Raw genomic sequence first — 115343 nt, forward strand, 5'->3', positions numbered from 1 at the left:
GACAGGTAGTCTGACAGAGAGGGGTATCCACAAACTATAAAGTAATCACTTATTAAAGATTTATAGTTCTTACAGGTCTGTCAATACCGTCAAAAGTATAGTTGAGCATTTCGATATCTTTGGCATATATATTCCCGACTATTGCTTTTGTTTCTTCGTCGTAATATTCCCTGTAATCAATTCGCTGAGCAGCATTGTGTTTTTTAAGTTCAGTGTTTAGGTTCATCTTATTTGCAATATGAGTAAAATCGTCCTCGATCGATTCGAAATAACCGATATAATCTACTGAGATTTTATTATATTTATCAATTAAATAGTGGTGTTGAGGTTTGAAATGATGATGTTTCATTAAATTTTCAGGTTTTAGCCAGTGGTGAATAAACGCTTTGAAAGAACCATACTCTTTAAGTTCGTTTTCGTAAAACTCCTTGTCCCATTGATTAAGACCGCCCTGTTGTAAAAAGCTGTAAGCTGATACTACTCTGTCCCACGGGTTGCGAACAAAAGTAAATTTAAAGTAGGATTGAAGGAGTGTTGGTGGAAATACGTTAATGTATTCGTCCAGTGTTGTATGTCCACCGGCAATACTTTTAAAAAGAGCTTTATTTACAGAAATACCTGCGCATTTAGGAACATGCACAAAAATCGCCTTAGCTCTATCAAAAGGCTCGTAGCCACCAGTAACTTCATCGTCAACATGTCTTAGCCCTTGGACTTTATCAAAGCTGCTACGTCGGTTAAATTTAAAATCGTACCATCTAAGATACAAATATAATTTAATAGGCAAAAACTGTATTATTTTATTTTTCAATGAGTAAATTTCCTAGGTGTTTCATTATTAATGCAAGATAAGGCTCTTGAGCATAATGGTGATCATTATTATCATCATTCAATAAAAATGGAGCGACTAAACCATCGTCACCGATCGATTCAGTATCAAGGTTAATAAAGTTCACGCCAAGGGCCCTGGCATTTTCTTCCATTTTTGAATTAAAAGCTAAAGTGAGTTTTGTTCGCTCCTGTTGACTAGCAGAAATCTCTTTTCGAAGATTAGCGATTTCTCCCCAATCTTGATTGTCTCTTATTGTTGGCTGAGGCGCACTTAGTACTATGGTTTTTTGGTTACCTTGATATTTTTTAAGAAAGTCACAGTAATTATTTACACAAAGCTCTAGCATTTCTTCTACAGAGGATTTATGTTTTTGGGCTCGATACCAAATGACAAAACCAGTGTCAACTTCACCCATTTGAGTTATTAGAACATCGGGTTTAATCTTACAGAACGCGCTTTCAAAAATTGCTTGGGCATTCGTTTTAGAGTTTGGATTTACGAGCCCAGAAATAGTTGCTCCGCCAACTGTTTCAATGAAGAGTTGATACCTATTGCTTATAGCTTTTCTGAAAATCGCGTCATCAAAAACAGAGGTATGTGAGTCACCTAAAATTAATAGGCGCTTTTTATGTGAAAATTTTATATAAAATTTCTGTGAAATTGATAATTTCATTACAAGTTGAGAGCCCCTATTCAAATTTTTGTTGTTTATTACTAAATCTAGGTTGCTGCGAAATTAAGTAGTTGTTACTAGATATTGCCCTATTTTTTAATGCAAAAGAATAGTTAGCGTTTTCGCATTAATATTTTTTTTAATAGGCGAATCGCACCTCGCTTGTAACGAGTAACATTCGTTGCAAGTTTTAAAGAGGAAAGTGTTTTTTCCATTTTGCTATTAAATTCGTTTGCTGTTTTAGAATTCTTCCAAACCTCTAAACTCTCCTTTCTTGATCTGCGCCTTAGCTTTTGCAAAAAAAAGATATCTGGAGTAACAAGTTTCTTACCATATCTTTTTTCTGGTATCGGTATGCCGTTGTTTTTAGCTTCTTTTACTCTTACATAGAGGCCTTCATGCCTATGATTAAAACTACCTTCCTGAGATGCGCGCATAACATCAGGGGTAATAGGCTCGACGGATAATGAAAGATTTTTAATACCTTCTTGCATTATCGTTTCTGCTAAAGGACTCCGAGTTATTATTACACTTGTGCCGCGTCCATCGTTTCGATAAGGCTCATGCCAAGCGTCTCCCAAAGAGATGTCTGCTAACTCAGTTACAACGTCATCACAATAATCGCATGCATTTGCTTTAAACAACCCGGTTCCCCACATGTCACCCACGGCTCGCATTTTTATCTGTTTATAATCTTTGCTCACTACATCAATACAACCGAAGGAGTAATCGTTTGCTGTACTGGTAGCGTCTTTAATTCTGTAGCTAGGTGATTTAATGTTTTTATGATCGGCGCCAACTTTAGAAGCAAGGTACTCCGTAAAGAACTTGCTTTTGACTCCTCCACATATTATTCCAGCAATAAATGGTATTTTTTGCTTTAATTCAGGTTCGTTATATTGAGCCAATCGAATGGCTTTTACGAAGCAAGCGATGCCGACTATGGCGACCCTACCATCCAGCTTTTTTAACTCGGGCAGAACTGTCGCAAGTGTCACAGGATAGTACCTAGTTTTAGATGAATTTCTTAATTCAGTTTTATTGCTTGAAACTTGATATTCATAATGATTCGGTGATGCATCTGAAGAACGGACAGAAAAAATGTGTTCAACAACACCTCGGTCGAGCAATTCATCGAATATATATGTTGCCATACCTCCCGATGAGGATTTATCTCTAAATTCTCTTGAGTATCCTGTGTATATCCCAATAACTTTCCCTAGTTTGTCTTGGGTTTGTGTGTTTTTAGCTAAAAATATTTCAGCTAGTGCAGTTTCATCTTTAACTTCTTCAAAAGGAGTTGGGTTAAATGGACAAACCTTTATACAAGAACTGTCGGCATCACAATCACCGGTCAACTCAGGAATTAAAAAGCCATCTTTACTCCAACCCATACTTAAAGCGTCTGAAGGGCATGCATAAGTGCAAACTCCACAGCCTATACACATGTCATTTTCAACAACTTTGGATATAACTTGCGGTTTACTCATAATTTAAGTTAATCATCTTTATTATATTTCGTTGATTTATAAGAATCATTTATTACTTACTTTCTTGCAATCCGTAAAGTAGAAATGAGAGTGATAACTTTCTATTTACTTCCAATAATTTGTTTACTTTTTTATATTCGATGCTTTCTTGCTTATCGTTTTGCAGGTCATCATAGGTAAACACCAGTCTATCCATTAATCCTAAGAGAGAGAGTAGAGACGTAAATCTATCGAGCCCTCTATTTGCGTTACCCACTACCGTAAAGTCTTTCTCAAATATTATTGAGAAAACCATACCGTGGAACGAATCAGTTATAACATAATCAGCACATGCAAAAGAGCGAAGCCACTCAGGGACAGTGTAAGTAACACCTGATTTATCAAAACCTTTTAAATGATTTACGGAATCTAAACCAAATGTATTTTTTAAATGAGTAATCATCTTATGTTTTTCTTTTGCCTCATCAAGCACATACGTCAATAAGCCGCCATCAAAACTCTTTGGTGTATCGTAATTGGCTATGATTTTTTCCAAATAAAACTCTTTATTCATCAGGAGTGTGGGGTCTAAGACATGAACCGCATCGTGATAATTAAAAGTGTTTTTGCATATCAATGTTCCAGAAGCTTCTCTTGTGGACACTGCTGTAAAATCATGTAAAAGCTTTGATATATCTTCTTCATCATTGCTTCCTTCCCAGTAGTCTTTTCCAAACGAAGCTGCGTACGATATTTTTCGAGTCATAGTTCCTGTTATAAAATCTAAAAAAAAGCTCTGATAAAATTTATCATCAATATAATCTTTTCTCCAAACTTGGTCACTTCCAACTATAACAGCATCAAATCTCTCTCGTGTTGCAAAGTCCTGTAAATCTTTTTTTGTGCGTAAATCGTCACTAATATTCAAAATTTCATTTTTAATAAACGGTCTATGAAATGCTTTTCGTTTAAGCCTCTCTTTTTCAAGTTCATTAAATGTTTTCAGGTTGGCAATATTATGAAATGGTATTTTTAACAATAATTTCTTAGTCAAGCTTTTCCAAATGGGAATATAGGGGACTTTATATATCAAAACTACGTCATGACCTTTACTTTGCAAAAGTCTATAAAGTGCAACAGCTTGTATTGTACCGCCGTAATTTTCGGCTATAGCGAGAGTTAATATTCCTATTTTCATGATCGTCCTTGTTAGTTCTTAGCACACAATTTTATTGCTATTTTAATTAAATGCTTTGCATTAACGATTTTACAGTAATTTATTTATTTGGCGGAACGATTGATTTATTCCAAAACTTTAAAATTGCCAGCTTTTGAATAAGCAGTTTCTTTACCATAACCTTGATATTTTTTGCGCTAAGACTATGCACGTTTTGACTCAATGCTAAACGCTCTTCGTGCATTTCATTCCTCGTTGGAGGATGCATAAATATTGGGTAAAAGTATGGGACTATATCAGACGTTAAGAAAAAGCGAGCCCAAGAGTCTGCAAGTTTAATTGATATTTTATGATAATCTAGTAGTTCAGATGCCATCTTCTCTGATATGAAATAAGCAAAGGCGCCATAAAACCCTTGTGAAGTGTCTACTTTATACATTTCTGCATTAATAGATTTTGATCCTTTAAAATAGCGTCCGTGGTCAACATCTGGGTGCCAACCCAAATGAATAAAGTCTGCAGTGGTATTCATACAAAGTGCACTCGCGGATTCAAGTTGTTTTTTAGTGGGAACGATGTCAGATTCAAAAATTATTGCACCACAATTGTTGTCGATGACTTTTTTGTAAATGCTAATATGACTTAATGCACACCCTAATTCTGCAGGCGTAAGGAGTTTTCCTGTCGAATTGTAAAATGGGACAACTTTTTTAAAGTAGTCGCTTGTCGGTAAGTCAGCCCCAATTATTGGCTTCACGGGCTCCACATTGAAATCAACTTCAATATCACTTAAGGGTAAATCAGATATTTTAAATAAGTTCAAAATGTTTAGCTCACCTTAAAGCCGTTGGTTTTAATTTTAGACCCATATTATTGTTAACCTTTCACTTTTTCAAAAACAGGCTTAATAATCCGCAAAACTAGCGTTTCTAAATAAGCCCATTCTCTTACCGTTCTTAAGAACATTAAGTGTACAGTGAGCATGAATCCATAAAATACAATATAGAAGATACCAGTAATTAGGCAAAGCTGAAGAAATACATTTTCAAACTGAAACGGAATTATAGTCGTTGCAATATTTGCAACATATATACCCACAGCAAATGGAATTAAGCCTAAAAGTAGCGAGATAGTATTTTTTAGGCTTGTATATCTAAGCAAAATAAAAATCAAAAATGCAGAACAGATAATACTCTCCATTCCTACTCTTACATATGTAAATATCATAATATCACTCAACCCTACCCAAAATAGTGTCGAATACAAAATTGCAAAAGCGATACACTCATAAAAAAATATTTGTTTAGTTTTACCATGTAGCATTAATACTCTTGTTGCCTGGTTAAGCATAATAAACGAGGGTATTAAAAGACCAAATGCCCCTAGCAGGTTCGAATATTTTATCCAGTTTTGGCCAAGGAGCACGGCTGTAACAAGTTCGTGATGAAAATACATAACGGCTGAAATGGGTGCGCCTAGTAACAGTGTGACAAAAAAAGAAGCGTTAAACTGCTTTGCAAATTCAGCCGGTATATTCTTTACCTTTCTGAGTTCTACTAAAAAAGGCTGAATGACTGGGAGAATGACATAACCACTTGGAATGAACGCTATATATTTCATAGTGTGATAAGAGCCTAACTGAGACTGCCCAAAAGCACTACTAACAAGCAAGGTATCTAATTGGGTTCTAACATAACCAAATATAGATTGAGGGATAATCCATCCAGAAAACTGCCATTGTTGTTTGGCATTGGTCATATTTAACTTCGGTCTATGATTCTGAATCATGTATGATCCGACGATCATTAAAGGAGCGCTGATCGCTTTGCCTATTATTAAAGCCCAATAACTCTGAAGGGTAAAGGCTGCAATAATTGCAGCTGCCACTGAAACAACTTTTACAAAAACACCAAGCTTTACGATTGGAGTATAATTTTGAGCTCTCTTTAAATAGGCTAAACCTGGATTTTGAAAAGAGTAACTGAAAAAAACCAGTGTTAAAGAAAGTAACACATCAATCAACCTCGGGTCATCATAGTAGTCAGCAATAAAAAACGTTGCGATTATCATAATTACAGACATTGTTGATTTTAATATTAGGTTGAGTGTCCAGGCGGTGTTAACTTTTTCGTCATCTAATTCATCTACAATTAGTAAGTATTGATTCGTTCCTGTGTTTGACAGAATCTCTATGAAGCCAACCATTAGCGTGGCTATTGCGATTATGCCGAAGTCTTCTGGGAGTAACAGGCGGGCTAGAATTAGTGTGCTAACAAGGCCAACGAGCTTTTTTAAGATCGAATCTACAACCAGTAGAAGGCTGCTAGTAACCCCTTTTTTTAGCTCACTCATTGTGTTTTGGTTTCTTTTTTAATCAACTGTATTAAGCGTTTTTTTACCAGCCATTTTTTGATAAAACTGAGATGTGCAGTTTTGTCCTCAAAGTTACTCATGATTTGCTGGTTAATATTAAACATTGTTTTAGGCCAGTCGACTACATCTAAAGCATCTAAATAGTGCTCTTGTATTTTGCCCAATTCATAGCGAGCTATTCTATTTTTATACAGCTTGATATCGTCTGTTTTAAACGGAGATAAGCTTTCAAATTTAAAACCAACCCCTTGTTTGTAAATTACGCGGTTTGGCAGGTTGTCTTTTAAAAATTGAATGTCGGTATTTGCGGCTTTTGTTAAAAACGAATCTATCCAATTTAAACCTATGGGCAAATGAAAAGGTTTGTCTCGTACCATTTTAATGTAGTGCTCACTAGCACCATACAAATTCCCATAAAAACAGGCGCGCTCTTCAACAAGCATTTGATAAAAATCTAAGTTTCTGCCGCTTAAAGGGTAACCTGCAACGATGTTTGGTTTTGGATCTGCATTCATCATTTCATCATAAAGTATGGGAAAGCACTTTTCTGAAAAAATCACGTCGGCGTCAATAAAAAAGTGACACTCAGCCTCTGCCTTTATCTCATGTACATAGTGATTCCATGCATTGCATTTGTCACCGAGTTTAATTTCAATTACTTTTAATTGCTCAAATTTTAATTTTTCTTTTATGGCATTAGCCACCATAACAGTATTGTCAGTGCAACCATTTGCCAGTAAATATACGTGTTGAACACGGTTATCAATATTATTAAAAACATTAGTTAGTGAATGTTTTAAGTTGTCTGATTCGTTATATGCAAACATTATAATGTTATACACGGGCTTGCCTCGCTTTTGTCAGCGCGATGTTTGAATCTACTTTTGATATAGGAGGTGTGGCAATTTGCTCAGTTGGATTTGCTATCTTTTGCTTTAAAATAAAATTATTAGCAACTATCACTAGTAGTAAAAAGTAAAACGGTTCAAAGATAATCAAATCCAAAAACATAGACCCTACGAAAAAACCCATTAAAGAGCTAAAGCTTGCTTTGTTTATATAAGTGTGGAGTTTATCGGGGTGTTTTTCCAGAGCATTTTTATTCCATCTATAAATTTTCCAAGAGATCCAAAAAAATGTTAAGTAAATAAACCCAGCAATAATGCCAAGATTGGCTGAAAAATTTAAGAAGGTATTATGCGGCACATGTGGCGATTTACCTGGGAAATTTGTGCGCGAAGCTTCTAAGAAACGTTGTGGACCGACACCTAATATGGGGTACTGCTTTGCTAGTTGGAAGGCAATATCCCAAGAAATTACTCTAGGGTTAATTGGCTCATTTGCACTTGTTTCTGACTGTTGTACAGTTGTTACCGTTCTAGATAGCATCTGGCCACCTTGGTCTATCAAAAACACCAAAGCGCCAACTAGCAGCACGACATTAAATGACTTTGACTTTATCATTCTTGCAGCTATTAGCGTAGACACGGCAGCACTTAAAAGCGCTCCGCGAGAAGCACATAGAATCATTGCGTGCCATATTAGTGGTACAGCGAGAATTAAAAGTGCTTTTTGCCATGTTTTTTCAACTTGGTATATAGCAAATAACACAAACGGTAAACCAATGACAAAAACGATGGAGAAAATATTGCCGTCAGTGTATGGGCTGAAATTAGGACCCCTTAATCGCCCCTGTGCAAATTGACTCCAGTTGCCTTCTAAGTAGTTGCTATTGGCCCAATATGTATAGTAGAGAGTTATCGCGACGATTGCCCATACTAGGTACTTAAGCGCTTTTTCATGATTAATTAAGCCCAATACTATGAAGAACATTAAAACAATTGTAGTGTAAATGCTCATTACTAGTTCTGACCCTACTCTTGAGCCATAGGAAGGAAAAGGGGTGAAAAGATCAGACAAATAATATATGCAGAGTAGTATCAACAGACCATAAAAAATCCCATTATTATAAATCTGCCAATTTATACCACCGCGCACCATATGAATGCCCCAAGCCACAATGGCGATACCAGCAGAAATCCTGAATATTGAAATATCATCAAACACCCAAAACCAAATATATTGTGGCTGTAAAATAGAAACGGCACTGTATAACACCGCAGCAATGTATGGTGCAGACACCGCCATAAAAGCAGCGAGAGCAATTAATAAAATTGTTAGTATTTTTGCCATTTAAACACCATAACACGCCTGATATTGCGCTGACATAAGTTCAACCGTGAATTGTTTTGAAAATCGTTTGCATGCTTGCTCGCCGTAAAGCCGTATTTGTTCTGGGTCACCAGCTAGGCTTAGCATAGCATTTGCGTATTGTTCCATATCATTGTTATCGGTCACTAAGCCAGTTTCTTCATGCACAATGATTTCTTTATTGCCGCCAGCATCTGTAACAACACAGGGCTTACCTAGTGACATTGCCTCTAATAGAGTCATAGAGGTACCTTCACTGAATGAAGATAGTAAAAATATGTCGAATACCGAAAGGTAGTCTTTAGGGTAAGTGATGTATCCAGTAAACTTAACCTTGTGTGCAATTTTGAGCGCTTTTACTTGCGATTGCAATGCATCCATCAAATCGCCATCACCAACTATCACCAGCGTGCATTCAGAGTTACTCTCAAGCACTTTAGCAAAGGCGTTCAGCATCATTTCATGGTTTTTAATTGGGTCTAAGCGGGCAATCGTGCCGAATATCGTATCGCTAGCAGGAATCCCGAGCTTGTTTTTTATGTTGTTGGCCGCATCAATATTCGCGTCTAATGCTTCAATGCCGTTGTATATAACGTCAATGTTGTCGCTTTTTAGAAACTCATAGTCGACTAAGGCTTGTTTGGTAGCATGGGAGATTGCGGTGATTTTATGCGTGAACATTGCTAATAGCGGATTCACAAATTTTCGCTTCCAAGAGCTAGAATCAGGATAAAAGCGACCGTGCTCAGTAAATATCACTTTAGTTTTGAGGCCGCTACAAGCGAGTACACCATACACCCAAGGGGTGTATTGATGGCAATGCAAAATATCTATCTGATGTTGCTTAATGTGCGTTCGCATTTTGCTTGTGAGAGAAGTATCAAAACCCGGCTTACGAGGGTGAGTGCTTGTATCAGTACCGCTTTCTTTCAAAGCTTTACCCCAAGGGCCTAGAGGCTCTTCAATACAAAAAATAGACATTTCACATGCTGGGTTTTTATTGCCTTCAATGATGTTTTTGATCACCATTTCAGTGCCGCCTATGCGCATATCATAGGTAACATGCATGACCTTTAAAGTCTCGCTCAGCTTGCTCACTTACCCACATACCTCTGCCACCACATCTCAAACATCAACATCGACCACAAAATAGCACTGTGGTCAGCGCTTTCATTTTGATGCTGCTGCCAATATTGCTCGACAATGTGCATGTTGAAAATTTGCGGCAAACCTACAGGGCTCTTAATCAGATACTTGTTGGCGATAGGTTTAATCTCGTGCCTAAACCAGCTGGCAAGAGGGACTGAAAAGCCCATTTTCTTACGATACAAAATATCGTCAGGTAAATAATCTTTAAAGGCTTCTTTTAGGAGGTGTTTCTTTTCGCCGTTTTTAAATTTCATACTTGAAGGCACCGTAGCGGCAAACTCTAGCATTTCTTTGTCGAGTATTGGCGCTCTGACCTCTAAGGAGTTAGCCATGCTCATACGGTCAACTTTTACTAAAATCCCGCCGGGCAGATAGGTTTTCATATCGGTGTACAAGATTTTAGATAGGTGGTCTGGGCCGTCAGCCTTATGGTAAGCGTCTAAGGTCAGTTTAGAAGGATGATAGCTGCCAAGCTTCTCTTGTACGTCAGGGCGAGCGAGCTGCTGCCACTGACGGTCTTCCATTTGCGAGTTCGTAATATAAAAGCCCATTTCTGGACTGACGCTTAAACTTGAAAACAGTGATTTAGCTTTACGGGCAATCGTGCCGATAACCGGCGCCTCGATTTTTGCAAAACTCCTGGCTAATTTCGGAAAGAGCCTGTGGCGCATCCATTTTGGGAATTTTTCGCGCAGGCGGTTTTCAATATCATCGGTGCTGTATTTTTCGTAACCTGCAAATACCTCGTCACCGCCATCGCCGGCGATGGCAACGGTAACTGCTTGGCGAGCAAGTTCGGAAACAAAAAACGTGGGCACTAGTGAAGGGTCGGCAAATGGTTCGTCAAAAAAGCTGACAATATGCTCTAAGGTTTCGGCCACGTTTTGGTGCATTAGGTATTCATGGTGTTCGGTTTTGTAGAGCGCCGCAACGCTTTGGGCGAATTCTGCTTCGTTGTACTTTTTGTCGCCAAAGGCAATGGTGCAGGTTTTAACTGGTGTAGAAGACGACTTAGCCATCATTGCCACTACGCCGCTTGAATCTACACCGCCGCTTAAAAACGCACCTAAGGGCACATCAGAAATCATTCTGCGCTCGGTACAAGCTTCGGCAAGCGTTTTGAGTTGCGCTTTTAATTCTGCTTCTGATTTGTCGCTTGTTTTCGCAAAAGACACATCCCAGTATTCGGTAATGGTTTTGATGCCATTTTCGATGGTCATGTAGTGCCCGGGCGGCAGCTTGTGTATGTGCTGAAAGATGCTTTTTGGGTCTGGTACATACTGATAAGCAAAGAAATCGTGAACTGCGTCTAAGCGAATATCTTTGGGAGTATCGGGGAGTGTTAGCAGTGACTTAATTTCAGAGGCAAAAGCAAATTTACCTTGGTAATCGAGATAATACAGAGGCTTTTTACCAATGCGGTCGCGGGCAATAAACAAGGACTTTTTGTTTTTATCCCAAATGGCGAAGGCAAACATGCCATTTAGCTTGCTTAAGCAGGCGCTGCCTTCGCGTTCATATAAGTGCAGAATCACCTCGGTATCGGTGCCCGAAACGAAGGTTGCGCCGTTAGCCTCTAGTTCGGCTTTTAGCGTTAAAAAATTATAGATTTCGCCATTAAATACAATTGCGATATCACCAGAGGCTGAGTACATGGGCTGGTTGCCGGCTGCACTCAAATCTAAAATACTTAAACGTCGGTGGCAAAGGCCAACATGGTCGTCTAGGTATTCACCATGAGCGTCGGGACCTCTGTGCGCAATAGCGTCGCCCATTGCCAGCAAATGCTCGGTGCTAAGTTCAGAGTAACCCTTGGTTAAAAAGCCTGCTATGCCGCACATGGTGTCTTTATATCCTTATAAACTAATGTACTTGCGTACTTTGGGGCCTATGCTGTTGGTCACGCTCAGCGGAAGCTTTTGCCAAACCGACTCAATAAGCGCACGCGAAGATGACATATTGATGTGTTCTGCTGTTTTTATACTACCATTCTCAAAGCTTTGCCAGTTCAACTTTTGAGGAAGGCAGCCCCATTGTTTTTTAAAGTTAAAGGTGCCTTCGCCTACCGTTGAACGTCCAAAATCAAATTCATTTAGCTGTTGGTGAGTCGCTTCGCTCAATACCGCCCAGTACAGCAGCATATTCGGCGCGAGCCGATTGTATTTGGCGCGAGTCGATGCCCAAGGGATCACCGCTTTGCTTGTGGTTTTAATAACCAGTGCTGCACCAATCGCAATGTCGTCACTATACACTAGCGCGATATACACATGCTGACCATAAGCGCGTATCAAAGCTTGATACCACGCCTTTGAATGCACAGGACTGCCCAGTAAACGCATGTTTTCGGCAATAATGTCGTAAAAGTCGTTGGTATTGGCAAGGCTAATATCTTCGCCCTTAATGATCTTAAAGCTTAGGCCATTTTTTTCGGCTTTTCTGATTTGGCTACGCAGCTTGCTTTTAAATTGTGCCATCAGCGCTTCAGCATTTTCAGGCAAGGGCAAAAGCATTCTGACTTTTTGTCCAGCCGGTGCTTCGCTGGCTTGAGTTAGCTCTGAATCTGATTCGCGTAGCTCAACCGATGTGATCCCATTTGCAGCGCTGTGCGCGAGTATATGCTCTCGCAAGGCTAATTTCGATTCATCATCGAGCGCTAAAATGCCCCCTAGGTCGCAATAAGGAAGTGAACATATCGACTTTTTTGCTTTTAAGGATCGCATGTTTACGGTAGGGCACAGTGCAACAATCTCTTGACCATTCAAGGCTAGCCAATATTCGGGTTTGAAGCCATATGATGCCTGAACCGCTTTACCCCATGCGCATAAATGATAAGGCGTAGACTCAGGGTGTGCGTGAACAAACATGTCCCAACGGGCATCATCTTCCGGTGTACCAAGCGTTAGTAAAGAAAATGACAGACTCATTTAGTAATCACTCATTTAGCAATAAATTGTGGGTTAGTCTGAAAATACACTTTAGCTTCTGACAGTGTCATAAAGGTGATGTTGTGATCTTCAGATAAGTCTTCAATAACTGCATTGATGCGTTCACAAATGGTGGCAAAGGGGTCTTCTGCTTTGAAAAATCCGGTACCGTTGCTGATCAGGTTTGAACTATGGAAATACATATGAATAATCGGCGCGTTTTCAGCTATTGCCGCACGTGCAAGGGTGATCATGTCGCTTGCTTCACTTACTTCAGGGCTCATGTATATCTTACGTAAAAGTTTACTATGCCAGAGTAAGGCGTTGGCTTTTACCGACTGCATCGCCGGGCTGTCTAAGTTTTGATGTACTTTATTGGCGGTAGCAAAAGGACGGCGATTAAAGCCAACCGTTACCGGTAGCTCAAGAATATTGTGCTGACCGCCGGGCACAAGTACGTCTTCTTCACTTGGCCAATACGGCAGGGTAGGAGAGCCTTGGCAAGAAAAGAACTCGTTTTGGTAAAACGGGTACACGCTTGAGTCAACTTCAAAGCCGCGCGACCATAGCAAGCTCATGATCTCTGGCGATATGCCCCAGCGCCCAGTTCTAAATGCTTTTGGTTGATACGAAAAACGCTCTGCAAACAGGGTCATTAAGGCGTCGAGTTTGTCGGTAACTTGCTCGATGGGTAGATTCACAACATGCGAATTAGATTCTGTGGGCTTGTCAAAATAAGGCGGGTTCGCCCAAGGGTGTAAGTGGGCACCCAGCTCACATTCATTGTTATTAACCTGCTCAATAAAGCGGCTCTCGCTCCCAATGCCTTTGCCTGCCGCGTAGTCGACAAAATAGCACGGGCGAATTCCTCTGCCGGTGCAAAAGGCTTGAAACTCGGGCAACATGTGTAAATTTTCTACTGAGAAGTCGCCTTCAGGAAATGGACCTTCCCAATCCCACTCTTCTTCGGTGTCGACGCTTAATAAAAATAGTAAATCAGATTTCTTTTTCACGATATCTTATTTCCTATCCGTTAAAAGCTGATTGAAAAGCGTCATGTATTCATCTGCCATGCGCTTGGCGGCATAATTTTCATTCACATATCTTAATGCATTTTCGCCGATTTGTTTGGCTAAGTTTTCGTCGTCGAGTAAGTTTTGCCAATGAGCCTTCAACGAGCTTTTATCCCCTAGCTTAGCCAGTAGTCCAGTTTGTTCGTGTTTAACGAGCTGGTCGATACCGGCGATATCATAAGCGGCAACCGGCGTTGCCATTGCGCAAGCTTCCATTAAGCACCGAGGAATACCCTCGAGAGTAGATGTCATTACAAATAAATCAAAGCTGCGCAAATAGTCTAGACGGTCATCTCGATAGCCTAAAAAGTGGATGTCTTTAATTGAGGCAAGGGTATTAGCATGTTCTTCTAAATGCTGACGCTCGTCGCCATCGCCAAGCAGCACCAGTTCTATGTCGTCACGGGTAGCGGCCATTTCGTCAAAAATGTCGAGTATATCGACAATATTCTTACGGCTGATCATTTGCCCAATAAAACCAATGCGTTTTTTAGGTTTGACTAGTTTCGCAGGTGCTTCTCGCACGGCTTCAACTTCTGAAAGGTCTACGCCGTTTTGAATATATTGCAATTGTGGAGGCTTAACGCCGTACCGCTGAACATCTTGCATTAACTGAGGTGACAACGGCACCACGTGATCAGCAAAACGCATTGACTGGCAGCCCAGCCATATGAAAAGGCGCAGTTTAAAATCGTCGGCATTTTCAAAGCCATGAGGCGTGACCACTACCGGTATTTTCGCTTTTTTAGCCGCTAAAATACCGATAATGTCAGATTTATAGCCGTGAGTGTGGATCACATCTACCTTGTTGCGGATGATGTAATCGGCAAGCTTATCAATGACTGACTTATCGAAGCGATTGCTCATGGGGGCTTCGTACGTATCGCCGCAGTCACGGGCAAACTGTTTTACCAGTTCTAAGTCTTGGGAAGCATCTTCTTTAGTAACGGCAAGGGAATATTTTGCTTGTTCTTTTGGCGTGTTTTTACATAAGGCTAAAATCCAGCGTTCGGCGCCGTAAAAGCCGGTAGAGCAAATAAACTGTAAAATATGCGGTGACTGATTCATGCTTTCCTATTTACTCGGTAATATGCCTTTAATGGTTCCCCAGGTACGAGCCGGGAAATACATTATATAGAACTTTAAAATGGTGAGGGTATTTGGTTTACCCTTTGTAATACGTCTCAATCTTATGCTGTAAATCGCTAATATAAACAAGGCCGCGCAAATTGATGCTATCGCTAATAGATTGGCGCCAAGCAGCGTGCAAATTAATGCGATAATACAGCCAAAAGTAAAAACCGGCGGCGCAATAAAGCTCGGCCATTCTGAAAGTGGTATTTTACGTCCAGCCAGTGAAGCAATGTTAGATTGTCCGCGCCATACTTCTTTTTCGGCCATTAACCAAAAGGCTTTATCTTCACCTAAATGAATATAGTCGCTGTCGCTGCTGTAAAACAGCTTTCCGAGCTCGGCGATGCGTTGCGTGAACACATAATCTTCGCAGGTGATTAAGTGCTCAGGGAAGCCCTGCGAGAGAATAAAGGTATCGCGATGTAGCAGCAGGTTTCGTCCGGGTAAAAACTCAACTTCACAATCTATAGCTGCATTACTCAATGCGGTGCGCAACTGTTCTAATGGCGGCGCTTGATGGCTGTTTTTCTGAACCGCGCTAACAAGCTTAATATCTGCATGCTCACTTAATATTTTGAGCAAAGCACTGATCCAATTTGGGGCTAAAAATACGTCAGCATCTAAAAATGCAAAGTACTCGCCAACTGCGGCCGCAGCGCCCATGTTGCGCTGATGAGAAATAGTTAAGGCTTGCTCTGCGTAAATCACCTTGAGCGGGATAGTAGATGCCATGGCGGCAACGGTCTCATCTATTTGCTGATTTTTGGTCACCACAATAATTTCGACCTTACTCGTATCAAAATCTTGTTGAGCGATTGATGCCAGTGTTTCTGTTAGCATTTGCTCTCGTCCCATGTGAGGGATGATAAAGCTAAGTTGCTTGCTGACAGTAATCATTTAGATTTTCCTAGCCATTTTTGCAATTTGGGAATGCGCTGCACCAAATGTTGGCGCTCTTTGCCAATAGAGTATTGCTGTATAAAGCTGACGACTCGACTGATTGCACTGTGCGCTAATTTCTCATCGTATTCAGTATTGGCATTAGTAACTTTCTGCTTGACTGGCTCCGACACGCCCTTTGTCTCTTTGGATTTTTTCAAACTTGTGTGTTTTGTGTTTAGTAACTGCAGCGAGCCATAATTTTGCATCATCAGCACCAAAATACGAGTGTAAAATTTTTCGTCACTGCTATTTAACTTTTGTTCAATCCAAGCTTGTAGCTCTGTAGCTTTGGCTATAAAGCCACTGCGCTGCTCGCCGTCAGTTAGCAAAGCGGCGCTGCTTAAAATCTGTACTTTGCGTAAGTCTTGAGCAGTCCACGTGTCATTGGGATACTCTAAGCGTTCTTTGTATGTGAGGTAGGGGGCTTCATGGTCTTTTATATATTCGCTATAGCGCAAAAACGCCTGCAAGATGGGCTGCTTGAAAGGCCTTAATTCATCCATAGCTGAGACAATATACAAATATTTACCGACTCCTTGTAGCAGCACCACATAAAACCAAGAATTTTCAATGTCTTCAAAATTACGTTTTGAAATATCGTCCTGCGCGCTGATGGTGCTTAATATAACGCGCTCTGCTTGAGTGAGATATTGCAGGTCTTGGGTCAATTCAAAGCTATCGAGCAGTACGTTAACATAGTTGCCCGTGCCTCGGTCGAGAGGGTATTTATTGGTAAATACATTGCGCAACACACCGGTACCGCTGCCTAACAACAGTTTGTCGGTAAACGGAAGCTTTACATAATTGGCATTTTTGACTCGCAAGAACAAGCCCAGTAGGGTTTGGTCGCCTTCATAAATATTGCTCATCCAGCCCATCATTCCCATCATACTGGTGTAGGCATCTTTGTTGCCGGTTAACCAATAATAGAGAGCTAAGCCGGTGGTATAACAATGATGTGCACCGGGTCCGCCGCCGCCAGCATGGTCAATATACACGTCGGCCTGCTGGTGTTTAGAGTATGTTCGATGGGTAGCAGTTTGTGCCTGCACATAATGGTCGGTATGCCAAAACAGCCCGCTATTATACTCGGGTTTGTCTAATTCAGTGTGATAGAGGTCGATGTGTACAAGATGATCAAATAAATCATCGGCGAGTATTTTCCACTGCATATCGCCGCTTACTAACCATTGTTTCAAAAAACCGTAGAGCGGGTCATATTGATTGTTATAGTGCGAAACAAAGGGCTCACTAGTTAACTGGTTTTGCGCTTCATGGTCTGCATATATATCACCAAAGTTACGCCAGCCAAATTCATCAAGGGCTTCTCTTTTTGCAAAAAAGTTTTGCTCACTGAGCAAGCCTTGGTCGACCAAATTTTGTAATTTGTCATTTTTGCAGCTGACATCAAACCAAGGCAAGACTTGAGATTGGCCTATTAATTCAGGAGCAATCACTAGGTCTGGAGAAGCAAGTAAGACGTTGTCAAAATTTTTGACACTGGAAAATACGTAGCTCACATCGTGAGATTTTATCTCGCCGGGCTGAAGTTCAATCGGCTTATCAGCGCCTACTTCATTAAAATATAGCCCTGCGCGATGTTTATTTGAGATTATCGATGTTGGGAACTTTTCCCAAAAGTGTTTTGGCAAAATCAGTAAACGCGTGTTTTCGCTTATCAAACTCATGCTCGGCTCAGGCCGCAGTATGTCCGACTCAAGTCCGTCGACAATGCATGTTGCGCCTCGTTTGCGAAGATGTACCTGATTGTCAGCGAGTTTATGATTAGGACTGTTCCAAGCCTCACCACCACTGCTATGCTGAATAAGTTGCAGACTGTCAACACGCTGTTGAGTCTCTATGCACGCGCGCATATCAGACGCTTGTGTAGGGCTAAAAAAAGCACCTTCACTTTGAACTGGAGTCGTCGCAGTAGCGTGTTTAAGACTAAACTCTGTAATGATGAGTGAATTTTCGTTGCCCAGATCCCACTTACCACCATGATGCACCTGTGGCTGAGGATTATGCACCTTTAGCTGTAAATCAACTTTGTTCAAAGCAAAATAGCAGCGGTACTTGGCAATTAAATTTAGCGCTTTGCTTGCTTGGTTTTCGTCTTGATCGTACTCAATAATGCAGTTTGCGCGCTGGGATATTTCGCAAAACAGAGGCTTATTTGCATCGTCGTAATAGGCTTCGTACTCGATGTTTAGTGTTTTGAACCTTAAGTTTCCTTTGTCAAATTCCACATGCGCTTTAATTTGTTCGATGCTAGGTAAAGATGATAGCTCCAAGAACGCTAACTTTGAGACTGATATGCTGTGGTCGCGCATGTGTATGTCGATGCTGTTGCCGCTATCAACTACCCATTTAGGCTTTATTTTAAGCCCTGAGTAATTGGATTTGCTGAGCATTACCTGTGTATTTGCTTCAGCAGTTGCTGGCAATACGCCCTCGACCAAAAGCCAACGAACCGAACGATCAGTCCAAAGACTAATGACTTTGGTGTGGCATTCAATGATTTGCTTGCCAATATAGAGACTAAATCCACCGTTTGCAGAATACTCGCCTTTTGGCAAAGGTATGCCAATTGAAAACGAACAAGGTGCGGCAAGGGCCGATTTGATTGAAAAGATGTGCATCATCTGCAGGCTATGTCCATATTCTCTATCATCTGCTGTCCTTAAATTGGGTGAAACGCTTCACTGCGCGATTTACGCCAAACAGTATACGATGTTTTAATGCACTATTGGCAATATGAAGTGTATATAGCGGATAATGATGGGTACTTAAGGTTTCTTTATATCGGGCGTAGCCGGCTAAAAAGTCATAACGTTCATAACCTAGGTTTGCGTAATGCTCTATGGCTAGTTTGTGCATCACAAGGCCGGGCTTATATCGGTTGTCGTCGTCATTATAATTAATTGCCGATAAGTAAAAAAACACCGTTTTATGGCTTAACATCATGTATAGATAGCCTAAATCTTGCTCACCCGCTTTAAAATGCAAGACTTCGGTGCGGTAGTTTTCACAATTGTTGCCACACAATTGCTTATGAAAATCTACAAAGTGTGGATTGCTAAAACCACTACCAGAATCGGTGTCGCGCCACTGTGCTACATGCAGCGGCGCAGCTTTTTGCTGTAAGGTATCGATAGGGTTATCAACAACGTCAAATGCTATATCACCATGATTCTTTTGAATATAGTTTTTGCTGCGGTTAATACCGGAGCGAGCATTTTTAGACAATAGCTTGGCCATGCCGTCGCTGCTGTTTTGTATTAAAGACATGTCGACATACGCCACTTGAGCGGTATCAATAGACCACAAAAAGGTGTGCTCTGCATCCCACTGCATTGATGGGCACAGCGATATAATCAAGCGATGAAAATTTTCCGTATGACTTAAGGCCTGCAGCAAAGAATATCGACATTGAGGTAGCCATGTTTCGCTGCAAATAATATCGTTATGTTCAATCCACATTTGGTCGTATTCAGAGATACCAGTTTGATTAAGATAGTATGTATCGCCATACCAAGCAGTTTGTTTACCTAAAAACGCAAAGCCAATAGTTTCGCCTTCATTGTTAAACGTAATAAGCGCCGGCATTGCATCTGCGCACTTTAACCAAGCGACAAGCCATTGCTCAGACGTAAAGATGCTGCGCATACCTGCAGGCGCCTCGACATCTCTAAATAACTGGCGCACATCGTCCAGGCTATATGTCTGATGAATCTGAGTTGTAAGGTTTTCTACAATATCCACCAAGACCGCTAATTATCCTATTGAGTATGAGTGATACGCACGTTTGTGATTGTAAGTAATTCGACGAGACTTACAAGTCAGATACGAAGCTTAATTGTCTTTCAGAAGTGTAGTTTAGAACAATATGCAGGTCGAGAGGGTATATTTTGTTATATCTAAACTGAACTCTGGATAAGAAACAGCGCTCAGGTTAACTAGAATGAAAATGGAGGGTTTAGAAAAAGCCAGAGGCACTTGTGGCAAGATAGGTAAATTTAAAGTGTAAAAAAACCGGTCAGTTTACACTGACCGGTTAGTATGACTAACTTGATTGGTAAGTATTACTTTCTACGACGAGAAGCAACACCAAAGCCAATTAGACTTAAGCCTAGAAGCGCTAAAGTGCTTGGCTCAGGAACTACAGTAGCAGTGATACTTCCGTCTAGAGTAGTTTGACGAATCGCACGAGTTACACCGTCTGTACCAGTTACAGCAAGAAGACCTGCACCAGTTGGGATAGGCGGGTTAACGTTGGTATCTAACGCGAACTTAGCGAAGTTAGAGTTACCGTTGGCAACAGCCATTGCAGCTAGGTCAGCAGCGTCTTGCATGTTGCCAAAGTTATCTTCAACGAACAAGAAACCAGCTTCAGCGAAAGTAACGTCGAAGAAGATATCAAGGTTAGCGGCAGTAATTGAAGACCCAGTTACTTCTGCTCTTAATATTTGACGATCGTTTGCGTCGTTGTTGAAATCATTGAAGAAAAAGTCAATGTAACCGCCGGTATAAACTGGACCAGTGCCAGTAAGCGTAGCAACAAGATGATACTCTACTTGAAGATCCCAAGTTTGTAAGAAACCTTCAGAATCACCTGTGAGCGGCGGAGACAAAGGACTCAATGCGTCGATGTCACACTGGCCAGCACCACAGTTTGGAGTTACCAAGCTTATTGCCGTTGAGCCGTCTAAAGACGTGCCCGCAGCTGGAATACCGAATGTTGCTAAATCGCTTGCAATGTTAGTATCTACGATACCGCCAGTGAGGTTACCCATAGCGTCGATATCATAAACGGATGTTGCTAGAAGTTGGCTGAAACCAAATTCTGTGAACACACCAGTTGTAGTGTTTGCGTCAGCAGTGCCTAAAAAGCGGCCTGCGTCATATGAATTATCAGACAAACCTAAGAAAAGGTTACCCGATACTGCGTTTGCCGATACTAAAAGAGTAGCTGCAATTGCGCCTGCTTTAAATAATGTTTTCATTTTATAGTCCTTTTGTTTCAATCAAGTTGTTGGTCACGCTGAGAGTACTGCATTTCTAATGCCAACTTTTTAAATAAAAAAATAATCATTTAAATACAATGGGTTAGGGCTGAAAGTTGGATTTTTATAATTGCCAGAATATTACAACTGTTAAATATCCTGACACTCAAACTTACCTAAATTAGAGCCTTATCCTTGGTTTGCTGCTTGAATTAATGCATCGAGCTGTGTTTGTTGTGCTTTATTGTTTGTATTCACACTCGATAGAACGCGAATAGCCATGTTCGTGTTGTTTAAACTTAACAATACTTCGGCGTAGTGCATCGCAATAGCTGCATCGTTAGGTAGCTTTTGGTGAGCAAGGGCCAACATCGATTGTGCTTCGTTCGTTTTTCCATTTTTAAAGAGCGCCCAGCCATAGGTATCCATGATTTGAGGCGAACTGGGTGCTAAATTAGCAGCAGCTTCAGCCGCCTTTAGAGCTTCTGCAGGTTTATTGTCACCAAGATAGGCCATTGCTAAATTGTTATTGGCAATAAGGCTGCTAGCATCAATTTTTAAAATTGCTTCATAATATCTTGCTGCATCACTATAAAACCCTTGAGTGAGCATATATTCTGCAACAACTGCCATAGTCGAAGGCTGTCTGTCTACCTCGTCCACAAACTTTACTAGCATGTCTCTGGCGTTAGTTGTTTGCTTGTTTCGGGCATATGCCCTCGCTAAATTGACGGCATTTTCTAGGTTTCTCGAAACTGCATAGAACTTTTCAAATGATTCAACTGCAAGCGCTGGTTGATTTGCAGCAAGCGCTATTTGGCCCTTAAATTTCTCTAAGATAATATTGGTAGAGCCAGCTTGGATAAGCATATTAAACTCACGCTGCGCCTCGCCGAAGCTAGATGTGCTAATTAAATTTTGCAGTCGGGCAAGTCGCAATGGCTCTGCATTTGGAAATTGTTGTATTGCATTATCTAAAAATAATCGTAGTTTTTGTTGATTACCTTGTTGTGCATATACGGCGACCAAACGCATGATTGGCTGAATATCTTGTGGGTATGCGGCTTTCCATCTTTCGTAAGCACCTGCGGCCTCGCTCAGCATGCCTTCATTATAATAGGTATCGCCTAAGGCCATTAAGCCTGTATTTGTTAGGCTATTTACATTTTGCGTTAAAATATCAATTGCCGCCTTGGTTTCTCCCTTCTCGCGATACCAAGTAGCCAATATGATCTTTGGTGTTTCGAGCTGACTATTATTTTGTTGAAGCTCACTAATAAAAGTAAAATCTCTTTGCTCAAACCCACTAGCGGAAGCAATTTGGATAAGCTCTGCAGCAGCCGTTTTATTTTCTGGATTTTGTGTAAGAGCGGTATAAGCAGTTTGTCTGGCTTTTTCTGTTTGATTGCTAGCTTTATAACTTCTAATTAAGTTATTTAAAGCAGCAATGTTTGATTCATCCAATTGCAATGCTTGTTCAAATTTTGCGGCCGCTTGTTCTGCTTCGCCCATGCGTCCGAGAATTTGTCCCTCTAGTACTAAGCCTGATACTTGGTCTTGCTCAGCAAGCTGCTTGGCTAAGACCATTGCTTTGTCAAATTCATTTTGGCCCATATACACGTCGGCAAGAAGGAGCCACTTTTGAACCACTTCTGGTTGCATTTCGATAGATTGTTCGATTTGCGCAATACCGCCAAAGTCATTTGCTGCAATGCGAATTAAGCCTTGGCGCAACAATTGATTAGCGGACGCTTCACCAGAAAGTTGATTGGCAATGTCCATCTGTTGCGAAGCAGATACATAGTCTTGTTCTAACGCAAAGAGCGTAGCGGCAGTTTCAAATAGAATGGCGTCTAGCTCGCTTTCGCCTTGGAATGATCTCAAGCTTTGCATGGCGTCTGTGCGATATCCTAAGTCGAGCTGAATTTTCGCTAATAGTCTGTGAATGCTATGAGTTTTAGGAAGCACTGTGGCAGCGCGAGCAAGTGCGCCATATGATTGCTCCAAATTCCCCATTTTTAATGCGCTGAGCCCCAGCACAATATCGTTTCTAAAGTCATTAAAGTCGCCTTCTTTTGCTTTTACAGCATGAATGAAGCTCGTTTCATAATTTTCATTTAAAAACTCAACTGCACCTTTGTAAAAGTTCACCGCTGCTTGGTTTGCATTTATTTGAAGTAAAAGGTTAATGTTATCGTTAGCCGCGTCGATTTCACGATCACGTACCTGAATATCAATCAATAGCAGTCTGACTAAATGATAATTTGGGTAGATTGCTAGTAGCTGCTCATAGCCTTGTGCAGCCTCTTTGAGTTGCTGTAGCCTATTTTTTACAAGGCCCTGCAAAAATAACTGCTCGGCTCGATGCTCTTCCTCAACAGCTAGCTCTGAAAGCAGCAGGTCGGCCTGCTCGGGCGCATTTGTAACAAATGCTAAGTAAGCGCTGGCTAAACTCGCTTTATATTCACTATCAAACTCAGGCACCTCAACGGAAGCCGCTTCGCTCTGATTTAAACGCACTGCTGAAAGATAAGATAGTAAAGCAATAGATTCTTGAACCTGGCTGTCTAAACTCACACCACTTAGGCTCGACAAATCAATTACGCCCTGAAAATCTTCTTGATAATAAAGGGTGCGTGCTAAGTATGGGTAAACATCTTTGCCAGCTGCACCCATGTCTAAAGCGCGCCTGAGTTCTTTCTCTGAGGCGTCGAAGTCGCTTAACTTTAAATATACTTGGCCCAATAAAACGCGAGGCTCAACAGACGTGAAATCTTGAGAAACAATGTTTTTTAGTTCAATAACGGCAGCAGTTAAGTCACCGTTTGCGATGTTGACTTTGGCGCTGGCTAGTAATTCCTCTGGGCTTTGTCGAGAGCAAGCAGACAAAAATAGTGTAACGAGCACGATTAATACGCTTAACTTTTTACCGAGCATCATTTTGTTTCCCTCTAAAATGTTCAAATTCATCCACCTATTTTATATGTGTTAAGTGCCTGTTATTGGTACGGAAGTATACAAGGACCTTTTATCTGCAAAAGCTTGAGCACTTGACCATTAATCCTATTAAGAATAAACGCTAATGCTGATTTAAACAACAGTTGGCAGAGCGGGTGACAGTAAAACTAAGGGTGAGACAATTGAATATGGATGTATGAGAATATGCAAGGTGCAAAAACTTAAAATATAGGGTGTAAATTAGCCGACAAAATAGCGATGCATAAATGCTATGCGCAATGAGTGGCTATTGATGATGGACAAAATACGGGTAAGTCTAAGTTAGGCGCTTTTTGGCAATACTATACTTTAACCGCTGCAGCGGGCCTTTGTTACCCATGCGACAATGCGTGTGCACTGTTTTATTTAAGTAGGCATCAAAGTGCATTGCTTTTGGAGCTGCAATGATTTTGCCTCTATTCAATACATATTTTAAGACATTAGCAGCCACCACGCCTGCACACAGCTTCACTCCCATAATCGTAGAGGGTGTTTTTTGAGCACTAAAATTGGCGCCTTCTGGATATACCAAGTATTTTAATTGAATAAGAGAGGGGCTTAACCCCACCATAAATAATACTAATTTTTCAGGCAGGCTTTCTACCGATGAGAAATTAAAGTATTGGTCGTAGGTCATGCTGCCAGGCACAAAATTGAGCATTGCCGTTCCCATACCAATGGGGGCGGCTATAAATACTGGAATGTTTTTCTCAAGACATTTCTGATACACCAATATTCTGGCTTCTAATGCAAAAAAGTCGAGACCATCTACATAGGCGTCCACACCTTCTAAAAAGGCATCTACATTTTCAGCAGTAACACCGGTGTCAAAAGTTTTTACAGTCGCTTCAGGGTTGATATCGTTGGCGACACTTTCCATGACTTGTGATTTTGGAATGCCTACTGTCGACATGAAGGCGCCGGCCTGACGATTAAAGTTGTGGACTTCGTACTCGTCGAAATCGGCAATATTAAAGTGTTGAATGCCTAAGCGTGCAAGCGTAACGATATATTCAGCGCCTACGCCACCACAGCCAGCCACCGCTACTTTTTTATCTTTTAATTGTGATTGTTCTGCAGGCGTAAGCCAGCCGATGTTACGGGAGAATGCGTTGTCGTAATCAAAGCTAGGCATGCGGATCACCAATCAAAGTATGCTCATTTATAGAATATATATCCGCACATACTTTGATTAGTTTAATTTAAGATAACCTTAAGCGGGATATAACTGTGTATCGATTTTCTTCAGCATTTGCTTAAAGCCTGATTTAAGCTGGCGTTTGAAGTCATGCGCGTTAATGTAATAGGGCGCGCGTTTGCCATGATAGTTGACGGTGTCGCCAATTTGTTTAAAGGTAATGCCAACAAATTTCATGTTACGAGCCAGGCGAGGCTCCATCATTACGAATACGTGTGGACGACCGGTTCTAAGTGCAGCTGCGCCCGCAGCTAGATATAAACCAATGGCAACGAATGGAAAGCAGCGAAGCTCTTTTTCAGAATATTCGTACTCATTAATACCACCGGTGGCCGCATTTTGAAATTTATCCATTTTACGGCGTCTAAAGCTTGCAGGAACGGCAAGTCTTGAAATTTCACAAATTTGATCACGCGGAAATGCGTTTGGATGAAACTCAGTATCGGTGATGCTATCGGCACAAAACTCTTCAACCGGCAATTTTTGCTCATCATTTTCGGTGTAGACCAAGCGCACAGTGCCGGCAAAGTGTTGGCTGAATTTATGTTGAATTGTGCAATGTAAGGAGTGTTCGTCTACGTTAGTGCGCTCAAGCTTGTCTTCGCAAAGCGGTAAATAGCTCATCTCTTCGCAATAGACTTCGTGCCTTATACGGTAGCATTTTTCTAGCTCATGTTGCTCACTTGCCACTGCTGACTCAAAAAATTCGCAAAAGTGGTCTGTAAGCTCTTTGGCTTCTTGCGCTTTTTTATATGCATCAATTGCTTTCGTCACTTTAGATAAGTTCTCTCTTTTAAATTTCTTAAGCGCGGTAAATAGGCTTGTGCCTGAAAAACCAAGGTCAAAAAAAGTACTCTGTGGACGCATTATGTCACCTAAATATATATCGGCTGCAATTCTAATTCATCAAGCATTGTGTGAAACAATACTAAATCGAGAAAATGTGTGAATTTAGCAAATAGAAAATTGTTTTAAGAGTACGTCCGTGTCGCTTTGAGTGTTACTCACCTAAATCCTTAGATGCCTCAAATATAAGCATAATTAGTGCCACTAAGTTTTTGTTTAAGTTAAGCTGCTGAAAAATAAAACTTTAAACATAATTTTGAGTGGTATTCGCTTCAACTTAAAACAGTCGATCTGTAGCTAAAAACAGACAGTCCTTAAAGTTTCTAATTAGAATATGTATACGTAAAATAACTGCTATGACAGTTTAAGCTCTTGAAAGCAGCATAAGGTTTAAAATCTTATACTTAATTACGAAAAAAATGAAAATAGTCATGATTTAACTGGGATCTAGCGGTGTTGCTAAAAAGCAACAGCACTAATTGCAACAAAGGCCAATGAGCATAATAAGCAAGCTATGCGATTTTTTTGTCTCTTGAAAACGCTAACAACGCCGCAGGTAAAACAATTAAATCTACGATCAGCGCTAAAACGATGATGATCGCCGTGAGTGTTCCCATTTCGGAATTAATCGCAAAATCTGAAAAAGCGAGCACCCCAAAACCAGATGCCAGCACAATGGTGGTAACAATTAAGGCGCGACTCACATTTTTATAGGCAAACGTTACGCTCTCAACATTCGAAAGCCCTTGCTTTTGAGCCGATTGATATTTTACTAGGAAGTGCACTGTATCATCGACAATGATGCCCAATGGCATAATCATGACTACCGCAAGTGCCATACTAATATTACCTGAAATAATCGCCCAGATAGCAAAGCCAAATACTGCCGGCATCACATTCGGTAGGATACTAATTGCTCCAAGTTTAAAACTTTTTAGCGCAAAAAATAGCAACACTGATATGAGAATAAGCGCAACGGCTGTGCCTTGAGCAATGCTTTGCATGTTCTGTTTGCCGATGTGTGCAAAAATGAGCGGTATGCTTGCGCCTTCCAGTCGATACTCAGGCGCTTCTTCGTTGAGCCATCGTTTTGCGCGGGCTTCAAGATCGGTTAACTCGTTGCTACCTAAGTTTTGTGTGGTTACCATCAGGCGCGTTCCCGACTTATTGATATCAATTTGATTGTTAACGTCGAGGCCAAAGGGTAAAGACATTTCATACAGCAATAAATACTGAGCGGCTAAATCGCGCTCTGCTGGGAGCTGATAGGCTGTCGGGTCGTCAGCATTCATGTTCATATTTAAGCGCTTCATGACATTTGAGAATGAAATGACATGGTCAACCTCGCTTTGTTGCTCTAGCCAAGCAGTGAGCTTTTCAACGACCTCTAAAAATCTAGGCTCTAAAATGCCATTGTCTTTATCGGTGTAAATAGCCAAGTCGACAGTAGTGAGCCCAGTAAGCTTTTCTTGCTGAAATTCCGCATTATTTCTAAAGTCATTGCCCTCGTTAAAGTACTCGATGGGTATATCGTTTAGTTTATTTTGCGTCACCAAAAACGCTGATGCGATGGTTAAGCCAAAAGCGGCGACTAAGACTATTTTGCAGTTTTTCGCTAACCACAGAGTAAGGGTATCCCAGCGCGTGCTTTGCTGACCAATAGCCGTTGCTTTGAATTTGAGGGTGAACTTATTGAGTATGACAGGCAGTAAGATAAGAGAAAACAAACATGCAAAAATTACCCCGATAGCAACCAGGTTGCCCATATCGTCGAGCACGGGTACGCGTGCGAAGTTGAGCGTTAAAAAACCAACCGCAGTTGTGACACTGGTGATGATGATGGCTTTGCGATTGAGCGCCAATGAACTCAAGATGGCGTCTTGTTGATTTTGACCCGTTTGCATGTAATAGCGAGTCCCTGAAATGATATGCACACAGTCGGCGATGGCCAGTGTCATGATGATCACGGGCACGTTTACGGTAGCAATATTAATAAACATGCCAAGCCAACCTCCAACGCCCATAGTCGCAGCAATAGAAGCGGTGACAATAATTAGTGTTGCAACAGTGGCAAGTACTGAACGCATTAACACGCTCAGTAATATGGCAAAAATCGCTAGCATCGCTGGGAACAGGGTCATCGCATCTTTCTGAGCGGCTAATAAGAATGAGTCGGTCATGATGACCAAGCCGGTCAATCGAATATCATAGTCTGGGTTGTTTTCTACATAGGGGGCAACTGCGGCCCTCAAGTAATTCCCAATTTCGTTGATTTCTTTGGTTTGGTCGCCGTCTGGCAACTGCACGGTAATATTGATAAGGGCAACCTTGCCATCGGGAGAAATAAGCTTATTCAGTAACTCAGGCTCAGACAAACTCACCTTTTTTACCGTTTTGATGTAGTCAGGCGTTAGCCAATCGGATTCAAGCACCAAGTCTTCGACAATAAGATCGTCTTGCTCGGCGTAACTGCGCTGAAAATTGGTAATCGAATCAACCCTTGTTGATAGCGGAACCTGCCAACTCATGTCGGTCAGTTCTTTGATTAAACTGAGACTTTGCTGGTTAAATAAGTCGCCGTCTCGCGCAGCAATCAGAATAGATGCGCTTTCATTTTTACTGAATATTTGCTGCATATTTTCGTATGCAAGACGCTGCGGATTATCGGCTTCAAAAAATACCTTATAGTCGCCTCTAAAATATAAGTTCTTAGCGCCAATCGCGCTGATCAGCAATACCATCAAACACAAAAACATTGTAAGTTTTGAGTTATTTAATATTTGCGCATCAAATTTAGAAAGGTTCATATTCAGTATCTTTGTGATGAATTGATCAAAAGTGTAACGGACATTTGCAATATTTGCTGAGTTTTATATTGTTGCAAACAATACCGTTGTATCAATTTGGCTCGCCCTCTAGCCACATATTGACAATAGCTGCATATTCATAGAATGCTGCCTCACTGCGCTTAAGGTGCAAGATTTCTGGCAGTGCGGGCTCAAAATTGAATTCATTTATATTGTAATGGTCCACTGGGAATAATGTATAACGGTTTATATTCACTTGCTGCATGAGTTTTGAAAGTCTGTAGCTATGAGTCGCGCTGCTCACCACGTAATAGTGTTCATAGGCAAATTCGCCTTGTTTTAGTGCAAATATTTCAGGTTTTGTGCCCGTATCAGCATAAATGGCTACAATATCTGATTCAGGAACACCGAGTGCTATTAAAAATGTTTTCGCGGCATCGGCATATACGGCATCAGAATACTGGTTAAAATCGCCGCCGGTTAAGATGATTGTTTGAGGCTGGTTTTTGTACATTAAAGAGGCCTGAACCAATCGCCGCAATGAGCAATCGTTCCATTGAGACACCATGGGTTTGTCTGGGGCATCATAGAAATAACAAGCCAATACAAAAATAGCACTGCTTTTATGCTCTTGCATATTTTCAAGTTGCATTGGGGGGGCAAAATTTTCTAATGGGGCAATTAACATAAAGCTAAAGAAGTATTGAGAGCATAGATACAACCAAGCGCCAGCGGCAATAAAACAGGCTTTATAGGTCTTTTTCCGTTGCGGTCGAAGGTATGCAAGCAAAAGTCCTATTGCAAGAATAAGAATTGCTTGATTTAATGGTGAAATAAACACCAAGGCTATATCTCTTAACATGGCAGTGAATAAACCTGATTACCTTTCAAGTTGTAAGGGTAGCAAATAAAATGGATATTTAGTTATATGAAATTAGTAAAGACACAATCATATTTTGGTTTAGGAGGAAACGTTTTAGCCTTTCTGGTGTTAATTTTCAGCACCATGTCTACCTATGCACAAACAAATCAATTGCGCCAATCATTGCCACAGCTCATCAAGCAAGTTCAGCCAAGCATTGTTGGTATTGGTTTATACACGCCGCTAGAGTCAAAAAACCCACAGCTCTTGGGGACCGGGTTTGTGGTGGGTAACGGACGCTACGTGGTGACTAATTATCACGTTGTGGCTAAAGAATTAGAAACTAGTATTGTGCAGCGATATGTTGCGCTTGCCGGCAAGGGCACCCAGCCACAAATTTATTCTCTTGAAATTGTCGGGATTGATCCCGTTCACGACTTAGCGATTTTATCGATTAGCTCTGATCTACAGCCGGTAAAACTGGCATCAGATACTTTTATTGATGAAGGGTCAGATATATTCTTTATGGGTTTTCCAATTGGCGCAGTACTAGGCTTATTTCCCGCCACGCACCAAGGCATTATTGCTGCAGTTGCACCAGATATTAATCCGGCTCGAAACGCCAACGAACTCACTATTCAAATGTTGAGTCGCTTAAAAAAGCCGTTTATGATTTATCAACTTGACGCAACCGCATACCCGGGTAATAGCGGCAGTCCGGTGTTTAACCGAGAAACCGGTGAAGTCATCGCGGTGATAAATAAAGTGTTTGTAAGCGCAGGCAAAGAGGCTGCCTTGACTAACCCAAGTGGCATCAGCTATGCCATTCCGGTCAAACACCTCAGAAAGTTAGCCAAAGACAACGATATTACGTTATAATTTTGTCAGCTTTTTTATCACTTTAAATAGCGGTAATAAAAAAACCAAATGGAATCAATGAGTTGTACTTTGGCGCGATAATTGCTAATACAAATCTAATTAGAAGTAACTGGTGATAATTATGGAAAACAACGAATCTCAAAAAACGCAGACTGAAGAAATGGCGCCAGTAGTCAACACTCAAGGACGACGTTCATTTTTGCAAAAAGCCACCGCTGGCGCACTTATCGCGACCATCCCTGCTAAATCTGTATGGGCGACGGGCTTAACAAATTCTATTGTTGCATCTGGCCACGGCTCTGATTTTGCTGGTGGGATGCAAATGCATCTTAAAGATTTTCATTTTTGGACTACAAACATTAGCCACGTTCCTGATGCTAAATATACTGATATTTTTGGCGGCCGAATAATCAAAAACGCGAGCAAGCAAACCTTCGACAGCCAAGCCAACAGAAACAAAACACTAGTTGAGGTATTGACTGAGCTTAATGTCAACAACAAGCTGAAGTTTCGCGGACCACAGAACATTAACTTAGAATTAATTGCTGTATATTTGAACGCGAAGTTTTCAGGCATGCATGGCATCAATTTTCCAGTCGTTGGAATGACCGGAAAACCCTACACATCGGCGGAGGCGCTTGCGCAAGGTATGTACGGCACTGCAATGAATATGGGTGGGTCACCGACATTGTTAGCCGGTGAGTTAGCAATGCTGAACACCAACAACTTCGCTATGCTATAGCTAGATGCACTACAAGTTTGTAGACAAAGGGATGCTTATGCATCCCTTTTCAGATCAATCGGGTGTGGCTTTTTATCGACCAGATACTACTGTTATTACCAGCATCGGTTTGCCCTTAAATACTATCCAAGCTATGCTAGACTCCCCCGACCTTGATAAACCAGAAACCCAAAAAGTCCTTCATGAGCTCGAACATAACGGTTTTATTGAAAAGATCGCACAACAGTGAAAACTGAAACGTTTACCTTATCTTTAGCGCCCTTTGTGTTTCATATCACAAGCGATATTGCCTTAGTGATAGAAAACGCGAAAAGGATCTACCAAGACAAATTTTCTCAGCAAATTGATGACAGTATCTACATCGATTATTATTTGTCGGTGATGAAAAGTGAGGGTGTCCGAAAATTTTACAAGCCACAGGCTCGCTTCTTCTGCGATAGCCGGGAGCCCTTTAAACCCTTAAATCATTCTCAAGCTTTTGCAATGCTCGAATGGGGCATGAATTGGACGGTGGCGGCTCATGAGTTGCAATATGTGATTATTCATAGCGCAGTGTTGGAGCGTGATGGCAAGGCCATTATTTTCCCTGCGCCACCTGGCTCAGGAAAAAGCACCCTAACCGCGCATCTCGCGAATAACGGTTGGCGCTTGCTGTCAGATGAGATGGCTCTTGTTTTACCGCATAGCGATACCGTAATTCCCTTTGTTCGACCTATTTGTTTAAAGAATCAATCGATAGCGCTAGCAAAAACCTGGTTTCCAGATTTAATTTATTCGAGTATTGCGAAAGACACGCATAAAGGTGACGTTATCCACATGGCGCCAAGTCAGGAGGCTTTGCAACAGGCGAGTAAGCCTGCTCAGATCGTTGGCATTGTATATCCTAAATATGACCCAAGCGCTGAGCTAGATATATATCAGTTAAATATGCGCGAATCATTCATGCAGCTTGTTGAAAATGCATTTAATTTTACTGCCATAGGTCAAGACAGCTTCGAAACCGTTACCGATTTAATTGAAAAAGTCGCGGTATTTGAAATTTGCTATAACAACCTTCACGAAGTGGATGTGTTTTTACAAGAAGAGATTATTAATCGTGGCAATTGATCAAACGCAAATTATCTCGCTGTTTTTGACACCTGAATTGTTTAAGGACTTTACACCCGTTGAACAATCACAAGCTGTCACGGTATTCAGAGAGCAAAAGATACTAGCTCGCATGTGCTATCGGCTTGAGGCTGCCGGAGTGTTTGACAGCCTCGATGCAAAAACGCAACGCCATCTGTTAAATGCAAAAAAAATTGCCGACCGCCAAAAAGAGCAGGTGTTTAATGAGGCTCGCGAATTGGCGCGTGTGCTGAGCAATACCGTAGGATATTTAATTTTTTTAAAGGGTGCGGCTTATTCGATGTGCTCAGGAAATCTGGGCAAGGGTCGCATCTACAGCGACATTGATGTCTTAGTGCCTAAAAAAGATATAAAGGCTTGCGAGCAACGACTTGCTATTAATGGCTGGCTTGGGCAAGAGATCAGTGATTACGATGATAAGTACTATCGAAAATGGGCTCATGAAATTCCACCAATGGCACATGGTTTTAGAGGCACAATAATTGATGTTCACCATAATATTGTGCCGATCATCTCAAAAGCGTCTTTAGATATAGATAGCTTGCTTGAACATAAAGAAGAGATCCTACCCGGTATTTTCGTATTGTCTGGTCCTGCTCAGCTCGTGCATGCTGCCATTCATCTATTTCGAAATGAGGAATACAAAGGCTCCTTCAGAGATTTAACTGATCTTTATTTAATGCTAGAGGGGCAAGATGAGAGTTTTGGTTTAGAGGCAATTAGCATTGCAGAACACATTGGGTTTAAGCATGAGCTAAGCCTCGCAATCCGATATGTGCATACAATTTTAAGTCTAGACATACCAGAAACAGTCTTGGCATCTGCGAAAAGCAGTGGTGCTAATGCTTTTAATGATTTTGTATTCTCTAAGGTGTTATTACCTCAACATAAGCTGCTGGCAGGATCCGCCACACCTTTTAAGCACACATTGGCGATGATCCGTGGACATATCGTGAAAATGCCTCTACATATCCTAATTTATCATTTAGTGCTTAAGTCTGCTCGGGGTATACTTGAAAGTATATTTGGCGCTCATATTTTTACGCCCAAAGACGATAACCCGCTGACAGCGACACATCAAAAGGATGCTAATAAGTGAAAATTTTAGTTACCGGAGCCGCCGGGTTTATCGGCGCACACACGGCAAGGACCTTATTGGATCAAGATTTCAGCGTGGTGGGGATCGATAACGTCAATGACTATTACGATATCAGTTTAAAAGAAGCCCGAGTCGATTGGGTAAATACGCATCAAAACGCCAAACACTTCAGCTTTATAAAAATGGACGTTGCCGACCGCAGTGCCATGGAAGCACTTTTTGTAGAGCATCAGTTTGATCGTGTTATTCACTTAGCGGCGCAAGCTGGGGTAAGATATTCAATAGAAAATCCTCACGCTTATATCGACGCTAATATTGTTGGCTTTATGAATATTCTAGAAGGCTGCAGGAATCATAAGGTAGAGCATTTGGTATACGCCTCTAGCTCTTCTGTATATGGCGCAAATGAGGCAATGCCGTTTTCAGTGACCGACAATGTTGATCATCCTGTTTCACTTTATGCAGCAAGTAAAAAAGCCAATGAGCTAATGGCGCACACCTACAGCCACTTATATGGTCTAGCGACCACAGGCCTGCGCTTTTTCACGGTTTATGGACCATGGGGTCGCCCTGATATGGCGCCTTTTAAATTTACTAAGGCCATTAGCGAAGACAAGCCCATAGACGTATACAATTTTGGTAATCATCGCCGTGACTTTACGTATATTGACGACATTGTTGCCGGCGTTATTTCGTCGACTATGCATACTGCTCAGCCAAATCTAGAGTGGGATGGCAAGCAGCCTGACCCTAGCACCAGCAAAGCACCTTACCGCGTTTATAATATCGGTGCCCAGACGCCCGTGCATCTACTGACCTTTATCGAAACCATTGAGAACGCGCTCGGTAAAAAGGCTGAAAAGAACATGTTGCCGATGCAGCCTGGCGACGTTGAAGCAACCTACGCGGATGTAGAATCCTTGGTAAAAGATGTCGGATACCGCCCCAGCGTAAGCTTAGAGCAAGGTATTGCAGAGTTTGTCGCTTGGTATCAAGGCTACTATAAGTCATAGCTATCTATGCACTAACTTAGCTGCAAATCTACGAATTCACGATAAATCGCATTTTCTTCATAGAGCTGTGCATGTGAGCCCTGCGCAATGCATTCGCCTTTTTCGAGCACAATAATTTTGTCGGCATTGAGCACGGTCGATAAACGGTGGGCAATGATTAAAGTCGTGGTTTTTTGCATCAGTGAATCTATCGCTTGTTTCACTAGTTTTTCACTGCCGGCATCTAAAGCGCTGGTGGCCTCATCTAAGAGCAAAATAGGACGGTTTGCCAATATCGCTCTGGCAATCGCAATGCGTTGTTTTTGTCCACCTGAAAGTTTTACGCCGCGCTCACCTAAATCGGTATCGTAGCCATTAGGCAGCTCAGTTATGAACTCTTCTGCATGAGCAAGTTTTGCTGCTTGTTGGATTTCTTCATCACTGGCATGTTCTCTGGCAAAGGCAATGTTGGCGCGTACGGTGTCTGCAAAAATAACGGGGTCTTGTGAGACTAAGGCAAAGTGTTTTCGTAAGTCTTGCAGAGACAATGATGTTTGCGCTTTACCGTTGATCAAGATTTGACCTGATTGAATATCGTAAAAGCGCATTAACAGGTCAAACAAAGTAGATTTGCCCGCTCCGCTGTGTCCTACAATGGCCACTTTATCACCGCGCTCAACATCAAAACTGATTCCTTTGATTATGGGTGCACTCTCATATGCGAAATGAATACTTTGCAGCGATAAGATGGTTTTTTGCTGCTGATTTGCAGAAGAGTCGACAGAGGAGGGCTTGTCATGCACATCAGACTGCTGCGCCATCAGGTCAAGAATTCGTTCACTCGCACCAGCCGCTTTTTGCAGCTCTCCAATTACTTCGCTAATGGTGGCAATTGCACCGCCAGCCAGCACGGCGTAAAACACAAACGCCACAAGCTGCCCTTGCGATATCGTGCCTTGAATTACCGCAATCGCACCAAGGTAGCCTACAAAAAAGATGGCGCTTAGACTTATCAGCATAACGGCTGCGATCAACAGCGCACGATAGTGTATTCTTTTGCTGGCAGCCTGCATGACTGCATCAATTTTATCCGCAAAATTAGCCATTGAGCGCTGTTCATGATTAAAGGCCTGCAGCATATGAATTTCGTGGAGGCTCTCATCTACAATGCCACCAATATCGGCCACTTTGTCTTGGCTTTGCTTTGAATATCGACGCACCTTCGCGCCCAGTAATCTGATGGGGGCCAAAATAAATGGCACTGCGATAAACACAAATAAGGTGAGTTTTAAGCTGGTAAAACCCATTAGCACTAAGGCCCCAATAAACATGACGCTAGAACGCAAGGCCATAGACACGCCGGTGCCCACCACACTCTGCAGCAAGGTGGTATCAGCGGTAAAGCGAGAGATGATTTCACCGGTGCGAGACTGCGCATAAAAACCCGGGGACAGAGTAACTAAATGATTAAAGAGGTCTTTGCGGATGTCGGCAGAAACGCGCTCACCGAGCCATACCATCAAATAGAATCGCACATAGGTTGATAGGCTACCGATAACAACTACTGCCATTACGACCCAAAGCGCTTGGGTTAATACGGCTTGATTGCCAGCGCTAAATCCTTGGTCGATTACATAGCGAATGCCTTGACCAAGCAATAACCATGTTAGTGAACTGACTGCTAGTGCGCTTAGCGCGCCGATAACATGCCATTTATATGGTTTTAAGTGGGTGAACAGCCAAGACAAAATATGCCCGCTAGAATATTTAACTTTGATAATAATTGCCTGAAAATGCCTGCTGATGGCTTAGTATATGGGGACTATTTAAATGATTTCCAGTCGATTTCGGTAGACAGCAATAATTCTCGTAAAGACAAGGCTCTGGGTATTGTTCGCCCTTTAGATGTCCAGCGATGTCCGCCGCAGGCTGCGCTTAGAATTGCTTTACTTGGTTTTAGTAGTAAGTAGCGAGTTTGTTTAGGTACAATTTCAAAATATTCACCGGTTTTTGAAAACCAACCAAATTTATTCAGGTGCACGCGATCAGACGCCATCATATCGATACTATCGAGTTCAATGTGTTCTTCACCAAGATGTTCGGTGTAAACCGCGACTACTGCTCCGTAGCGGGAATTCTCACTAAACCATCTTAAAATTTTATCTGTGCTTTGCGTCGCTATTGGACACTTCCCCGCCTGTTTTGCTTGCCAACTGCCATTGTGAACATCTACATCGATAGGTGCATTGCCTTCGAGTAAATGCATAGCGGCATTTTTGACATGATGACTTAAACCTTTGATTTTACGCTTAAGCAGGGCAGGGTCGGAGATATTGCTATTAGCTAGACTTTGCAGCTCACGCTCATATAAAGCATTGCTCAACTCGGCAAAGTTCGGATACTTTGCCGCAAGATGAAATATATCGGTTTGAGCTTTAAAGTCTAGCGCCATACTTAGGTTACATTAGCTAAGGTTCTAGCCTTATTGTCCTTTAATTTCGCTGCGACCATTATATTTTGCATGAGCACCAAGCTCTTCTTCGATGCGCAATAGCTGATTATATTTGGCAACTCTATCAGAGCGGCATAATGAACCGGTTTTGATTTGACCTGCTGCCGTGCCTACCGCTAAATCAGCAATGGTTGAATCTTCAGTTTCACCGCTGCGATGAGAGATCACCACGGTAAAACCGGCATCCTTTGCCATTTTTATTGCGTTAAGGGTTTCGGTGAGCGAGCCAATCTGATTAAACTTAATCAAAATAGAATTCCCTACACCATTATCAATACCGCGTTTTAAAATTTTGGTGTTGGTTACAAATAAGTCATCGCCGACTAGCTGCGCTTTATCGCCTAATATTTTCGTAAGATATGCCCAACCGTCCCAATCAGATTCGTCTAGTCCGTCTTCGATAGACGCAATAGGATACTTGTCGGTAAGATCTGCTAAGTAGTCACTAAAGCCATTTGAGTCGAATGACTTATTTTCGCCGCCTAATACATATTTGCCGTCTTTATAAAACTCAGAAGCCGCGCAGTCTAGGGCGAGGGTAATATCTTCGTTCATTTTATAGCCAGCATTTTCTACTGCGGTGACAATCACTGAGAGTGCTTCGGCATTGGAGGTCAAGTTTGGTGCAAATCCGCCCTCGTCACCAACTGCCGTGCTCAAGCCTTTTTCAGATAACACTTTTTTAAGCGCGTGAAATATTTCGGCGCCCATGCGCAGGGCTTCTTTAAAGCTTTTTGCGCCAACGGGCTGTACCATAAATTCTTGAATGTCGACGTTGTTGTCGGCATGTTCACCGCCGTTGATGATATTCATCATCGGCACCGGCATCGAATATTGACCAGCAGTGCCGTTTAGGTTGGCGATATGTGCATAAAGAGGAATGCCGGCACTGATAGCCTGCGCTTTGGCAAGGGCCAAAGAAACTGCAAGAATCGCATTTGCGCCAAGGTTTTCTTTGTTTTCGGTGCCATCTAGGTCAATCATAATTTGATCAACCGTAGCCTGCGCATTTGCGTCTTGGCCAATGATAGCTGCGGCTATTTTATCGTTTATCGCGCTGACGGCTTTTAATACGCCTTTACCAAGATAGCGGGCTTTGTCGCCGTCACGTAACTCTAGCGCTTCGCGCGAGCCGGTAGATGCGCCAGATGGCGCAGCAGCACGACCCATCGCGCCGCACTCTAAATATACGTCTGCTTCAACCGTTGGGTTTCCGCGTGAATCCAATATCTCTCTTCCTACCACTCGGCTTATCTTGGCCATTGTTATTCCTCTTTGTATTGTTCAGTTTTCAAGGTTGTGCAACCTTGGTTTAATGAAATTTCTTGTTGTATTCGCTTGCCGCGGCAATAAAGCCGGTAAACAGCGGGTGTCCATCGCGCGGTGTTGAGTTAAACTCAGGGTGAAACTGTCCGGCAACAAACCATGGGTGATTTTCAATTTCGATGACTTCAACTAAGCGTTTGTCTGACGATAAACCACTCACAATTAAGCCTGCATCTTCAATTTGCTGACGCAAGTTGTTGTTAACTTCGTAACGGTGGCGATGGCGCTCATGTATTTCAGTTGCGCCATACATCTGCGCAACTTTGCTACCTTCTTTAAGGTGGCATAACTGACTGCCGAGGCGCATAGTACCACCTAAATCGGCTGAAACATCTCGGATCTCTTTGATACCGTCAGCATCTAACCATTCAGTAATTAGGCCTACCACAGGATAGGGTGACTCAGGATTAAACTCGGTGCTGTTGGCGCCTTCTAGCCCTGCGACGTTGCGCGCAAATTCAATATAAGCGATTTGCATGCCTAAACAAATGCCTAAAAAGGGTACGTCGTTTTCGCGTGCATATTTAGCCGCAGCGATTTTACCTTCGATACCACGCTCTCCAAAGCCACCAGGGACTAAGATAGCGTCGAGCTCAGATAAAATTTGCACGCCTTTGCTCTCAACATCTTGCGAATCAATATAGTGGATGTTGACGGTTTTACGATTTTTAAGGCCAGCGTGTTTAAGCGCTTCGTTTACTGATTTATATGCGTCGGGCAGTTCTACGTATTTCCCCACCATTCCGATGTTTACTTCACCAGTAGGGTTTGATTCGGCGTATAGGACTTGTTCCCATTCGCTTAAATCTGCTTCTGGACAATCATAGCCAAAGCGCTTCACTACAATTTCATCCATGCCTTGGGCTTTAAGCGCAGCCGGAATGCGGTAAATACTGTCAGCATCGCGCAGCGAAATAACGGCTTTTTCGTTTACGTTAGTAAATAGCGCTATTTTTGCTCGTTCATTTGACGGCAACGCGCATTCTGAGCGGCATACCAAAATATCGGGCATGATCCCCACAGAGCGCAATTCTTTTACAGAGTGTTGAGTAGGTTTGGTTTTTACCTCGCCTGAGGCAGCTAGAAATGGCACTAAGGTTAAATGCATGTATAGGGCCCGCTCGCGGCCAATTTCGGTGCCCAGCTGACGAATGGCTTCAATGAAGGGCTGCGACTCGATATCGCCTACGGTTCCGCCAATTTCTACAATTGCGATATCTACGCCTTCGGCTCCAGCAATAATGCGACGTTTAATTTCGTTGGTAATGTGCGGGATAACTTGAATGGTCGCACCCAAGTAATCGCCTCTGCGCTCACGCTTAAGGACTTCTTCATACACGCGGCCAGTAGTAAAGTTGTTGCGCTGCGTCATACGAGTGCGAATAAAACGCTCGTAGTGACCAAGATCAAGGTCAGTTTCAGCGCCGTCATCAGTGACAAAGACTTCGCCGTGCTGAATAGGACTCATAGTGCCTGGGTCAACATTAATATAAGGGTCGAGTTTAAGCATGGTGACGCTCAGGCCCCTTGCTTCTAAAATAGCAGCTAACGATGCAGCGGCAATACCTTTTCCTAATGATGAAACCACACCACCGGTGACGAAAATATAATTTGTCATGTTGAACCTAGCGTTTAGCGTGTTAATTGATGCGCAAATCGTTTCTCAGGCAGTAAAAAATGGTAGCTAAATAAAGATTTATTCTAGCTAGGCATCGTTTGTTGCAACTAAAAGAAGATTCACAAATGAGGCGAAAAGAACATCACCTTTGTTGGAGCCATAGTATACCTAGGTTACCCCCTTGGAGTAAATTACAAATCGCAGTTATTTTGTAATAGCAAGGTTTACTGTATGCGACAAAGTCTAGCGCTCTGCGCTGTTGAGTTGTTTACGCCACTCATACATCAATGCCTGTGCCTCTCGGGGTGATAGTTCGTCTAGGTCGACGGCCTTTAGTTTTTGCTCTAGCCAGTGCGGCGCGTCTAGTGCAATATCCATTTGTTGATACTTATCATAGTGTTTTGTTGCGTTGCGCGAATCAACAGAGGCATGAGGAGTATTTAATGTCGCTATGCTTGACGCTGAGGGCGCAGCGCTCGCTAATGAGTTAGCAGTTTGGTGTGCATTGTCTTCTAGTTCTCTGAGTTTTTGCTTAGCCACGCCAAGCACCGCTTTTGGCACTCCAGCCAATTTCGCAACCTGAAGACCGTAGCTCTTGCTCGCCGCGCCTCGCTGCACCTGATGCATAAACTTAATATCGTCATTGTGCTCAATCGCGCTCAAATGCACGTTTTGAATGTGCGGGTATTGTTGATCGAGGATGGTTAACTCAAAGTAGTGAGTAGCAAATAGAGTATAACAGCGGATGTTGTCTGCTAAATACTGTGCACACGCCCACGCTAATGACAAACCATCGTAAGTGCTGGTGCCGCGGCCTATTTCATCCATTAACACAAGGCTATTGCTAGTCGCGTTATTTAAAATATTTGCCGTCTCGGTCATTTCCACCATAAAGGTCGAACGGCCAGACGCTAAATCATCAGCCGCGCCAATGCGGGTAAATATTCTGTCGATTGGGCCTATTTTAGCGCTTTCAGCCGGAATGAAGCTGCCAATGTACGTTAGCAGCACAATCAATGCGGTTTGGCGCATATACGTAGATTTTCCGCCCATATTTGGCCCGGTGATCATGAGCATTTGGGTGCTGTCAGATACATATAGTGGGTTGGCAATAAAAGGCGCGCTCATCACATGCTCCACGACGGGATGACGGCCGCCGGCATACTCTATTAGATTGTCTTCGACTAACTGTGGGGCGCGTAGGTCGAGATTAATTGCGCGCTCAGCGAAGTTGCTCATGACGTCTAATTTCGCGATAGCGGATGCGCTGAGCATCAACTGGTTTAAGCTGGGCATAATGCTATCGAACAGCGCCTCGTATAAACGCTTTTCTAAAGCTAGCGCGCGGCTTTGACTGGTCAGTACTTTGTCTTCATGCTCTTTTAGCTCTTCAATAATATAGCGTTCGTTATTCTTTAAGGTTTGTCGGCGCACATAGTCAGGTGGCACCAGAGCGCTGTTTGCTCGACTGACTTCAATATAAAATCCGTGTACTTTATTGTAATTGACTTTTAAGGTAGAAATGCCGGTGCGCTCTCGTTCACGCACTTCGAGCGCATCTAAAAATGCGCTAGCTCCTTGCGCCAAATCACGCAGCTCATCAAGCTCTTCGCTATACCCAGGCGCAATTACGCCGCCATCTCTTAGCACCACAGGTGGATTCTCGATAATCGCGCGATTTAAAAGTTCTGCAAGTTCTGGATAATGTGATATTGCATCAAGATAGTAGCTGACCACTTTGCTGGTTTTATCGTCAACATTGAGCTGCGTTAATTGCGCGAGCAATTCAGGCAATTGATTGAGGCCGTGGCTCAATCTAGCAAAATCTCGTGGTCGTGCACTGCGCAAGGCAACTCTGGCGAGAATGCGTTCGATATCGCCAATTTCTTTTAATAGGCTTTGCAGTTGCTGGTAGTCAGACGATTGAATGGCGCTGATGATGGTATGGCGCTTTTCAATTTCGGCTTTGTCTCGAATAGGTTGATGCAAATATCGCTGCAGCAGTCTCGAGCCCATGCTGGTCGAGGTCTTGTCAATCACACTCAATACGGTATTTTCAGTGCCACCCGATAAGTTTCTCGTTAGCTCTAAATTTCGCTGTGTAGCGGCATCCATATATAAAATGCTGCTGTGATTATCGTGGGTGATTTGGGTAATATGTATCAGTTGAGTGCGCTGGGTTTCTTGCACGTATTGCAATACGCAGCCGGCACTGCCGATGGCAAGCATATCAGCATCAATACCAAAGCCGTCGAGGTTTAGGGTCGAAAATTGTGCGTTGAGTTTACTTAACGCCGTTTGCTGATCAAACTCCCAAATTGGACGGCGGCGTTTGCCTTTAAATTTTTCAAGCAGGTGCACATATTCAAAATCTTCGCAATACAGTAACTCTGCAACTTTGATGCGCTCTAGTGCACCCAAAAAGGCTTCTTCACCGGCGCAGTCAATTACGTGAAAGCGTGCGCTGGCCAAATCAATATAGGCAATGCCAAACATATTTTTGTGCGCAGTGACGGCGGCCAATACTGCGTCTTGTCTATCGTCGAGTAGAGCTTCGTCGGTGACAGTGCCCGGAGTCACTATTCTAACAACTTTACGGTCAACCGGGCCTTTGCTAGTGGCAGGATCGCCTACTTGCTCACAAATGGCCACCGATTCGCCCATTTTCACCAGCTTTGCTAAGTAATTTTCAGCGGCATGATAGGGTACGCCAGCCATAGGGATTGGCTCACCGCCAGACTTACCTCTTGCAGTGAGTGATATGTTCAGTAAGTTTGATGCCTTTTTTGCATCATCAAAAAATAGCTCATAAAAGTCGCCCATGCGGTAAAACAGCAAAATATCTGGGTGGTCAGCTTTTATGCCCAAATATTGCGCCATCATCGGCGTTTGTTTTGAGCTTGAATCGGCAGTTGTATGGGCGCTCGGCATATTTTATGTACAGTCTCTAATTAAACGGTTAGCCAGATTTGCTTATCTATCGATCGCTTTATGATGAATTTGATAGCGGATGCCGCAAATCATTTATTTAAAAATGAAGGTGCGCTATTGTTAGACACAGATAGTCTAATGCAAAACAAGAGAAGAAAAAACGCCTGTATGCTCAATGCTCACTTTAAAAACAAATATCAATTAGCCGAGCAACTCGGTGAGGCGCTGCAAACCGCGCAAGCCAGCGTTTGCACCATAGAATCTTGTACCGGCGGCGGCTTAGCTTTTGCAATAACCGATGTGCCGGGCTCATCTGCTTGGATTAATCAGTCTTGGGTAACTTATTCTAATCAAGCTAAAACTGATTTAGTTGGAGTGGCTAAGCAAACCCTCGATAAGCATGGCGCGGTTTCTGAGGAAGTCGTTATCGAAATGGCCAAAGGCGGTCTTCAGCGGGCAAAGGCAGACTTTGCTGTTGCTATAAGCGGAATTGCAGGCCCCGGCGGAGGAACACCGAGCAAGCCAGTAGGCTTGGTATGGTTTGCAATCCAAAGCGCGACTGATACACATACTTTTAATCGCTGTTTTTCAGGTGATCGTCAGCAAGTGCGAGATCAAGCCATTGTGTTGGCCCTTGAAAAACTGATCTCTTGTGTAGTTCAAGCACAATAAATCCCGTGGCATACTTATCCCATCAATATTTACCTATTAGCTGTATAAGATGGCTAAGCGACCTCCATAAAAGGTCTAAATTAAATTAATTTACATGTAAATTCATACAGTTATAAAAAAGTGTAAATAAAGCGTTGAAACTGTATAACCATACAGTATACTTGCGATATAAATGATTACACCTAACGTTCATCTATATGAGCGAGTTTTACTAAATATTTTATAAAAGAGTCTTTAGTAAAGCACACAGTAGCTAAATCATTAAACATAACAATTATTAGCCACAACAATTTTTTAGCCTGAGCGATGTACTTTGCCAGCATGATTAAAGGAAATATAAATGAAAAATGATACTAACAAAGCAAATGCACTAGAAGCAGCCCTTTCGCAAATAGAAAAGCAGTTTGGCAAAGGCTCTATCATGAAGCTTGGCGAAAACCGCACCATGGATGTTGAAACCATTTCAACAGGCTCATTAGGTTTGGATATTGCATTGGGTGCAGGCGGATTGCCAATGGGCCGAATAGTTGAAATTTATGGCCCTGAATCATCAGGTAAAACCACATTAACGCTTGAAGTGATTGCCTCTGCACAGCGCGAAGGTAAAACCTGCGCATTCGTCGACGCGGAGCATGCGTTAGACCCAATTTATGCTAAAAAATTAGGCGTTAACATCGACGAACTACTGGTCTCTCAGCCCGATACTGGGGAGCAAGCGCTAGAAATCTGCGACATGCTTACTCGCTCAGGAGCGGTTGATGTGATTGTGGTAGATTCAGTGGCTGCACTCACGCCAAGAGCCGAAATCGAAGGTGACATTGGTGATTCTCACATGGGCCTTGCGGCTCGTATGATGTCGCAAAGTATGCGTAAAATTACCGGTAACCTAAAGCGTAGCAATACCATGCTAATTTTCATCAACCAAATTCGGATGAAGATTGGGGTCATGTTTGGTAATCCTGAAACGACTACCGGTGGTAATGCACTTAAATTTTATGCTTCAGTGCGCCTAGATATCAGACGTATTGGTGCGATTAAAGATGGTGACGAGGTTGTCGGTAACGAAACTCGCGTAAAAGTGGTTAAGAACAAAATTGCTCCACCTTTCAAACAAGCGGAATTCCAAATCATGTATGGTCAAGGCATTAGCAAAGAGGCCGAGTTGGTTGATTTAGGTGTAAAACATAAGCTGATAGATAAAGCTGGCGCTTGGTATAGCTGCAACGGTGATCGTATCGGACAAGGTAAAGCAAATGTTGTGCAATATCTTAAAGATAACAAAGCCTTAGCGAATGAGATTGAAGGTAAGTTAAGAGCCGAATTGCTTATGCCAAAAGTAACTGACGACGCGGTAAAAGAGTCAGACGATACTGCTAAGGCATAAGCCGTAAAATAAAGGTTTTACCTGTTTAACAGCGAAAGGCCGGTTAGAAACTCAGCGTGATAATGCATTGTAACGCTTGGGTTCTAATCGGCCTTTTTATGTCTTGATATATCATTTACCGAGTTGTTAAAAAACTCTATAGCCTAAGTTAAATACAAAGTAAAAGAGGAGCATATATGCGTATTCCTCCATTTTTTAAGAACAATTTTATGGCTTATGGGTACTCTAAGAGCAAGGCTGAGACTGATTTCAGCGGCACAGGTTTGCTGATACAGAATCCTTGAAAGCTATTTACACCAAGCTTAGCAATGATGTCCAAAATGGCAGTGCTTTCGACTCCCTCAGCCACTACTTGAAGCTCTAAAGAACGAGCAAGCGCAATAATCGCTTTTACAATTTTGGTGTTGTTGTTGTGTTCTGATAAATCATCCAGAAAGCTTTTGTCTATCTTGATAATATCAAAAGGATAGTTTTGCAAATAACTCAAAGATGAATAGCCTGTGCCAAAATCGTCAAGCGCTAATCTGATCCCAGTTGACTTAATTTCTTTTAAAATAGCCTTTACTTTTTCTGGTTTATTAATAATTACCGATTCAGTCATTTCCATGACTAATTTGCTGGGGTCAACCCCATATTTTACGCAGCAAGTTTCTATATGCGAGACAAAAGAGTCTTCTAGTAGTTGCTTTGCTGAAACATTGAAGGTGAGGTAAGTGTTTGTGGCAAATTTTTTATCTTTTTGCCAGCGGCCCAATTGCCTGCAGGCTTCTTCAATTACCCACCTTCCCACTTTTACTATCATGCCTGTTTCTTCTAGCATATGAATAAAGCGATCAGGGGCAACAATGGTTCCTTTTTTATTCGTAAACCGCAGCAGCGCCTCAAAACCGACAATGGCAGAAGTTTGGCTATTGCATATCGCTTGGTAATATAGACAAAAGCTGTTGCGTTTGAGTCCAGTACGTAATTCATTAAGCAAGTTGATGCGTCGTTTTGCACCAATTTCTAAAACTTCATTAAAAATTTGGTATTTGTTTTTACCTTCTCTTTTAGCGCTATATAGCGCAAAGTCAGCATTTTTTAGTAATGTGTTTGGGTCAGAGCTAGCAAAGCTTCCTCTCGCTACGCCAAGGCTGGTAGTGATAAATATCTCATTGTTGTCAATCATGTAAGGTTCGGCCACGCATTGAATCACTTTTTCAGCCACTACCACTTCGTCAGTTACATGATCGTCTTTGCCTAGCAATACAACAAATTCGTCTCCGCCAAAGCGGGCGACAGTGTCATTTTTACGTAGGGTATTGATCAATCGCTCTGCTACTTTTTGCAACAAAATGTCACCAATATTGTGGCCCAGCGTATCATTGACGTCTTTAAAACCGTCAAGATCCAAGAAAAATACCGACACTAATGCCTCATCGCGCTGAGACGCTAAAAAGGCCTGTTGCAGACGGTCATTAAATAATACGCGATTAGCGAGGCCGGTAAGCCCATCGTATTCAGCAATGTGGCGAAGTTTTTCCTGAGTGATATATCGTTCGGTGACATCAGCACAAGTGCCTAAAAAGCCCTCGACTTCGCCATCCGCAGAGAACAATATGCGCATGCTAAAATCGACCCACTTAGTGGTGCCAAGGGGAGTGACTAATCTTACTTCCTGGCTATAGTCTTCAGCTTTTTGAAGACTGTCGTAGAGGGCTTCTAAAAAGTCGGTGACTTCTGCGGAGTGAATAGTATTAATCCAATTTTGGCCCAGTCCCTCATCGCTCGCGAGTCCAGAAAACTCAAACCACTTGTCGTTTGCAAACACGCAGTTCCAGTCTTTATCGACTCTTATGATGGCAACAGGTGCAAGTTGAGTGAGGGCGTTGAGCTGTTGGGATGTTCGTTTATACTCTTCGGCACTTTGGCGCATGTCAGTGGTATCTTGAATTTGCAAAGTAGTGAAGCGCTGCGCGCCATGCATGTATCTGAAAATAGTCAGATTGACTATGCAGACACTGCCATCGTCTCTTCTGGCTTCACGCTCTAACCAAATTCGCGGTCCCATGGCTTGCTCAGAAACACCAAATTTTGCCTGTTGATTTGACCATTGAAATAAAGAATCATAAGTGGGAATAAAGTCGCGAATGTCCATGCCGGCAAGACTAGGGCTGCCTGTGTGTTCTATTTCAAACTCTGATCGAATTAACATGTCTTGAGCAACAGGATTGCTCAGCAATATCGTAAAATCACTGTTTACAACGACAACTCCGACCGGTGATGACGAGATTAAGCTGCTAAGGTAGCGATTGTTTGCAATTTTTTTATCAAGCCCTAAAAAATTACCACGAACAGTCTCGGCGCTTTGCAGGGTGCACATGACTGCGCCGATGATTGGCTTTAGTTTGTGCATCAACGCGGCGGTGTAATCTCCATTTTTATTTGCTAATACACAAATTGCGCGCAATTCACTGTGCAGCACAATGGGTAAAATCATCACCGAAGAAAATTCAATATCTTTGCACAATAATGCTCTGGTGCCGGTGGGTATAGGGTTATTGTAGTAGATAGACGTGGTCAGCAGATTCTTTTGACTCACCCAAGCCGATAAAACGCTATCGTTGACAAAGGGTTTATTATTGCCGTAGTACAGGGGTGTTAACTTGGTATTCGCATAGATTGGGAATTCAGCATCTTTCCCTGATACAAAGCACACTGCAAAATCGCTGTCGGTGATGTCGGCTAGATATTTTAAAACGAGATGGAATATTCTGGTAGATGCATCGGGGTCGAATAGTAGTTCTTGTATGGCGTCAATGGCGTCGCGAGTGCCGACGTCTTTGCGTCTATTGTTAAGTTCGTTTGGTTCTTGGAGAGCATGCCTTGCGGCTTCGTCTATTTCTTTTTCTTTCATTTAGCAGTAGTTTCCTAAAACCAATATTTGTTAAAGTGCGTAACTTTCTTATAAGACTGCTGTATTTTGCAAAAATAATGTTATAGTTTTCAAGATAATACAAACAGCTAAAAAGCGCATCAATCTACGTTGATTTATGAATAATTAACAAACCATTATCAGAAGGTATCAAACCATGGCGGTTAGGTCAAAGAACAGTGTTGCTAGTACTGAATTAAATCTTCCGACCCACTACATAGGCATCGGTGCTTCTGCTGGCGGATTGGAAGCTCTGCAGAGTCTGCTTCAGAACCTACCTGTAGATACTGGTGCTTGTTTTGTTATCGTTCAGCATTTATCACCCGATTTCAAAAGTATGATGCTAGAACTGCTTAGCAAGCACACCAGCATGACTATTCAAAATGTGCAAGACGGTGTTTTAGCCAAACCAAATACTATCTATTTACTGCCCCCCAAAAAGAATATGATCGTTGCACAAGGCGAGCTTTTGCTAACTGAAAAAGCCCCTGACTCTGGACTTAATCTTCCGATTGACGTGTTTTTTCGTTCACTGGCCGAAGATCAACAGCATCGTGCTATTGGCATTATCTTATCGGGCACGGGGTCTGACGGCAGCCGCGGCGTAAAAGCGCTAAAAGAAACGGGTGCATTAATCATTGCTCAAGAGCCCGACAGTGCTAAATTTGAAGGTATGCCCAACAGTGCAATTAATACTGGTATTGTGGATTTGATTTTGCGCCCAGAAGATATGGGGGCAAAACTAGCCACTTACATTGAGCATCCATTAGTGAGCGGTCAATCTGACGGACTGCACCAAGATATGGAAGTCAGCCAAGATGTGATGGGCGAAATATTCAATATTTTGAAAATGAAAAGTGACATCGATTTTTCAAAGTATAAGCCTTCGACAATTGCTAGGCGAATTGAACGACGCATGACAATCAAGCAAATTAACGCTTTGCCGGATTATTTAACGCTTTTATTCAAAGACAGTTATGAAGTAAAGATTTTAAGTAAAGAGCTGCTCATAGGCGTGACTCGTTTTTTTAGAGATCACGACGCATTCAAAAAGTTAGCTGATGACGTCATTCCCGATATTGTGACCAAGTCAAAACCCAACGCCTTGATCAGAGTATGGGTAGCCGCCTGTTCATCTGGCGAAGAAGCCTATTCAATTGCGATACTGTTGCATGAAGAAGTTGAAAAACAAGGATTAAAACGCGATATAAAAGTGTTTGCTACCGACGTGAATTCAGACGCGATTACTGAGGCTAGTGCAGGAATTTATGGCGAAGATGTAATGCACGACATTGACGCCGATATTCTGACTAAGCATTTTAATAAATACCCTACTGGCGGCTATCAGGTTTCTCAGCGAGTCAGGCACTCGGTTGTGTTTGCCAGTCACAATATGATAATGGATCCGCCATTTTCTAATATTGATTTAGTTACCTGTCGTAATGTGCTGATTTATTTTCAACCGAGTGCTCAAAAACGTGTTCTATCGTCGCTGCATTTTGCCTTGAAAAAAGACAGCTACCTATTTTTGGGTTCGTCTGAGAATTTAGGTGAGCTATCGCAGTATTTCCATACAGTAAGTGAGCGTCAAAAAATATTTAAGAAAAACAGTGATGCGCGTTTGTCATTGGGTTCAAGCTCCGCGATCCCGTCAGCAAAGAAAGTGGCCCAAAACATACCGTCCGTGTCTAGTTTGATGAAAAACTACCGCAGCAACAGTGCGCACGGCTCACCCACGGGCTTTGCTAACGAAGCTTTGATCACCGAATACGTTCCCCCATGCATACTGTTAGACGATGAATATAATGCTTTGCACGTGTATGGCGATTTGAGCCCGTTTGTCAGGCGCTTACCGCCAGGACGCATCAGTACTAAAGTTGGCGATATGGTTAACGACGACATTAGTATTGCAGTGACGTCAGCGTTGCAAAGAGCAAAGCTCAAAAATGAAGAAGTTTATTACTCCGATATCGAGACCAAACACAATGACAAAGTGCTGAGTCTAAATTTAAGAGTCATGTATATAAGAGAGCATGATTTAGAAAGTTCGGTTGGATACTTTTGGGTAGTATTTGAGACGGTAAATCACCAGCGCATTGAATCAAAACAATCGATAAAGTTCAGCGTTAGCGAACAGGCCAAGCAGCGCATAGAAGATCTTGAGCTAGAGTTGAAGTTTAGCAAAGAACATTTGCAGGTTACGGTTGAAGAGCTCGAAACTACCAACGAAGAATTGCAGTCAGCCAATGAAGAGTTAATGTCGGCAAATGAAGAATTGCAAAGCACTAACGAAGAATTGCAATCGGTCAACGAAGAGCTGTACACCGTAAACTCCGAATACCAAGAAAAAATCACCGAGATATCGCAAGCCAATGGTGATTTAGACGAGGTAATGAGTCTGTCTAAAATAGGTATTATTTTCTTAGACGAAAATATGCTGGTGCGTCGCTACACTGAGGCGGTCAAAGCCTATGTCAATTTATTAGAAAGCGATGTTAATCGTCCACTTCATCATATTTCAAAAAATATTTCGTACGACAACATGCTCTCTGATGTTGCCAAAGTATTTAATACTGGCCAGTCAATTGAGCAAGAAATTACCATGAAGGATAAAAAGTTACTGCGAGTATCAATCAACCCGTATAGCTATAGCGATTTGTCGAAAACGCAAGGAGTGGCGATTACATTTTCAGATATTTCGCGGGTTAAATACATCGAAATGGGTATGCTTGTGGCCTATAAACAGTTGCGCACAAGTGTCAATAATGCCTTGGAAATGCTGGATGAAAAACCGCTTAACGAACAGCTCAATGTATTGATACTAGATGACTGCCCAGTCTATTTAGAATTTTTAGAGCAGCAGCTATTGCTTGTGGATGATTTTAAAGTCACGATTTTCCGAGCAAGTAATACCAAAGCCGCTTTAAAAATGATTTCCAAGCATGACATTGATATCTGTGTGTCTGATTTTTACCTAGAGGACGAGACGGCCCTAAGCTTTATTGACAGCTTGACAACCATCGACGTGAATATTCCGGTAATTGTGATTACTGCTGACGCAGACCAAGAGTTGAGCCCATTGTTGCTGTCGCATGGTGTACTGGATCTCATTGATAAAAAGGTCATGACGCCCGCCTTACTGGGCAAGAGTATTCGCTTTGCGATCCGCAGGCATCAAATTGACGCAAATTTTTCAAGCTTAATTGAAAATAGTGCTCATACAGGCGATGCATAATAAAAGTGAAATTCGGCGTTTCAACCTCATTAAAATGGTATTAAGTGTATCTGCGGCGCGGCCGATATGTTAAGTATTGAAGTTAGTGAGTACTGCATACGCTGTTACATGCAGTACATGGATGTTGAATAAACATGTGTTAGGTGAGCGTAAGCTATCCATGTTGTAATGAACGGCAGTGAATTTTTCTATTATGGACAACAATGACCTAAGGCAAAGCACATTTCATCAGGACAAAAGCAAAGATTTCTTCGAAAACAGCTTTTCCAAAATATCCGATAATTATGACACTGGGCTAATGCTCAAAAATCTGAAGATCGTAGCCTTTGTAGGTACATTAGGCCACATCGGTTTTCTATTTTTGTTTATGGCCATGGGGATCCCAGAGCTCAGTATATTCAATATGTTTAGCATTTTGATATGGCTTTGCAGTTTTTACACTATTTCTAAAAAGCTGTTTGGCATCTCGGTGGCAATGATCTCTTTTGAGATTGTGCTACACGCTACGATTGTCACGGCGGTGATCGGCACCCAGGCTGGCTTTCACTACTATCTTTGGCCATGCATGAGCTTAATAATACTAATGCCGATAAAAGCGAAATATGTATTTTCTGGGCTCTGCTTTGTGCTCATTGCTATTTTTATGTGGTTAAGTGCAACATACGATGGGCTTGACTACATCTATGAACACCCAGAAATACTATCCATACTAAACATGGGCAATATATTTCTTTCTGCAGCTACCTTCATTATCATTATTAAGCTTTTACAAAGCACCCGCTTAAGTAATGATAAAAGGCTATTTGAAATGGCGAACATGGACGATTTCACACAAACCTATAATCGACGCTTTATTTACGCGCTTATGGGGGATGCCAATCAAATAGAAAATAAAATAAAAAGTTATGCCTTGGTTTTAGCAGATTTAGACAATTTTAAGCGTGTGAATGACGACTATGGTCATGCCGCTGGCGAGGAAATTATACTTGAGGTAACCAAAGTCATTAAGGCAAGTGTAGGTAAAAACGACATCATTTCTAGATGGAGTGGCCAAGAGTTTATGCTCATTTTAAATAACACATCCAGAGAGCGTGTGCTATCTGTTTTAGAGACTATACAGTTAGATTTGTGCCGTAAAGTAAAGAAACCTTCCAACGATATGGCTGATGTGACCTTTAGCTTTGGCGTTGCCCTAAATTATAATGCGAAGCGATTTGCAGAGGCGCTGCAGCGTGCAGATTTCAATTTGCATAAAGCAAAAGAAGCAGGCAAAGACCGTATTGTGATTGACGCAGGACCTATTTAAAAAAGTAAATTACTCCGTAAAATCGATTTTTTGATGCACGTTATGCCAGTTTTCGGGAAATTTTCCCTGCAAAACGAAGGCAAAGGCAATCAGTTCGGCAATCACTTGATACATGCTTTCTGGAATTTCCTGCCCCAAATCTAAATAAGACAATATTTGACTGAGATGCTCATCTTGGTGAACAAAAATCCCATGTTGTTCGGCCAATGCAATCATTTCTTGGGCGAGAGTGCCGCTGCCTTTTGCAATGACTTTAGGAGCGCCTGCTCCCTGAGGCGACATCGCCTGATATTGCAAGGCAACCGCTTGCGGTGATTTACCCTTACTATGCATAAGCGTGCATCACATTAAGTCGAGTTTTAAACAATGAGCTATCTACTTTACCGACATCACATTTTTGCGAATTGATGTGTAAACCAAGTGCCTCTAAGCGTTGATGCAGCATTGGTAGGTATTTCACTACTCGGGTTTTTAAGGCCTCACTAGATGCGTAAAAGTGTAAATCAATACCTTGATTTTCAGACTGCATTTTAAACTGTGTTTTGGCAAGGACGGTGCCATATTTGCCGGCATCGAGTTTCATGTCTAATTTCCAAGTAGTCGCTAATGTGTTTGCTTGTTGGTCTGAGTTTTGCTCTTGTTCGCGCTTAATCACAAGTTCTATATCTTCGCCCTCAGGATGGAAGATATTGGGTAATGAGTAATAAAAGGTATCTTGTCCTTGTAGAGACGCTTCGGCGCTGCGCAGCTTCTGCGTGTTGTGACTGCTCAGCAGTTTACCGATTTCACTGATCAAACTACCTCGAGGATCGCCCATAGCGATGTCCTGTAAAACTCGGCTTGGGTTAACCCGCTCTGGTTTGGTGGGGTGTAGTTTAATAATGTTTGCCGCAAAAGCCGCTATTTGTGGCGCTAATTCACTATTTTTGCCAGCGTTTTGCATAGGCGACCCGGTGGCTAATTTGGCCGCTAAGCTGAGTTTTAACAAGCTCACTAAACCTTCGACAAAACTATTTTGGTTTGTGCCTGGTGTGCTTTGCGCGATGTTGGTCACCGCTTGGGTGCTCATAGCTGAACGCAGTAATTCTGGAAGCGCTGCACTTGCAAGATCTTGGCTCTTTTCAGTTGCTTTAAGGTCAGTCTTTATATTATTAATTGGTGCTTTTACGGGATCAAATGCGCTCTCGGCAAGCATCGCACGTAGCTGCTGCAGCACTGGCTGCAAAAGCGCGCGGGTCTCTTTATTTCCTGATTGGACGATGCCGTCTAGGGCAACCCTTAGGGTTTTGATGACTGGCGCACTTGGCTCTGAGTGCGACATAGTATGATTTAAGGCTTGCTGAAATTTGGGTGATAAAGCGCTTATTTCATTGGCCGGCATGCGCTGCTTCAACAGCGCTAGTAATCCATCGCTGTTTATTTTTGGGGCATTATTGGCAAGGTGTGTTTCTGTATTGCCAGACTTTACAAAGTCTGTCGCAACACTGTTCAACGTTAGGCTCTGGCCTGTCGCTGGGAAATTGCTTGTTATTTTTGCGATGCTTTCTTTGCTGATACTTTGTGTGGCAATTTGTATTAGCTGCGGTTTTGCTATTACGGTTAAATGCACTTGCCCCAAAGGTTTTGCTGCATCGCCTTTGGTTTTTATAGTTGGCTCATTACTGATCACTATTCTTGCATCATTGATTTGCGCCGTCGGTAGGCGTTCTTTGATTTGTGCAGAAAAAGCCTTTGGTAACACATTCAATATATTATTTTGTAGAGGCTGCACAAAGCTAATGGCTTTGGCCGAAGCTGCTGATGCAGGCTTAAACAATAAACTCTCAGAGATGTTCAGCATTTTTTGTGGCAACTGCGGGTTCGCCTGATTAACGGCTTTTACGTCAATATTTGAAAAGGCCGCGCCATTTTGTAGCTTTACGCCAATAACGGCGCCTTCTTTGCGGTTGGGTGACACGAGCAGCTCAACATTGCTATCTGGCTTTATCAGTGTCTGCAGCGCTTTGGGAATAGGCAGCGCAAGATTTAGTGTCTTACCGTTGAGACTGCTTACTGGAATTTTGATCAGCGCGCTGAGATTACTTTGATTATCCGGTGCTATTGAAATGACCTTGGCGCTAAGTGGCAGTTCAATCAATGGTTGACCGACTTTTACTGCCTGTTGTGTTAATAGCTTCGCTAATTGAGTGATTGACGCATCGTTAGCATCGACACTAATGGTTGCTGTTACGTTCAGCGGGACCTTGCCAACTGCGCTCAGGTTGACGCCCGGCCAACTGTCAATTAGCGGCCGATTTAGTGCAAGGGGAAGACTAATATTCAGCCCCTGGAGATTAGCTTGTGTGCTGGCGGCAGAAATAAGACGAAAACTCAGTTGACGGTCATTGGCATTGAGCAACACAAGCGTATCGCCGCCTTTTGGCAAAACATCGGCAGTGAGTGCATTGCTAGGTAAACTAAAACGCTGCTTATTGGCGTTGTCTTGCAATATCACCTGATTAGCGTTTGCCGACAGCACCGTAAAACTCACAGTGGCTTTAGCATGCGATACTTTAATACCGCCGCCAGTGGAAACAGCCTGTTGCCCCGACGAAGCTGCTTGCTGCAGGCTCGCTATGGCTTTTAATGCGGGAATAGAATTTTGCGTCATATCTTAATATCGGCTAAAAGCGCCGAAGTATGAGGCAATAGCTCGGTTTGATGCCAATCAAACAAACGTTTTTTTCGACTAATTATCAAGGCTGCAATGGTAGGTCAATGCATTGTTTTTATGGTAATATTTCGCCGTTTAATTTATGTGAGTAAGTTGTTGACGGTTTTATCTGCACGCGACCTGAGTTGTGAAAAACAAGATCGTATATTATTTGAAAATGTTGACCTGCAAATTGAGGCCGGTGAGCTCGTGCTGTTGCGTGGTGAAAATGGTGCAGGCAAAACCAGTTTATTGCGAATATTAGTGGGTTTAAGCCAAGCTCAGGCGGGCAGCGTTTCTATTTGTGGTGAAGATGTAAATCACGATATTAATTTGGCCAGTCAGCATATTATTTATTTTGGTCATAAGCTAGGCGTAAGCGGATTACTGAGCCCTATTGAGAACCTTACATTTTGGTGCAAACAGCACGGCTTAGCTATAAGCCACGACAACATTGTTGACACTCTTGAAACCCTCGGCTTAGAAGGTTTAGAGAGCTTACCCGTTAAATATTTATCGCAAGGTCAACAACGCAGAGTGTCACTGGCCCGACTTTGGCTAAAAAATGATGCGAAACTTTGGGTGTTAGATGAGCCAATGACCGCCCTCGACGTGCAAATGGTGGCGCAAGTGGAGCAAAAAATCACCGCGTTTTTGCGCGCGGGGGGCAGTGTACTTATGACCTCTCATCAAGCAGTTAAGATTGAGCATGAGCAAAGAGAGTTTACATTGGAGTATCGCTGGTGATGTCGGTGCTGTGGTCTTATTGTAAACGCGATATTGCTTTGGCCTATCGCCAGCGCGCAGAATTAATGCAGCCACTGATGTTTTTCATTATGGTGATTACTTTGTTCCCCTTGGCCATAGGGCCGTCGCCAGAGATTTTGCAGCGCGTTAGCGGCGCAGTGATATGGGTCGCCGCGATTTTATCATTGTTGCTGGGTATGGAGCGTATGTTTCGCGACGACTTTAACGACGGCACACTAGAGCAATATGTATTATCAACAACGCCTTTGTATTTGATTGTGCTGGTGAAAGTACTTACCCATTGGCTTATTCACATACTGCCGCTGTTACTACTTTCGCCCTTACTGGCGCTCTTTTTAAACATGACGATGGCGATGTATGTGGCATTGCTAGCGACCTTGCTATTGGGTACGCCGGTGATCAGTTTGATTGGCGCGATAGGCGTTGCCCTAACCGTTGGTTTACAGCGAAGTGGCGTGCTGGTTGCGCTGTTGTTAATTCCTCTATTTATTCCGTTGCTAATATTTGCCACCTCGGCAATAGATTCGGCGTCTTTACAATTACCTTACGCCTTTCAACTTGGTATGATGACGGCGCTGGTATTATTCGCACTAGCAGCGTCTCCAGCGGCAATTTCCTATTCATTAAAAGTGAGTCAAAACTAATGTGGAAGTGGATTAACTCTTACGCCAAACCAGACAAAGCCTACTTGTTGTGTAATCAGCTGTTTCCATGGTTTGTAGTATTGGCTTGCGTGGCTCTTCCTTTAGGTTTGATATGGGGCCTAGTGTTTGCTCCTACTGACTATCAGCAGTTTGATGTTTATCGGATTATTTACATTCATGTGCCAAGCGCCACGCAGTCTATGACGACTTACATTGCGATGGCGGTTGCTGCGTTTGTGGGTATTGTGTGGCAGTGGCGTACGGCTTTTTCTGCCATGATTGCAATTGCACCTGTGGGCGCGATTATTACTTTTGTATCTCTTTTTACCGGCGCAGTTTGGGGCAAGCCCACGTGGGGGACGTGGTGGATTTGGGATGCTCGCTTAACCTCGCAGCTCATTCTTCTATTTCTATATCTGGGCGTTATTGCATTATATCTTTCCTTTGATGATAAACGTCAAGCAGGTAAGGCGGCAGGCGTGATGGCGATTGTGGGCGTGATTAACATCCCGATTATTAAGTATTCTGTAGAGTGGTGGAATACCCTGCATCAACCCGCCAGCATTAGCAAAATAGACAAACCGTCAATGCCTGCCGAGATGGCTATGCCGCTGGTAATCGCGATATTTGGCATGATCGGGTTTATTGGCGCTGTTGTACTAATTCGCCTAAAATCAGAGCTCATTCAGCGCGATGCCCATCGCCCTTGGGTGGCCGAATTTTTGGCCGACCCTTCCCATCAGCTTCACCGCATTCCTGGGCGAACTATTGCGACCGTCGTAGGTCTTATCTTATTCTCTATCGGCGTTTATTTTATGGTGCAGCAGGGTGTTAAATTTGACGATAGCGCCGCGTTTTTTAGTATGGGCAATCGTGGTTTATTTGTGTGGTTGTCGTATGGCGTGAGTATTGCTGTCATGTTGGCACTGTTGATGCAAAGCATCTGGTTTAGTCAATCAGTGCGCAAATATGTGTATCAGCAGCAACAGCGCGCACAACGAATTTTAGCGGCAAGAGCCAAGCGTAAACAATCAAAGCAAACAGCAGTAGAGGGCAATAAGTAATGAACAGCAGAAGAAAACAACGACTTTTTGCAGTGTCCAGTATCCTAGTTTTACTGTCTGGCGCAATTGGGATGATGCTTTACACCCTTAACGACAGCATCGACGTTTTTTATACGCCTTCTGAAATTCACGAAGGTAAAGACGCAACCGGAGCAATGCCATACGTTGGTCAGCGCATTCGCATTGGTGGTTTAGTGGTGCCAGGTAGCGTCAAACGAGATACTGAAACATTAGCGGTACGCTTTGATTTAATGGATCTTGGCCCAAAAGTCACGGTTGAATATAGCGGAATTTTGCCTGACTTATTTCGTGAAGGTCAGGGGATCGTCGCAACCGGTATTCTCGAAAGTGCCACGCTAATTATTGCTCACGAAGTGCTCGCTAAGCATGACGAAGAATACATGCCCCCTGAGCTTGCTGAAAAGCTCGGAATTACTCATACACCGCCAAAAGAGGCTGCTTACTGATGATCCCAGAGTTAGGTAATGTCACTTTAGTAATTGCGCTAGTACTGTCCATATTATTGGCAATCTACCCGCTGTGGGGCGCGCAAACGAATAACCAAACCTTAATGCAAATGGCGCGGCCACTGACCTTTGGCCTATTTGTATTTACCGCAATTGCTTACGCATGTTTAACCTATGCATTTGTCACCGATGATTTTAGTGTGAATTACGTGGCCCAAAACAGCAATTCGATGCTTCCTCTTTACTATAAAATCACCGCAGTTTGGGGCGGTCACGAAGGCTCGTTTTTGCTTTGGGTACTCATATTTGCCGTTTGGACCTTAGCGGTAGCACTGTTTTCTAAGGGTATACCCGAGGCAATGGTAGCGCGAGTGCTGTCGGTACTGGGTATGGTCAGTATTTCGTTTTACTTATTTATGTTGATGACGTCTAATCCATTTGACAGCATGTTGCCATTCTTCCCGGTAGACGGTCGAGATCTAAACCCGCTACTTCAAGATTTTGGCATGATCATTCATCCTCCTTTGTTGTATATGGGCTATGTGGGCTTTGCCGTGGCTTTTGCTTTTGCCATTGCTGCGCTTATTGGCGGGCAACTTGATTCGACTTGGGCGCGTTGGTCTCGTCCTTGGACGATTGCCGCCTGGGCTTTCTTAACCTTAGGGATTGCGCTAGGCAGCTGGTGGGCCTATTACGAACTTGGTTGGGGCGGCTGGTGGTTTTGGGACCCGGTCGAAAACGCCTCATTTATGCCATGGCTAGTGGGCACCGCTTTAATGCACAGCTTAGCGGTTACCGAAAAACGAAAAGTGTTTAAATCGTGGACGGTATTGCTCGCTATCGCAGCCTTTTCATTGAGTTTGCTTGGAACCTTCTTGGTACGCTCGGGGGTATTGGTATCGGTGCACTCTTTTGCAAGCGATCCATCTAGGGGTTTGTTTATTCTGGGCTTGTTGGTTGTAGTAATTGGTGGTTCATTATTGCTCTATGCAATAAGGGCGTCACAGTTAAAGAGCTCTGGTCGCTACGATATTTTCTCTCGCGAAATGATGCTTATGGGCAACAATGTGCTATTGGTGGCCGCGACTATTGTTGTGCTGCTGGGCACATTATTCCCGCTTGTGCATAAAGAGATTGGATTAGGAACCATTTCTATTGGTGCGCCTTTCTTTAATCAAATGTTCACGCTACTGATTGTGCCCTTCGTTTTATTTATGGCGATTGGACCACTATCAAGGTGGAAGCGTCAGCAGCCAAAAGATCTGCGCAATCAACTAGTGTTTGGCTTTATTTTGGCGCTTAGCGCAGGTTTGCTAATTAATGCAAGCTACGACCAACAAACCTACATGGGTATGTTGGGCCTAGTTATGAGCTTTTGGATCTTAATTGCTACTGTGCTTGAGGTGCGTCAGCGGGTTGTCTCGCAAACCTCTGAAGAGTCGGTCATCGCATCTTTGGGTAAACTCACTCGCAGTCATTGGGGCATGATCCTAGGCCATGTTGGTTTTGCCGTTTGTCTAATTGGCATCACCTTGGTAAGTAACTACGAACTCGAGCGTGACTTACGCATGGAGCCTGGTCAGCGTGTCAACATTGCTGATTATGAGGTTGAGTTTAGCGGCGTTATCGAGCTGCAAGGCCCTAACTATATTTCTGACAAGGGCATATTTGATGTGTACAAAAACGGCGAAAAGGTTTCGCATTTAGAGCCCGAAAAACGTTTTTACACAGTGCAGCGCATGACCATGACCGAAGCCGGTATTCACACCACCTTAACGCGTGACTTATTTGTTGCCTTAGGTGAGCCGCTTGAAAATGGTGCATGGGCTGTCAGACTATATTACAAGCCCTTTGTTGTTTGGATTTGGGGCGGTGCGTTTATTATGTGTATTGGCGGGATATTCTCTATTGCGGATAAACGCTATCGCATTAAGAAAATTGCAAAAGTGAAGTCTGCGCTATCGCCAAAGCCTGCCGCGGTTGATAATCCAGCCCTTCAAGCAAAAACCAGTGAGGCCCAATAATGGCTCGGCTCACCTGTTTTTTGCTTCCGCTAATATTGTTTTTGGCGGTGTGCGTGTTTTTGTTCAAAGGCTTATTTTCTGATCCGATGGCAAGAGAGTCTGAAGTATTGGCTGAGCCTTTTCCGCAGTTTACCTTGCCCGATTTGATGGACGAAACTATTCGCTACGACAACCGTATTTTTGATGGGCAAATTACCTTAATTAATATATGGGGGGTGTGGTGCATTACTTGTGCGATTGAACTTCCGTATTTAACTGAGTTGAGTCAGCAAGGCGTTCGCATCGTCGGCTTATATTATGATCAAGACATTGATCCCGATTTTGGTACCAAGACTATCAATCGCGTGCGCGGCGAGGTTACCGAAACCCTGAATCGCTATGGCAACCCATATTCGTTTAATATCTTCGATGTCTATCGCGATACGTCGCTAGATTTAGGCGTAACCGGAGCGCCCGAAATGTTTCTGGTAGACCAACAGGGCATCATACGAGTGCATCATGTAGGGGATGTAAACGAACGGGTCTGGAGCAGTAAATTTTTGCCTGTCATGAATGAGCTTTCCGGAGTAAGTAATCAAGGGCAATCTCAGGAGACTTTAGGTGAGTAGATATTCATGTTTAATCTTGTCGGCTTTACTGATATTGCTAAGTGCCAGCGCAAGTAGTCAAGAACTTGCTGATGAAGCCCAAACACGCGCAATTCCTAAAGAATACGCTGAAAACTATTCGTTTACCGACCCCCAATCGCGAAAAACATTTTTGAAACTGACAGAAGAGTTACGCTGCCCAAAATGTCAAAACCAAAACATTGCCGACTCTGACGCGCCGATTGCCCATGATATGCGTCGTAAAGTGTATCAGTTGATGCAAGAAGGCAATAACGAAGATGAAGTCGTTAGCTGGATGAAGCAGCGCTATGGCGATTTTGTGCATTATCAGCCGCCAGTCAATGCCGTTACCATGTGGCTGTGGTTAGCCCCTGTGCTATTTGCTCTTATTATGCTCTTTGTGTTTATAAGGCGTCGAAAAGTGGTGGACGATGTGGACGTAGAAGCCCGCCTCGCTCGAGCCGAACAGTTGTTAAAGGAAGAATAAGTGAGCAATTTTTATATCTATTCAGCGCTATTAATAGCGCTGTCTTCTTTATTTGTGATTATTCCGTTATTACGAAAGGCGAAATTAAACCAGCTTCAAGTCAGCAACGCTAATGTTGTTAAACAACGTATGACAGAGCTAGAGCAAGAAGTCACCGAAGGCCTCATTTCAGAAAAAGACAAAGTCAGCTCCATCCGAGATCTTAAACTCGCACTGGTAGAAGAATCAGACATCATTGATGACAATACCGCAGTTGCCACAGGTAAAGTCAATTGGCTCCTTGCGGCTTTACTTGCCTTACCTGCAGTGGTGCTGGGTGCTTGGGTGTATTTTAATGCGAATCAGTTGTCTGGTTTGCAAGAATATATTGCGGCTCAAACTCAAGCTGCAGATTTAACCGCTCGTATTCAGGGGCAGACTGGCGCTGAAGTGACGCCTAACGACTATGCAAAATTTGCATTAGTGATCAGAAAGCGCCTGCGCGATACCCCCGACGATGTTGAAGGATGGCGTTTGCTAGGGCAAGTACAAATGGCCATAGGCCGCATGGAAGAATCTATCGCAGCTTTTGAGAAGGCTTTAGATATTGAACCGCGTAATTTAGCGATACGCGAAAAATATGCGCAGGCTTTAATGGCTGCAGGTAGCGAAGACACTCTTAATAATGCAAAGCGTCAGGTAGAGTATTTATTAAGTTTAGCTCCAGATAATCGCGATTATCGTTTACTGCTCACCGTGGTTGCGACGCAGCTCGGTGATGCGGATGTTGCCTTAAGTAACTTTCTGATGATTCGTAATGAGCTCTCAGGTAACAGTAATTTTTATCAGTCTTTAGTAGCTCAGTTGATTAACATTGGTGTGCCTGCTGAGCTGTTAAATGATGAAGCTTTGGCTCAGACTGGCGAGCCAGATAGCTTGCAAGGTAAAGACATTTCAGCTCAATCAGACTCAGGTAGTTCACAAAGTCAGGCGATAGACGCAGATGGAGTAGGGCTTGAGCTTACCGTCTCTATTACGCCGGATATGGCAGCAAAACTCCCCTCTGATGGCTTTTTGATTGTGTTTGCGCAAAACGCCGAGTCGGAGTCTCGCATTCCTTTAGCAGTAAAGCGTATTTCCTTAGGTAGCTTTCCGGTTACGGTGAGTTTGAGTGATTCCGATGCAATGATGCCAAGTATGACCTTATCGAGTGTAAATAAAGCGAAAATAACCGCGCGGATATCCAAAGATGCTGATGTAATGACTACCGCCGGAGAGTTGCAAGGTCACATAGAGCGGCTAGACTTAGTCAAGGGCCAAATATTAAAAAGCAATATAGTAATAAATGAGGAATTGCAGTGAATAGTATTCGATGGGTGATTTTATGCGCAGCTTTTGCATTGGGTGGCTGCACGGCCAGTCAGGACGAAAGAATTGCTGCGGTTAAGACCAATCAAGCAAAACAAGACAGAGAAAATGTTACTGATCCCTTTGAAAGTATTAACCGCTTAATGTGGATAGTAAACCGCGATGTTTTAGACCGCTTTTTTCTTAAACCCCTCACGCAAGGTTATGTCGCGATCACACCCCAAGTGATTCGCACCGGTTTGTTAAACGCCGCTGAAAACGTGCAAGAGCCCGCCAGTGCGATTAACAACTTGCTGCAGGGCAAACCGGATGATTCTTTTGATAGCGCCACCCGTTTTTTGCTCAACTCAACTGTTGGTATTTTTGGCATATTCGATGTGGCCACCGCTATAGGTATTGAGCGAAAACAAGAAGATTTTAATCAGGTGCTTGGCTCTTACGGAATCGGAACCGGTCCCTATTTGATGGTGCCGGTATTTGGCCCAAGTGACGTAAGAAATTTCACTGGAGAGCTGGTAGACAGATATTACTGGCCTGAAACCGTATTTAGCGACCCATACGCCATCGGTGCTGGGGTCATCAGGCTGATTGAAACCCGCGCAACCTTGCTAAATCAAGAAGATTTGCTAGAGCGTTCGCTCGACCAATATTTGTTTGTTAGAGACGTTTACTTTCAGCGTGCGGCGTTTGAATTAAGTGACGGTCAACTAGGTCAGCAGACTGAAGAAGAGATAGAAGAAGAAGCCGACGATTTCGCCGACTTCGAAGCACTTCTTGAGGGTACCGAATAAACACTTATTTGGGATAGCCCTCAGGGTTGTCGCTTTGCCAGCGCCAAGAGTCTTCGCACATCTGCTGCAGGCCTCTTTGCGCGGTCCACCCCAGTTCGTTAGCCGCGAGTGCTGGGTCTGCGTAGCAAGATGCCACGTCACCTGCACGTCTAGGGGATATTTGATAAGGGACTTTTTTCCCGCTGGCTTTTTCGAAAGCATGAACCATTTCTAGTACGCTATATCCTTGCCCTGTGCCTAAATTACATACAAACAAGCCTGCGTTGTTCTCAATTTTATTCAAGGCTTTTAAATGCCCGTCAGCCAAATCTTCAACGTGGATGTAATCGCGTACTCCGGTGCCATCGACGGTATCATAGTCATCGCCAAATACACTTAAATATTCCCGCTTGCCGGTAGCCACTTGGGTGATAAATGGCATTAAGTTATTGGGTATACCGCTGGGGTCCTCACCAATACGCCCAGATGGGTGCGCGCCTGCTGGATTAAAGTAACGCAATAACACGATGTTCCAAGAATTATCGGCTTTATAAAAGTCTTTGAGTATTAACTCAACCATCAGCTTCGACATACCGTAAGGGTTGGTGGGTGTGCCGGTCGGTAAGTTTTCATGAAGCGGTAATTCTACCGGATCGCCATACACGGTTGCAGATGAACTAAACACGATATTTTTTACATTATGCTGCGCCATTACTTTGCACAAGTTGAGCGTACCATACACATTATTTTCGTAATACAGGGCGGGTTTTTCGACTGATTCGCCCACCGCTTTTAGGCCGGCAAAGTGAATAACAGCATCAATAGCATATTTGCTGAACAAAGCGTCTAGGCATTCAGCATCTCGAATGTCTCCCTCAATCAAGGTCGCGCTTTTACCCGTTAGTGCAGCTACCCGATTGAGGCTTTCTGCCGAAGAGTTTGAAAAGTTATCGAGCACGATCACCGTATAGTTGGCTTCTAAGAGCTGCAATACTGTGTGGCTGCCAATGTAACCACTGCCACCCGTTACTAAAATTGTTTTCATTCGTCGTCATCCTCAAGTTTATTCTTGGGTAAATATTTTGCGCTAATCGAGTATTGTAAAGGTTTTACAAATAGCGGATAGAGCAGCAATATAAGACCGGCCCATGCTAAAGACCACCAATTTTCTACTACTCTGAGTAACAATACAAATACGGGAATGATCACAAACAGCTTGATCACATTTAGCATGGTTTTTTCAGGAACGGACATTTTGCGAGCGGCCTGCTCAAGTGCCGCCATACGCTCAGGCAATGACATGTTGTCAAGACCGGGTATTTTTTTAGTGGAGGTGTAGATTTTCACTGCATCTCTTTTGATAAATGTTTGATATCTGGAGTGTACAAAAAAGGGCGATAAAAATCGCCCTTATACACAAATAAATACCGAGGCTTTTGTAAATTAGCCCCAAGAAAGGCTATGCCTCTTTTTCAGCTAACTTTTCCCATTTGCCAGTTTTCATTGAAATCAGCAACAACACAATGCCAATGGCGACGCTGAAATAGGTGATCTGTAGATACAAACCAGGCATTTGTTCAACTTGCTCGGGATCAAATTTACCTGCAAATATTCCAGCAATAATGCTGCCCATTGAGTAAGTTAATACAAATACACCCATCATTTGGCCCGCAAAACGCTTAGGTGACAGCTTGCTTACTGCGCTTAATGCAACAGGGCTAAGCCACAGTTCGCCAACGGTATGTAAGAAATATGTAGCAACCAACCAATACGGAGCTACTTTCAAGCCACTTGCAGCAAGTTGTGCAGCAAAGAACATGACAATAAATCCAGTTGCCATAATGATCAGGCCTACCGCGCATTTCACGCTGTAGCTAGGTTCAATCATACGTCTGCCAAGGGCCATCCACATGTAGGCAAAAAATGGCGATAAGATAATTATAAAAATGGAGTTAGCTGACTGAAACCAAGCGGTTGGAATTTCAAATGTACCAATCATACGTTGGGTGTACTCAAGACCAAATACATTTAATGATGAACCCGCTTGTTCAAAGCCTGCCCAAAAACAGGTGGATGCTAAACAAATTAAAAACAAAGCGCCCATTCGTTTCTTTTCATCATCGTTTAGCTTCCCGCCAAAGTAGATGTAGCCAAAGTAAAACAAAAATATAGCGGTGATAGCCACGGCCACGTTTTTCGCCACAATAATGGGGTCGAAGCCGATTACGCCGGTGTAAATCATGGTGCTTAGGGCAGCCAATGCGATCAAGAAAACAACAATTGCCGAGTAGGCCGTTTTGGTTGCTTGAGGACTCAGGGCTACAACCGGTTTGTCAGAAATTCCTTCGATGTTTTTAGCAGTGAGCTTGTACTGAATCAAACCAATGCCCATGCCAATTGCTGCTGCACCAAATGCCCAATGAAAGCCCATGTTGACCTGTAACCAGCCGCAAACGCCGTAGCCTATAAGCGAACCAATGTTAATGCCCATATAATAAATAGTGTAAGCGCTGTCGCGTCGAGCGTCTTTTGCTTCATAGAGCTGCCCAACCATGGCACCGATATTAGGTTTTAATAAACCTGTTCCGAGGACCACAAAAATCAAGCCGATAAAAAACGAGGATTCGGTGGGTATTGCCAATATGATATGACCAACCATGATAATAAACCCGCCATAAAAAACGGCTTTTTGACCACCAATTAAACGGTCGGCAATCCAGCCACCGGGTAGTCCAAAGAAGTATACGCTGCCGGTATATAAGCCATAAATGGCGGAAGCGACGGCCATTGTCATGCCTAATCCGCCGTCTTCTAAGGCGAGGATCATAAAGATCACCAGCAGCGCTCTCATGCCGTAATAGCTCATTCGTTCCCACATTTCTGTGCCGGCAAGGGTCATTAGTCCCATTGGGTGACCGAAGAAACGAGTGTCTTCGGATATTTTGCTTTGCATGTGAATCCTTTTTATTATTGTTGTTATATTTAATTTTTATTATGCGCGCAGTTACGGCGAAGTTGCAAGCATGTAAATTTGAGCACTTTTATTGCGCTTAAACATTATAGTGTCTGATTTTTTTACAATTACAGCCGAAAAAGCGCTTTAATATGTGACTTTAGTGCAGGTTTTAAGTAGAATTCACGCACTGCAAAATTGGTTAAGTGAATAACCTATTTTCCAAATGGCAAAGGAACCCATTTTCTAAAGATGAATCATCTATTTATGCAAACTATCATTCGTACCCTCGTCACGTGCTGCTTATTAATTTTGACTAGTTCGCAAGTGCTTGCGCAATCGTTTATGCCTTCGCCGCAGCAAATTCAGCAGTTTCAAAACTTACCTCGTGCACAACAAGAGCAACTTGCGCGTCAGATGGGGTTTGATCTATCAGTGTTAGAGGGTGCGCAAGGTGGCAATCAATCGCAAGGCAGCGAAAATCAACCTGAATTTGTTGAGCGCGAAGTAGACGATGAACAAATCTCAGCGCAGCGTGCGCGTCAAAGTGTGATTGAAGCTGAAGCTAAAAAATTAAAGCCCTTCGGTTTTGATTTGTTCAAAAACCGCCAAGAAGCCACTGCGCCGCTAGCCAATACTCCGGTGCCGTCTAACTACACCTTGGGGCCAGGCGACTCCGTCAAATTACAGTTATTTGGTAAAGAGACCGGTAGCTTTGAGCTAGTGGTAAATAACGAGGGTAATATTGATTTACCTGATTTAGGACCGCTTGCGGCAGTCGGTGCCAGCTTTCAAGAATTAAAGCAGTTAGTTAACGAAAAATACAGCCAACAGAAAATAGGTGTGACACCCTTCATTTCAATGGGGCAACTGCGTTCAATTCAAGTATTTTTGGTGGGTGAAGTCTTTCGCCCGGGCCCATTGGTAATAAACAGCCTCTCTACCATAACTACTGCATTAATAAATAGCGGCGGAGTTAGTGAAATTGGGTCACTTCGAAACATTGAACTAAAGCGCAGCGGAAAAACCATTGGAAACTTCGATTTTTATGACTTAATTGTATATGGCGATACTTCAAACGACCTCAAGCTTGAGCAAGGTGACGTAATATTTGTGCCCACTGCCAGAAATATTGTATCGGTAGACGGTGAAGTTAGGAGACCTGCTATTTACGAAATGGTTGCCGGTGAAGACGTTTCGTCTTTGGTGCGCCTAGCGGGTGGCGTATTACCCTCTGCAGATACCAGCGCTGTGCAGTTGGTAAGAGCAAGTAATCAAAACGGGCTGTCGGTAAAGTCGATTAACCTGTCGAACAGCACAAGTGGTGGGCAAGCGCTTCAAAACGGGGACTTTTTGCGAGTACCTAAAGCTACGCTTGAGTTCAGTAATGCGATAAAAGTGACCGGTGCGATTAACCTGCCAAATATTATTGCGGATACTGGGCAAGTAGCCTTATCAACGCTTGTATCACGCAATACTCTGCTTGCAAATACCGACCTTGAGTATGCTCTGATTGCACGAAGGGCGAGGTTTGATGCTAAAACCTCAATTATTCAATTTACTCCTAACGACGTTCTCAACGGAAAGTTTGATCTTCAACTGCAATCCTTTGATGAGCTGTATTTGTTTGACCGCTTTGCTAACGATAATGCCGAAGGGGTAGTGGCTAAAGTTACAGATGGCAACTTAAAAACCTCGCAAGACGACTTAAAAGCAAAAGCCGGTGATAGTAAAGAAATGAGCGAAGCTCAGTTTTTACAGAACCAAGAAAACAATCGATTTACTACTCGTGCATTTGAAAAACAAGCAAGTTTGTCAGCCTCCAGAAAGTTAGTGCTGGCTCCCCTTATTGCGCGGTTAAAGAGTGAAGCATCAGAGCAGCACCCAGTACAACTTATTGAAATTACAGGGCAAGTTAAATACCCGGGTGTATATCCTTTACCGCAACACTCATCTATACAAACTATGCTTAAGGCAGCCGGCGGCCTGACTGAATCGGCTCACTTAGAAATTGCTGAAATAACCAGTATGGTTATTAACAATGGGAAGTCTGAAATTAAGCATAACCGCGTTAATTTAATTGAGCAACTTGTGCTAGATACTCAACAACAAGTTAAACTACTCTCTAAGGATGTGCTTAATGTTTTGCGTATTCCAGATTGGTATGAGAACAATATTATTAGCCTCGAGGGCGAAGTCGTGTTCCCTGGTGTTTATCAAATTTCACGGGGCGAGACCTTGTCGAGCGTTATTAAGCGTGCAGGTGGATTAACCGAAAAAGCGAGCCCAAGAGCTGCTCTGTTTACCCGCGAAGAGTTGAAATTAAAAGAACGTGAAAATATCGATAAAGCTATTGAAGACTTACGCGAGCAGTTGGCAAACAATAATCTGTCGAATAGTCAGTTTTCACGAACCGTAGACTACGACAATGCCACTCGCGTGCTCGACGATTTAACGGATGTAGAGCCAGTGGGCCGCATGGTGATAAACTTACCAGATATTTTAAAAGGCATTGTCGCTGAAGACATTGAACTTAAAAACGGCGATAGGCTAATCATTCCTAATATTACTCCCGCAGTATCAGTAATTGGTGAAGTATTTGTGAGTACCACTTATCGCTTTGACCAATCATTAACGCTTTATGATTATATTGAGAGAGCAGGCGGTGCCAGAGAATTTGGCGATACCTCTAAAATATACATAGTAAGGGCGGATGGCTCGGTAAGCATTCCACGTAGTAATTATTGGTTTTCTTCAAATAGTGGCACAGTGTTAGAGCCCGGCGATACTATTGTAGTGCCGCGTGATGTGACTAACTACGACAATATTAGCCTTTGGCAGGGCGTAACGCAGATTCTGTATCAGTCGGCTATTGCAGTTGCTGCGGTTAGGACTTTGTGATGGCTGATAATATAACGCATCAGCAAAGTGCTGATGATGAAATCGACTTGCGTGAGCTTTTCAGTGCTATTTGGCAGGGTAAATGGGTCATTGTAGCTACCACTTTTATTTTCGCGGTAGCGGGAGTGTTTTACGCCCTAAGCTTGCCGAATATTTATAAAAGTGAAGTACTTCTGGCACCAGTTGCAGAAGATTCAGGATTAAATATACCCGGCCAGTTAGGCGGTTTGGCTGCATTAGCGGGCGTAAATTTAGGTGGTGGTGGCGGTGATAAAACAGGGCTTGCTCTTGAAATATTAAAATCACGCGAGTTTATTGGGCGTTTTATACAAAAATATGATTTGTTTGTGCCGGTTATGGCTGCCGAGGGTTGGAATCGCAGTGATAACAGCTTAATGATAGACAGTGAAGTCTATAATGCTGAAACCCAAAAGTGGGTGCGCGAAGTAAAAGCGCCTTTTGTAGCAAAGCCAAGTGTACTTGAAACTTACAAAGAATTTATGGAGTTCTTCAGTGTATCGCAAGATAAAACCAGTGGAATGGTTACACTTTCAGTTTCTCACTACTCGCCTTATTTAGCCCAAGAGTGGGCAAAAATGCTGGTTCAGGCAATAAATGATGAAATGCGGAATAGAGAACTTACTGAGGCAGAGGACAGTATTGCTTATTTGAATGCTCAAATAGAGCAAACTAATATTGCCGATGTGCGAACTATGCTGTTTTCATTGATTGAAGAGCAAAGTAAAACCGTGATGCTAGCAAATGTTCGTGAAGAATATGTTTTTAAAACTTTGGACCCAGCTATTGTGGCAGAAGAAAAGGCAAAGCCAGCTAGAGCATTAATCGTTATTTTAGCGGTGATGTTAGGTGGGATGCTTTCAGCGTTGGTTGTGTTAGTTCGTTATTTTAATCGCAAATAAAAATAAAAATTTTGGACATAAAAATGTTGAGCTTGATTGAAACAAAAATTGCGATAATTGGTCTTGGCTATGTTGGCCTGCCATTGGCAGTCGAATTTGGTAAGCGTTATCCCACACTTGGTTTCGATATTAACCAAGTGCGCATCAATGAATTGATGAATGGTAAAGACCATACATTGGAGGTAAGCAGCAGTGAATTAGGTGAAGCTAATAATCTTAGTTTTAGCTGTGACTTTAATGATTTAGAAAAATGCAATGTGTTCATTGTCACTGTGCCTAGCCCCATTGACGAGCATAGCCGGCCAGATTTAACTCCTTTATTAAAAGCCTCAGAGACTATTGGTAGAGTTATCAAATCTAATGACATAGTTATATACGAGTCAACCGTTTATCCAGGTGCAACTGAGGATGATTGCATACCCGTTATTGAAAAAGTATCTGGTTTAAAATTTAATGTCGATTTTTTTGCAGGGTATAGCCCCGAAAGAATTAATCCAGGTGACAAAGAGCATCGTGTAACCACTATAAAAAAGGTTACATCTGGCTCAAACACAGAAATCGCTGAGTTTGTTGATTCCCTTTATAAAAGTATTATTACTGCTGGCACATACAAAGCTAGTTCTATAAAGGTGGCTGAGGCTGCAAAGGTAATAGAAAATACTCAGCGTGACTTAAATATTGCGCTAATTAATGAGTTAGCAGTTATTTTCAACAAACTAGGCATAGACACAGAAGAAGTTTTATTAGCTGCTGGTACTAAGTGGAATTTTTTACCATTTCGACCAGGTTTAGTCGGCGGACATTGTATTGGGGTTGACCCCTATTACCTTACTCATAAAGCACAATCTATTGGTTATCATCCAGAAGTTATTCTTGCTGGGCGACGAATTAATGACGGTATGGGGCGGTATGTTGTAAGCGAACTTGTTAAGGCAATGGTAAAAAAGCGCATTCACGTTTCAGGGGCACGAGTACTGGTTTTAGGATTAACCTTTAAAGAGAACTGCCCTGACATTCGTAATACAAAGGTAGTTGATATTTTAGCTGAAATGAGGGAATACGGAATAACGGCAGAAGTTTTTGATCCATGGGTAAATCCAGAAGAAGCAAAACATGAATATGGCATAACACCAATTACGTCTCCAGAGCAAGAATGTTACGACGCTGTTGTTTTGGCTGTAGGGCACAATCAATTCAAGGAACTGGGTGTTAAATGGATTCGTTCGTTTACTAAGGACAACAGTGTTTTATACGATTTGAAATACGTGTTACCGGCTGATACGGTCGACATGCGTTTATAAGGTAAGCGACAATGCAATATGAAAAAGTAAAACGTGAACTTCGACAGAATCCTAAAACATGGTTGATCACTGGTGTAGCTGGTTTTATAGGTTCTAACCTCCTAGAAACATTATTAATGCTGAATCAAAGAGTTATAGGTTTAGACAACTTTGCTACTGGTCATCAATACAATCTGGATGAAGTTAAAACTTTAGTAACAAACCACCAATGGTCGCTATTTGATTTTATGCAAGGTGATATACGTAATTTAGAAGATTGCGAGAGAGCAGTTAAAGGCGTCGATTACGTTTTACATCAAGCAGCATTGGGCTCTGTGCCGCGTTCGCTTGCTGACCCCATAACATCAAATGCTGCCAATGTTATAGGTTTTCTGAATATGCTAGTTGCTGCCCGAGATGCAAAGGTGAAAAGTTTTACATATGCTGCAAGTAGTTCAACTTATGGTGATCATCCTGCACTACCAAAAGTAGAAGAAAATATAGGAAACCCTCTTTCACCCTATGCAGTAACAAAATATGTAAACGAACTCTATGCTAACGTTTTTGCTCGCAGTTACGGCTTTAAATGCATTGGTCTGCGTTATTTCAACGTATTCGGTAAACGACAAGACCCTAACGGTGCATATGCAGCAGTAATTCCAAAATGGACTGCTGCCATGATAAATGGCGAGGATGTTCATATAAATGGGGACGGAGAGACTAGTCGAGACTTTTGTTACATTGACAATACAATTCAAATGAATATTTTGGCGGCAGCATCTGAGGATTTAGCGAAAGATAGAGTATACAATGTGGCGGTGGGTGATCGTACAACGTTAAACGACTTGTATGATTCAATTAAACATGCATTGAATAGTAACGATATAAGTGTTGTACAACCTCCTATTTATCGTGAATTTCGCGCTGGCGATGTTCGCCACTCGCAAGCAAATGTGCAAAAATCAAGGCAACTGCTCGGTTATGAACCAACTCATACTATAAAAGAGGGTATTATTACTGCGATGCCTTGGTACATTAATTTCATGAGTAAGTAAAATGAAAATACTTCTTACCGGAGGCGCTGGATTTATCGGGTCTGCAGTCGTTCGATATGTTATTAAAAATACAAGCTATACTGTAATCAATGTTGATAAATTGACTTACGCAGGGAATCTTAACTCGCTTGCTTCTATTTCAGATAGCGATCGTTATATTTTCGAAAATGCTGATATTTGCGATTCCAAAGTGTTAACAATGTTGTTTCAAAAATACAATCCAGATGCAGTGATGCATCTGGCAGCAGAAAGTCATGTAGATCGATCGATTGATGGTCCTGCGGCTTTTATTGAGACCAATATAGTAGGGACATACTTGTTACTAGAGGCCGCTCGCAATTATTGGAATGCCTTGCCTAGTGCACAAAAAGAAGCGTTTCGATTTCATCATATTTCGACAGATGAAGTTTATGGAGACTTGCATGACACTAGTGAGTTGTTTATTGAGACAACTTCATATTCTCCTAGTAGCCCATACTCAGCAAGTAAAGCAAGTTCTGACCATTTGGTTAGAGCTTGGCACCGAACCTTTGGTTTGCCCGTAATAGTAACGAATTGCTCAAATAACTATGGCCCTTTTCACTTCCCAGAAAAATTAATACCGGTAATTATCTTAAATGCTTTGGCTGGCAGACCACTACCAGTTTATGGGAAAGGTAATCAAATTCGAGACTGGCTATACGTAGAAGATCATGCCCGTGCGTTGTTAACAGTCGTGAAACATGGAGTAATTGGCGAAACATATAATATTGGTGGGCATAATGAAAAACAAAATATTGAAGTCGTCAACACTCTTTGCGATTTGCTTGAAGAATTGGCACCCGTCAAACCAGTTGGTGTTGGCTATTATAAGGAATTAATTACATATGTAGCCGATAGGCCGGGCCATGATCTTCGATATGCTATTGATGCGGGTAAAATAGAGCGAGAACTAGGATGGAAACCTGAAGAAAATTTTGAATCAGGTTTACGCAAAACTGTGCAGTGGTATTTGAATAATAAAGATTGGTGGCAAGCCGTGCTTGATGGCAGTTATCGGTTAGAACGGCTTGGGCATAGCAGATAGTGCAAGAGGAAAGCTTATGAAAGGAATAATTTTAGCAGGTGGCACCGGTTCTAGGCTTTATCCAATTACCCGAGGTGTATCAAAGCAGTTACTGCCAGTTTATGACAAACCGATGATTTACTATCCGTTATCTGTTCTTATGCTAGCAGGTATACGTAATGTATTGATTATTACTACGCTAGAGGAGCAGCCTGCGTTCCAACGCTTATTAGGATGCGGGGCTAATTTTGGTATTAATATTACCTACGCTGTACAGCCAAGTCCTGACGGATTAGCTCAAGCGTTTATTATTGGTGAAAAATTTATCGGCGGTGATAGCGTTTGCTTAGTTTTGGGCGATAATATTTTTTATGGCCAAGGCTTTAGCCCAAAGCTAAGAAAAGCTGCAGCGTGTTCTCTAGGCGCAACTATATTTGGATATCAAGTCAGAGATCCCGAGCGTTTTGGAGTAGTTGAATTTGACGAAAATCAGCGAGCGATATCTATTGAAGAAAAGCCAAATATGCCAAAATCTAATTATGCGGTAACTGGTTTATATTTTTATGACAACGACGTTATTAGTATTTCAAAAAGTATCAAACCTTCTGAAAGAGGTGAATTAGAAATTACTAGTATCAATCAAGAGTATCTCGATAGAGGTATTTTGTCGGTTGAGATGTTAGGTCGTGGTTTTGCTTGGTTGGATACAGGAACTTATGACAGCTTGTTAGAAGCATCATCTTTTGTTCAAACCATTGAGCATCGACAAGGTTTTAAGGTAGCGGTTTTAGAAGAAATCGCTTACGTAAATGATTGGTTATCTGCCCAAGATATATGCCGAATTGCAGATACCATGGCTAAAAATAGCTATGGTCAATATTTGGCTGATTTGGTAAAAAACAAATGATACCAGTGAACAAACCTTATCTCCCAGCATTTGAAAAATATACTAAATATTTAGAGCTAGTGTATCAAAAATCATGGTTGACTAATAATGGTCCTCTAGTGCAAGAGTTAAAAGCTCGGTTAGAAGATTACCTTGGGGTCAAGAACCTTTTGCCAGTAGCAAATGGAACGCTAGCAATGCAACTCGCCTATAAAGTGTTAAAGGTCAAAGGAAACGCGGTCACTACACCGTTTACTTTTATTGCAACAAGTAGCAGTTTGGCCTGGGAGGGAATAAAACCGAAATTTGCTGATATTGATTCACAAACATACAATCTCTGCCCACTTAAAGCTGAGCTGGCCATTGATAGAAAAACAACCGCTATTGTGCCAGTGCATGTCTATGGAAATCCTTGCAATGTTGAGGCGTTTGAAAAACTCGGTCAAAAACACAGCGTGAAGATAATTTATGATGCTGCACATGCATTTGGCGTGAAAGTAGGAAACAGAAGTGTGCTTAGCTATGGGGATGCATCCACACTTAGTTTTCACGCTACTAAAGTTTTTCATAGTGTAGAAGGCGGTGCAGTTATTTTCAGAAATAGCGACGATTATGAAAGAGCTCTTTTAATGACAAATTTTGGCATCAATACTAAAAGTATGAGTATTGAAGATATTGGTATAAATGCAAAAATGAGTGAAGTTCATGCAGCTATGGGCTTAGCAGTTTTAGATGACATTGAATTTATATTAGAACATCGTAAATCCTTGTTCGATTTATATAATAAAAATTTAACAGGATGTGCACAATTTCCTCAATGGCATAAAGAGTCAACCATAAATGGTTCATATATGCCAATTTCATTTTTAAACAATGAACAGTCAGATTTTGTGCTTCAAAAGTTACAAGATAACGGTATATCAGCAAGGCGTTATTTTTCTCCTTCTTTAAACCATGTAGATTTATATATGTCTGGAAACGATGGTGCATGCAGCATATCAGCAGACCTAGCGCTAAGAACCTTATGTTTACCTTTATATGCATCGATGTCTGAGTTGGACGTTATTAGAGTGAGTAATGTTGTCAAAGATGCCCTAGCTTGAATTGTTTACCAATCAATTGGAGATTAACATAAGAAGTTTATATCCAGTAAAACACTTTTTTTGTAAATGGTAGTTAAGTCCCGCGTATTTAATTGCTAATTTTATCAAGACAGAATAAAAGGAAAGCTATCTGTCTCCGAAAATTAAATTAACTTTAGGCCTCCTACTAGCGGATTAATATTAACTGGTAAGGAAAGGAATCACTTTTGACAAGCAATACTCTAAAGCAAAATATTATTGCGTCATATGCAAGCCAGATTTACGTAGTTTTAGTTGGTATTTTAGTTCTACCATTTTATATCTCAATCATGGGAGCCGAAGCTTATGGGTTGATCGGTTTTTTTGCAATGCTTCAAGCAATGTTTGCTATTTTAGATTTAGGTCTGACCCCTACTATTAGCCGAGAAACGGCACGATATAATGCGGGTGCACATTCAGCTAATGTTTATAAGCAACTTTACAGAACATTAACAGCAATATTTTTAACTGTCGCTTTTCTTGGCGGCGGGTGTTTATTTTTTCTGTCTAATTTTATTGCGGATAAGTGGCTTAATATTCAGGAATTAAGCACCTACGAAGTTGTTTACTCGTTACGTATAATGGCAATGAGCATAGCTTTGCGCTGGATGACAGGGCTTTATAGAGGGGTTGTAACAGGCAGCGAACAGTTAGTGTGGTTAAGTTGCTTTAACGTTCTGATTGCAACATTGCGTTTTCTTTTAATTTTTCCAGTTTTATGGGTCTGGGGCGCCACACCAATGGTGTTTTTTAGTTATCAGTTGTTGATTGCACTTCTAGAGTTTTCTGGTTTGTACATGAAAGCAAATAAGTTATTACCAAACCTTTCACCTATTCAAAAAATGGAAATGACTTGGTCCTTAAAACCGATTAAGCCATATTTATCTTTTGCTCTTAGCATAGCATTAACCTCTAGTATTTGGGTATTGGTAACTCAAACAGACAAGTTCATTATGTCGTATATACTTAGTTTAGAAAATTATGGGTACTTTACTTTAGCTGTGCTTGTAGCAGGTGGGATTATGATGATAGCTTCACCAATTAGTGGAGCAATAATGCCTAGAATGGCTAATCTTGAAGCACAAGGGAAAAGAGAAAAGCTGATTCAAATTTATCGAAATTCCACTCAGTTAATTACTACATTAGCTGGAACGATTAGTATTTTGTTAGTAGTATTTGCGGAGCATATTTTATTTGTATGGACTGGCGATAAGGTTATCGTTAATGCTGCTGCACCTACATTAAAATTCTATGCTGCCGGTTATGGATTAATTGCTGTGGGTGCTTTCCCTTATTATTTGCAATACGCATTAGGCAGCTTAAAGTTGCATGTTATTGGTAGTTTGTTATTTGTTTTGTTGCTGTTTCCAGCACTCTGGTTTGCTACCAACATTTACGGTATGGTCGGTGCAGGATATGCTTGGTTTGGTGTAAATCTTATTTATTTTGTTTTTTGGACAGGCGTTGTGCACTCTAAACTAATTCCTGGGCTTCATTTAAAATGGTTCTTTGTTGATTTCCTCAAATTATTATTATTACCGATTTGTGTAGCATTAGTTTGTTCATTTCTGTTTGTAGTATCGGGTAAACTTATAATTCTTTTCCAATTGATCATTTTTGGGGCCTTGGTCCTTGTTTCATCGGTGGTTTCCTCATGCTATCTAAGAAGGATTTTGATATTGAAAGTAAAAAGGCTTTGAATGATAAGTGTTAAACCAAAGGTTTCAGTATGTATTGTTTCTTATAATCAAGAACATTATATAGAACAATGTCTACAGAGTGTTGTAAGTCAGGAATCAGAATTTGAAATCGAAGTTATAGTTAGTGATGATTGCTCTAGTGATGGTACACAGCAAATCATCAAAAAATTTGCTGCAGAATACAATTTTATAAAGCCTTTTTTAAGGACTGAAAATGTTGGAGCGTTGAGAAATTATGTAGAAACTCACAATAGGGCAAGCAACGAATATGTTTGTCACTTAGATGGCGATGATATTTGGCTTCCGAATAAGATTCAGAAACAATATGATTTTTTAGAAAGTCATCCAACCTTTTCTGTATGTTGGACTAAATCTAATTTCTTCAACGATTACGGCCTAAAGTTTGACGGGCAATTAACGAACTTAAAGTTTTTTGGCGATGAAGGTTTTGTTAATTTTGACAAGCTTGCTCAAGTTGGAGCGGTTGCTATGCATAGCAGTATTATGTATCGGCGGTGCGCCCGAATTACGACTGACAACGCGTTTGATAAGATCGATCTTTTTTACAGCTTAGAGTTCTTACTTTCTGGTAATGGTAAAATACTTGATGATGTCTTGACCGAATATCGAGTGCAATCTAGCGGCGCAATTACTAGAAACTCTGGTACAAAAATAAAAAGGGTCGCTGCATCCAATATCCGATATTTTTTGGAAAAACATCCAGTATATTCTTCAAGTTTTTTTGTTTTTTGTTTTGTAAATTTAATCGTTGATATAAAAAATAATCGTGATACTAAACGACTGTTCTTTAAATTAGTTTTGAGGACCATTTCAGTAAAAGGGATAATTAAATTTATTCGTTTCTTGCCATATGTAAAACATTTTAAAGTCCCTCGCCTATGCTAGCAGCGTCCTCTGTATTTAAGCTTGCTGTAATGAAAATCATGTTTATCGTATTTATTTACAATCATATTTTCCCTATTAGATTAGTTTTTTTTCCGTTACTTTCAGAAATAATAATGATTGTGTCGTTAGTCCCGTTTTTTTTTATGGTATTGAAGTCAAGATTTAGAATTACTCTTTCTAAGCAATTAAAATCTTATTTAATTTTTCTTTTTATGTTATCTGCACTACTGTTCAGTCTTGGCTTTTTTTCATACCTATATAACTTGAGTTCTGACTATGGATTTTTAGTAATAATTGTTAGCTTTGTTTCCAAATATATTTACGTTCTTTGCCTGCTCTATTGGGGTATATCTTTATTTTCTACAATATACGAATTCAAGGTTTTTATCTTAAAAACGGTATTTTGGTGTGGATTTTTAATATCCATCTCGATAATAGTAGAGGTTTTTTCTCCGGAATTTAAAAGATTCTTACTTTCTTTTTTCTTAAAAACCTCAAATATTAATTTTGAAATCAGCATGCGAGCGTCTGGTTTCGCAACTGGCGGGGGGGCCTCCCAATCAGTTGTATTGAGCACGATTTTTGCGATAGGGCTCGTAATATCTAAGCTTTTCACTTCTAAGTCCTATATTTACATTGGCGGCTCACTATTAATTCTGTTGTCAACTTTTTTCGTTGGCAGGACTGGACTATACTTTTCAATATTTTTAGGTTTATTCTGGTTTGGGTTGCTGTCTGGCATAAAACCAAAATTGTATCTGATAGCTTTAATAGGAGGTTCAGCATCCATAATATTTTACCTTCTTTCAAATGGGGTGTTCAGCTTTGACAGTAACTCAATATCCTTTTACCTGTCACATTCGTTTGAGCTTTTCAATAACTTTTTTGAGACCGGTAGTTTTCAAGCCGAAACTACAACTGAGGTATCTAGAATGTTCTATTGGCCATCCGTAGAACATTTTTTATTTGGTGCTGGTTTTCTAAATGAATCAAATCATGGCTATTACCTGCCGGACCCAGGAATTATGAAAATTTTACTAGCATTTGGAATTTTTGGGTTTATAAGCTTTTATTTGTTTAACATATTCTCAGCAGCAATTTTTTTACGTTTTTTTGATTCTTTTAATGATTTTTCCGTGAAGATATTTATGGCTACATTAATACTATTAACCTTTGCTTTCGAGTTTAAAGAGCCGGGGTTATACCAAAATTATAATTTTAAAATATTTGCTTTATTGGTTATGTCATATTTATTAGTTGGTAGGGCTCTAGAAAAGGAAACGGGCAATGTATAATTTGCATATTATTACTAACTTTTCTCAAGTTGGAGGTGCTGAGAAAATGCTGGCCAGAGTTATTAATGCTTCTTGTAATCAGGAGCACTTGGTTCTTTCGCTATTATCTGTATCTGATTCGGTAAAGAGCTTATTGCCACCTAATGTTAATGTTGTGTCATTAGATTCTAAAAGTGTATTGGGTTTAATTTTATCTATTGTCAGATTAGTACCTTATTTGAATGGAGCGAAAAAGGTCTTTTGTTGGATGTATCACGCTCACGCTATTGGGACACTCAGTTATTTAATATCTCGCAGTACGTCACCATTGATTTGGAATGTTCGGCATTCTCTTGATAATATTAAATCTGAATCTTTCAGTACAAAAGTGGCTATAAAACTTGGTAAGTTGCTGGGGAGGATTCCTAATAAGGTTATTTATTGCTCTAAGCGAGCTCAAGAACAGCATTTACATTATGGATATTCACCTTTTTCAAGTGCGGTATACATTCCCAATGGATATATTTTTGAAGATTTTGTGCCAAAAAACTTCGCTGTTTCGAAATTAGTAATTGGCGCTGCAGGCAGATTTCATGTAGCTAAGGACTTTGCGACCTTTTTTGAGGTTGCTGGAAGACTACAACGAATTTATCCGAATGTTTTTGTTGAGGTTGCTGGTAGGAATGTTGATTATGACAATCCTGCAGTGTCCGCTTGGATTGATGAATTTCATGTAGTACGCTCTAGGTTGGTCTTGCATGGTGAACTTTCTCAAATGTCAGATTTTTATAAGCGCATTCACTTTTTCGCTTTAACGTCGATTACAGAAGGTTTTCCAAACGTTCTTGCAGAAGCTTCATCTTTTGGTTGTATTTGTATAAGCACAGATGTTGGTGATGCATCTGTTATTGTTAAAGATAGTAACAGAGTGGTCCCAATAAAGGGTACTTCCGAAATGGTTGGTTCATTTACTAAATTATTTAGTATGACATCTTTACAACTTAACGAATTGTCAGAAGATGCCGCAAAAGACATGCGGTCTCGTTTTGATATAAAGCTAATTTCAAAACAAATAATGGAAGTAGGTGACGAATAAGTGTGTGGTTTAACCGGAGGGCTTGTTTTTAACTCAGATTCTTCTCTTTTAAGAACTGAAATAGAACTAATGAACAATGTAATTATTCATCGAGGTCCCAATGATGATGGCGTCTGGTGTGAACATCCAATAGCATTCGGGCATAGAAGATTATCGATTCTAGATCTTTCCCCTGCAGGCCATCAGCCAATGTTGTCTAAAAATGAAAGATTTTCTATCGTATATAACGGTGAAATATATAACTTCGATGCGATACGTCAACAGCTAGAAGCAATGGGCACAACTAACTGGCGAGGTCATTCTGACACTGAAATTATTCTAGAAGCGATCTCCGTTTTAGGCTTTGAGCAAGCTGTTTCCAAATTTAATGGAATGTTTGCAATAGGACTATGGGATAGGGAATTAAGTGAACTAAAATTAGCGAGGGATAGGTTTGGAGAAAAACCGCTATATTATTACATTGATGGCAGAGCATGCTATTTTGCTTCGGAGGTAAGGTGTTTTGAGCAGCTACAATCAATTGATTTAGATATAGACCAACATGCAGTAGGCGCCTTATTGCAAAATGGCTGCATAGGTGGGCAGCTATCAATTTATCAGAAGATAAGAAAAGTTGAGCCTGCAACTGTTATAACAATAAGCTCTGTTGGTAACTTACAAATAAGTAAGTATTGGGATCCAGCCCAAGAAATTAAAGTATGTAAACAAAACCCTTTTTCTAGCGAGCGCGATGCTATAGAGGCATTACACGAGGTTTTGTTAACATCTGTGAAAATGCGAATGGAGTCAGACGTGCCTTTAGGAGCGTTTTTGTCTGGTGGAATTGACTCAAGTACGATCGTTGCATTAATGCAATCTGTTTCCGATAAGCCAGTTAACACATTTTCTATAGGTTTCCATGTTGACGGATACAACGAAGCTCAATTTGCCAAGAACGTGGCGTTACATCTAGGAACTAAACATCACGAAAAATATCTTACCGCAGAAGATGCGATAAACGTCGTACCTAAGCTTGGGGCTATGTTTGATGAGCCGTTTGCTGATTCTTCACAGATACCTATGTATCTTGTAAGTAAGATGGCCAAAGAACGCGTAACAGTGTGTTTAAGTGGAGATGGAGGCGATGAGTTGTTTTGCGGCTATAAACGCTATAGTGCAGCTACCGATATGTGGAAAAAACTTTCTCCAATACCCTGTCGAAATATTATTTCTAAACTTTTAAAGAAGGCTTCTCCTAGAGTATTAGAAATGCTTTTCTTTTTTCTGAGAGCGCATGCAGAAAAATATGGTCGAAAAGGAGCTGTCGGACTAAAGATAAAACGTTTTGCTGATTGGATAATGGCATGTTCTGTAGACGAATTATATCAGCTAAGCATGCAACATTGGCATGACGTTAATATTATGCAACACTCAGGTTTTTTTTCTAAATATGATAGTTCCATTTCTTTTGATGATAAGCTTGATGACATTGAGAGGATGATGCTCAGGGACACAACACATTATTTACCAAATGATATTCTCACTAAAGTAGATAGAGCTACAATGGCAGTATCACTTGAAAGTAGAATCCCATTGTTAGATCCTGCAGTATTCTCAGTTGCGTGGCGCATGCCTGTGTCGTTGAAGCAAAAAAACAACCATACAAAATGGCCATTGAAACAAATATTGCATAAGTATGTTCCTGAAGAAATGTTCGAGAGGCCCAAACTCGGTTTTGGGGTGCCTATTCACATATGGCTTAAAAATGAACTTCGTGACTGGGCTGAGGATTTGTTAGATGAAAGTAAATTACAGCAACAAGGGTTTTTCAATGCAGATCTGGTGCGGCGTTCTTATACAGCGCATTTAAAAGGTGCTGAAAATAATGCTTCAAAGCTTTGGAATGTACTCATGTTCCAAGCTTGGTTAGAATCGCGAAAATAATTTGGATTTTAAATGGATAAAAGAATTCTTTTAATTGGAAGTTACTTACCGTCAATATTAAACTTCAGGGGAGACTTAATTAAAAGGTTGATTGAAGATGGATTTACTGTCTTTGTTTCGGCGCCTGATGCTAATTTATATATGGATGAGCTCGAACGAATTAAATCTATTGGTGCCGTTTTTCATGAGATTCCGATGTCACGAACCGGCCTTAATCCAATAAATGATATAAAAACTATTTTTGCTATACGAAAATTGATAAAGATTCTAAAAATTACCCATTTGCTTGTTTATACAATAAAGCCTGTCATCTATGGCCTCCTTGCTACATTATTTACTGATGTTCAGCAAAAAACTGCTCTGATTACTGGTCTTGGCTATGCTTTTGGGCAAGGCCAAGGGGTAAAATTCAAAGCTATCAGTTTTTTGGCACACCACCTATATCGAGCCGCTTTAAATCAGGCAACAGCAATTGTGTTTCAGAATCCAGATGATAGCGCTTTATTTGTTAGTAGGAACCTTGTGCTTTATGAAAGAACTGCGGTAGTAAATGGCTCTGGCATAAATACAAAGGATTTCTCATTTCAACCTGCAGTAATAAAATCTCAAACAAATTTTTTGTTTATTGCTCGTTTAATCAGAGAAAAAGGAATTTATGATTATATTGAGGCAGCAACGAAACTCCGAAACAAATGGCCAAGTGCAGTCTTTCATGTTGTCGGTTGGATTGATGATAATCCTTCAGCCATTAAAACTGATGAACTAAATAGTTGGGTAGAGCAAGGTGTGATCGAATTCCATGGAAAATTGAAAAGTGTGAAGGAAATTCTGGTGAAGTGTGACGTTTTTGTTTTACCTAGTTATTATCCAGAAGGCACTCCTCGAACTATTTTAGAAGCTTTAGCGACTGGGCGAGCTATTGTGACTACCGATATGCCTGGTTGCAGAGAAACTGTTTTAGATGGTGAAAATGGCTTTCTGATTCCACCAAATTCATCGGTTGACTTGTGTAAGATATTAGAAAGATTTTTAGCTGAACCTAATCTTATTAGCGAAATGGGAATTAAATCCCGCAAACGTGCAGTTGATAAGTACTGCGTGAACAAAGTTAATAAAAGAATGATTGAATTGATAAATGGTGTTTAGCAGATGAAAAGAGTGTTTGATATTGTAGCTGCGACATTTACGTTACTTGCATTGCTTCCAATTCTTGCAATAGTAGGATTAACTGTCAGGCTTAAATTAGGAGCCCCCATTTTTTTTAAACAAAGCCGCCCAGGTTTGCACGGCAAATCATTTCAAATGTTGAAGTTTAGGTCTATGTATGACGAATCTAACGCTCAAGGACAGAGTTTACCAGACTCAAAGCGTTTAGGGAGATTTGGTAGATTATTGCGTTCCACTAGTTTAGATGAACTGCCGGGGTTGATAAATGTCATAAGGGGCGATATGAGCTTAGTAGGCCCGCGTCCATTGTTAGTTGAATATTTAACACTTTATTCTGAAGAACAAGCAAGACGTCATGAAGTCAGACCGGGAATTACTGGCTGGGCACAGGTAAATGGCCGAAATGCCATAAGTTGGGATGACAAGTTCAAACTTGATGTTTGGTATGTGGATAATTGGTCGTTTAGTTTAGACTTGAAAATTCTCTATTTAACAGTGAAAAAGGTTTTTAAGCGTGAGGGAATTTCAGCTTCAGGCGAAGCAACAATTTCAAAGTTTACAGGCTCTGAAGAAAAATGAGTTACCTCGCTGTCATTGGTGCCGGTGGGCATGGCAAGGTTGTCGCAGATGCTGCTTTTGAAATGGGATGTTGGTCATCTATTATTTTTTATGACGATTCTGTTTTTGTGAAGGAAAAGTGCTTAGACTTTAAGGTTGTTGGTACTTTCAAAGATCTAGTTTCGTCTGTCGATAAATTTGATTTTGTTGTTGCTATTGGTGACAACGCTTTAAGACTAGAAAAAAGTAAGTATTTAAGGTCGATTGGGCACAACTTAGTCAGCGTTGTCCATCCGTCTGCTAATATTTCGCGGTATGCACATGTAGGTGACGGAACGGTTTGCTTAGCAGGAAGTATAATTAGTGCTGGCTCTTATTTGTCTGAAGCTGTCATTGTCAACACAAACGCCTCAGTTGACCATGATTGCAGGGTCTTTGATGGCGTTCATATTTGTCCTGGAGTCAAACTAGCTGGGAATGTTGAAATAGGTGAATGTAGTTGGATTGGAATAGGTGCCTCAGTAATTCAGTCAACAATTATTGGAAAAAACGTTACGGTAGGAGCAGGTTCTGCTGTAATAACTAATTTATCAGATGGCATTACAGCAGTCGGCGTGCCAGCTAAAATTTTAAAGTCATAACGGAGCCATATGATAAATACTAAATTCTCCCCATGGCCAAGCTTCACAGATGAAGAAGCAAATGCCGTTCGTAATGTGGTTTTATCAAATAAAGTAAATTACTGGACTGGCCAAGAATGTCGTGAATTTGAGAAAGAGTTTGCGGAATGGACAAGCGCAAACTATGCCATAGCACTTGGAAATGGGACTTTGGCACTCGACCTAGCGCTTAATGCATTAGGTATTTCTCATGGTGATGACGTAATAGTTACGCCGAGAACTTTCCTTGCCTCGGTATCCTCTGTTGTAACTGCTGGCGCGATCCCAATTTTCGCTGACGTGGATTTAAATAGTCAAAACATCACTACTGAGTCAATTAACGCTGTAATCACCCCTAATACAAAAGCCGTAATAGTGGTCCATTTAGCAGGTATGCCTGCTGATATGGATCCGATTATGGAACTTGCAGATAAGCATGGCTTTGCAGTTATAGAGGACTGTGCTCAAGCACATGGCGCTAAGTATAAAGGACGCTCAGTAGGCTCTATTGGCCATATTGGGGCGTGGAGTTTTTGCCAAGACAAAATCATGACTACTGGCGGAGAAGGTGGGATGGTGACTACCAATGACAAAGAGTTATGGTCGAAAATGTGGTCGTATAAAGACCATGGTAAAAGTTACGAAGCCGTTTATGAGCGGGAACATCCGCCTGGTTTTCGCTGGGTGCATGATAGTTTTGGTACTAATTGGCGCATGACTGAAATGCAGGCAGTTATTGGTCGGATACAACTAAAACGCATGGCAGAATGGACTAAAAAACGAAATGATAACGTAAAGCTCATCTGGCAAACGTGCAAAGAATATAGTGCATTGCGTGTACCGACGGTGCAGTGTAGCGGATGTGATCTGACTTGTACGAAAAATACTGGTTGCGTACACGCAGCTTATAAATGTTATGTGTTTGTAGAGCCAACTAACCTTAAAACAGGTTGGGATCGGGATCGTATTATGACCGCTATTACCGAAAAAGGTGTACCGTGCTTCTCAGGCTCTTGTTCTGAGGTGTATTTGGAAAAAGCCTTTGACGGGACTGGCTTTAGACCAAGAGAGCGTCTTAAAAATGCAAAAGAATTAGGTGAAACGAGCTTAATGTTCTTAGTGCACCCTACACTAACGCATAATGAAATTGAACTGACCTGCCAAGCAATTGATGAAGTAATGTCTTTAGCTCAATTTGATTAGCTGCTTAGGGTTAGCCTCTGAATGCATTGTGTTCGCCCAATCTCGTAATTTAGTGAGGAGCTTTTTGTAACAATATGAAAATTAAGCAAGCTAATTTTCAAGAAAAGCTAGTCACTAAAGTTTTATGAGGTCGTCTCTTAGTCTTTATCTGTTGCCTTATTACTTGTATTTCTATGCATTCCAACTATAATTTTGGCAATAAAAAACACACACACTAATGAGGGTTGTCGTGAATAAGGAACATTCGCACAATAATACATCACATTTGTCTCGTTTATTAAAGTCGATACTAGAATCTTCAAGGTCAACCAAGCGTATTATCACGCTGTGTGTTGACTCTTTATTTATCGCCTTTTCTTATTGGATGGCGTTATTCATTCGTCTCGACACAACCCAGCCCATCACTGATGCCAGCTACTGGGCGATTTTAGCCGCAGTATTACCTCTAAGCCTTTTGATGTTTATTCGTTTAGGCCTGTACAGAGCGGTATTACGCTACATGAGCTCAAAAGCAGTGTGGGCAATTGTGGGTGGCACTATAGCGTCCACCTCCTGTTTAGTGCTTATTGCGTTTTTCTCTTCTACCATTATTCCAAGAACCATGCCTCTTATTTATGCAGGCTTAATACTGCTTTCTGTGGGTGGGGCGAGACTTATTGTTCGAGCGCTCATTGTGCAGTTCGCCGGCGGCACTAAAAAGCCTGTGGTGGTATATGGTGCAGGATCAGCGGGCCGCCAATTAGCAATTGGTCTTGCAACTGGTGCGGAATACTACGTTACAGCTTTTATCGATGACGACAAGTCTAAACAAGGCTCTATAGTGCAAGGCGTGCCGGTTGTTCACCGCAAAGAACTGCGCACACTAATTGCCGACGGCAAAGCCTATAAAGTACTGCTAGCACTGCCTAGCGCGAGCCGCGCAAGACGAAACAAAATTATTGGCGAGTTAGAGCGTTTTGCGATAAAAGTTCAAACTATTCCCGGCATCAAAGACATGGTTGAGGGTAACTTCTCAACTGCTGAGCTAATGGATGTCGATATAGACGATTTGCTCGGCAGAGAGCCGGTAACCCCCTTACCACAACTTATGGCGCTGCACATTACCGCGAAGTCCGTCATGGTTACTGGGGCCGGTGGTTCAATTGGTTCTGAGTTATGTCGTCAGATTTTAAAGTACAAGCCCTCGCAGTTAATACTTTTCGAACGCTCTGAGTTCGATCTGTACTCAATCGAAAAAGAACTATCTGAATACATTTTCAAGCAAAATTTAAAAACCAAACTTTTTCCAATTATGGGGTCTGTGCAGCGTATTAATCGCATTGAAGCAGTAATGAAAACCTTTGCTGTTCATACCCTATATCATGCCGCTGCATATAAACATGTTCCATTAGTTGAACATAACGTTGTTGAGGGTATCCGCAATAATGTGTTTGGCACTTATTATGCTGCTAAGGCTGCAATCAATGCAGGCCTTGAAACCTTTGTCTTAGTTTCAACCGATAAGGCTGTGCGTCCTACTAATACCATGGGCGCCAGTAAGCGTATGGCTGAACTTGTGCTGCAGGCGCTCGATAAATCAAAAATCAATACCGGCACTAAATTCTGTATGGTTCGCTTCGGTAATGTGTTGGGTTCATCTGGTTCGGTTGTGCCGTTATTTAGACGCCAAATTAAAGAAGGTGGTCCGATTACCCTCACCCATGAGGACATCACTCGTTATTTTATGACGATTCCTGAAGCTGCGCAGTTAGTTATCCAAGCTGGCGCAATGGGCAAAGGTGGTGACGTATTTGTGCTAGACATGGGCGAGTCAGTACGCATTAAAGACTTAGCTGAAAAAATGGTCAGGCTCTCTGGTTTAGAGATTAAAGATGAAAATAATCCAGATGGTGATATCGAAATAGTTTGCACGGGTCTGCGCCCTGGCGAAAAGCTTTTTGAAGAACTGTTAATCGGAGACAATGTGTCTGAGACATTCCATGAGCGGATCCTAACTGCAAATGAAGCGATGCTTTCTTGGGACGACTTATCGGTTATTCTTGATGACTTAGATAAGGCCTGTCACAACTTTGAGCATGAAATCATTCGAGACATTTTACTCAACGCACCTACCGGTTTTGCACCAACCGACGGCATCTGCGATTTAGTCTGGACACAACGCTACCCACAAAAAGCCGCCGAAGAGCGTGATCCAAGAAAACCAAAATTGAATGTTATAAAATAAAAACATACCCAAGTAAGGCCGCAATACCTGTCGATTATGGATTAATTGTGGTCTATAAATTGCTAATTGATCAAGCTCGCGTAACTCGTTGAAAAACGCTAGTATATTACCTCATACACAATACGTAACACCTGTGTAGTAATCTACAAAGTAATTTCGGCAAAATGTAAACAAAGGAACCCCCTAAATGAAAGTAACCGTATTCGGAATCGGCTATGTTGGCTTAGTACAAGCTGCAGTGTTAGCTGAAGTAGGACACGATGTGGTATGTGTGGATGTTGACCAAAACAAAGTCGACAATCTTGAAAAAGGCATTATTCCAATTTATGAGCCAGGCTTGACTCCTTTAGTTAAGAGCAATTTTGAAGCTGGCCGCGTGGTCTTTACTACCGACGCCGAAAAAGGCGTGACACATGGTGACCTTATATTTATCGCCGTTGGGACACCTCCCGACGAAGATGGCTCTGCTGACCTAAAATACGTATTGGCTGTGGCCGAGACAATTGCCACGCATATGCAGTCTCACAAAATCATTATCAATAAATCAACCGTTCCCGTTGGCACTGCCGACCGAGTAACAGCACGGGTGTCTGATGTTTTAGCTAACTTGAACAAAGATGTGACGTTTGATGTGGTTTCCAACCCAGAGTTTTTAAAAGAAGGCGCCGCCGTGAGTGATTGCATGCGCCCCGACCGCATTATTTTGGGCACAAAAAGCGAACGCTCTGAAAAGAAACTGCGTGAACTTTACTCACCATTTAATCGCAACCACGACAAAATCATTGTTATGGATGTGCGCAGCGCCGAGTTAACTAAATACGCCGCTAACTGCATGCTCGCCACTAAAATCAGCTTTATGAACGAAATTGCAAACTTAGCCGAGCTATTTGGCGCCGATGTTGAAAACGTTCGTAAAGGTATTGGCAGCGACCCACGCATTGGCTATCAGTTTATTTATCCTGGTTGCGGTTATGGCGGCTCTTGTTTCCCTAAAGATGTGCAGGCGCTCGTTAGAAGTGCAACGGCGGTAGGTTATCAAGCCAAAGTACTAGAAGCGGTAGAGGCAGTAAACTACCGTCAAAAAGAAAAATTATTTGAATATATCATGCGTTTTTACAACAACAACGTGCAGGGTAAAACAATTGCACTTTGGGGCTTATCGTTTAAGCCGAATACAGATGATATGCGTGAGGCATCGAGCCGCGTATTAATGGAAAAACTATGGGAGCAGGGAGCTAAGGTGCAGGCCTTTGACCCTGAGGCCATGGAAGAGACGCAGCGAATCTATAACGGTCGAGACGACCTTGCCCTAATGGGAACTAAAGAGTCGGCACTCAATGGCGCTGATTGCCTTGTAATATGCACTGAGTGGCAAGCCTTCAGAGCCCCAGACTTTGATTTGATCAAAGCGAAAATTGCCGACCAAGTTATCTTTGATGGACGAAATTTATTTGAGCCATCGCTCATGTCGGAATACGGATTGCATTACTACGGCATTGGCCGCGGTCAATCTATTGTGCAAACCGTTTAAGATAATAACGAGGAAGAGTTTACAATGAGTCAAGTTAAAAAAGCGGTAATACCTGTAGCAGGTCTTGGTACTAGGATGTTGCCAGCTACTAAAGCTATTCCCAAAGAAATGCTGCCAGTGGTAGATAAACCGCTTATCCAGTATGTGGTAAATGAATGTGTCCAAGCGGGCTTAAAAGAAATTATTTTGGTGACCCACGCCAGTAAAAACAGCATTGAAAACCATTTTGATACTTCATTCGAACTAGAGGCAACTTTAGAAAAACGGGTAAAACGCCAGTTGCTTGAAGCAGTTCAGCAAATATGTCCCAAAGATGTCACTATCATGCACGTTCGTCAAGGTGTCGCAAACGGCTTGGGTCACGCGGTAATGTGCGCGTTACCACTGGTTGGAGATGCACCCTTTGCGGTAGTGCTACCCGATGTGATTATTGACGATGCGATGAGTAACCCGAAAAAAGACAATTTAGCCGATATGGTGGCAAAGTTTAATACAAGCCGCGTTAGCCAAGTAATGGTTGAACAGGTACCTCAAGAAGATGTATCTAAATACGGTATTGTGGATCTAGAAGGGCGGCAACTTGCTCCGGGTGAATCGGCAAAAATGCACCGAATGGTAGAAAAACCAGCCCTAGAAGACGCGCCCTCTGATCTTGCGGTGGTTGGCAGGTACGTATTGTCTTCAAAAATTTGGGAGCTGTTGGCAAAAACACCCCAAGGCGCAGGAGGCGAGGTGCAGTTAACTGATGCTATCGATGCGCTAATGGAGCATGAGCAGGTAGATGCTTACTACATGAAGGGTAGTAGCCATGACTGTGGCTCTAAGCTTGGCTATATGATGGCAAATGTAGCCTATGCCGTACGCCACCCAGAATTAGGTGAAGAGTTTATGGCGTATTTAAAGAACTTTGTAAAATAAGCGATTAAGCCAAATACAAAAAGACTAGCAATACGGTCTGTATGCTAGTCTTTTTTCGTTTTAGCCATGTAGCCATGTAGCAATAAAGCTAAATCGACACTTTGTCCGCAAGTTTTTCAACCATGCGCTTGCCAATGCCTTTTACATTTGACAGCTCATCTACCGATTGAAAGTTACCGTTTAGCTCACGATACGACACAATTGACTCCGCTTTTTTAGGGCCAATGCCCGGCAAGCTAGAGAGTGTATCGATATCGGCGGTATTAATATTCACTACCGAAACAACCGCACTTGCCGGTGTTGCCCGATCAGGACCATTAGCAAGAGCGGCAGTCGAGAATAAGGTAGTAAGTACTAAGCCTAAAGCGGCAAACCAAGTTTTAACTTTCATAAAAATCTCCTTTTAATATTCGGTGTGCACCATGCACGCTATGAATATTACGTAAAGTACACGCAAGCAGATAGTTGAACCTTGGGCTAGTTTTTAATACTTATAAACGTTCTAGCAACGCTTCTGTAAAGTCAGTGGTGCCGTGCTCGCCACCTAAATCACGGGTAGTGCGATCGCCTGATTCAATTACGTCTTTCAGTGCAGAGCGAATTTTTTCTGCTTTGTCACCCATCTTCAAATACTCGAGCATTTGAATGGAGGCCAAAATGACAGAGGTTGGGTTAGCTAAGTTTTTGCCGGCAATATCAGGTGCAGAGCCATGCACCGCTTCAAATATAGCGCAGTTAGCGCCAATATTTGCGCCTGGCGCCATGCCTAATCCGCCGACTAAGCCAGCGCAAAGGTCTGACAATATATCGCCAAATAAATTAGTCGTAACAATCACGTCAAACTGATGTGGGTTCATCACTAACTGCATACAGCAGTTATCCACAATCATCTCGTCAGACTGTATATCAGGATAACGTTCACCTACCTCTCGGGCGACTTTCAAAAATAAGCCTGAGGTAGATTTTAATATGTTGGCTTTATGCACCACGGTAATTTTTTTGCGGCCTTCGCGACGTGCTAATTCATAGGCAAACACCACAATTTTTTCCGCGCCGGCTCGAGTAATTTTACTCATCGCTTCGGCTTCTTCACCATCGGCAGACAAGACCTGTCCTAAGCCTGAATACATGCCTTGTGTATTTTCACGCACGGTAATAATGTCGATATCTTCATAACGAGCCTTGGTGCCTTTAAATGAAATAACCGGACGTACATTTGCATAGAGTTCAAACTGCTTACGAAGACTCACGTTAATAGACGTGAAACCTTCACCTACGGGAGTGGTGAGCGGGCCTTTTAAAGCGACTTTATTTTTGGCAATGAGGTCTTTAGTTTCGTCGGGCAACAATTCGCCGTGGTTTTCGAGCGCCATCAGGCCTGCATCTGCGTAATCGTAAGCAAAGTCACAGCCGACTTTATCTAAAATTTGTATGGCGGCGTCAATAATATCTGGGCCAATACCGTCTCCGCGGATAACCGTAATACGTTGTTGAGTCATATTCATTCCTATAGATGCATTTTATGCGCGGCATTCTACAGTAGACACCCCTTTGAAGGTAGTGCCTATCGTGACTATTCGCCGTATTTATAGGTATTTGAGCGCATTTGACGGGGTAATTAAGGTTGTTGCTACACTTTCAGTTTGTAGCAAGGAGAATAGGTGCTGCCCGGCAGTTTCATGCGGCCTTGTTCGACAAATGATTGCAGCAGCGTATCCATTTTTGCCATAAGCTCAGGATAGCCGCTTAGTTCAAATGGACCATGCTTGTGTATTTGTCGCACCCCTTCAGCTTTAACGTTGCCCGCGACAATTCCTGAGAAGCATTTGCGTAGATTAGCCGCTAGGCTACCGGCGTCTTGCTCTAAATGTAAATCGAGCTCAGCCATGGTTTTATGCGTCGGTTCGAAGGGATACTGAAAGTCTTCTGGAATATGTAATCGCCAGTTAAAATTAAACGAATCGCCCTTATCTTTGCGATAGTTAAGTACTTTGTTTTGCGACGCTTGAAGCTGGTTTGCAACGGCCTCTGCATCGCCTACGATGACTTGATATTTATCTTGTGCGGCTTTGCCTAAGGTCGCACCAACGAAGGTATCGATGGCCTCAAAATAGGCTTTACGATCTTCCGGCCCGGTTAGTATAAGCGGTATCTCTTGATCAGCGTTTTGTTCGTGCAGCATCAAGCCTAGTAGATACAGCAATTCCTCTGCCGTTCCCACACCACCGGGGAATATCACAATACCATGTGAGACTCTGACAAACGCTTCTAAACGTTTCTCGATGTCGGGCATGATGATTAATTCATTGACGATGGCGTTTGGCGGTTCGGCAGCAATAATTGACGGCTCGGATATACCTAGGTAGCGTCCAAATTTGTTTCGTTGTTTTGCATGCCCAATGGCCGCGCCTTTCATCGGGCCTTTCATTGCCCCTGGACCGCAACCAGTGCAAATATTGAAGCCGCGCAGACCTAATTCATAGCCCACTGCTTTGGTATATTTGTACTCTTCTTGAACAATAGAATGACCGCCCCAACAAACAATTAAGTTTGCGGGCTCAGAGCTGCTTAATGCGTTAGCATGGCGCAGCATGTCAAATACCATATGGGTGATCAGTGGCCCGTCTAGCTCTTTTTTACCAAGCTCTTGATACTGCTGATGCTTAGTGCTCATGTAGAGCATATCGCGCAGCACCGCAAATAAATGCTCATGCACACCGGCAATCAGTTTACCGTTTACAAATGCGCCTTCAGGCGGGTTTATCAGTTCCATTTTTACGCCGCGCTCTTTGCGTATGAGGCGCACATCAAAGTCTTTATATTGTTCAAACAGCGCTTCAGAGTCGTCTTGTTCAACGCCGCTATTTAGCACTGCGAGGCAACAGTTTCTGAAAACCCGATAATAGTCTGAGTTGCTTACATCTGTAGCGGTAGTGAGTTGATTAACTTCTAACTGAGAGAGTTGGCTCATCCAGCCAACTGGGTTGAGCTGATAGGTTTTACTCATTAAAGATCCTCAAATTGAGTTTGATTGCGGCCATTTTGTTTGGCCTGATACAGACGTTTATCACTTTGTTCAAAGGCACTTTCGATACTGTCATGTTCTAGCACGTCGGTTAGCCCAATTGACATGGTGACAGTCACGCGAGTACCTTTAAACATAAATGGAAGCTTGGCAATAGCTTCACGAATATTTTCAAGTCTATCAAAGCTCTGCTGTAAATCTGAATCGGGCATGACGGCAACAAATTCTTCCCCGCCCCATCGCGCGACAAAATCGCTGCTATTTAGGTTTTTCTTAATTTGCGTGGCAATAATTTTCAGTGTTTTATCGCCCACGGAGTGGCCGTATTTATCATTGACGTCTTTAAAGTGGTCGATATCAAAAATCGCCATGCATAGTTTACTGCCGGTAAGCTTGGCTTTTGCAAAAGCGCTGGCCATTTTTTCTTCATAGGCCAAACGATTAGGCAATTGCGTCAGCATATCGGTCATTGCGTTTAATCGTTGCTCTATTAGCCTTTGTTTATAGTTTTCAGCGTTACTTTCAAGTTCAGTTAATCGCTTTTGCATGCTTTCAAGCAAGGCCATCATCTTAGTTTGCTCAGCTTTCTCGTCTGATTCAGACGCACTCATCGACGACTGCATTTTGCCTAAACATTCGTGGGTCTGCAGGCGTAAATCTTCAATTTTTTGACTGTCGGTAAGTGCGGTTTCAATCGCACTGATTTGCTCTCGCAAGTCATTATTATGAACTGAGCGTTTTTGCATGCGAGATTTTGATTTTTCAATCGTGGTTTTAATACCCACGTTAATTTTGCTGATGCTTTTATGCACATCATGGATCAGTCGGTTTGCTGAACTTGCTTCTTTAACAACATCTTTCATCACGAAGCGAATCATTGCGAGGCAGCACTCTAATAATTCATCGTGATCAAGTCCGACCTCTAGCTTTTCCTTCAACTCAAGCAAAACGTCATCTTCCGCTTGTTTGGCAGAGTAAGGGCTCAACAATTCTTTTAGCTCTTGAGTGATTCGAGCATGCATGTCTTGCTGCGTGGCGAGGGCATTTTGCGAACGTTCTAGCGCACTATTTGACAATGCCTTTCGAAAGAGTCTAAGGGCTTGTTCAATTTGTTTGACTGGAGAAGCAATATTGTCGCCGCTTGCTCCAAGACTTTCTAGGAAGGTTGATATTTCGCGTTTAGTGCTAGGGTTAACCGCGTCTAAATCATTGATCTTTTGCAGAGAGACTTTGATTTCCGCTAAGGTATCTAAATTTTGCTGGCGAAGGTATTGGCTTTCTTTAATCAGTTGCGATTTTAATTTTACAGAGAGCTCGGCAGCCGAGAAGTAGTCTGGTGTGCCAGACAGCAGTTTCTTGATTTGATTTAATTCAGCATCAATATTAGGGTTTGCACCGTGCAAAAAGTCCACGAGGTTCGTAATAAAGTTCGACAGTTTGTCCAAATGCTGGCGAGCAGTGGTTAACTGTTGATTGGCTGAGTTGTCGCTCATTCCTTGTCTCTCTTTGCGTTCATCGCTACTGTCTAGCCAGCCTGATATCTGTGTAAGGCGACTCAAAATTCGAACGGAACGGGTTAATATCTAACCCCCCTCTGCGGGTATAACGAGCATAGACCGTTAATTTTGACGGTTTACAATGTGACAATATGTCGAAAAAAATTCGCTCTACGCACTGCTCATGAAATTCATTATGCAGTCTAAATGAAATTAGATATTTCAGCAAAGCCTCGTGATCTATTGCCTTGCCTGCATATTTAATTAACACGCTTCCCCAGTCGGGCTGATGCGTTATCAAGCAATTTGATTTTAACAAATGGCTCGTTAATGTTTCCTCTACATACTTATCGGTCGTTTTCAGTAATTGTGGAGAGATATCGAAATCTTCCATACTTATGTCTAAATTATCGAGTAAAATGCCGGGTAAATCGCCTAATTGAAGCGAACTAAATGCTGAATATTCGATGATTTCTACCGTAACAGATTGGCCCGCGCACCCAGATAAATCATTTTGAATGAGGCCTTGTACCTCTTCGACCGAAGCAAAAGTACTTTGATTGAAGCTATTCAAATACAGTTTAAAAGATTTCGATTCAATTAAATTAGCAGAACTGATGGGCACAAAACAGCGTAGAATCGCAATTATTGGTTTGCCTTTACTATTTAACCAAGACAATTCATAGCCATTCCAAATATCCACACCTTCGAACGGCAGTGGATTGGGCAAGTGTATTTCATTGCGACTTAAGCTACGAGGCACGCCCTGCAGTAAGCTTGGGTCATATTTATCCGCATACCCGACGGTTTTACCAAGAACTAGATTGTCCAATGTTGTTTTCTCTGTTTGTTTATTACTTGAGTACCCGTTGGAATTGGGTCGCGCAGTATCAGTACGCAAAAATTCTGTTAGTAAGTCATTATAGTTATGGGCAGACAACCGCAACTTCAATGAGTTAACTTAAGCTCTATAGCCTGTTATTATCCGGTAACCTTATTTATCGGCAGCTAACAATACAATGGCACAAAGTTTTGAGCACACCTTCGACCGATTCGTACAACAGTATATAGACCTTTCTACCGAAGAAAATAGAGGTTTAGTAACTGAATATGACAGCGCCTGGCCATCCCCTTGTCTACAGGGTTCGTTGGAGCAGTTAACAGACGGTGGCGATTGCGCATGGCGACCAAGCCTAAACAAAGAGCCAGCAAGCTTAGCTGATCTTGCCTCTGCGCTTGAAATTCATATTCCAAATGAATTTGAAGCACTGTTTTGCCGTTACTATAGCTTAGATTTACACGCATCACACCCGCGAGGTCCCGTTACCCTGCTCCAAGTATGGAATAGTGAGGACTACGATCGTTTACAAAAGAACTTGATTGCACATGTATTGATGAAGCGTCGTCTTAAACTTCCCGATACCTTGTTTTTTGCGCTAACCGATCAAGATGATTTGGTAATTTCATTAGATATTGCGACTCAAAACGTTATTTTAGAGCCGGTAGGAAAGCCTGCCACCGAAACTCTCAGTGAGAACCTTGTCGAATTTATTGCTGCTTTAAGGCCTGTACCTCAAGCTGTAAATTGGTAAGCGCATTTTCCAATTGGCTTATACGCTGATGTAAAGCCTCTACCTCAGACTTGCTAAGGCTTTCAATAGATGTTTTGTCAGGTGTTTTTGGAGCCTCGAATTTCTCTGCTTCTAGAGGATTTGCCTGCCAATATTTTAATCCTCTTATGATTTCAGGAAGGGGCGTCGGTTGATGTAATTTTGCTCGTATTAGCGCGACACTCGGCACACTACCACCGCTTTTTAAGCGTTTACAAACCTCAAGCACAGCCGCTAAATGACGATCAGACATAGGTAATATTCTCTCTATTGCTTTTACGGGCAATGTATACAGATTCTGGTGAAAACTCACAAAATGTGGTCAAAAAAACACGCGATATTATTTCAATTCGGCGAATAAATATATAAGTCTATGAAGTATATAGAGTTTTAAAGCTGGCATGAAGTATGTAACGCACGATGAGTAAAACACTATATTCACAATAATTAAAGACACTCTAAGGAAAAAATATGAAAAAGCCATTAGTGCTAATTTGTGTACTGGCGAGTTTATCGCTAAGTGCTTGTGTTATCTCAATAGATGACGACAACTTTGATGGGGATTATGGCTCACACTCTAGTTGGCAAAAAGAGCAAAGAGAAAACAGAAAGCATATAGATAGGCTTGCATTAGGGGAGCCAAAAGATGCGGTTGCCTTGCGGATGGGCGAACCTGCTTTTAATGAGGCCTTGCAGAAAGACGATAATCAATATCAGCTATTGTGGTATCGCACGCAGCATATTGACAGTGACGGCGTGACGACTAAAGATGAATGCACCCCTTTAATATTTAAAAACAACATTTTAGTGGGCTGGGGCGAAACTGCATTAGAGATGATCTAGTGCCTAAATAAGACCAAAGCTATATATTGTGCTTGCTTTGTTGGACGCTTATCGCTGTGAGCAAAGCAGGCAACTCTCAGGTTAATTGCGCGTGTTTGTCGTTATAAGGCATAAAGTGCTGCAAAATCATAAAATAAAAATCATCAGTCCCTAAAATCCTGATTACAAAAATGCGTATCTTCTACTACACTTACAGATATATTAATAACGTAAAGCGGAGATATTAAATGACAACTTCGGTCTATCATCCCGACCTTTCTCAAGTCAGCTCTGAATACATAGGCGCCGACGACCTAAAGGTAGCGGCCTCGATTATTTATAATGCCTACTTTGACGATCCTTTGTTCACCGATATTTTTCAAGCCGATAGAGAAGGTTACGAAGCTAGGCTGCGCTCGGCTATTCGCGAAGAAGTAAATATATTTTGGGAGTCCGGACAACCTCTAATTGGCTTATATGAAGAGGGGCGCTTATTAGCGGTTTCGTGTTTGATTGCTCCAGATGCCTCATTTGGTGCAGGGCGGTTTTGGCATTGGCGTTTAAAAATGCTGTTAACTACCGGGTATTCAGGTACTAAGCAAATGATCGCCAAAGAAGAGAAAGTCAGAGAAAAGATCCCTGCTAAAAATTACTATATGTTGTCGCTCATTGCGGTTCATCCAGATCATCAAGATATGGGTCTTGGTCATCGCCTAATGGGCGCAATGCTTGGGCTTCTAGAGGAAGATAAACAAGCAGAGGGGATCGGGGTGTTGGTGACATTGCCAAAATGTTTAACATTCTTTAACGCCGCGAAATTCCAACATGTAGAAGATATAGGAGTGGGCACTATTACCGGTAAAGTGATGTTTCGTCCAAGAGATCCAGAACAAAGTAACCCATAGCCTTCGCATTTCTCCCGCCCCCTTGTAAGAGATCTCTTACGAGAGGGTCGGTCTTTGTCCTTTTGTACACTTCATTTTTGCTTATACTTACTCACAAAATCAATATTAAACAACAACTTAAATTAGTTTGAGGCAAGTAAACACAATTAAACACTTAGGTTTTATTAAATTTAGTTCACATTCAAGTTTTGCAAGGGAGTAAGCTATGTTCGTCCTCAGGGATTAGCAGGAAGCAAAATGAGGCAAAGGTAACTAGGAAGTTGCTAGCATGGAAGCGCATTGATGTAGGAAGCATCACTAAGTTGCATGGATGAACTTAGGAAGGGATAGGGAAAAGGGATCTTCATAGGGATATGTTGCCTGCTTAGGATGAGTGGGATGAAAATGGAAAGGGGTGTAACGGACTTTATCTGGATGATATTTTGGCCAAGGATAGCCGAGAAGGATGCTCAAAATTTCATGAGAAGCAGGCACTAAGCCTGCTTTTTTTGTGCTTAAAATCCGCGCATCAACATAGGCTGTATTTAAGAAGCCATTCTAAATACTGGTAATTGAACACTCACTACGCGTTTTCCATGGGTTTGGATGGTCCCAACATATTGAGTTTCGCCATCGCTGCTGAATTCTAGATGGTAGTCAATCAGCCAGTCGGGTTTATTTCGATATAAACTAAGTTTGGTGCGATATCTTGCCAGTGATATAAACTGCAGGCCTTCCTTTTTACAGTATTGCTCGGCGTAAGCAATCGTATATTCAGAAATACCGCGCAGCCTCCAAAACTGAATACCCACACCAACAATAAGCAATAATATAATTAGGCTATACATATCCATTAAGCGTTATGCCTCTGGTCAAATAGTGTTGAGATAGCTGATTTAAGCATCTCACTTTGCCTTTGATCGCGGATCATTGCGAGCAAAAATACACGCAGCGCAGGTATTTGCACCATATCTGCAAATATGCCTCTGAATAAAGCATAGGTAGGCTCGGCTATTGCCACTTTTTCAAAATATTGAGATAGGCTATCGCTTGTCTCCTGAGCCTCTGGAGACAAGGCTTGCCAGTGGCGCCCGGCGATAACTATCAAGGTTTCAGTATCTAGGACTTCGTCTCCCGAGACCAAGGACCGAATATATTGATCAACTTCCGTTGTGCGTGAGCTTGCGAGGCTCCGTAACAGCATGGACGCGACACTCTGCTCACAGCGCTGGTGGTAGTCTAAGATTGCATCAATAAGCGCGCTAGGGAGTTCTATACCTTCAAAGCTGCTGCATAGACACACGCACACTGGGTGTGGCAATATTTCAAGGTGTCGCAGCAAGGCTGCTTGTACGTCCTCATTATGAACAGTGATCGCCAAATCAGATATATCCTGCACCGAAAGCTCACTCCAAGCTTGAATGTTTGGTGCTTTGAGATAGTTAAGTGCGCGCCCTGCGCCCTCTGGGCGGGATATGTTTAGATGATGCCGAATCATTGCATTGACGTCGGCCAGCAGTTGCTGATTGGGTATAAAGACAAATGGATTTTCGGGCAATTGTGCACGTTTTTCGTTGATATTTTGTAGCTGCTGACCAAGCGCTTCGGTGACAATATGTAAAAACTGGTCGCGAGCGGCCTGCATTAATAAGCTTTGTTCATCAATAGGTAACTTTAAAAACCACATGTAGTGGTCCTGATTGAGCTGCTTGTTCCAAAATACGACACACAGCCAAGCGTTTCCTTGCCGAGGGCTAGCATAAGGCATCTTGTTGGTTTCGTAATCAAAAAATGTTTGATTGTCGATAAATCTGCGGGTGCGACTCACGTCGATGACGAAGTATTCTGTGCCAGCTTGCAATAAAAACTCACTTAAGGTGCCAAAAGAGGTTTGGGATGTCATAGATGAGTCACTCGCTTATATTCCTTAGGTTTGGATATTCTATTAGTGATATTCTACCCACTTAATCAATCAATTATAACCCTTAGAGCAAGCTTACAGATGGATGGACCGAGCATAGACACCTGCGCCGCTGATGACAGTGTGCAGCGGCCCCTCATTCCCATTTTGTTTCAAGATGAGCATTTAGTTATCGTGCATAAACCGTCTGGCTTGCTGGTTCACCGCAGTCCAATTGATAAGCATGAAACAGCGTTTTTATTACAGCGTTTAAGAGATCAAATTGGGCAATACGTCTATTCTGTTCATCGCTTAGATAAACCCACTTCTGGCTTAATTGTAATGGCTTTAAGCCCTCAAATAGCGCGCTTACTCAGCGAGTTATTTGAAAACCAACAGGTAAAAAAAACCTACATCGCCTTAGTTAGGGGATATTTGAATGAATCAATTACGGTGGATTATCCCTTAGTTGAGCAGCTCGATAAAATGACCGACAGGATGGATAAGCAAAATGAAGCAAAGCCGGCCGTCACTGATATTGAGCCGCTCGCCTGTTTTGAGCTGCCTTTTCCGGTGGCGCGCTACCAAAGCGGCCGATTTTCTTTGTTAAAACTGCATCCACGTACCGGCAGAAAGCATCAGTTAAGGCGCCACCTCGCGCACCTTCGCCACCCCATTATTGGCGATACCAGCCATGGTGATGGTAAACAAAATAAATATGCAGTAGCGCATATGAATATTCACCGTTTGGCATTATGCGCGACGGGTATTGAATTTATCCATCCAGTGAGCGGTGTGAATTTAGTGATAAATACCAAGCTAGACCAAGATCTCGCTGGCATTGCTCAATTATTGGATAATTTTAGTACCACTAAACGCGCAGAATTTGATTGGCAGAACTTGATTTAATCGAAATTAGCCTTATCAACGTATCCATGACAAATTTTGTAGGCTTTGGGCCTGTATTCGCTATTAGCAGTAGAAAAAGGAAAATATCATGCGCAGTGTCAGTATCTTCGCGGGCTCGGTCTACGGAAACGCACAACATGTCGCCGAAGAAGTTCAAACCATGCTAGAGGAGGAGGGCATTTCCAGCGAAGTGTTTACTGATCCCACTACTTCTGACTTTACTGATGCCGAAGCAGTTTTGGTGATCACCTCAACAACCGGTCAAGGCGATATTCCGCCAAACCTTGAGTTCTTCCATTCTGAATTACGCGATACCTTTCCATTGATGGACGCTAAACCTTTTGCAGTGGTTGGGCTAGGAGATAGCAGCTATGGCGATTCTTACTGTGGCGGTGGCAAGCAATTTTTTGAATTGCTGAATGAGTTGCAAGGCAAAGCTATTGGTCCACTGTTTGAAGTTGATGCAATGGAAACCCTAGCACCAGAAGAAGAAGTCGTGCCTTGGGTAAAAGCTAATATTGATGCATTAACAAACTAAAGCTGGCAATCAAAGCCAGTAATCAAGGCCAGTAATCAAAGCCGGCCAGCAATATATGGGTTAACCGGCTTGATTGACAACTCTTTCAAATTTTCTGGCGAAAGCTTCTTTAAACATGTGTGGGATTGGGCATTTAACAAAATCACTGGCGGTAAGCATCACATAAGTGGTTTTCATCTGAGCAATTTTTTGCCAAGAATCTCCCGCTCGTTTTGCACAATCAATAGTGAATTGAAATGAGGTATTGCCTACATGAGTGGTTGTTACCTTTAGCGCTAGCACATCATCGAATAAGGCTGAGCTGAACCAGTCAATATGATAACTTACCACTTGATTTTCAAAGCCAGCTTTTAGCAGCGCGTTGCAATCGCCAACTAAGGCTCGAAAATATTCGGTGGCGGCGATGTCCGCATAGTCGGCATAGCGAGCATTGAACACGACATTTTGCGCATCGCATTCACCGTAGCGAACACGCAAATAGAGCGTTAATTCATTTTGTTCTAAAAGATTGCTTTCGGTCATGGTTTAATCGGCCAAGGCTGCAGCGATGGCCTACTCTGTAGTCTTCTAAGGTAAAGCGCGTGAGATGCTTACTCAGCGCCTCTTAATAAAGCATTAATGCCGACTTTAGCACGTGTTTTAGCGTCGACTTTTTTCACAATAATTGCGGCATATAGACTGTATTTACCGTCTTTGCTAGGTAAGTTACCCGGCACTACCACGGCACCAGCAGGTACGCGGCCATAATGGACTTCACCGGTTTCACGGTCGTAAATACGCGTTGATTGGCCAATATATACACCCATTGAAATAACCGCCCCTTCTTCGACAATAACGCCTTCGACGACTTCTGAGCGGGCACCAATAAAGCAATTATCTTCGATAATAGTTGGGCTAGCCTGCAGTGGCTCAAGCACGCCGCCAATCCCTACCCCCCCTGATAAGTGCACATTTTTACCAATTTGGGCACATGAGCCAACGGTTGCCCAAGTGTCTACCATTGTGCCGCTATCGACATAAGCACCGATATTGACATACGAAGGCATAAGCACCACGTTACTGCCAATAAATGTGCCGGTACGCACTGTCGCTGGAGGTACCACGCGCATGCCTTCTTTGGCAAAACGAGCTTGGTCGTAATCGCTAAACTTTAGCGGAACCTTGTCGTAAAACGTCGATTCAGCGCCTGGCATCACTTGATTATCATGGAGTTTAAAAAACAGCAGAACTGCTTTTTTCAGCCATTCATTAACCTGCCAACTACCGTTAATTTTTTCGGCAACACGAGCTTCGCCTGAGTTGAGTAATGCGATCGAATCGGCGACGGCTCTTCTTACTTCTTGGGGAGCCGTTTGCGCGTTGTAGCTATCGCGGGTATCAAAGGCGTGTTCTATTATGGTGGCTAAATTAGTCATAGTGCAGTGTTCACTTCCGGTTGGTCGAGTTTAAGAAAGAGCTGTTTTTTAAGTAATACTTGTTGCGATTGTGTCAGGGCTTTACCTTCATTGTTGCAAACAATAAAGACATCTTCGGCGCGCTCCCCAATAGTGGCAATTTTTGCCATTTTAAGGGTGATGTTCAGGTCGACAAACAAATGTCCAATGCGGGCTAGCAGGCCAGGTGCATCGAGCGCTTCGAGCTCTATTAGTGTCGCATCATCTTGGCTCGAGTAAAAACGAACTTTGGTTTGCACATCAAGTTGCTTCATGCGCCTAGACATACGCCGCTGATTGTTGTGCGAGCGCCCCGGTTTAATCAACTGGCGATGCACCGCCTGTGCAATGTTTTTTACGCGCACGTCCGACTCTATTTTATCTGAATTTTGGTCGAGAATAATCATGCTGTCGAACACGTAACCATCGTCAGTCACGACAATATTCGCATCGTGAATGGAGCAATTTCGGCTGTCTAATACAGACGCAATCTGCGCAAACAGAGCAGGTCGGTCGGTGCAATAAATTAGTAATTCGGTGCCAGCGCTTGTGGTGCTGTTGCTTGCGGCAACGAGGATGTCATCCTCAGGAAGGCTCCCTGCACCTAGAATCGTTTCAGTATGCCAAGCAATCTGCTTAGGTTTAAAGCGCACAAAATAATCGCTGCGCATATGCACCCAAAAAGAGTTGTTTTCGGAAAAGCTAGAATCGTTTTGTTTGAGTAACTCAACAGCGAGGGTTTTGTGTTCATCGACCCTTTCTTGAAAAGTACGCTGACACTCTAAGCCATTATCTAATGCTTGCTGAGTCATCAGATATAACTCACGAAGTAATGAGGCTTTCCAGTCGTTCCAAAGGTTATCATTGGTCGCGCGAATATCTGCAAGCGTCAGCGAGTATAGTAAGTCTAGATGCTCATGGCTTCTTACTTCACTGGCAAATTCTTTTATGACCTCAGGGTCGTAAATATCTCTGCGCTGGGCCACAACTGACATCAATAAGTGTTGCTCAACTAACCACGCAATCATGTTCGTATTTTTTTCTGAAATATTGTGGATTTTACAGAAGGTCAGCACGTCTTGAGCGCCAAGCTTTGAATGGTCGCCGTTTCGTCCTTTTGCAATATCATGAAAAATGGCGGCAATAAATAGAACTTGGTGGTCATCTATATTATTTACGATCCGCGAACACCTAGGGAATTCAGTCGGTTCGGTGTAGTAGCGTCTAACATGTTTGACCAATCGGTGCGTGTGCTCATCAACAGTGTAGGCATGAAATAAATCGAACTGCATCATCCCAACAATCTTATCCCACTCGGGTAAATATGATTGTAAAATACCGTGGTTATGCATGATGTCCCAGCCCAAATCGAAAAACGCTGGATCAGAGACTAGCTCAACAAATTTTTCTCGACATGATTCGATATTATAATAGTAGGTAGATTGAAACTCACGCCTCGCTAAGCGTAATTGTCGTATGCAGTCTCCGTCTATGCCGGTTACTTCCGGATGCGCTTTGACGACCGATAAAAACGATAAAATCGATAAAGGCGATTGGAAGCAGTTTTCATGTCGAGGGCCAATTAACCCTTCCTGCACATAAAAATCTTGATCGAGTATGATAGGTTTTGCGCGACTAATACCTAAAATATCTTGATGAAAACGTTGTAACAGCATGCTGTTCAGTTCGCTAACTCGACGTACGATACGAAACATGTGTTTCATCATCTTTTCTACGCCAGCTTTGCCGTCTCCAAACCCTAATAATTTCGCGACGTCGGGCTGATAGTCGAATAACAGACGGTTTTCACTGCGCCCAGCAATAAGATGCAGTGCAAACCGAATTTGCCACAAATTAGAGCGGCATTCTATCAGCTCTGCGTGCTCTAATTCAGTGAAGTAGCCGTGTCCAATCAGCGTCATGCCATCGTATTCGCAAAAATGCTTTTTAGCCACCCAGCCGACGTTCTGTATATCGCGCAAGCAACCTGGGTTTTCTTTGATATTTGGCTCTAGGTTGTAAGAGGTGTCGTTAAACTTCTTATGACGCTTGGCTTGTTCTTCGAGTTTAGCTAAGAAAAATGCCTTGCTTGACCACACACTTTGAGTGTTAATTTTCGCAACTAAGGCATCGAAAGTGGCATGGCATCCGCACAGTCTGCGCGCTTCTACCAGATTGGTTGCAATCGTTACATCAGTCTTTGCAAGCGCAACCGTCTCTTTTATGGTGCGAACAGACTGCCCAATCTCTAAACGGACGTCCCACAAAAATGTAATAAATTGGCTCACATCGTTTTGAATAGCGTTTGATAAAGTCGATTTGCTTAATATCAGCAGGTCGATATCAGAATATGGTTGCAGTTGACCCCGTCCGTAGCCACCTACCGCGCACAAGGTGAGATGTTTTTGTTTATCGAGACCAATAAGTTGCCATGCATGACAAAGCAGAGCATCGGTAAAATGCGAGCGTGCCACGACCAATTCATCCACGTGGATATTGGTAAAGTTATCGCGCAACCAATCATAACTTTGGTTAACACAATCTTTAAACTCACCAATATTATTAATGTTGGTGATGCTAGTTACGCGTTCAATAATGTTATTGATGGTCATTTACCGCCAAAATCCTATGGTAATTGTGCTGTTTGCACAGTACTCAAGCGCTGCAATAAAGTGATACTTTATTATATTGTCTATTCGATTATGTTGACTATGCGCTATGCTCAATGACGCGCGCTAAGTCTTCCTCATCGCGCAAGGTCAGTACCTCAACGCCATTTTTGGTGACCAATAAGGTGTGTTCCCATTGCGCACTAAGGCTTCTGTCCTTTGTCACAACGGTCCACTTATCGGGGAGTATTTTTGAATATCGCTTGCCGGCATTGACCATTGGCTCGATGGTAAAGCACATGCCTTCTTTGAGCTCTTCACCCGTGTTGGGGCGACCGTAATGGACTACCTGCGGGTCCTCATGAAACACCGCGCCAATGCCGTGCCCGCAATATTCTCTCACTATAGAGTAATGATGGCTTTCAGCATGGGTTTGGATAGCGTGGCCGATATCGCCTAAACGCATCCCCGGTTTGACCATTGCAATGCCTTTATACAAACATTCTTGGGTCACACGAATAAGGCGTTCGGCGAGTATGCTTGGTTTACCTACCACAAACATTTTTGAGGTGTCACCGTGGTAGCCGTCTTTAATCACTGTGACATCAATGTTTAGTATATCGCCATCTTTGAGTTTTTTGTCGGCAGGAATGCCATGACAAATAACATGATTGACCGATGTGCAAATGGATTTTGGAAAGGGTGGGTGGCCATAATTCAACGGTGCTGGAATGGCGCCCTGTACCTCAATAATGTAGTCATGACAAAGCTGATTTAGCTCGTCGGTGGTGACGCCTTTGTTTACATGCTCACCAATCATTACCAACACATCAGAGGCTAGTTTGCCCGCTACGCGCATTTTTTCAATTTCGTCTGCAGATTTAATTGTAATACTCAACGCGCTTCCTCACTTTACGCACTAAAAAAACGAGATGAAGTATACCACAAGATGTGATTTTCAATATTACTCATTGATAACACTTATAACTTTATCTCAATTACTCACTTTTTATCAGAAAACCCTTGGTAAAACACCTTTTTCATCAGGCGGTAAATAGCAATTATTACTTGCGCGCAGCCAGCTCAAATGGTATAAAGCCGCGCTGTTTTCAATGAAACTTTTTGAAAGCAGTAAAAATCGACGGTCAATTGACCATAATACACACACATATCGACACTGATTTCGGGGTGTCTGTAACGAGAGCAAATAAGCGAACGTTATGGATCGAATGAAGGGATATGTGGAGGCCTAACCCCTACAATAGGATTAATAATCATGGCAAACGTATCAATGCGTGACATGCTCCAAGCGGGCGTGCATTTCGGACACCAAACTCGTTATTGGAACCCTAAAATGGCACAGTTCATTTTTGGCGCTCGTAACAAAGTCCACATCATCAACCTTGAAAAAACCGTTCCTCTTTTCAATGACGCCCTTTCTTTCTTATCAAGCGTAGCTAACCGTAAAGGTAAAGTGTTGTTTGTAGGAACCAAGCGCGCGGCTGGTGAAGCAATTAAAGAATCTGCACAAAAGTGTGGTCAGTACTATGTAAACAAGCGCTGGTTAGGCGGAATGTTGACTAACTGGAAAACGGTTCGTCAATCAATCAATCGTTTAAAAGAGCTTGAGTCACAAAGTGCAGACGGCACCTTCGACAAGTTAACCAAAAAAGAAGTGTTAATCCTTCAGCGCGAAATGAATAAGCTAGAAAGCAGCTTAGGCGGAATCAAAGACATGGGCGGTTTGCCTGACGTTCTTTTTGTAATCGATGCGGATCATGAGCATATTGCGATTACCGAAGCACGTAATCTTGGTATCCCTGTTGTGTCGGTTGTAGATACTAACTCTAACCCAGACGGTGTTGATTACATCATCCCTGGTAACGATGACGCTATCCGCGCTATAACGCTTTACACGGAAGCAGCAGCGGCTGCCATCATGCAAGGTCGTGACGGCGGAACAGAAGCAGCGGCAGCAGATGAATTTGTGGTAGAAGGCGAGTAAGGCCTACACCAGTTATCGATTATAAGGAGACATTGCGTCTCCTTTTTATGAATTAAATTTTGAGGAAAGAACAATGGCAGTGACTGCAGCACTGGTTAAAGAATTGCGCGAGCGCACGGGCGCCGGCATGTTAGATTGTAAAAAAGCCTTGGTTGAGACTGACGGTGACGTCGAGTTGGCAATTGAGAATATGCGTAAATCAGGTCAAGCAAAAGCCGCTAAAAAAGCCGGTCGTATTGCTGCTGAAGGCGTAGTATTGACACATGTTGCAGGAAATACCGCAACGATGCTTGAACTTAACTGCGAAACTGATTTTGTAGCGCGTGACGAGGGTTTCTTAGCCTTTGGTCAAAAAGTATTGAGTGTTGCTGCAAGTAACAACCTTAGCGACATTGAAGCAGTAAACGCTGCTGACTTTGAAGGGTCTTCAATTTCGAGCATTCGCGATACTTTGGTAGCGAAGATTGGCGAAAACATCTCTCCACGCCGTGTTATTACTGTTGAAGGTGATAACTTAGGTGCGTACGTGCACGGCGGCAGAATCGGCGTAATCGCTATTTTGCAAGGCGGTGATGAAGATCTAGCGAAAGATATCGCAATGCACGTTGCGGCGTCTAGCCCACAGTTTGTTAAACCTTCTGATGTGCCCGATGAAGTAGTAGCCAAAGAAAAAGAAATTCAGCTTGAGATTGCAATGCAGTCTGGTAAGCCTGCTGAAATTGCTGAGAAAATGGTGATGGGCCGTATGAAGAAATTCACCGGCGAAGTTAGCCTTACCGGTCAACCATTTGTAAAAGATCCGAGCATGAGCGTCGGCGACTTATTGAAGTGCAAAGGCGCAGACGTTATTAACTTCGTACGCTTTGAAGTGGGTGAAGGTATCGAAAAGAAAACTGAAGATTTTGCTGCAGAAGTTGCTGCACAAATGGCAGCGGCTAAGAAATAATTTAGCAAGTTGCTTTTGCAAATCAAGATGTTCCTATACACTATCTAGCACCTCCTTTGGGGTGCTTTTTTATGGGTAAAATTTGCAACGCATTATATTTGTTGCGTGGTAATAAAGTTTAAAGGATAAAGCTGCACATGAGTATTTCGCCAAAACCTGCATATAGAAGGATCTTATTAAAACTGTCTGGTGAAGCCCTGATGGGTGACGAGAATTTTGGCATCGACGCCAAAGTGCTAGACCGAATGGCCCAAGAAATCAAAGAAATCGTTGAGCTCGGCGTCGAAGTTGGCTTAGTCATTGGTGGTGGGAATTTATTCCGCGGTGAAGGATTGGCAAAAGCCGGTATGAACCGTGTGGTAGGTGACCATATGGGCATGCTAGCAACGGTGATGAATGGTTTAGCAATGCGCGATGCCTTACACCGAGCCTATGTGAACGCACGTTTAATGTCTGCAATCCCCCTAAACGGTGTATGTGACGCTTATAATTGGACCGATGCCATAAGTCTTCTAAAATCTGGTAAAGTGGTCATCTTTGCTGCGGGCACTGGCAATCCTTTCTTTACGACAGATTCAGCAGCTTGTCTACGCGGCATCGAAATAGAAGCCGACGCGGTTTTTAAAGCCACTAAAGTCGATGGTGTGTACAGCGCCGACCCGGTGAAAAACCCAGATGCGGTATTGTTAAAGACCATTACCTACCAAGAAGTATTGGAAAAAGAATTAAAAGTAATGGATTTGTCGGCATTTACCCTGGCCAGAGACCATAATATGCCCATTCGTGTGTTTAATATGAATACCCCAGGGTGTTTAAAAGCGGTAGTCTTAGGGGATGACGAAGGAACTTTAATTTGTCATCCTGAAAAAATAGAAGAATAAGAGATTGTTATGATTGACGAAATTGAATTAGATGCGGGCGACCGCATGGAAAAAAGTATAGCAGCTTTAAGAACGCAGCTAAGCAGAATCAGAACCGGGCGTGCGCACCCAAGTTTACTCGACGGGATAATGGTGTCTTACTATGGCGCTGATACCCCCCTCAAACAAGTTGCGAATGTGGTAGCTGAAGACAGCAGAACTTTAGCGCTCTCTGTATTTGATAAGAGTGCCATTCAAGCTGTCGAAAAAGCGATTATGCAATCAGATTTAGGTTTGAATCCAATGACAGCAGGCACAACCATGCGTATACCCATGCCAGCACTGACTGAGGAACGTCGCAAAGACTTGATTAAAGTCGTGCGTCATGAAGCAGAGCAAGGCCGCGTTGCAGTGCGAAATATACGCCGTGATGCCAACAGCGATATCAAAGAATTATTGAAAGAAAAACAAATCAGTGAAGATGAAGCACGCGCCGGAGAGGAGAACATCCAAAGCCTTACCAATGATTTTATTAAAATCATTGACGGTGTGCTTGTCGATAAAGAAAAAGATCTGATGGAAGTATAGTTTGTTTAAAAAGGCATCGGCCCAGGCCTCGCAAGAGCCTATTATGCTGAAAATACCGCGCCACGTAGCCATCATCATGGATGGTAATGGGCGTTGGGCTCAGCAGCGCAAAAAGCATCGTACCTTTGGCCACAAAGCCGGGGTGGAGGCTGTGCGTGCGTCGGTTGCCTTTGCACGAGAAACGGGTATCGATTCTCTCACGCTATTTGCCTTTTCAAGCGAGAACTGGAAACGACCAAAAGACGAAGTCAGTATATTGATGGAGCTTTTTAGTTTGGTATTAAAAAGCGAAGTTAAAAAGCTAAATAAAAACGATATAAAATTTAAAGTAATCGGCGACATAACGGGTTTTGATAAAAAGCTCCAAACCAAAATTGCTGAAGCTGAAGCACTCACCGCGAACAATCAGTCGCTCACCTTGAATATTGCGGCAAATTACGGTGGGCGTTGGGATATTATCAATGCCGCTAAAACCATTATGAGCAAAGTCGCGGCAAGTGAGCTAAGCATAGACAAGATAGATGAAGAGTGTTTTGAACAACATATCAGCACGCAAGGTTTGCCAGAGCTTGATTTGTTGATTCGAACCGGTGGCGACCATCGAGTTAGTAATTTTTTGCTTTGGCAATGTGCATACGCAGAGTTCTATTTTACTGAGACACTATGGCCAGACTTCAATAAAGAAATGTTTCAGCAGGCCGTAGACGATTTTGCCCAGCGTCAACGCAGATTTGGTCAAACGGGAGAACAAATTATGACTCAAGATATCGAGCCGAAGGTATGTTAAAACAGCGCATTATCACCGCCGTCATACTTGCTCCCATTGCATTATTTGCGATTTTATTTTTACCCATTGAGGGATTTAAGTTAGCGGTAGCAGGCGTGATATGCCTCGGGGCATATGAGTGGGCTAATATGTCGGGTATTACCGCGCGAATTTTTAAAGGTTGGTTTACACTTTTTATCGCCGTTATCTGCGCAATTTTAATTTTGACTGTCGATGCCGAATCTATCTGGCGGCAAGGTGTGTTGCATCCTGTTTATGCGTTTTGGCTTTGGATTTCAGTGTTTTGGTGGGCGCTATCCTTAGCGATGATCATTGCCTATCCAAAATACAGCGAATCTTGGAAAGACAGCATCGCGATCCGGGCGACGTTTGGTGTACTTACGCTCATTCCAACTTGGATAGCAGTGGTTAGTCTGCGCACGAGTCTCTACGAAGTTGACCCTAACTATGGCGCCTCATTGCTATTTTATGTTCTCGGGATTGTTTGGGCAGCCGATATTGGCGCATTCTTCGTTGGGGTTAAATTTGGGAAACATAAACTACGTCCTAACGTATCCCCGGGTAAGACCCTTGAAGGTTTAGCCGGTGGTGTTACTGCTTCATTTGCGATCATTGCCTTTGCCGCTATGCATTATCAGTTTGAGTCATCGCAAATTGGAATTCATGTGGTGATTGGTATGATAACCGTCGCGGTGTCAGCTTTGGGTGACTTAAACGAGTCGATGGTGAAACGCTGCGCGGGTATCAAAGACAGCGGGAAGTTGTTACCAGGCCACGGTGGCGTTATGGATCGAATCGACAGTTTAACCGCCGCATTTCCGGTATTTGCCTTTTGCTATATGCTGTGGATGGCTTAGTGCTTGATACAGCCTCTTTGCAAGACACCCAGCAACATCAGAGTATCACAATTCTTGGTGCTACTGGTTCTATAGGTACTAGCACGCTCAACGTCATTGCTATGCATCCTAAGCGTTATTCGGTTTATGCAATATCGGGGCATTCACAACTTCATAAACTTGCCAAAATTGCCGAGCAGTTTGCTCCTCAAGTGATCGCTGTGAATAATCAAGAAGACGCGCTTACTCTGGCATCACTTTTGCCCCATGACAGCACCATCAACATCTGCTGTGGTGAGCAAGGCTTAATTGATATTGCTAGCCACAAACACGTTGATACGGTGATGTCGGCGATTGTAGGTGCAGCAGGCTTATTACCGACTCTTGCTGCGGTGAAGGCCGGTAAGAAAGTATTGTTAGCAAATAAAGAGTCACTGGTGATGTCTGGTGAGCTGTTTATGGACGCCGTAAAAACCTATAAAGCCACCCTAATTCCAATCGATAGTGAACATAATGCTATTTTTCAGTGTCTACCTACAAATTATGAATATGCGAATCCTAACGCTAGCGGAATATCGCACTTGTTATTGACTGCATCGGGTGGCCCATTTCGTGAGGCCATGCCTGATGAGCTAAAAAATGTAACACCCGATCAAGCCTGTGCTCATCCAAATTGGGATATGGGTCGCAAGATTTCTGTAGATTCAGCGTCGATGATGAACAAGGGTTTGGAGTTTATTGAAGCAAAATGGTTATTCGGCATACATGAGGACAATATAAAAGTGGTAATACATCCTCAAAGTACTATTCATTCAATGGTGCAATACAAAGACGGCTCTGTCCTTGCGCAAATGGGCAACCCCGATATGCGCACGCCGATTGCCCATGCACTCGCATATCCGCAGCGCATAGAATCGGGCGTTGAGGCTTTGAACTTTTTTGAACAAGCCAACTTTACATTTGAAGCACCTGAACCAGAGCGTTTTCCAAATTTATTTTTAGCCATGCGCGCCAGCCGTTTAGGCCAGGCGGCGACAACGGCCCTTAATGCTGCAAATGAAATTGCGGTTGAAGCATTTTTAGCGGAACAGATTTGTTTCACCGATATATTTATGGTTAATCAAGCGGTAGTTGAACAAATGCATAGCCCGACTCTTAACTCTATTGAGGATATTTTGTCTCACGATGCAAATTGCAGAGCTTTAGCAAGCGAGATGGTCAATACGATTATCAGTGAGGCGACACAATGCTAGAAATTGCCCGCAATATTCTATTTTTTGTGATTGCGCTTGGTATCTTAGTTGCGGTGCATGAATGGGGTCACTATTACGTTGCAAAGCTTTGCAAGGTCAAAATTCTGAAGTTTTCAATTGGTTTTGGGAAACCAATTTATCGGAGAGTGACCTCAAGCGGCATGGAATTTGTGATTGCTATGATCCCACTTGGGGGTTATGTACGCATGCTAGATGGCAGAGTCGATGCGGTTTCTCCAGCACAAGAGTCTGTGGCCTTTAATTTTCAACCGGTGTGGCAGCGCTTTGCAATAGTGGCCGCGGGGCCGTTGGTCAATTTCATTTTTGCTATATTTGCATTAGCCGCCATTGGCATGATTGGACAGCAAACGCCAACAACTGTCATCGGTGAGATTACGCCTGATACCTTTGCGGCTCAGTCCGGATTGCAAAGCGGCGATAAAATCATCGCGGTGGGTCAACACGATACCAACGATTGGCGAGATGTGCTGATTGAACTATCTACCTACAGTGGTGAGGATGTCATTCCAGTTACTGTAAAGCAAACTAATGGCGTGACCCAAACGCACAATATTCCAATCAATGGTTGGAAGATCGACCCTGATCAACCTGATTTATTTAGTGCTATTGGGTTTCAAAGGTTTACCCCAGCCCTGACTACAAAGCTCGGATTTGTTGAGGAAGGCAGTCCAGCTGACAGAGGTGGATTGCAAGTAAATGATAAGATCGAAAAAATAGATGGAACCTCTATGGAAAAATGGAGCCAAATAGTCGACTTTATCGAGCAACGTCCAAATCAAACCGCCCGGGTTGAGGTGCTTCGCGAAGATCAAATGGTAGACTTAGAACTCACCTTTGGTCAAAAAGCAGACACACCAAGCCAAGGATATTTGGGAGTAATACCGTTTCAGGACACGTGGCCGCCGGAGTATATTCAAAACATTCAGCTAGGACCAGTGGACGCCTTGGTAGATGGCGCCGCACAAACTTGGCGTTTAATGGGTGTAACCATGGAAATGCTCGGCAAATTGTTAACCGGAGACGTATCGGTAAAGAACCTGAGTGGCCCAATTTCGATTGCTCAGGGAGCAGGTATGAGTGCGAGTATCGGAATTGTCGCATTTTTAAGTTTTTTGGCGCTTATTAGCGTAAATCTTGGTATCATCAACCTCTTGCCGTTACCCATTTTAGATGGCGGGCATCTGTTGTACTTTACCATCGAATGGATTACTGGAAAGCCGGTGTCAGAGGCGATTCAGGAGGTAGGATTTAAAATTGGCGGTATGATTCTGTTTGCAGTAATGGCGACAGCAATCGTCAATGACATCCTGCGCAATACATAATCATAATAATGTCTGGCAACTGTTTCTTGGAATATAGATAGTTAATGAAGTGTACTAAACTCGTTTTTGCAGCCATTTTGCTGTTCTCTTCATCGTCATTTGCGCAAACTGCATATGACTTCGTAGTTGAAGACATCCGTGTAGAAGGATTACAAAGAGTTGCCCTAGGCGCAGCTCTGACCTATCTCCCGGTGCAGCGAGGCGATGCCATGAATCGCTTCAGGGTTACTCAACTGATTCGGTCTTTATACTCGTCTACTCACTTTGAAAAAGTCAATATCTACCGCGATGGCGATATTTTGGTCGTGCAGGTTTCAGAGCGCCCAACCATCAGCAACATCGTGTTTGAAGGTAACGACGATATCAAAGATGAGCAGTTGCAAGAAAGCCTCGACAATTCAAATATACGGATTGGTGAGCCGCTTGACAGAACGGTCATCACATCTATCGAAAACGGCTTGAAAGATTTCTTTTATTCTATTGGTAAATACAATGCCGATGTAACCGCAATTATTACGCCATTGCCTCGTAACAGAGTTGATTTAAAACTCTTATTTGAAGAAGGCGATGCGGCGAAAATCCAACAAATCAATATCGTCGGTAACGAGTTATTCCCTGATGACGAGCTTTTCAAACAAATGGAGCTCAAGTTTAATGCAGCGTGGTGGGATTTCCTTTCAGAAACTCGTTATCAGCAGCAAACGCTTTCTGGCGATATGGAAAATATCACGAGTTACTATAAAGACCGCGGTTATTTGAAGTTTTCTATCGACTCTACTCAGGTTTCTATGACCCCTGAGAAAGACGGTATTTACGTGACCATGAATGTATCAGAGGGCGAGCAATACAATATCTCTGAAGTCGAGCTGGTTGGTGATTTACTTGGCTTTGAAGAGT

99 protein-coding genes and 1 pseudogene (1 of these 100 running past the window's edge) are annotated in these 115343 nt (G+C 42.4%); 53 read left to right on the forward strand and 47 right to left on the reverse strand.

The window, feature by feature from the left end; all coding sequences use genetic code 11:
• Positions 1–52 precede the first annotated feature (52 nt).
• The 22 genes from AB9H30_RS00005 to AB9H30_RS00110 form a co-directional block, all read right to left on the reverse strand.
• Positions 53–811, reverse strand: coding sequence for a sulfotransferase family 2 domain-containing protein (locus AB9H30_RS00005; RefSeq protein WP_371192490.1), 759 nt, complete (start codon positions 809–811; stop codon positions 53–55).
• Positions 801–1505: an SGNH/GDSL hydrolase family protein gene (locus tag AB9H30_RS00010; protein WP_371192491.1), complete on the reverse strand. Its 705-nt coding sequence runs from the start codon at positions 1503–1505 to the stop codon at positions 801–803. The genes AB9H30_RS00005 and AB9H30_RS00010 overlap by 11 nt, the downstream gene beginning before the upstream one ends.
• Positions 1506–1618: 113 nt before the next feature.
• The gene (locus AB9H30_RS00015) at positions 1619–2995 is read right to left on the reverse strand and encodes a Coenzyme F420 hydrogenase/dehydrogenase, beta subunit C-terminal domain (protein ID WP_371192492.1); all 1377 of its coding nucleotides are present in this window, start codon (positions 2993–2995) and stop codon (positions 1619–1621) included.
• A 52-nt stretch (positions 2996–3047) separates the two neighbouring features.
• On the reverse strand, positions 3048–4172 hold the full coding sequence (locus tag AB9H30_RS00020; RefSeq protein ID WP_371192493.1) for a polysaccharide pyruvyl transferase family protein: 1125 nt from the start codon (positions 4170–4172) through the stop codon (positions 3048–3050).
• A gap of 79 nt (positions 4173–4251) precedes the next feature.
• Positions 4252–4908 carry a glycosyltransferase family 25 protein gene (locus AB9H30_RS00025; protein WP_371192494.1) on the reverse strand — a complete coding sequence of 219 codons (657 nt, stop codon included), beginning with the start codon at positions 4906–4908 and terminating at the stop codon, positions 4252–4254.
• A 119-nt stretch (positions 4909–5027) separates the two neighbouring features.
• The gene (locus AB9H30_RS00030) at positions 5028–6503 is read right to left on the reverse strand and encodes an oligosaccharide flippase family protein (protein WP_371192495.1); all 1476 of its coding nucleotides are present in this window, start codon (positions 6501–6503) and stop codon (positions 5028–5030) included.
• The gene (locus tag AB9H30_RS00035; RefSeq protein WP_371192496.1) at positions 6500–7366 is read right to left on the reverse strand and encodes a glycosyltransferase family A protein; all 867 of its coding nucleotides are present in this window, start codon (positions 7364–7366) and stop codon (positions 6500–6502) included. The genes AB9H30_RS00030 and AB9H30_RS00035 overlap by 4 nt, the downstream gene beginning before the upstream one ends.
• Positions 7359–8717 carry an O-antigen ligase family protein gene (locus AB9H30_RS00040; RefSeq protein ID WP_371192497.1) on the reverse strand — a complete coding sequence of 453 codons (1359 nt, stop codon included), beginning with the start codon at positions 8715–8717 and terminating at the stop codon, positions 7359–7361. The genes AB9H30_RS00035 and AB9H30_RS00040 overlap by 8 nt, the downstream gene beginning before the upstream one ends.
• Complete coding sequence (locus tag AB9H30_RS00045; protein ID WP_371192498.1) at positions 8718–9833, reverse strand: glycosyltransferase family 4 protein; 1116 nt, start codon at positions 9831–9833, stop codon at positions 8718–8720.
• Entirely contained in the window at positions 9830–11725 is a 1896-nt protein-coding gene (asnB, locus tag AB9H30_RS00050; RefSeq protein WP_371192499.1) for an asparagine synthase (glutamine-hydrolyzing), read from the reverse strand. The genes AB9H30_RS00045 and asnB (AB9H30_RS00050) overlap by 4 nt, the downstream gene beginning before the upstream one ends.
• A 15-nt stretch (positions 11726–11740) precedes the next feature.
• A complete protein-coding gene (locus tag AB9H30_RS00055) occupies positions 11741–12808 on the reverse strand; it encodes a GNAT family N-acetyltransferase (protein ID WP_371192500.1) in 1068 nt (355 codons plus the stop codon).
• An 11-nt stretch (positions 12809–12819) separates the two neighbouring features.
• On the reverse strand, positions 12820–13821 hold the full coding sequence (locus AB9H30_RS00060) for a WalW protein (RefSeq protein WP_371192501.1): 1002 nt from the start codon (positions 13819–13821) through the stop codon (positions 12820–12822).
• Between the two features lie 6 nt (positions 13822–13827).
• Positions 13828–14949, reverse strand: coding sequence for a glycosyltransferase family 4 protein (locus AB9H30_RS00065; protein WP_371192502.1), 1122 nt, complete (start codon positions 14947–14949; stop codon positions 13828–13830).
• 6 nt (positions 14950–14955) lie between these two features.
• Positions 14956–15912, reverse strand: coding sequence for a glycosyltransferase family 2 protein (locus AB9H30_RS00070; RefSeq protein ID WP_371192503.1), 957 nt, complete (start codon positions 15910–15912; stop codon positions 14956–14958).
• Positions 15909–18602: a hypothetical protein gene (locus AB9H30_RS00075; protein ID WP_371192504.1), complete on the reverse strand. Its 2694-nt coding sequence runs from the start codon at positions 18600–18602 to the stop codon at positions 15909–15911. Before AB9H30_RS00075 ends, AB9H30_RS00070 begins: the two co-directional genes overlap by 4 nt.
• Positions 18603–18627: 25 nt before the next feature.
• Complete coding sequence (locus AB9H30_RS00080) at positions 18628–19722, reverse strand: GNAT family N-acetyltransferase (RefSeq protein WP_371192505.1); 1095 nt, start codon at positions 19720–19722, stop codon at positions 18628–18630.
• A gap of 320 nt (positions 19723–20042) precedes the next feature.
• Positions 20043–20963 carry a PEP-CTERM sorting domain-containing protein gene (locus AB9H30_RS00085; protein WP_371192506.1) on the reverse strand — a complete coding sequence of 307 codons (921 nt, stop codon included), beginning with the start codon at positions 20961–20963 and terminating at the stop codon, positions 20043–20045.
• Between the two features lie 189 nt (positions 20964–21152).
• The gene (prsT, locus tag AB9H30_RS00090; RefSeq protein WP_371192507.1) at positions 21153–23903 is read right to left on the reverse strand and encodes an XrtA/PEP-CTERM system TPR-repeat protein PrsT; all 2751 of its coding nucleotides are present in this window, start codon (positions 23901–23903) and stop codon (positions 21153–21155) included.
• Between the two features lie 334 nt (positions 23904–24237).
• Positions 24238–25095: a ThiF family adenylyltransferase gene (locus AB9H30_RS00095; protein ID WP_371192508.1), complete on the reverse strand. Its 858-nt coding sequence runs from the start codon at positions 25093–25095 to the stop codon at positions 24238–24240.
• Positions 25096–25173: 78 nt separating this feature from the next.
• Entirely contained in the window at positions 25174–26025 is an 852-nt protein-coding gene (locus tag AB9H30_RS00100) for a PEP-CTERM/exosortase system-associated acyltransferase (protein WP_371192509.1), read from the reverse strand.
• A 491-nt stretch (positions 26026–26516) separates the two neighbouring features.
• Positions 26517–28811: an RND family transporter gene (locus tag AB9H30_RS00105; protein WP_371192510.1), complete on the reverse strand. Its 2295-nt coding sequence runs from the start codon at positions 28809–28811 to the stop codon at positions 26517–26519.
• Between the two features lie 91 nt (positions 28812–28902).
• Positions 28903–29673 (reverse strand): YdcF family protein, encoded by a 771-nt coding sequence (locus tag AB9H30_RS00110; RefSeq protein ID WP_371192511.1) that lies wholly within the window; start codon positions 29671–29673, stop codon positions 28903–28905.
• 66 nt (positions 29674–29739) lie between these two features.
• Here AB9H30_RS00110 and AB9H30_RS00115 point away from each other — a divergent pair, with 66 nt between their 5' ends.
• From AB9H30_RS00115 to AB9H30_RS00140, 6 genes are all read left to right on the forward strand, one after another.
• Complete coding sequence (locus AB9H30_RS00115) at positions 29740–30552, forward strand: serine protease (RefSeq protein ID WP_371192512.1); 813 nt, start codon at positions 29740–29742, stop codon at positions 30550–30552.
• A gap of 121 nt (positions 30553–30673) precedes the next feature.
• Complete coding sequence (locus tag AB9H30_RS00120) at positions 30674–31294, forward strand: hypothetical protein (RefSeq protein ID WP_371192513.1); 621 nt, start codon at positions 30674–30676, stop codon at positions 31292–31294.
• A gap of 37 nt (positions 31295–31331) precedes the next feature.
• Positions 31332–31523, forward strand: a complete 192-nt coding sequence (locus AB9H30_RS00125) for a hypothetical protein (RefSeq protein WP_371192515.1) — start codon at positions 31332–31334, stop codon at positions 31521–31523.
• Positions 31520–32401 carry an HprK-related kinase A gene (locus AB9H30_RS00130; RefSeq protein WP_371192516.1) on the forward strand — a complete coding sequence of 294 codons (882 nt, stop codon included), beginning with the start codon at positions 31520–31522 and terminating at the stop codon, positions 32399–32401. Before AB9H30_RS00125 ends, AB9H30_RS00130 begins: the two co-directional genes overlap by 4 nt.
• Entirely contained in the window at positions 32391–33521 is a 1131-nt protein-coding gene (locus AB9H30_RS00135; protein ID WP_371192518.1) for a nucleotidyltransferase family protein, read from the forward strand. The genes AB9H30_RS00130 and AB9H30_RS00135 overlap by 11 nt, the downstream gene beginning before the upstream one ends.
• Positions 33518–34534, forward strand: a complete 1017-nt coding sequence (locus tag AB9H30_RS00140; RefSeq protein WP_371192519.1) for an NAD-dependent epimerase — start codon at positions 33518–33520, stop codon at positions 34532–34534. Before AB9H30_RS00135 ends, AB9H30_RS00140 begins: the two co-directional genes overlap by 4 nt.
• 11 nt (positions 34535–34545) lie before the next feature.
• Here the strand turns inward: AB9H30_RS00140 and AB9H30_RS00145 are convergent, their stop codons facing one another.
• The 5 genes from AB9H30_RS00145 to mutS form a co-directional block, all read right to left on the reverse strand.
• Positions 34546–36264, reverse strand: a complete 1719-nt coding sequence (locus AB9H30_RS00145; protein ID WP_371192892.1) for an ABC transporter transmembrane domain-containing protein — start codon at positions 36262–36264, stop codon at positions 34546–34548.
• Positions 36265–36335: 71 nt separating this feature from the next.
• On the reverse strand, positions 36336–36965 hold the full coding sequence (locus tag AB9H30_RS00150; RefSeq protein WP_371192521.1) for a hypothetical protein: 630 nt from the start codon (positions 36963–36965) through the stop codon (positions 36336–36338).
• A gap of 30 nt (positions 36966–36995) precedes the next feature.
• The gene (gene eno, locus AB9H30_RS00155) at positions 36996–38288 is read right to left on the reverse strand and encodes a phosphopyruvate hydratase (RefSeq protein ID WP_371192522.1); all 1293 of its coding nucleotides are present in this window, start codon (positions 38286–38288) and stop codon (positions 36996–36998) included.
• Positions 38289–38337: 49 nt separating this feature from the next.
• The gene (locus AB9H30_RS00160; protein WP_371192524.1) at positions 38338–39969 is read right to left on the reverse strand and encodes a CTP synthase; all 1632 of its coding nucleotides are present in this window, start codon (positions 39967–39969) and stop codon (positions 38338–38340) included.
• A 243-nt stretch (positions 39970–40212) separates the two neighbouring features.
• Entirely contained in the window at positions 40213–42852 is a 2640-nt protein-coding gene (gene mutS / locus AB9H30_RS00165) for a DNA mismatch repair protein MutS (protein ID WP_371192893.1), read from the reverse strand.
• Positions 42853–42960: 108 nt separating this feature from the next.
• On the opposite strand from mutS, the gene AB9H30_RS00170 reads away from it, so the two are divergent.
• Entirely contained in the window at positions 42961–43572 is a 612-nt protein-coding gene (locus tag AB9H30_RS00170; RefSeq protein ID WP_371192525.1) for a CinA family protein, read from the forward strand.
• A gap of 340 nt (positions 43573–43912) precedes the next feature.
• Positions 43913–44956 carry a recombinase RecA gene (gene recA / locus AB9H30_RS00175; RefSeq protein WP_371192526.1) on the forward strand — a complete coding sequence of 348 codons (1044 nt, stop codon included), beginning with the start codon at positions 43913–43915 and terminating at the stop codon, positions 44954–44956.
• Between the two features lie 214 nt (positions 44957–45170).
• On the opposite strand, the gene AB9H30_RS00180 is transcribed toward recA, so the two are convergent.
• Positions 45171–47852, reverse strand: coding sequence for a putative bifunctional diguanylate cyclase/phosphodiesterase (locus AB9H30_RS00180; RefSeq protein WP_371192527.1), 2682 nt, complete (start codon positions 47850–47852; stop codon positions 45171–45173).
• 175 nt (positions 47853–48027) lie between these two features.
• On the opposite strand from AB9H30_RS00180, the gene AB9H30_RS00185 reads away from it, so the two are divergent.
• Both AB9H30_RS00185 and AB9H30_RS00190 read left to right on the forward strand, forming a co-directional pair.
• Complete coding sequence (locus AB9H30_RS00185; protein WP_371192528.1) at positions 48028–51105, forward strand: chemotaxis protein CheB; 3078 nt, start codon at positions 48028–48030, stop codon at positions 51103–51105.
• A gap of 178 nt (positions 51106–51283) precedes the next feature.
• Positions 51284–52411: a GGDEF domain-containing protein gene (locus tag AB9H30_RS00190; protein WP_371192529.1), complete on the forward strand. Its 1128-nt coding sequence runs from the start codon at positions 51284–51286 to the stop codon at positions 52409–52411.
• Between the two features lie 9 nt (positions 52412–52420).
• Here the strand turns inward: AB9H30_RS00190 and AB9H30_RS00195 are convergent, their stop codons facing one another.
• Together AB9H30_RS00195 and AB9H30_RS00200 are read right to left on the reverse strand one after the other, a co-directional pair.
• A complete protein-coding gene (locus tag AB9H30_RS00195) occupies positions 52421–52744 on the reverse strand; it encodes an EscU/YscU/HrcU family type III secretion system export apparatus switch protein (RefSeq protein WP_371192530.1) in 324 nt (107 codons plus the stop codon).
• Positions 52737–55061, reverse strand: a complete 2325-nt coding sequence (locus tag AB9H30_RS00200) for a hypothetical protein (protein ID WP_371192531.1) — start codon at positions 55059–55061, stop codon at positions 52737–52739. The genes AB9H30_RS00195 and AB9H30_RS00200 overlap by 8 nt, the downstream gene beginning before the upstream one ends.
• Before the next feature lie 120 nt (positions 55062–55181).
• Between AB9H30_RS00200 and ccmA the strand changes: the two genes are divergently transcribed.
• The 10 genes and pseudogenes from ccmA (at position 55182) to AB9H30_RS00250 (ending at position 63303) form a co-directional block, all read left to right on the forward strand.
• Entirely contained in the window at positions 55182–55850 is a 669-nt protein-coding gene (gene ccmA, locus AB9H30_RS00205) for a cytochrome c biogenesis heme-transporting ATPase CcmA (protein WP_371192532.1), read from the forward strand.
• The gene (gene ccmB, locus AB9H30_RS00210) at positions 55850–56515 is read left to right on the forward strand and encodes a heme exporter protein CcmB (protein WP_371192533.1); all 666 of its coding nucleotides are present in this window, start codon (positions 55850–55852) and stop codon (positions 56513–56515) included. Before ccmA ends, ccmB begins: the two co-directional genes overlap by 1 nt.
• A pseudogene (locus tag AB9H30_RS00215) lies at positions 56515–57228 on the forward strand (heme ABC transporter permease); the annotation flags it as partial. The gene ccmB and the pseudogene AB9H30_RS00215, both read left to right, overlap by 1 nt.
• Positions 57229–57378: 150 nt before the next feature.
• A complete protein-coding gene (gene ccmD, locus AB9H30_RS00220; RefSeq protein ID WP_371192894.1) occupies positions 57379–57579 on the forward strand; it encodes a heme exporter protein CcmD in 201 nt (66 codons plus the stop codon).
• Positions 57579–58046, forward strand: coding sequence for a cytochrome c maturation protein CcmE (gene ccmE / locus AB9H30_RS00225; RefSeq protein WP_371192534.1), 468 nt, complete (start codon positions 57579–57581; stop codon positions 58044–58046). The genes ccmD and ccmE overlap by 1 nt, the downstream gene beginning before the upstream one ends.
• Positions 58046–60070 carry a heme lyase CcmF/NrfE family subunit gene (locus AB9H30_RS00230; RefSeq protein WP_371192535.1) on the forward strand — a complete coding sequence of 675 codons (2025 nt, stop codon included), beginning with the start codon at positions 58046–58048 and terminating at the stop codon, positions 60068–60070. Before ccmE ends, AB9H30_RS00230 begins: the two co-directional genes overlap by 1 nt.
• Positions 60070–60678: a redoxin family protein gene (locus AB9H30_RS00235; RefSeq protein ID WP_371192536.1), complete on the forward strand. Its 609-nt coding sequence runs from the start codon at positions 60070–60072 to the stop codon at positions 60676–60678. Before AB9H30_RS00230 ends, AB9H30_RS00235 begins: the two co-directional genes overlap by 1 nt.
• Complete coding sequence (locus AB9H30_RS00240) at positions 60671–61165, forward strand: cytochrome c-type biogenesis protein CcmH (protein WP_371192537.1); 495 nt, start codon at positions 60671–60673, stop codon at positions 61163–61165. The genes AB9H30_RS00235 and AB9H30_RS00240 overlap by 8 nt, the downstream gene beginning before the upstream one ends.
• Positions 61166–62506, forward strand: coding sequence for a c-type cytochrome biogenesis protein CcmI (gene ccmI / locus AB9H30_RS00245; RefSeq protein ID WP_371192538.1), 1341 nt, complete (start codon positions 61166–61168; stop codon positions 62504–62506).
• Positions 62503–63303, forward strand: a complete 801-nt coding sequence (locus AB9H30_RS00250) for a VacJ family lipoprotein (RefSeq protein WP_371192539.1) — start codon at positions 62503–62505, stop codon at positions 63301–63303. Before ccmI ends, AB9H30_RS00250 begins: the two co-directional genes overlap by 4 nt.
• 4 nt (positions 63304–63307) lie before the next feature.
• Here AB9H30_RS00250 and galE read toward each other — a convergent pair whose 3' ends face one another.
• From galE to AB9H30_RS00265, 3 genes are all read right to left on the reverse strand, one after another.
• Positions 63308–64327, reverse strand: a complete 1020-nt coding sequence (gene galE / locus AB9H30_RS00255) for a UDP-glucose 4-epimerase GalE (RefSeq protein ID WP_371192540.1) — start codon at positions 64325–64327, stop codon at positions 63308–63310.
• Positions 64324–64629 (reverse strand): DUF6170 family protein, encoded by a 306-nt coding sequence (locus AB9H30_RS00260; protein WP_371192541.1) that lies wholly within the window; start codon positions 64627–64629, stop codon positions 64324–64326. Before AB9H30_RS00260 ends, galE begins: the two co-directional genes overlap by 4 nt.
• Before the next feature lie 112 nt (positions 64630–64741).
• On the reverse strand, positions 64742–66235 hold the full coding sequence (locus AB9H30_RS00265) for a peptide MFS transporter (RefSeq protein ID WP_371192542.1): 1494 nt from the start codon (positions 66233–66235) through the stop codon (positions 64742–64744).
• Between the two features lie 252 nt (positions 66236–66487).
• Between AB9H30_RS00265 and AB9H30_RS00270 the strand changes: the two genes are divergently transcribed.
• The 9 genes from AB9H30_RS00270 to AB9H30_RS00310 all read left to right on the forward strand — a co-directional run bounded on the left by AB9H30_RS00270 (position 66488) and on the right by AB9H30_RS00310 (position 78049).
• The gene (locus AB9H30_RS00270; RefSeq protein ID WP_371192543.1) at positions 66488–69136 is read left to right on the forward strand and encodes an SLBB domain-containing protein; all 2649 of its coding nucleotides are present in this window, start codon (positions 66488–66490) and stop codon (positions 69134–69136) included.
• Entirely contained in the window at positions 69136–70056 is a 921-nt protein-coding gene (locus tag AB9H30_RS00275; RefSeq protein ID WP_371192544.1) for a Wzz/FepE/Etk N-terminal domain-containing protein, read from the forward strand. The genes AB9H30_RS00270 and AB9H30_RS00275 overlap by 1 nt, the downstream gene beginning before the upstream one ends.
• A 23-nt stretch (positions 70057–70079) precedes the next feature.
• On the forward strand, positions 70080–71357 hold the full coding sequence (gene tviB, locus AB9H30_RS00280; RefSeq protein ID WP_371192546.1) for a Vi polysaccharide biosynthesis UDP-N-acetylglucosamine C-6 dehydrogenase TviB: 1278 nt from the start codon (positions 70080–70082) through the stop codon (positions 71355–71357).
• An 11-nt stretch (positions 71358–71368) separates the two neighbouring features.
• The gene (locus tag AB9H30_RS00285; protein ID WP_371192547.1) at positions 71369–72391 is read left to right on the forward strand and encodes an NAD-dependent epimerase/dehydratase family protein; all 1023 of its coding nucleotides are present in this window, start codon (positions 71369–71371) and stop codon (positions 72389–72391) included.
• 1 nt (position 72392) lies between these two features.
• The gene (gene rfbB, locus AB9H30_RS00290) at positions 72393–73457 is read left to right on the forward strand and encodes a dTDP-glucose 4,6-dehydratase (protein ID WP_371192549.1); all 1065 of its coding nucleotides are present in this window, start codon (positions 72393–72395) and stop codon (positions 73455–73457) included.
• A 16-nt stretch (positions 73458–73473) separates the two neighbouring features.
• Positions 73474–74343, forward strand: coding sequence for a glucose-1-phosphate thymidylyltransferase RfbA (rfbA, locus tag AB9H30_RS00295; RefSeq protein ID WP_371192550.1), 870 nt, complete (start codon positions 73474–73476; stop codon positions 74341–74343).
• Complete coding sequence (locus AB9H30_RS00300) at positions 74340–75425, forward strand: DegT/DnrJ/EryC1/StrS family aminotransferase (protein WP_371192552.1); 1086 nt, start codon at positions 74340–74342, stop codon at positions 75423–75425. Before rfbA ends, AB9H30_RS00300 begins: the two co-directional genes overlap by 4 nt.
• Before the next feature lie 206 nt (positions 75426–75631).
• Positions 75632–77143, forward strand: coding sequence for an oligosaccharide flippase family protein (locus AB9H30_RS00305; RefSeq protein ID WP_371192553.1), 1512 nt, complete (start codon positions 75632–75634; stop codon positions 77141–77143).
• Positions 77144–78049 carry a glycosyltransferase family 2 protein gene (locus AB9H30_RS00310; protein WP_371192554.1) on the forward strand — a complete coding sequence of 302 codons (906 nt, stop codon included), beginning with the start codon at positions 77144–77146 and terminating at the stop codon, positions 78047–78049.
• Positions 78050–78386: 337 nt separating this feature from the next.
• Here AB9H30_RS00310 and AB9H30_RS00315 read toward each other — a convergent pair whose 3' ends face one another.
• Together AB9H30_RS00315 and AB9H30_RS00320 are read right to left on the reverse strand one after the other, a co-directional pair.
• Positions 78387–78665: a hypothetical protein gene (locus tag AB9H30_RS00315; RefSeq protein ID WP_371192556.1), complete on the reverse strand. Its 279-nt coding sequence runs from the start codon at positions 78663–78665 to the stop codon at positions 78387–78389.
• 15 nt (positions 78666–78680) lie between these two features.
• The gene (locus tag AB9H30_RS00320) at positions 78681–78839 is read right to left on the reverse strand and encodes a hypothetical protein (RefSeq protein ID WP_371192557.1); all 159 of its coding nucleotides are present in this window, start codon (positions 78837–78839) and stop codon (positions 78681–78683) included.
• Between the two features lie 142 nt (positions 78840–78981).
• On the opposite strand from AB9H30_RS00320, the gene AB9H30_RS00325 reads away from it, so the two are divergent.
• The 10 genes from AB9H30_RS00325 (at position 78982) to galU (ending at position 90602) form a co-directional block, all read left to right on the forward strand.
• Positions 78982–79344: a hypothetical protein gene (locus AB9H30_RS00325; RefSeq protein WP_371192558.1), complete on the forward strand. Its 363-nt coding sequence runs from the start codon at positions 78982–78984 to the stop codon at positions 79342–79344.
• Entirely contained in the window at positions 79337–80419 is a 1083-nt protein-coding gene (locus AB9H30_RS00330; protein WP_371192559.1) for a glycosyltransferase, read from the forward strand. Before AB9H30_RS00325 ends, AB9H30_RS00330 begins: the two co-directional genes overlap by 8 nt.
• Positions 80420–82342 (forward strand): asparagine synthase (glutamine-hydrolyzing), encoded by a 1923-nt coding sequence (asnB, locus tag AB9H30_RS00335; protein ID WP_371192560.1) that lies wholly within the window; start codon positions 80420–80422, stop codon positions 82340–82342.
• A gap of 12 nt (positions 82343–82354) precedes the next feature.
• Complete coding sequence (locus AB9H30_RS00340) at positions 82355–83488, forward strand: glycosyltransferase family 4 protein (protein WP_371192561.1); 1134 nt, start codon at positions 82355–82357, stop codon at positions 83486–83488.
• A 3-nt stretch (positions 83489–83491) separates the two neighbouring features.
• Positions 83492–84088: a sugar transferase gene (locus tag AB9H30_RS00345; RefSeq protein ID WP_371192563.1), complete on the forward strand. Its 597-nt coding sequence runs from the start codon at positions 83492–83494 to the stop codon at positions 84086–84088.
• The gene (locus AB9H30_RS00350) at positions 84085–84708 is read left to right on the forward strand and encodes an acetyltransferase (RefSeq protein ID WP_371192564.1); all 624 of its coding nucleotides are present in this window, start codon (positions 84085–84087) and stop codon (positions 84706–84708) included. The genes AB9H30_RS00345 and AB9H30_RS00350 overlap by 4 nt, the downstream gene beginning before the upstream one ends.
• Before the next feature lie 9 nt (positions 84709–84717).
• Positions 84718–85929 (forward strand): DegT/DnrJ/EryC1/StrS family aminotransferase, encoded by a 1212-nt coding sequence (locus AB9H30_RS00355; RefSeq protein ID WP_371192566.1) that lies wholly within the window; start codon positions 84718–84720, stop codon positions 85927–85929.
• A 265-nt stretch (positions 85930–86194) separates the two neighbouring features.
• A complete protein-coding gene (locus AB9H30_RS00360; RefSeq protein WP_371192895.1) occupies positions 86195–88153 on the forward strand; it encodes a polysaccharide biosynthesis protein in 1959 nt (652 codons plus the stop codon).
• 187 nt (positions 88154–88340) lie between these two features.
• Positions 88341–89684 (forward strand): UDP-glucose/GDP-mannose dehydrogenase family protein, encoded by a 1344-nt coding sequence (locus AB9H30_RS00365; protein WP_371192567.1) that lies wholly within the window; start codon positions 88341–88343, stop codon positions 89682–89684.
• 24 nt (positions 89685–89708) lie between these two features.
• Positions 89709–90602 carry a UTP--glucose-1-phosphate uridylyltransferase GalU gene (gene galU, locus AB9H30_RS00370; protein ID WP_371192568.1) on the forward strand — a complete coding sequence of 298 codons (894 nt, stop codon included), beginning with the start codon at positions 89709–89711 and terminating at the stop codon, positions 90600–90602.
• A gap of 88 nt (positions 90603–90690) precedes the next feature.
• On the opposite strand, the gene AB9H30_RS00375 is transcribed toward galU, so the two are convergent.
• From AB9H30_RS00375 to queF, 5 genes are all read right to left on the reverse strand, one after another.
• A complete protein-coding gene (locus AB9H30_RS00375) occupies positions 90691–90993 on the reverse strand; it encodes a ComEA family DNA-binding protein (RefSeq protein ID WP_371192569.1) in 303 nt (100 codons plus the stop codon).
• A gap of 100 nt (positions 90994–91093) precedes the next feature.
• Positions 91094–92101 carry an isocitrate dehydrogenase gene (locus AB9H30_RS00380; RefSeq protein ID WP_371192570.1) on the reverse strand — a complete coding sequence of 336 codons (1008 nt, stop codon included), beginning with the start codon at positions 92099–92101 and terminating at the stop codon, positions 91094–91096.
• A gap of 131 nt (positions 92102–92232) precedes the next feature.
• Positions 92233–93609, reverse strand: coding sequence for a nucleotide 5'-monophosphate nucleosidase PpnN (gene ppnN / locus AB9H30_RS00385; RefSeq protein ID WP_371192572.1), 1377 nt, complete (start codon positions 93607–93609; stop codon positions 92233–92235).
• Positions 93609–95120, reverse strand: a complete 1512-nt coding sequence (locus tag AB9H30_RS00390; RefSeq protein ID WP_371192573.1) for a diguanylate cyclase — start codon at positions 95118–95120, stop codon at positions 93609–93611. The genes ppnN and AB9H30_RS00390 overlap by 1 nt, the downstream gene beginning before the upstream one ends.
• A 25-nt stretch (positions 95121–95145) precedes the next feature.
• Complete coding sequence (queF, locus tag AB9H30_RS00395; RefSeq protein WP_371192575.1) at positions 95146–95955, reverse strand: NADPH-dependent 7-cyano-7-deazaguanine reductase QueF; 810 nt, start codon at positions 95953–95955, stop codon at positions 95146–95148.
• A gap of 187 nt (positions 95956–96142) precedes the next feature.
• Between queF and syd the strand changes: the two genes are divergently transcribed.
• Positions 96143–96715 carry a SecY-interacting protein gene (gene syd / locus AB9H30_RS00400; protein ID WP_371192577.1) on the forward strand — a complete coding sequence of 191 codons (573 nt, stop codon included), beginning with the start codon at positions 96143–96145 and terminating at the stop codon, positions 96713–96715.
• On the opposite strand, the gene AB9H30_RS00405 is transcribed toward syd, so the two are convergent.
• Entirely contained in the window at positions 96672–96986 is a 315-nt protein-coding gene (locus AB9H30_RS00405) for a hypothetical protein (RefSeq protein ID WP_371192579.1), read from the reverse strand. The two genes, syd and AB9H30_RS00405, sit on opposite strands and share 44 nt — an antisense overlap.
• 218 nt (positions 96987–97204) lie before the next feature.
• Between AB9H30_RS00405 and AB9H30_RS00410 the strand changes: the two genes are divergently transcribed.
• Both AB9H30_RS00410 and AB9H30_RS00415 read left to right on the forward strand, forming a co-directional pair.
• Positions 97205–97576 carry a DUF3192 domain-containing protein gene (locus tag AB9H30_RS00410; protein ID WP_371192581.1) on the forward strand — a complete coding sequence of 124 codons (372 nt, stop codon included), beginning with the start codon at positions 97205–97207 and terminating at the stop codon, positions 97574–97576.
• 227 nt (positions 97577–97803) lie between these two features.
• A complete protein-coding gene (locus AB9H30_RS00415) occupies positions 97804–98460 on the forward strand; it encodes a GNAT family N-acetyltransferase (protein ID WP_371192583.1) in 657 nt (218 codons plus the stop codon).
• Positions 98461–98984: 524 nt separating this feature from the next.
• Here the strand turns inward: AB9H30_RS00415 and AB9H30_RS00420 are convergent.
• Positions 98985–99293 (reverse strand): DUF3301 domain-containing protein, encoded by a 309-nt coding sequence (locus AB9H30_RS00420; RefSeq protein ID WP_371192584.1) that lies wholly within the window; start codon positions 99291–99293, stop codon positions 98985–98987.
• Positions 99293–100342 carry a DUF3549 family protein gene (locus AB9H30_RS00425; RefSeq protein ID WP_371192585.1) on the reverse strand — a complete coding sequence of 350 codons (1050 nt, stop codon included), beginning with the start codon at positions 100340–100342 and terminating at the stop codon, positions 99293–99295. The genes AB9H30_RS00420 and AB9H30_RS00425 overlap by 1 nt, the downstream gene beginning before the upstream one ends.
• A 99-nt stretch (positions 100343–100441) precedes the next feature.
• Between AB9H30_RS00425 and AB9H30_RS00430 the strand changes: the two genes are divergently transcribed.
• Both AB9H30_RS00430 and AB9H30_RS00435 read left to right on the forward strand, forming a co-directional pair.
• Positions 100442–101248, forward strand: coding sequence for a pseudouridine synthase (locus AB9H30_RS00430; protein ID WP_371192587.1), 807 nt, complete (start codon positions 100442–100444; stop codon positions 101246–101248).
• An 88-nt stretch (positions 101249–101336) separates the two neighbouring features.
• Positions 101337–101786, forward strand: coding sequence for a flavodoxin domain-containing protein (locus AB9H30_RS00435; RefSeq protein WP_371192588.1), 450 nt, complete (start codon positions 101337–101339; stop codon positions 101784–101786).
• Positions 101787–101846: 60 nt separating this feature from the next.
• Here AB9H30_RS00435 and AB9H30_RS00440 read toward each other — a convergent pair whose 3' ends face one another.
• The 4 genes from AB9H30_RS00440 to map all read right to left on the reverse strand — a co-directional run bounded on the left by AB9H30_RS00440 (position 101847) and on the right by map (position 106726).
• On the reverse strand, positions 101847–102308 hold the full coding sequence (locus AB9H30_RS00440) for an acyl-CoA thioesterase (protein ID WP_371192590.1): 462 nt from the start codon (positions 102306–102308) through the stop codon (positions 101847–101849).
• 68 nt (positions 102309–102376) lie between these two features.
• Positions 102377–103201, reverse strand: coding sequence for a 2,3,4,5-tetrahydropyridine-2,6-dicarboxylate N-succinyltransferase (gene dapD, locus AB9H30_RS00445; protein WP_371192591.1), 825 nt, complete (start codon positions 103199–103201; stop codon positions 102377–102379).
• A complete protein-coding gene (gene glnD, locus AB9H30_RS00450; RefSeq protein WP_371192593.1) occupies positions 103198–105831 on the reverse strand; it encodes a [protein-PII] uridylyltransferase in 2634 nt (877 codons plus the stop codon). Before glnD ends, dapD begins: the two co-directional genes overlap by 4 nt.
• 97 nt (positions 105832–105928) lie before the next feature.
• A complete protein-coding gene (gene map, locus AB9H30_RS00455) occupies positions 105929–106726 on the reverse strand; it encodes a type I methionyl aminopeptidase (RefSeq protein WP_371192594.1) in 798 nt (265 codons plus the stop codon).
• Positions 106727–107104: 378 nt separating this feature from the next.
• Here map and rpsB point away from each other — a divergent pair, with 378 nt between their 5' ends.
• The 9 genes from rpsB to bamA form a co-directional block, all read left to right on the forward strand.
• The gene (gene rpsB / locus AB9H30_RS00460; protein ID WP_371192595.1) at positions 107105–107833 is read left to right on the forward strand and encodes a 30S ribosomal protein S2; all 729 of its coding nucleotides are present in this window, start codon (positions 107105–107107) and stop codon (positions 107831–107833) included.
• A gap of 73 nt (positions 107834–107906) precedes the next feature.
• The gene (tsf, locus tag AB9H30_RS00465; RefSeq protein WP_371192597.1) at positions 107907–108779 is read left to right on the forward strand and encodes a translation elongation factor Ts; all 873 of its coding nucleotides are present in this window, start codon (positions 107907–107909) and stop codon (positions 108777–108779) included.
• Positions 108780–108916: 137 nt separating this feature from the next.
• Positions 108917–109660 (forward strand): UMP kinase, encoded by a 744-nt coding sequence (gene pyrH, locus AB9H30_RS00470; protein WP_371192599.1) that lies wholly within the window; start codon positions 108917–108919, stop codon positions 109658–109660.
• Positions 109661–109669: 9 nt separating this feature from the next.
• A complete protein-coding gene (gene frr, locus AB9H30_RS00475) occupies positions 109670–110227 on the forward strand; it encodes a ribosome recycling factor (protein ID WP_371192600.1) in 558 nt (185 codons plus the stop codon).
• Between the two features lie 43 nt (positions 110228–110270).
• Positions 110271–111014 carry a polyprenyl diphosphate synthase gene (gene uppS, locus AB9H30_RS00480; RefSeq protein WP_371192602.1) on the forward strand — a complete coding sequence of 248 codons (744 nt, stop codon included), beginning with the start codon at positions 110271–110273 and terminating at the stop codon, positions 111012–111014.
• On the forward strand, positions 111008–111871 hold the full coding sequence (locus AB9H30_RS00485; protein ID WP_371192603.1) for a phosphatidate cytidylyltransferase: 864 nt from the start codon (positions 111008–111010) through the stop codon (positions 111869–111871). The genes uppS and AB9H30_RS00485 overlap by 7 nt, the downstream gene beginning before the upstream one ends.
• A complete protein-coding gene (gene ispC / locus AB9H30_RS00490) occupies positions 111871–113103 on the forward strand; it encodes a 1-deoxy-D-xylulose-5-phosphate reductoisomerase (protein ID WP_371192604.1) in 1233 nt (410 codons plus the stop codon). The genes AB9H30_RS00485 and ispC overlap by 1 nt, the downstream gene beginning before the upstream one ends.
• Positions 113097–114446, forward strand: coding sequence for an RIP metalloprotease RseP (gene rseP / locus AB9H30_RS00495; protein ID WP_371192605.1), 1350 nt, complete (start codon positions 113097–113099; stop codon positions 114444–114446). Before ispC ends, rseP begins: the two co-directional genes overlap by 7 nt.
• A gap of 44 nt (positions 114447–114490) precedes the next feature.
• Positions 114491–115343, forward strand: partial view of an outer membrane protein assembly factor BamA gene (gene bamA, locus AB9H30_RS00500; RefSeq protein ID WP_371192606.1) — the beginning only. Its footprint extends 1619 nt past the window's final position; 853 of the gene's 2472 nt are visible here — the first part of the coding sequence; its start codon is at positions 114491–114493; the stop codon falls past the right edge of the window.

The organism is Glaciecola sp. SC05 (assembly GCF_041380235.1).
Classification (GTDB): Bacteria; Pseudomonadota; Gammaproteobacteria; order Enterobacterales; family Alteromonadaceae; genus Glaciecola.

Bases quoted from the DNA above. Each gene is read 5' to 3' on its own strand.
- AB9H30_RS00030 (WP_371192495.1), bottom strand. From the start codon at position 6,503: ATGAGTGAGCTAAAAAAAGGGGTTACTAGCAGCCTTCTACTGGTTGTA.
- ccmB (WP_371192533.1), top strand. From the start codon at position 55,850: ATGTCGGTGCTGTGGTCTTATTGTAAACGCGATATTGCTTTGGCCTAT.
- prsT (WP_371192507.1), bottom strand. From the start codon at position 23,903: ATGATGCTCGGTAAAAAGTTAAGCGTATTAATCGTGCTCGTTACACTA.
- AB9H30_RS00095 (WP_371192508.1), bottom strand. From the start codon at position 25,095: ATGCCTAGCTTTGATTACGACAACGCATTCTCCCGTAACATCGGCTGG.
- AB9H30_RS00435 (WP_371192588.1), top strand. From the start codon at position 101,337: ATGCGCAGTGTCAGTATCTTCGCGGGCTCGGTCTACGGAAACGCACAA.
- frr (WP_371192600.1), top strand. From the start codon at position 109,670: ATGATTGACGAAATTGAATTAGATGCGGGCGACCGCATGGAAAAAAGT.
- AB9H30_RS00375 (WP_371192569.1), bottom strand. From the start codon at position 90,993: ATGAAAGTTAAAACTTGGTTTGCCGCTTTAGGCTTAGTACTTACTACC.
- AB9H30_RS00170 (WP_371192525.1), top strand. From the start codon at position 42,961: ATGATGAATTTGATAGCGGATGCCGCAAATCATTTATTTAAAAATGAA.
- uppS (WP_371192602.1), top strand. From the start codon at position 110,271: ATGCTGAAAATACCGCGCCACGTAGCCATCATCATGGATGGTAATGGG.
- pyrH (WP_371192599.1), top strand. From the start codon at position 108,917: ATGAGTATTTCGCCAAAACCTGCATATAGAAGGATCTTATTAAAACTG.
- AB9H30_RS00425 (WP_371192585.1), bottom strand. From the start codon at position 100,342: ATGACATCCCAAACCTCTTTTGGCACCTTAAGTGAGTTTTTATTGCAA.
- AB9H30_RS00200 (WP_371192531.1), bottom strand. From the start codon at position 55,061: ATGACGCAAAATTCTATTCCCGCATTAAAAGCCATAGCGAGCCTGCAG.
- AB9H30_RS00010 (WP_371192491.1), bottom strand. From the start codon at position 1,505: ATGAAATTATCAATTTCACAGAAATTTTATATAAAATTTTCACATAAA.
- AB9H30_RS00125 (WP_371192515.1), top strand. From the start codon at position 31,332: ATGCATCCCTTTTCAGATCAATCGGGTGTGGCTTTTTATCGACCAGAT.
- ccmD (WP_371192894.1), top strand. From the start codon at position 57,379: ATGGGCAATCGTGGTTTATTTGTGTGGTTGTCGTATGGCGTGAGTATT.
- AB9H30_RS00420 (WP_371192584.1), bottom strand. From the start codon at position 99,293: ATGGATATGTATAGCCTAATTATATTATTGCTTATTGTTGGTGTGGGT.
- AB9H30_RS00185 (WP_371192528.1), top strand. From the start codon at position 48,028: ATGGCGGTTAGGTCAAAGAACAGTGTTGCTAGTACTGAATTAAATCTT.
- tsf (WP_371192597.1), top strand. From the start codon at position 107,907: ATGGCAGTGACTGCAGCACTGGTTAAAGAATTGCGCGAGCGCACGGGC.
- AB9H30_RS00340 (WP_371192561.1), top strand. From the start codon at position 82,355: ATGGATAAAAGAATTCTTTTAATTGGAAGTTACTTACCGTCAATATTA.
- recA (WP_371192526.1), top strand. From the start codon at position 43,913: ATGAAAAATGATACTAACAAAGCAAATGCACTAGAAGCAGCCCTTTCG.
- AB9H30_RS00070 (WP_371192503.1), bottom strand. From the start codon at position 15,912: ATGATTACTGTCAGCAAGCAACTTAGCTTTATCATCCCTCACATGGGA.
- AB9H30_RS00350 (WP_371192564.1), top strand. From the start codon at position 84,085: ATGAGTTACCTCGCTGTCATTGGTGCCGGTGGGCATGGCAAGGTTGTC.
- AB9H30_RS00115 (WP_371192512.1), top strand. From the start codon at position 29,740: ATGAAATTAGTAAAGACACAATCATATTTTGGTTTAGGAGGAAACGTT.
- AB9H30_RS00390 (WP_371192573.1), bottom strand. From the start codon at position 95,120: ATGAGCGACAACTCAGCCAATCAACAGTTAACCACTGCTCGCCAGCAT.
- glnD (WP_371192593.1), bottom strand. From the start codon at position 105,831: ATGACCATCAATAACATTATTGAACGCGTAACTAGCATCACCAACATT.
- dapD (WP_371192591.1), bottom strand. From the start codon at position 103,201: ATGACTAATTTAGCCACCATAATAGAACACGCCTTTGATACCCGCGAT.
- rpsB (WP_371192595.1), top strand. From the start codon at position 107,105: ATGGCAAACGTATCAATGCGTGACATGCTCCAAGCGGGCGTGCATTTC.
- AB9H30_RS00230 (WP_371192535.1), top strand. From the start codon at position 58,046: ATGATCCCAGAGTTAGGTAATGTCACTTTAGTAATTGCGCTAGTACTG.
- AB9H30_RS00330 (WP_371192559.1), top strand. From the start codon at position 79,337: ATGTATAATTTGCATATTATTACTAACTTTTCTCAAGTTGGAGGTGCT.
- AB9H30_RS00430 (WP_371192587.1), top strand. From the start codon at position 100,442: ATGGATGGACCGAGCATAGACACCTGCGCCGCTGATGACAGTGTGCAG.
- rfbB (WP_371192549.1), top strand. From the start codon at position 72,393: ATGAAAATACTTCTTACCGGAGGCGCTGGATTTATCGGGTCTGCAGTC.
- AB9H30_RS00380 (WP_371192570.1), bottom strand. From the start codon at position 92,101: ATGACTCAACAACGTATTACGGTTATCCGCGGAGACGGTATTGGCCCA.
- tviB (WP_371192546.1), top strand. From the start codon at position 70,080: ATGTTGAGCTTGATTGAAACAAAAATTGCGATAATTGGTCTTGGCTAT.
- AB9H30_RS00300 (WP_371192552.1), top strand. From the start codon at position 74,340: ATGATACCAGTGAACAAACCTTATCTCCCAGCATTTGAAAAATATACT.
- AB9H30_RS00405 (WP_371192579.1), bottom strand. From the start codon at position 96,986: ATGTCTGATCGTCATTTAGCGGCTGTGCTTGAGGTTTGTAAACGCTTA.
- ccmA (WP_371192532.1), top strand. From the start codon at position 55,182: ATGGTAATATTTCGCCGTTTAATTTATGTGAGTAAGTTGTTGACGGTT.
- AB9H30_RS00055 (WP_371192500.1), bottom strand. From the start codon at position 12,808: ATGAGTCTGTCATTTTCTTTACTAACGCTTGGTACACCGGAAGATGAT.
- AB9H30_RS00040 (WP_371192497.1), bottom strand. From the start codon at position 8,717: ATGGCAAAAATACTAACAATTTTATTAATTGCTCTCGCTGCTTTTATG.
- galE (WP_371192540.1), bottom strand. From the start codon at position 64,327: ATGAAAACAATTTTAGTAACGGGTGGCAGTGGTTACATTGGCAGCCAC.
- AB9H30_RS00020 (WP_371192493.1), bottom strand. From the start codon at position 4,172: ATGAAAATAGGAATATTAACTCTCGCTATAGCCGAAAATTACGGCGGT.
- rseP (WP_371192605.1), top strand. From the start codon at position 113,097: ATGCTAGAAATTGCCCGCAATATTCTATTTTTTGTGATTGCGCTTGGT.
- rfbA (WP_371192550.1), top strand. From the start codon at position 73,474: ATGAAAGGAATAATTTTAGCAGGTGGCACCGGTTCTAGGCTTTATCCA.
- AB9H30_RS00310 (WP_371192554.1), top strand. From the start codon at position 77,144: ATGATAAGTGTTAAACCAAAGGTTTCAGTATGTATTGTTTCTTATAAT.
- AB9H30_RS00160 (WP_371192524.1), bottom strand. From the start codon at position 39,969: ATGACAAATTATATTTTCGTCACCGGTGGTGTGGTTTCATCATTAGGA.
- AB9H30_RS00345 (WP_371192563.1), top strand. From the start codon at position 83,492: ATGAAAAGAGTGTTTGATATTGTAGCTGCGACATTTACGTTACTTGCA.
- AB9H30_RS00415 (WP_371192583.1), top strand. From the start codon at position 97,804: ATGACAACTTCGGTCTATCATCCCGACCTTTCTCAAGTCAGCTCTGAA.
- AB9H30_RS00485 (WP_371192603.1), top strand. From the start codon at position 111,008: ATGTTAAAACAGCGCATTATCACCGCCGTCATACTTGCTCCCATTGCA.
- AB9H30_RS00150 (WP_371192521.1), bottom strand. From the start codon at position 36,965: ATGGCGCTAGACTTTAAAGCTCAAACCGATATATTTCATCTTGCGGCA.
- AB9H30_RS00180 (WP_371192527.1), bottom strand. From the start codon at position 47,852: ATGAAAGAAAAAGAAATAGACGAAGCCGCAAGGCATGCTCTCCAAGAA.
- galU (WP_371192568.1), top strand. From the start codon at position 89,709: ATGAGTCAAGTTAAAAAAGCGGTAATACCTGTAGCAGGTCTTGGTACT.
- mutS (WP_371192893.1), bottom strand. From the start codon at position 42,852: ATGATGGCGCAATATTTGGGCATAAAAGCTGACCACCCAGATATTTTG.
- AB9H30_RS00265 (WP_371192542.1), bottom strand. From the start codon at position 66,235: ATGCAAAGCAAAATATCCGAAGACACTCGTTTCTTCGGTCACCCAATG.
- AB9H30_RS00195 (WP_371192530.1), bottom strand. From the start codon at position 52,744: ATGCATAGTAAGGGTAAATCACCGCAAGCGGTTGCCTTGCAATATCAG.
- AB9H30_RS00410 (WP_371192581.1), top strand. From the start codon at position 97,205: ATGAAAAAGCCATTAGTGCTAATTTGTGTACTGGCGAGTTTATCGCTA.
- AB9H30_RS00075 (WP_371192504.1), bottom strand. From the start codon at position 18,602: ATGATGCACATCTTTTCAATCAAATCGGCCCTTGCCGCACCTTGTTCG.
- AB9H30_RS00015 (WP_371192492.1), bottom strand. From the start codon at position 2,995: ATGAGTAAACCGCAAGTTATATCCAAAGTTGTTGAAAATGACATGTGT.
- syd (WP_371192577.1), top strand. From the start codon at position 96,143: ATGGCACAAAGTTTTGAGCACACCTTCGACCGATTCGTACAACAGTAT.
- AB9H30_RS00440 (WP_371192590.1), bottom strand. From the start codon at position 102,308: ATGACCGAAAGCAATCTTTTAGAACAAAATGAATTAACGCTCTATTTG.
- AB9H30_RS00105 (WP_371192510.1), bottom strand. From the start codon at position 28,811: ATGAACCTTTCTAAATTTGATGCGCAAATATTAAATAACTCAAAACTT.
- ccmE (WP_371192534.1), top strand. From the start codon at position 57,579: ATGAACAGCAGAAGAAAACAACGACTTTTTGCAGTGTCCAGTATCCTA.
- AB9H30_RS00270 (WP_371192543.1), top strand. From the start codon at position 66,488: ATGAATCATCTATTTATGCAAACTATCATTCGTACCCTCGTCACGTGC.
- eno (WP_371192522.1), bottom strand. From the start codon at position 38,288: ATGGCCAAGATAAGCCGAGTGGTAGGAAGAGAGATATTGGATTCACGC.
- AB9H30_RS00110 (WP_371192511.1), bottom strand. From the start codon at position 29,673: ATGTTAAGAGATATAGCCTTGGTGTTTATTTCACCATTAAATCAAGCA.
- ppnN (WP_371192572.1), bottom strand. From the start codon at position 93,609: ATGAGTAAAACCTATCAGCTCAACCCAGTTGGCTGGATGAGCCAACTC.
- AB9H30_RS00285 (WP_371192547.1), top strand. From the start codon at position 71,369: ATGCAATATGAAAAAGTAAAACGTGAACTTCGACAGAATCCTAAAACA.
- AB9H30_RS00355 (WP_371192566.1), top strand. From the start codon at position 84,718: ATGATAAATACTAAATTCTCCCCATGGCCAAGCTTCACAGATGAAGAA.
- AB9H30_RS00275 (WP_371192544.1), top strand. From the start codon at position 69,136: ATGGCTGATAATATAACGCATCAGCAAAGTGCTGATGATGAAATCGAC.
- AB9H30_RS00085 (WP_371192506.1), bottom strand. From the start codon at position 20,963: ATGAAAACATTATTTAAAGCAGGCGCAATTGCAGCTACTCTTTTAGTA.
- AB9H30_RS00065 (WP_371192502.1), bottom strand. From the start codon at position 14,949: ATGAATCAGTCACCGCATATTTTACAGTTTATTTGCTCTACCGGCTTT.
- asnB (WP_371192499.1), bottom strand. From the start codon at position 11,725: ATGTGCGGCATAGCAGGCTTTTTAACCAAGGGTTACTCTGAACTTAGC.
- AB9H30_RS00325 (WP_371192558.1), top strand. From the start codon at position 78,982: ATGTTCTATTGGCCATCCGTAGAACATTTTTTATTTGGTGCTGGTTTT.
- AB9H30_RS00235 (WP_371192536.1), top strand. From the start codon at position 60,070: ATGGCTCGGCTCACCTGTTTTTTGCTTCCGCTAATATTGTTTTTGGCG.
- AB9H30_RS00120 (WP_371192513.1), top strand. From the start codon at position 30,674: ATGGAAAACAACGAATCTCAAAAAACGCAGACTGAAGAAATGGCGCCA.
- AB9H30_RS00100 (WP_371192509.1), bottom strand. From the start codon at position 26,025: ATGCGTCCACAGAGTACTTTTTTTGACCTTGGTTTTTCAGGCACAAGC.
- AB9H30_RS00320 (WP_371192557.1), bottom strand. From the start codon at position 78,839: ATGGATGCTGAACCTCCTATTAAAGCTATCAGATACAATTTTGGTTTT.
- AB9H30_RS00365 (WP_371192567.1), top strand. From the start codon at position 88,341: ATGAAAGTAACCGTATTCGGAATCGGCTATGTTGGCTTAGTACAAGCT.